Origin of the sequence: Polaromonas sp. JS666 (assembly GCF_900103405.1) — a bacterium.
Taxonomy (GTDB): Bacteria; Pseudomonadota; Gammaproteobacteria; order Burkholderiales; family Burkholderiaceae_C; genus Polaromonas.
Genome location: NZ_FNHX01000003.1, coordinates 282,241 through 396,084 on the forward strand (window position 1 = coordinate 282,241; position 113,844 = coordinate 396,084).

A 113,844-nucleotide genomic window follows, 5' to 3' on the forward strand; every position below is an offset into this window, starting at 1 on the left:
CCTCCAAGGACAGCTACCTCAATATGCCGGCCATCATCTCGGCGGCCGAGGTGACGGATGCCGAAGCCATACACCCCGGCTACGGCTTCCTGAGCGAAAACGCCGATTTTGCCGAGCGGGTCGAGAAAAGCGGCTTCAAGTTCATAGGTCCCTCGCCCGAATCCATCCGCATCATGGGCGACAAGGTTTCGGCCAAGCAGACCATGATCAAGGCCGGCGTGCCCTGCGTGCCCGGCTCGGAAGGCGCCTTGCCTGACGACCCGGTCCTGATCAAGCGCACCGCCAAGCAGATCGGCTACCCCGTCATCATCAAAGCGGCCGGCGGCGGCGGCGGGCGCGGCATGCGCGTGGTGCACACCGAGGCGGCCCTGCTGCACGCGGTGCAGACTACCAAGGCCGAGGCCGGCGCGGCTTTCGGCAATCCCGAGGTCTACATGGAGAAATTCCTGCAGAACCCGCGGCATATCGAAATCCAGATTCTGGCCGACCAGCACAAGAACGCGGTCTGGCTGGGCGAGCGCGATTGCTCCATGCAGCGGCGCCACCAGAAAGTCATGGAAGAGGCGCCGGCGCCCGGCATTCCACGCAAGCTGATCGAACGCATCGGCGAGCGCTGCGTCGCGGCCGTCAAGAAGATAGGCTACCGCGGGGCGGGCACCTTCGAATTCCTCTACGAAAACGGCGAGTTCTACTTCATCGAGATGAACACCCGCGTGCAGGTGGAGCATCCGGTCACCGAGTGGATCACCGGCGTGGATATCGTACGCACCCAGATCATGGTGGCGGCCGGCGAAAAACTGCCTTTCGCCCAGCGCGACATCGAACTCAAGGGCCATTCCATCGAATGCCGCATCAACGCGGAAGACCCCTACAAGTTCATTCCCTCGCCGGGCCGTATCACGACCTGGCACACGCCAGGCGGGCCGGGCGTGCGGGTGGACTCCCACATTTACGCCAACTACTTCGTGCCGCCCAACTACGACTCCATGATCGGCAAGATCATCGTCCACGGCGACACGCGCGAGCAGGCCCTGGCCCGCATGAGCACGGCGCTGGCCGAGACCGTGGTCGAAGGCATCAACACCAACATCCCGCTGCACCGCGAACTGATGGTGGACGCCAAGTTCATGGACGGCGGCACCAACATCCACTACCTGGAAGAGTGGTTGTCTAAACGTGAGAGGTGAGCCCCCACGCTTTTCACTTCGTGTAATGCGCTGCCCCCCGAGGGGGCCGCTGCGCCTGCGGCCCGGCAAAGCCGGTTCCGCGGCCCCTGCTTGATTAAATACCTGTGCGCCTCGGCGTACAGCTTGCGCGAGGCGATAGCCAATGTTTGAACTGATCCTGCTGGCCCCTGTTGACGAGGTGGAAACGCTCAGCGAAGCGCTGGACGCGCTCGACGCGCTCAGCGTGTCGGTGGAAGACGCCGACGCCCAGACGCCGGCGGAGCAGGCCTTGTTCGGCGAGCCCGACATGCCGCCGCCCAAGGCGGGCTGGGAACGCTCCCGCATTGTTTCGCTGTTTGCCACCGAGGCCCTGGCGCGGGACGCGGCCCATGTGCTGGCGGCGCAGGACTTCTTCGCGGGCTGCCGCGTCGTCGCCGTCCAGCCCGTGCCTGAGCAGGACTGGGTGCGCCTGACCCAGTCGCAGTTCTCGCCCGTGGACATCACGCCCGAATTCTGGATCGTGCCGACCTGGCACGAGCCGCCGGCCGAGGCCAGACAGGTGATTCGCCTGGACCCGGGCCTGGCTTTCGGCACGGGTACGCACCCGACCACACGCATGTGCCTGCGCTGGATCGCAGGCCGCACCGGGCAAGACCTGGGCCGTGTGCTCGACTACGGTTGCGGATCCGGCATCCTGGCCATAGGCGCGGCCAAGTTCGGGGCGGCCGACATCGACGCCGTGGACATCGACCCGGCCGCCGTCGAATCGACGCTGGCCAATGCCGAGGCCAACCATGTGGCGCTCAAGGCCGGCCTGCCCGAGACCGCGTCCGGCCAGTACCGCACCGTGCTGGCCAACATCCTGGCCACGCCGCTCAAGGTGCTGGCGCCCCTGCTGTGTTCCCATGTCGAGAAAGGCGGGCACCTGGTGCTCGCCGGCATCCTGGAGCGCCAGGCCGACGAGCTCAAGCAGGCCTACGCCCCCTATTGCCAGCTCAAGGTGCATGATGCGCAAGAAGGCTGGATCCTGATGACCGCCGGTTTCTAGGCCGTCCCGCAGGGGGTCAACACGGGTCGCGGCCCCTACAATACAGCGCTAAATGAGCCTGATTACGCGCTGTCCCGCATGCGGCACGATGTTCAAAGTCGTGACCGACCAACTCAAAGTCTCACAAGGCTGGGTGCGATGCGGCCATTGCGCTGAAGTGTTCGATGCGTCGGCCCATCTGCTGCCGCGCGATATGTCCGCGCTGACCGCCCCCGCACCCCTGGCAACGGCCACGCTGGCCGCCGCCCCCGAGCCCCCGCCGGAATTCGACCGCCCCACCGAACCCCAAAGCCTGCCCGCGGCGGACCCGCCGGCGGAGCCGCCCCGGCAGGAATGGGCGCCAGCCCGCTCGTTTGCCGACAGGGTGCCGCTGCGGCCTTCCAGCCCCGGCTGGGACGACGCCCAGGACAGCGCCGCCGACTTCGACCCCGTGCGCTGGAAGCAGGCGCAGCAGGAACGCCAGCTCGATCCGCTGGAGCTGCCCGCCGAATCGCTGCCTGCCGAGGCACCCTTGCCGCGCCAGCCGGCCATGGTTCGCCAGGCGATTGACGACGATTCCAGCTTCGCCTATTCGGACGTGGATTCCGGCATGCCGGGGCGGCCGATGGAGCACGACGTGTCCTTTGTGCGGGATGCCCGGCGCAAGGCCTTCTGGCGAAAACCGCTGACGCGCCTGTCGCTGTCCCTGCTGTCCCTGCTGCTGTTGGCCACGCTGGTGGCCCAGTGGGCCGTCCAGCAGAGGGACATGCTGGCCGCGCTGGAGCCGCGGCTGGTTCCGGCGCTGCAGGCCTTGTGCGGTCCGCTGCATTGTGACATCCGCCCGCCTCGCCATATCGAGGCGCTGGTGATCGACAGCTCCACCTTTAACCGCATCGCCCCCGACGCTTACCGCCTGAGCTTTACCCTCAAGAACACCGGCGTGGCAGCCCTGGAAATGCCCTCTCTGGAGGTGACCCTGACCGACACCCAGGACCAGGCCGTGGTGCGCCGCGTCCTGGCGCCCGCCCAATTCGGCGCCAAGGCGGCGACGCTGGCGGCCCAGTCCGAGCTGGCGGGGCTGGTCATCATGAAAGTCTCGGGGGATGCGGCTGCCGCGTCGGCCCCTTCTTCCTCTTCTTCCTCTTCTTCCTCTTCGGCGGCCGCACCCCTGCGGGTGGCGGGCTACCGTGTCCTGGCTTTTTATCCCTGATTGAAACGAGAAAAATCAATGTCCGCTGTTATCTGTGGCTCCCTGGCGTTTGACACCATCATGACTTTCGAGGGGCGCTTTTCCGAGCAGATCCTGCCCGACCAGTTGCACATCCTCAATGTGTCTTTCCTGGTGCCGGCGCTGCGCCGTGAATTCGGCGGCTGCGCCGGCAATATCGCCTACAGCCTGCGGCAGCTGGGCGGCACGGCCTTGCCCATGGCGACGGTCGGCAGCGATGGTGCCGAGTATGTGGAGCGCATGAAGACGCTGGGTATCAGCACCGAGTTCGTGCGCCAGGTCGGCGATACCTACACCGCGCAGGCCATGATCATGACCGACCGTGACAACAACCAGATCACGGCTTTCCATCCCGGCGCGATGATGCAGGCCCATGTGACCCGCATCACGGCGCGCGGCGACATCAAGCTGGGCATCATTTCGCCCGACGGCCGCGATGCCATGCTGCAGCATGCCGAGCAGTTCAAGGCCGCCGGCATTCCCTTTGTGTTCGACCCGGGCCAGGGCCTGCCCATGTTCGACGGCAAGGAACTCGCGCATTTCGTCGAACTGGCGACCTGGGTGACGGTGAACGACTACGAGGCCAAGATGCTCTGCGACCGCACCGGCATGTCCTGCGCCGAATTGTCGCGGCGCGTGCAGGGCCTGGTGGTGACCTTGGGCGCCGAAGGCTGCGAAGTCTGGATAGACGGCGAAAAAACCCTTGTACCGCCCGTGAAGGCCGAGGCCGTGGTGGACCCGACCGGCTGCGGCGACGCCTTTCGCGGGGCGCTGCTGTTCGGCCTGGAGCAAGGCTGGCCGCTGGCGCGCTGCGCCGCGCTGGGCAACCGGGTCGGCGCGCTCAAGATCGCGACGCGCGGCGGCCAGAACTACACGCTGTCGGCCGAACAAATCGCGGCTTAAGGGCCCGTTGCTCAGGCGGGTGGGCGGCCCTCGCCCAATGCTTTCACCAGTTCATCCCAGGCGGCCCGGCCGGCCGCCGCGGCATTCACGCGCAGCTGCTTGCGCCTGGAGGTCTCCCCGCGCGCCAGCGTGACCGCCTGCTGCGGCACACCGAGGCAGCCGGCCAGCCATTTCACGAGTGCCTGGTTGGCCTTGCCGTCCACCGGCGGCGCCTGCAGCCGCAGGCGCAGCGCTTGCTGGCCGGTTTCGCCGTGCAGGCCCACGATCTGGGTTTTGGCGGCATTCGGCACCACGTGCACGTCGAGCAGCACGTCACCGTTCTTTTCGATTCGCAGAAAGGCAAGCTCAGGCAGCGGCATGGGCAGGGTCGTGGTGGGGAGTGGGCCGGGCATGAAAAAAGCCCGACATCTTTCGATATCGGGCTCTAAGCAGAATTACCTTACTGCTTACGGCTTGCTGGCTGTCGGAAACGGCCAGGCAGCTTGCGGGTTCAGAGTAGTCTGAGCCGCAGGGGCAGCCGCTGCAGCGGGTGCTTTCGCAGCTTTGGCAGCAGGTTTTTTCGCGGCTTTCTTCGCAGCGGGCTTTTTCGCTGCTTTCTTGGCGGCAGGCTTCTTCGCAGCGGCTTTCTTGGCCGCTGGTTTCTTCGCTACCTTTTTCGCGGCCTTCTTGGCTGCTGGCTTTTTCGCTGCGGCTTTCTTCGCCGCTGGCTTCTTGGCCGCTACCTTCTTGGCTGCTGGCTTTTTCGCTGGCGATTTTTTCGCAGCTGGCTTCTTGGCCGCTACTTTTTTCGCTGGAGCTTTTTTAGCCGGAGCTTTTTTCGCTGCTACTTTTTTAGCAGGAGCCTTCTTAGCTGCTGCCTTTTTAGCAGGAGCCTTCTTCGGAGCAGCTTTTTTAGCCGCAGTTTTTTTCGCAGTTGCCATAGTTTTCTCCTTGATCACGTTGCAAAGAGCACTTCACGGTTGGAGTACGTAAAGCGATTCACGGCGTTGGGCCCCGGATAAACCGGTCCCAGCGCCGCGAACACAGGAGCAAAGCCCAGCGCGCACTCTGCGGTGTCGTCGTTGGTCGTTGCAATTCTAGAAATCATTGTCGGCTTGTGTTGCGCGTCTTGTTCAATCAATCCCAGGAAAGGGCACCACCGGACTGGTACTCGATCACGCGGGTTTCAAAGAAGTTGCGTTCTTTTTTCAGGTCGATCATTTCGCTCATCCACGGGAATGGATTCTCCTCGTTGGGGAAGAGAGTTTCAAGTCCGATCTGCGTGGCGCGGCGATTGGCGATGTAGCGCAGGTAACCCTTGAACATGGAAGCGTTCAGGCCGAGCACGCCGCGCGGCATGGTGTCCTCGGCGTAGCGGTATTCCAGTTCGACGGCCTTCATGAACAGGGCCTTGATCTCGGCCTTGAACTCCGTCGTCCAGAGGTGCGGGTTCTCCAGCTTGAGCTGGTTGATCAGGTCGATGCCGAAATTGCAGTGCATGGACTCGTCGCGCAGGATGTACTGGTACTGCTCGGCGGCGCCGGTCATCTTGTTCTGGCGGCCCAGGGCGAGGATCTGCGTGAAGCCGACGTAGAAGAACAGGCCCTCCATCAGGCAGGCGAAGACGATCAGCGACTTGAGCAGGGTCTGGTCGGCTTCGGGCGTGCCGGTCTTGAAGTGCGGGTTGGAGATGACTTCAATGAATGGGATCAGGAACTGGTCCTTGTCCTTGATGGACTGGACTTCGTTGTAGGCGTTGAAGATCTCGCTTTCGTCCAGGCCCAGCGACTCGGTGATGTACTGATAGGCATGGGTGTGGATGGCTTCCTCGAAAGCCTGGCGCAGCAGGAACTGGCGGCACTCGGGCGCCGTGATGTGGCGGTAGGTGCCCAGCACGATGTTGTTGGCGGCCAGCGAGTCGGCGGTCACGAAGAAGCCCAGGTTGCGCTTGACCAGGCGGCGTTCGTCCTCGGTCAGGCCGTTGGGGTCTTTCCAGAGCGCGATGTCGCGCGTCATGTTCACTTCCTGCGGCATCCAGTGGTTGGCGCAGGTGGCGAGGTATTTTTCCCAGGCCCATTTGTATTTGAAGGGCACCAGCTGGTTGACGTCGGTCTGGCCGTTGATGATGCGCTTGTCGGAAGCTTTGACGCGCTGCGCCTTGGCGGGTTCGGCGGAGACAGGAGCCGAAGGGGCTGCGGCTTGCGCAGGTGTGAAGGCACCGTCGTTGAGCATGCGCACCTGCGCCTGGGGTTGCTCAGCGGCGTTAAAAGAAAGAGGCGGAAGTTCCATCGAGCGGCCTTCGGGCGAGCCGCTGTTCTGAGGTGTTTGCAACGATGGTTTGACTTCTTCGTCCCAGGTCAACATAGAGGTTTCCAATACTGTGGGATTATGAAAGCAGCGATACAAAATGAAAAGTGTTCATTCACATCGCTACAAAATTGTGTTGCTCATATACATCGAATCGAGCGGCCGGGTGGCCGCGCGATCCGGTGTTTTTTATTGGCAGGCCTCGCATCCCGGGTCATCGATCGCGCAGAACTTGATGTCGGTGGCGGGCGTTGCATTCATCTGCGCTTGCGCCGCGGCGGCCGCCGCTTCGAGCGCACTCATGCCGCTGCTGGCGGGCGCGGAGCCGGATGACACCGAGTTCATCTTGCCCGCGGTCACGGTTGATTTCTCGGCGTGCGTCGCGCTTTGCGTGCGCAGGTAGTAAGTGGTCTTGAGGCCGCGCAACCAGGCCAGCTTGTAGGTGTCGTCCAGCTTTTTGCCCGAGGCGCCCGCCATATAGATATTGAGCGACTGCGCCTGGTCTATCCATTTCTGGCGGCGTGCCGCGGCCTCGACGATCCAGGAGGTCTCGATTTCAAACGCCGTGGCGTACAGCGCCTTGACGTCCTGGGGCACGCGGTCGATGGGGCGCAGGGAGCCGTCAAAGTGCTTGAGGTCCACCACCATCACGTCGTCCCACAGGTTCAGGCGCTTGAGGTCACGCACCAGGTAGTGGTTGATGACCGTGAATTCACCGGACAGGTTGGACTTGACCGAGAGGTTGCCGAAGCAGGGCTCGATGCAGGCATCCACGCCGATGATGTTGGAGATGGTGGCGGTCGGGGCGATGGCGACGCAGTTGGAGTTGCGCATGCCGTCCTTGGCGATCTTCTTGCGCAGGGCTTCCCAGTCCAGGGTGGCGGAGCGGTCGATTTCGACATAGCCGCCGCGCTGCTCGGCCAGCATGTCCAGCGTGTCCAGCGGCAGCACGCCCTTGTCCCAGAGCGAGCCCTTGTAGCTGGCGTACTTGCCGCGCTCTTTGGCCAGTTCGGTGGAGGCCCAGTAGGCGTGGTAGCAGACGGCTTCCATGGACTTGTCGGCGAACTCGACGGCTTCCTGGGAGGCGTAAGGCACGCGCAGCTCATACAGGCAATCCTGGAAACCCATGATGCCCAGGCCCACGGGGCGGTGGCGCATGTTGGAGTCGCGGGCCTTCTTGACGGCGTAGTAATTGATGTCGATCACGTTGTCCAGCATGCGCATGGCCGTGGTGATGGTCTTCTTGAGCTTCTCGTGGTCGACCGCGCCGTCCTTCAGGTGCTGGACCAGGTTGACGGAGCCGAGGTTGCAGACGGCGGTTTCGGTGTCGCTGGTGTTGAGCGTGATCTCGGTGCACAGGTTGGAGGAGTGCACGACGCCGGCGTGCTGCTGCGGCGAGCGCACGTTGCAGGCGTCCTTGAAAGTGATCCAGGGATGGCCGGTTTCAAACAGCATGGACAGCATCTTGCGCCACATGTCGGTGGCCTGCACCTTGCGGGACGGCTTGATTTCGCCGCGCTCGGCCTTGGCTTCGTAGGCGGTGTAGATTTTCTCGAAATCCTTGCCGAACTTGTCGTGCAAGTCGGGCGTGTCGGACGGCGAGAACAGGGTCCAGCTGCCTTTTTCCATCACGCGGCGCATGAACAGGTCGGGAATCCAGTTGGCGGTGTTCATGTCGTGCGTGCGGCGGCGGTCGTCACCGGTGTTCTTGCGCAGCTCCAGGAACTCTTCGATGTCCAGGTGCCAGGTTTCCAGGTAGGCGCAGACGGCGCCCTTGCGCTTGCCGCCCTGGTTGACGGCGACCGCCGTGTCGTTGACGACTTTCAGGAAAGGCACGACGCCTTGCGATTCGCCGTTGGTGCCCTTGATGTGGGCGCCCAGGGCGCGCACGGGCGTCCAGTCGTTGCCCAGGCCGCCGGCGAATTTGGACAGCAGGGCGTTTTCCTTGATGGCGTCGTAGATGCCGCCCAGGTCGTCGGCGACCGTGGTCAGGTAGCAGGACGACAGCTGCGAGCGCAGGGTGCCGGCGTTGAACAGGGTGGGCGTGCTCGACATGAAATCGAAGGACGACAGGATTTCGTAGAACTCGATGGCGCGCGCTTCGCGGTCGATCTCGTTGAGCGACAGGCCCATGGCCACGCGCATGAAGAAAGCCTGGGGCAGCTCGATGCGCTGCTTGCGCACGTGCAGGAAGTAGCGGTCAAACAGGGTCTGCAGGCCGAGGTAGTCGAACTTCAGGTCGCGCTCGGGCTTGAGCGCGGCGCCCAGGCGGGCCAGGTCGAACTGCTGCAGCTTTTCGTCGAGCAGCTCGTTCTGCACGCCCTTGGCGATGAACTGCGGGAAGTATTCGGCATAGCGGATCGCCATGTCGGCCTGGGTGACTTCCTCGCCCAGCACTTCGCGGCGGATGGTGTGCATCAGCAGGCGCGCGGTGGCGTAGGTGTAGTCGGGGTCTTTTTCAATCAGGGTGCGCGCCGCCAGGATGGAAGCCTTGTAGACCTCGTCGATGGGAACGCCGTCGTAGAGGTTGCGCATGGTTTCCGCGACGATGGGGTCCGGCTTGACGTCGGCGCCCAGGTTGGCGCAGGACGCTTCAATCAGGGCCTGCAGCTTGCCGATGTCGAGCGCGACGCGGTTGCCGCGGTCGGTCACGTGGATCAGGGGGGCCGCGGGCGTCTGGACTTGCGGCTGGCGTGCGCGCTCCTGCGTGCGCTTTTCGCGGTACAGCACGTAGGCGCGGGCGATCTCGTGGTGGCCGCCGCGCATCAGGCCGAGCTCGACCTGGTCCTGCACGTCTTCTATATGAAAGGTGCCGCCGCCTGGGCGCGAGCGCATCAGGGCGCGGATCACCGCCTGGGTCAGGCCGTCGACCGTTTCGCGCACGCTGGCCGAGGCCGCGCCCTGTGTTCCATGAACGGCCAGGAAGGCCTTCATCATGGCCACGGCGATCTTGTTGGGCTCAAACGGCACCACGCCGCCGTTGCGGCGGATGATCTGGTAATGAGCAAGCGGATTGGGCTGGGTGTTGGATTCGCTGGCTGCCGGGTTGCCGGCGGCTGGGCCGGGTGTTGCGGGCACTGCGTGTTGCACTGTTTGCATGACTTCCTCTTTGCTTTGTTTTATGACTGGCTGATGTGCTGTTGCGGGCGATCCGTTTGGCGGGAGCGGTTCAAAAACATGAACCAATTTCTCACCGCCGGGGCCCGAATTACATCAATCTTGAATTAGGGCTTAGGCACTATACCTAGGGTATTGGGGGAATACAAGCCACTACAGGTAGTGTACCGCCGAGTTTATGGACCGTTACGTTTTGTGGCTTTTTCATTCCACTTCGGACCGCTCGCCTAAGGCCTTTGTATTCGTGCCGCTCATCTCGCGCAAAGCCTGATTTCATCGGGCCTGCGAGCGCTCCGCATCGCTGCGGCGCGCCTTGTCGCGGGCTTTGGTCCGCCAACACAAGCCCATGTTAGCGCGGTAAAAATACCGGGAAATTTTCGGCGGCAAAGCGCACCACACTGGTGTGGTCTTACGCCGAGCGCTGCTCAAACAGTTTCGGGAAAATACCTAGCCGGCAAGGCCAGCGAGTCTTGCAGCAAGGGCCAGTCGAAACCCGGGCCGGGGTCCTGCTTGCGGCCCGGCGCGATGTGTTCGTGCCCCGCGATGTGGGCGATGGGATAGGCCTCGAGCAGCGCGGCGCACAGACCGGTCAGGGTCTCATACTGCGGCGCTTCGAAAACGCCGCCTTCCAGGCCTTCGAGTTCAATGCCGATGGAGTCGTCGTTGCAGTTGCCGCGTCCGCGATACTTCGATTCCCCGGCATGCCAGGCGCGGTCGCCGCAGCCGACGAACTGCCACAGGGCGCCGGAGCGGGCAATGAAGAAATGCGATGACACCTGCAGGCCGCGTATGCCCTGGAAGTAAGCGTGGGCTTCCCAATCGAGCTGATTGGTGAAGAGCCGCTGCACATTGCCGTTGCCGAATTCACCGGGCGGCAGGCTGATGGAGTGAATCACCACGAGGTCGATCTGCGCGCCCTCGGGCCGCGGGCCGAAATTGGGCGATGCCAGCGCGCGCGCATAGCGGTACCAGCCGTCCCGCCACAAGGGTTGCGGAGCGTCGGTGCCCCGGCTTTCAGGCGGGGTCATCGGCGGCGTCGAGTCCATCGGCAGGGTCTTCGCTGCCTGGCGTCACGATGTTCAGGCGGGCGATGCGGTAGCGGATCTGGCGCAGGCTCAGGCCCAGCCTGGCGGCTGCCGCGGTGCGATTGAAACCGTTTTCCAGCAGTACCTTGGTGAGGATGCTGCGCTCCTGCCTGTCCAGGTAATCCTGCAGGTTTTCCGGAATGGCGACCTGCTCTTCGGCCGGCGCGTCGAAATGCAGCTCGCTGCCGTCGCCGAGGGCCACCGCTCGGTGCAGGGTGTTTTCAAGTTCGCGGACATTGCCGTTGAAGGGCAGGGCGCGCAGCTGGCCCAGCACGGCTTCGGTCAGTTCGGGCACGGGGAAGCCCGATTCCTGGCAAATCCTGGCGAGCAGGGCCTTGCACAGGTCCGGCAGGTCTTCGCGGCGCTCGCGCAGGGCCGGCACGTGAATCTCGATCACATTGAGCCGGTAATACAGATCCTGGCGGAAAGTCCCCGCCTGGACTTCGGCCACCAGGTCCTTGTGGGTGGCGCTGACGATGCGCACGTCCACCGGGTCCTCCTGCGCGGAACCCAGCGGGCGCACGGTGCGCTCCTGGATGGCCCGCAAGAGCTTGGACTGCATGGCCAGCGGCAGGTCGCCGATTTCGTCGAGGAACAGAGTCCCGCCTTTGGCCGCCTGGAAGTAGCCCTGGCGGTCCTGCGCCGAGCCGGTGTAAGCGCCCTTGCGCGCGCCGAAGAACTCCGCTTCCAGGAGGTTTTCCGGGATGGCGCTGCAGTTGACGGCCACGAATGGGCCTGCCGCGCGGTGGCTGCAGCCGTGCACGGCGCGCGCGACCAGTTCCTTGCCGGTGCCCGACTCGCCCTGGATCAGCACAGGCGCCATGCTGCCGGCGACCTTGACGATGCGCGACTTGACGGCGCGCATGACGGCCGACTCACCGACCAGCTTTTGCAGTATCAGCGGGGTCTCGGCGGCTATCGGCAGGGGCAGCGACAAAGGCGCGATGCCGGAATCGGTCGTGCCGCGCTGGGTTTTTTCGATGGCCGGCGCCGGATGTTTGGCGCCCTGTACGGCCGACGCCACCACGCTGCGGAACTGTTTGAGGTCGACCGGCTTGGTGAGGTAGTCAAAGGCGCCGGCCTTCAGGGCTTCGACCGCGTTTTCGGCGGAGCCGTGCGCGGTGATGACCACGCAGCGCTCGCTGCGCTGCTGGCTCACCATGTCGCGCAGCAGCTCCAGGCCCAGGCCGTCCGGCAGCCGCATGTCGGTGATGACCGCGTCAAAGCGGTTTTCGCTGAGCTGCTGGCGGGCCTGCAGCAGATCGCCGGCGGCTTCCACCCGGTAACCCTCCCTGAGCAGGGTCAGCTCATAGAGGGTGCGCAGGTCCGGCTCGTCGTCGATGACGAGGATGCGGGCTTGCTGGGGAACGGGGGTTTGCATGCTCATGGTGTCAGCTGGGCATTGTGGCAAAAGAAGGCGAGGACGTGTTCGGGGATTGCGTGGAGGGCCTGAACATGACGAAAAATTCGTTGCCCTCGGTGCCTTCGCGCAACACGCGCTGGTAGCCGATCATGGCGCCGTAGCGTTCGCACAGCTCGCGGCAGATATACAGGCCCAGCCCGCTGGAGCGGCTTTCCGATGAGAAAAAGGGCTCGAACAGGTGGGTCTGCACGGTCTGTTCCAGCGGCTGGCCGTCGCTCCAGACGGACAGGCGCGCCTGCCCCGGCGCCACGTTCTGGGTCGCGACTTCGATCGCCCCGGCGCAATCGCTGGCGTAGCGCAAGGCGTTGTCCAGCAGGTTGATCATCAAGCGCCGCAAATGCTCGGGCTCAAAAACCACGACGGCGTTGTCAGAAGCCGCCGTGATGCGCGTGCGCGCGGCGGCCGCGGTCTGCCCCGCCCAGTCGGAGGTGATCTTCTGAACGGTGTCGTCGAGCAGCAGGGTAGTGGTTTGCGGTGAAGGCAGCTGGGCCTGGGCCCGCGAAATATTCAGCACCTCATCGACAATCCGGGCCAGGCGCTGCGCGTTTTGCCTGACCATGGCGGTGAGCTGGCGCTGCCCCGCGTCCTGCAGGTCCTCTTCGAGCAGTGCGTTGGCTTGCGAAATGGCGGCCAGCGGGTTGCGGATTTCATGGGCCACCGCGGCCGACATGCGGCCCATGGCCGCCATTTTTTCGGTTCGTACCCGTGCCTCCATTTCGCGCAGGTCTTCCAGGAACATCACGCACAGGCTCTCATGCGAGCCGTTCGGCGACGCGGCCAGCCGCGTGCGCACATGCAGCCGCCGGGTGTTGCCGCCCGCATTACCCAGGCTGACGTCCGCTTCCTGCGGCGATTGCGTCGCGAAGGTGCGGTGCGTCAGTTCGGCAAGAGGTTGCCAGGCGGCTTCCGTGGCCAGGATGAAGGGGGCGCTGCGCACCGCGTCGCCGGCCGCCAGCAGGCGGCGCGAAGCCGGGTTGGCCGAGCGCACGATGCCGTTGACGTCGACCACCAGCACACCGTCGGCCAGGGCCTCAATGACCAGTTCATTCACCTGGGTTTGCATGCGCGCGGCCGACTGGCTGCGTTTGGCCAGTTGCTCTTCCCTGGCCAGGCGCAGTGCCAGGTGGTTGGCGAGCAGCGCGACGAGGAAGAAGCCGGAGCTGCTCAAGCCCGCTTGCAGGAAACGCGCGTTGGAGTCGCCCAGTCCTTGTAATGAGTTCCACCAGGCGTCGGCCAGCAGCAGCAGCGTCACGCTGGCGGCGGTCCCGAAGGCCAGCAGGATGGGGCCGAGGATGGAGGACAGCAGCACCGGCAGCGCGAACAGCGGGGTGTAATTGATGCCGCCGGACTGCAGGAAGTTCAGCGCCGAGAAGGCAACGACGTCCACGCCTATGGTCAGCACCCATTGCGCGTCGAAGGTGCTGCCGGGCGGCCGCGGCCGCGACCAGACCCGCACGGCCAGGGTGGCGCACAGGTAGGCGATACAGGTCGCGATGGACCAGTGGTTGGTGATGTTGCCCAGTACGTAGATGAATGCCTGCAGCACGACCAGCACGGCGGCGATGGCGACGCGCGCTGTCATGAAAACATGCCACAGGCGGCCGAAAGAGCCGGGCCCGGACGTGATTTCCCAGCTGCCTGAGCCCTTGTCGCCGCCGGTTTCAAACCAATGGGACGGCGTGCTCATCTAGCCTCCGGCCTGGCGCCGGTGCGCGTCGCTGCAGTAAACGCCTTTGTTGCCGATCAGCGCTTCAGTTTTTGGCAAATGCACGCCGCAAACCTCGCAGGCGACGATTTCGGTGACGGCGGTTCCCGGCTTTTGCGGGGCTGGCTGGCGGGCGGGCGCGGCCTCACCTCGTTCCGTTTCACGGTTGTGCCGCCAGATCCAGAACACCACGAGCACCAGACCCATGACCAGCAGGTACTTCATGCCCGCCTCAGGATGACTTCAAGCACAAAGCGTGAACCGGCATAGCCCAGCAGCAGCAGGCCGGAGCCCAGGTACAGCACATGCACCGCCTTGCGCCCGCGCCAGCCGAGACGCGCGCGGCCGATCAGCAGGCCGGCAAAGGTCAGCCAGGCCAGCACCGAGAACACGGTTTTGTGGTTCCACTTCCAGGCCAGTCCCGGCCCGTAAAGCGTTTCGGCAAACAGCCAGCCCACGAACAGCGTGGCTGACAGCAGCACAAAGCCGGCTTCCACGAAGCGAAAGGTCAGGCGCTCCAGCGTCATCAGCGGCACGCCGGCGTCGGTTTGCGCGGCCAGCCGGATTGAGCGCTCGGAGCGCGTCATGAGCCAGCCGTGCACGACCGCCGCGGCAAACAGCCCGTAGGACGCGATGCCCAGGGCCCAGTGCAGCGGCAGCCAGGGCGATGCGATGGCGTGGTAGGTGGTGCCGGGGAAAATGGCCGTCAGGATGACCGCCACGCTGCCCAGGCCCGCCAGCGCCCAGTGGGCCTGAAGCTGCGGAAACAGGCGGCTTTCGATCGCATACACGGTCAGCACCAGCCAGACGGTCATGGACAGCGCGGGCGCAAAACCGAAGCGCGGCGGCTCGCCGAGCAGGCCGTCGGCCAGTGCCAGCGCGTGCAGCAGCCAGGCCGCCAGCAGCAGGCCGCGTACGGCGGCGGCACCCAGGCGCGGCGCGGCCAGCGCCAGGACGGCATAGGCAACAGCGGCGCCTGCCGCCGCCGCAAGACCCCACCAGTCGCTCAAAGCTAAAATCATGGCTAGAGTTTAGCCTTTACTGCTTTCCCGGCGGCTTTCCCCGCCGGCCTCTTGGCAGCCTTTCCTTTCCCACCTAACCGCCCCACGCCCGTGGTGCCTTCCCATGGCCTCAGCCCTTACCGACAAGTTATCCCGCCTCGTCAAGGAAATGCGAGGCCAGGCCCGCATCACCGAATCCAATGTGCAGGACATGCTGCGCGAAGTTCGCATGGCCCTGCTGGAGGCCGACGTGGCCCTGCCGGTGGTGCGCGACTTCATCGCCCGGGTCAAGGAAAAGGCGCTGGGCCAGGAGGTGATGGGTTCGCTCTCGCCGGGCCAGGCGCTGGTCGGTATCGTCAACAAGGAACTCGCCGCCACCATGGGCGAGGGCGTGAGCGACATCAACCTGGCGGCGCAGCCGCCGGCGGTCATCCTGATGGCCGGCCTGCAGGGCGCGGGTAAAACGACCACGACGGCCAAGCTGGCCAAGCACCTGATTGAAAAGCGCAGGAAAAAAGTCCTGACGGTCTCGGGCGACGTCTACCGCCCTGCCGCCATCGAGCAGCTCAAGACGGTTACCAAACAGGCCGGCGCCGAATGGTTTCCCAGCACACCCGAGCAAAAACCGGCCGACATCGCCCGCGCGGCCATTGACTACGCCCGCAAGCACTTCTTTGACGTGCTGCTGGTCGATACGGCCGGCCGGCTGGCCATTGACGAAGCCCTGATGGCCGAGATCAAGGAACTGCACGCCATCCTGAACCCGGTCGAGACCCTGTTCGTCGTCGATGCCATGCAGGGCCAGGACGCGGTCAACACCGCCAAGGCCTTCAAGGAGGCGCTGCCGCTGACCGGCATCATCCTGACCAAGACCGACGGCGATTCGCGCGGTGGCGCGGCGCTCAGCGTGCGGCAGATCACCGGCGCGCCCATCAAGTTTTCCGGCACCAGCGAGAAAATCGACGGCCTGGAGGTGTTCGACGCCGAACGCCATGCGGGACGTATCCTGGGCATGGGCGACATCGTGGCGCTGGTCGAACAGGTCGCCGCCGGCGTGGACGTGGCTGCGGCGCAAAAGCTGGCCGCCAAAATCAAGTCGGGCGACGGCTTTGACCTCAACGACTTCCTGGGCCAGCTGCAGCAGATGAAGAACATGGGCGGCCTGTCCAGCCTGCTGGACAAGCTGCCGGCGCAAATGACCGCCAAGGCCGGCCAGGTCGACATGGACAAGGCCGAGAGGGACATCAAGCGCAAGGAAGGCATCATCCAGAGCATGACGCCGCTGGAGCGCCGCAAGCCCGAGCTCATCAAGGCCACGCGCAAGCGCCGTATCGCTGCCGGCTCCGGCGTGCACGTTCAGGAAGTCAACCGGCTGCTCAACGAATTCGAGCAGATGCAGGGCATGATGAAGAAGATGAAGGGCAGCGGCATGATGAAGAAGATGAAGGGCAGCGGCATGATGAAGATGATGAAGCGCATGGGCGGCATGAAAGGCATGCCGAAATTCTGAAAAACCAAGCCCATGAAAAAAAGCCGCTTCAAGCGGCTTTTTTTCATGGGCTGTTCAGGGCCTCAGGCCGCCTTCAGCCGCGGCTGGGCCAGCCGGCTGGCATGCAGCCAGGCGCGGCGCAGCACCGCAGGGGAGCGGGTCTCTTCCGGAATCAGCAGGTAGTTTTGCGCGCGCAGGGCCGTGCCCACGCCGACCTTGCTGGTGAGCACCGTCATCGGGATGGACAGCAGCAGCGGCAGGCCCACCGGGATCAGCCAGACCAGCGCACGCGCGTCGATCACGGCAATGCCGACGGCCAGCAGCGCGATCACGCCCGACATGGGTGCCAGCTGCGCCAGCGCGTGGCGCCAGGGCACGGCCGCCGCTTCGCGCGGGGGCGACTTCCATTCGAGCTTGAGGCCTGTCAGCGCCACCACCACGAACAGCGAGTGCGCCAGCATGCGGATGGGGGCCTGCAGCAGGGCGATCAGGGTTTCCAGCAGCGCGCTGCGCAGCAGGCTGGCGGTGCCGCCGTAGGACTGTTGCTGGCGGTTGATCAGCACGGCGGCGATGCCCAGGATGCGCGGCAGGAACAGCATGCACAGCGTCCAGGCCCACAGCGACATCAGCTCGCCCGGCAGCAGCGTCCAGTCGGCGATCATGGGTGAGCCCGACAGCCACAGCGCGGTGCCCAGGGTCAGGAAGCACAGCCACAGTGGCGCCGACAGGTAGGCCATGGCGCCGGTGCCGAACATGGAGCGGTGCACCGGGTGTATGCCGGGCTCGGCGATCAGGCGCGAGTTCTGCAGGTTGCCCTGGCACCAGCGGCGGTCGCGCTGCAGCTCGGCCAGCAGGTCCGGCGGCTGCTGCTCGTAGCTGCCGACCAGGTCGCCCACCAGCCAGACGTGGTAGCCGGCGCGGCGCATCAGCGCGGCTTCGACAAAATCGTGCGACATGATGCTGCCGGCCATGCCGCCCTTGCCCGGGATGTGGGCCAGCGCGCAATGTTTCATGAAGGGTTCTATGCGGATGATGGCGTTGTGGCCCCAGTAGTGCGACTCGCCCATCTGCCAGAACTGCATGCCCAGGGTGAACAGGCGCCCCGTCACGCGCGAGGCGAACTGCTGCGCGCGCGCATGCAGGGTCACATGGCCTATGGCCTGGGTGGCGGTCTGGATGATGCCGGCCTTGGGGTTGGCTTCCATCAGCTTGACCATGGAGACCAGGCAGTCGCCGCTCATCACGCTGTCGGCATCCAGCACCACCATGTAGCGGTAATCCTTGCCCCAGCGGCGGCAGAAGTCGGCCACGTTGCCGGCCTTGCGGTCGGTGCGGCGTTTGCGCAGGCGGTAGTAGACCTCTATCTGCGGCTGGTCGGGGTGGCCGGCCAGCTGGGCGCGCAGGTCTTCCCAGGCGGCGCGCTCGGCCTGGATGATGTCCGGGTTGTTGCTGTCGGACAGCACGAACACGTCGAAGCTCTGCACATGGCCTGTCATGGCCACCGACTCGCAGGTGGCGCGCAGGCCGGCGAACACGGTGCGCACGTCCTCGTTGCAGATGGGCATGATGATGGCGGTGCGCGTGGACGCATCCAGCGGGTAGTGCTGGACTTTTTTCGCCGACAGTGCGTGCCTGTCGCCGAAGAGGGTGACGTAAAAACCCATCATGGCGGTCATGAAGCCGGTCACCACCCAGGCCGAGAGCAGCGCGAACAGGCTGATCTGGCCGTATTGCAGCCAGGCGTTGTCGTAGTCGGGCTGCATGTCGGCAAAGATGCTGGTCGCCAGCACCGTGCTGACCAGTGTCAGCAGCAGGAACACCGCGCGGCGGCGCCTGGCCGCGCGCTGCCAGGGCTCGGGCCGGGCGGCGGCGGGCAGCGGGCGCAAAGCCGCCGGGTTGCCGGCCTTGAACATGGCCACCAGGGGCAGCAACAGCGCGGTCGCCATGCTGTTCCAGAAGCCGCGCCAAGGCCTAGGCACCATGGAGCCGCGGTTCAGCGGCGGCGCCGTGACCGAATTCGGATGACGTTCCTCGCGCAGCAGGCTGCGCGCGCCGGACGGTATCAGGGTGTGATCAGGTTGGTCCATGTTTCGCTTACGGTGTGGTTGTCGTGTTTGAGGAAGGCGCGCAGCTCAACAGGCTGGGCCGGGTTGAGCCGCTGCACGCGCAGCGCCATGCGCCAGGCGCCGGTGGCGGGGTTTTTGTAGGCCAGGCTTTCGAGCACGCGGCCGTTGGCATTGGCGCTGGAAATCGCTTCGACCTTGGCGTCCTCGGGCAGGGCCTCCAGCGCCGGGCCGGCAAAGTCGATGAGGTACTGGACCTGGCCTGTGAGGTCGGTGCCCGGTTTTGAAAAGCCGAAGCCGCGGCGCGATTGCGTGACCCAGCCGTTGGGCGGCAGTTGCTGGGTTTTGCCTTGCCAGCTGATCTGCCAGGCGATGTCCAGCGACTGGCCGGGGGCCGGCATTTTTTCGGGCACCCAATAGGCCGCCACGTTGTCGTGCGTCTCATCGGGCGTGTTGAATTGCAGCAGCTCGACGCGGCCGGCGCCCCAGTCGCCGACGGGCGTGACCCAGGCGCTGGGCCGCAGTTCATAACGCGCTTCGGTGTCCTCATAGCTGGCAAAGGCGCGGTCGCGCTGCATCAGGCCGAAGCCCTTGAGCGACTTCATGCTGAAGGAGGTCGTCACCGTGGCCGAGGGGTTTTGCAGCGGCCGCCACAGCCATTCACCATCGCCGGTGGCCATCATCAGGCCGTCGGAGTCGTGCACCTCCGGGCGGAAGTCGCCGGGCCGGGGCTGGTTTTCACCGGAGAAAAACATGCTGGTCAGCGGCGCGATGCCCAGGGTGGCGACGGTCGCGCTATTGCCGCTGGTGGCGGCCGGGCGCATGAAAATGCGTGCCTGCACCTGGGTGGTGGTTTGCTCGCCCGGCGTGATGTCGAAGCGGTAGGCGCCCGTCACGCGCTCCGAATCCATCAGCGCGTAGACCGTCAGCTGTTTTGCATCGCCGGCGGGTTTTTCGAGCCAGAAATCGGTGAAGCGCGGAAACTCTTCCTTGCCGCCGCCCGCCGTGTCCACGGCCAGGCCGCGTGCCGAAAGCCCATAGCGCTGGCCCGTGCCCAGGGCGCGGAAATACGTGGCGCCGGTGAAAACCACCAGCTCGTCCTTGTAGGTGGGCGAATTGAGGTTGCTGAAAAAACGCACGCCGCCGTGGCCCAGGTCGCCCCAGGTCTCGGGTGACAATTTGTTTTTTCCGAAGTTGAAGCTTGCCGGGTCGTAGGGCAGGGGCTTTACGCCCGCTGTCGTGATTTCGTGAATGCGCACTGAATCGCCGTGCCGGCCGACGTGGAAAAAGTTCGCCTCATAAGGCAGCTTGTCGGCGCGCCAGAGTGTGCTGGCGGCGTTGAAGCGGATGTCCCGGTAGTTGTCATACGCCATCTTGGCGAGCTCGACGGGCACGGCGTGGGAGGCCTCGCGCCAGGGCGTTTGCGAGCGCTGGCGCGCCAGGGCGGCCACATCGTCCAGGCCAAAAGCCTGCGCTTGCGCCGCCGTCAGCAGCAGCGCGGCGAGGCCGGCGCTGGCCGCAAAGCGGGCCGGACGCAGGGCCGGGAAACCGCTTTGGAGAGACTGAAAAATGGCTGGCATGCCATGACTAGGGCAAACCCTGTGCCAACTTGGAAAAACTGTTTTAAATCAACAGCTTGAATGTGATACCTCACTTAACAAGATGTAATCCGATTCAAAAGCGCCCGGAATCGCTGTTTTTGTCGCCAGTGAGCGACAACTTCTGGGGGTGGTTGGCTTAACTTGTTTTAAATCAATGGCTTACGGGTGTCGCTGGTCAGCGACGGGGTGCGACGCACGGCGACAAGCTCAGCTTGCCGGGCCGGAATTTTCGGCCTTGAAGTGGCCCGGCGTGAGGCCGTGTTTTTGCATCAGCCGGTAAAACTCGGTGCGGTTGCGGTCGGCCAGCCGGGCCGCGTCCGCCACGTTGCCGTCCGTGAGCTTGAGCAGGCCCACCAGGTAGTCACGCTCGAAACGCTGCCTCGCCTCGGCAAACGTGAGCACCTGCACGCTCGGTGAGCGCAGGGCCCGCTGCACCAGCGCCAGCGGCACCAGCGGCGTGGTCGACAGCGCGCAGACCTGCTCCACGACGTTGTAGAGCTGCCGCACATTGCCCGGCCAGGCGGCCGTGGTCAGCGCCTTGAGGGCCTCGGGCGCAAAGCCGCTCAGGCGTTTGTCGTACTTGGCGGCCAGCTTCAGCAGGAAGTGGTTGGCCAGCAGGGGGATGTCCTCGCGGCGCTCCGACAGCGGCGGCAAGGTCAACGTGACGACGTTGAGCCGGTAATAGAGGTCGGCGCGGAACTGGCCCTCGGCCATAGCGGCGTCCAGGTCGCGGTGGGTGGCCGAGATGATGCGCACGTCCACCGGAATCGACTGGCTGGAGCCGAGCGGCCGCACCACGCGCTCCTGCAGCACGCGCAGCAGCTTGATCTGCAGGGCGGGCGGCATGTCACCGATTTCGTCGAGCAGCAGCGTGCCGCCGTCCGCCGCCTGGAACAGGCCCTTGTGGTTGGCCACCGCGTCGGTGAAGGCGCCCTTGACGTGGCCAAAGAGCTCGGACTCGAGCAGGGCCTCGGGGATGGCGCCGCAATTCACCGCGACAAAGGGCTTGCTGGCGCGCGGGCCGGCCTGGTGGATGGCCTGGGCCAGCAGTTCCTTGCCGGTGCCGCTCTCGCCGCGCAGCAGCACGCTGGCATCGGACTGCGCCACCATGCGCGCCTCGGCCAGGGCTTCGGCCATGCGGCTGGAGCGGCTGATGATCTGGCTTTGCCAGGCTTCGGGGCTGCCGCGTTTGGCCGGGCTGGCGGGCGCGCTCAAGGCCAGCGCCTGGCCGATCTTGTCGAGCAGGCCCTTGCCGTCAAAGGGCTTGGTGAGGTAGGTGAACACGCCGCGTTCGGTGGCCTCCACCGCATCGGGAATGGTGCCGTGCGCGGTCAGCAGGATCACCGGCAGCGAAGGGTGCTGCCGGCGGATTTCGTCGAACAAGGCCAGGCCGTCCTTGCCGGGCAGGCGCACGTCGCTGAGCACCAGCTGCGGCCGCTCGATGTGAAGCTGGGTCAGTGCCGCTTCGGCCGAGGTGGCGGTTGTGACGCGGTAGCCCGCAGCGGTGAGCCGCATGGTGAGCAGGCGCAGCATGTCCGCATCGTCGTCCACGACGAGCAGGTGGGGTGAAATGGCGCTGCCGATGTCGTTCATGGCGCGGCGGGGCGAGGCCTGCTGGCGGAGGGCGCCGAGGCCGGCGCCGCGGGTGGGCGGCTGGTGAGGCTGCGTTCAATCGCCTTGAGCGCTTCCAGCCGTTCGTTGGTCTGGTCCAGCCGGCGCTGCACGTCGCGCAGCTGCTGGTTCTGCTTTTCCAGCTGTTCCTCCAGCCGGCGCTGCTCGCTGTAGCGCGACGCCAGCAGGCGGGCCAGCGGGTGCAGGGCCTGGGCGTCGGCATTGCCGAGCACGCGCGCGAGCAGTTCCTGGGCGCGTATCAGCTCGGGCAGCTGGCGCAGCTGGCTTAGCACCAGTGAGAGCTGCAACTGGGCCTCGGGGCTGGCGGCGTCGCCGAGCCGGCCGGCTTCCTGGCTGAGTTCAGCCGGCGGCATGACGCGCACGCGTTCGGCGTAGGCCAGCATGCGCAGCGTCATGCCGCTGGCAAACACCACCGCTTCGGGAAGCGGCGTGGGTTGGCCGGCGCTGGCGCGCGCGGTCTCGGCGGCAGAGGCCGCGGCCCGGGTGGCCTGGACGGCCGCGGTGTCGGCGCCGCGCTCAGGGGCGCGGCCGCCGCTGCCGCACGCGCTGAGCAAGGCCGATGCCACCAGGGCCGGCAGCCAGCCGGGGAGGCGGGCGGCCAGCACGGAGGAGGAAAAATTACTGCTTGGAAACATGGGGAAGCTCTATTCTGAAGTGTGCACCAGGCTGGTCGGGCATCAGGGTGATGCTTCCGCCGTGTGCGGCAATGTATTCATGCACGATGGACAGGCCGATACCGCTGCCGCGGACCACGTCGGCGGGCTGGCGTTCACCGCGGTAAAAGGGCTCGAAAATCCGTTCCCGGTCGGCCATCGCCACGCCCACGCCCTGGTCGTGGACGTCGATGCGCACAAAGCCCCGCATGGCGCTCAGCTCCAGCCGGATCATGCCTTTGGCCGGGGAGTAGCGGATGGCGTTGGACAGCAGGTTGGCCAGCGCGGTGCCGATTTTCTCGGCGTCTATTTCCATCACCAGCGGCTCGCCCACGACGGTGACCGTCAGTTCGCGCGCGCGCCACTGCAGGCGCTGCGCGTAGACCTGCTCTTCCATGAGCTGCAGCAGGTCCACGCTTTGCCGGTGCAACTGGCGTGCCTCGAAGGCCGCGGTGTTAAAGCGCAGCAGGTCCTCGATCTGGCTTTGCAGGACGCCGGTGTTGTGCTTCAGGATCTGCGCGATCTCGCGCTGGTCGTTGCTCAGCGCGCCGGCCACGCCGTCTTCCAGCAGCGACACGCCTTCGCGCAGCGAGGCCAGCGGCGTCTTGAGTTCGTGCGAGATATGGCGCAGAAAGCGCGACTTGTCGGCATCCAGCTCAACCAGCCGCAGGCGCAGCCAGTTCAGCCGCTGCCCGACCAGCGCCAGGTCGGCCGGCCCCTGGATGGCGATCACCTGGCCGAGCCGGTTTTCGCCCAGACCCACGATGGCGTTTTCCAGGCGGCGCAGCGGCAGCGTGAACCACACACCGAAGGCCAGGGCCATGACGACCGCCAGCACAATGGCCCAGGTCACCTGCTGCGTCAGGCGCTGTCGGCTGGCCTCCAGCTTGCCTTCCAGCGATTTGTTGCGCTGCTGGATGGCTTGCTGCACTTGCACCGCGATGGCGGCGTTGATGCCTTCCAGTTCGCGGAACTCCTGCGCCAGCTGGCGCTCGCGGTCCAGCGCGGTGTCGGACGGGCCGGTCAGCAGGCCGGCAATCGTCTGCAGGTGGGCGCGCCATTGCCGGGCCCTGACGGCGGGAATGTCCTCGCGCGCCAGCGTCGCCAGAATGTCGCCGGCTTCCTTCAGTTCTTCGGCAAAACGCTCCCTGAGTACCCGGTCGTCGAGCACCACCGACTGCCGCGAGGTGCGCTCCATGGAGACGCTGCGTTCGCTGAGTGACTGCGCCGCGCGGCTGAGGTCCAGCGCCCGGGCGGCATTGTCACGGCTTTGCAGCGAGAGCTCTTCCAGGGTGAACAGCGCGCGCAGCGAGGCGGCGCCCAGCAGCGCGGCAATCAGCAGGAAAGCGATTACCAGCAGTTGCCGGAACGAAAATCGCTGCAGCATGCGCGTCGGGTGTTGGAGCAAGGCGGCTTCAGGCCGCGACGGGGACGTCCCGCGTCAGCACTTCACCGCGCAGCGAACGTTGCGTGGCCTGGGTGATGGTGATATCGACCATCTGGCCGATCAGCCGCTGCTGGCCCTTGAAGTTGACCACGCGGTTGCATTCCGTGCGGCCCATCAGCTCGGTCGGGTCCTTGCGTGAGGCGCCTTCGACCAGGATGCGCTGCACCGTGCCCTGGCGGCTGGCGCTGATGGCGCGTACGCTGTCGTCGAGGGTGGCCTGCAGGTGCTGCAGCCGCCGCAACTTGACCTCGTGCGGCGTGTCGTCGTGCAGCGCGGCGGCGGGCGTGCCGGGGCGCGGGCTGTAGATGAAGCTGAACGAGGTGTCGTAGCCGATCTCGTCGATCAGCTTCATGAGCTTGTTGAAGTCGTCCTCGGTCTCGCCGGGAAAGCCGACGATGAAGTCGCTGCTCATGACCAGGTCGGGGCGGATGGCGCGCAGCTTGCGCACCGTGCTCTTGTATTCCATGGCGGTATAGCCGCGCTTCATCGCCATCAGGATGCGGTCGGAGCCGTGCTGCACCGGCAGGTGCAGGTGGTTCACCAGCTTGGGCAGCCTGGCATAGGCGTCGATCAGGCTTTGCGTGAACTCGTTGGGATGGCTGGTCACGTAGCGGATGCGCTCGATCCCCGGGATGTCGGACACGTATTCAAGCAGCGTCGCGAAATCGGCGATCTCGGCGGTCCCGCCCATGGGACCTCGGTAGGCGTTGACGTTCTGCCCGAGCAGGGTGACTTCCTTGACGCCCTGGTCGGCCAGGCCGGCGACCTCGACCAGCACGTCCTCAAAAGGCCGCGAAACCTCTTCGCCGCGGGTATAGGGCACGACGCAGTAGCTGCAGTATTTGGAACAGCCTTCCATGATGCTCACGAAGGCGCTGGCGCCCTCGACACGCGCCGGCGGCAGGTGGTCGAATTTTTCGATCTCGGGGAAGCTGATGTCGACCTGAGGCTTGCCCAGGCGGGCCCGGCTGGCCAGCATCTGCGGCAGGCGGTGCAGGGTTTGCGGGCCGAAGACCACGTCGACGTAGGGCGCGCGCTGGATGATGGCCGCGCCTTCCTGGCTGGCCACGCAGCCGCCCACGCCGATCAGCACGCCTTTTTCCTTCAGGTGCTTGACGCGGCCCAGGTCGCTGAAGACTTTTTCCTGTGCCTTTTCGCGCACCGAACAGGTGTTGAACAAAATCAGGTCGGCCTGCTCCATGTCCTGCGTGGGCTCGTAGCCCTCGGCCGCGTGCAGCACGTCGGACATCTTGTCCGAGTCGTACTCGTTCATCTGGCAACCGAAGGTTTTGATAAAGACTTTTTTACTCATGATCTGCTGGCGCTGGGCCTTGGGATTTGCCGTTAAATGGGGAGGGTGCCCGGGCCCCGTGAAGAAGGGGGAAATGCCGTGAAAACGGCGAATGCCCGGGCGGGGACTCAGCGCTTGTAGGCGGGCAGCTGGTCGTACGGCGTCTTGCCGTTGTCCGCCGGCGCCTTGCTGGCGCTGTCGGTCGTGAAGTTGAACAGCGTGGCGGTGCCGCCCGGCCGCTTTTCCTTGGCCTCTTCCGGGTTGAGGATCCAGACTTCATGCACCAGGCCGGTGTTGTCGCGCACGTAATTCACCAGCACGGGCTTGTTCAGCAGGGGCGTGGACAGCGTGAAATGGTTGTTGGCGTCGCGTATGCGCGCGCCCACGGAGAGCCGTTCCCGCTTGCCGTCGATGGAAATCACCGGCGGCGCCAGCACCACCATTTCGCCGCGCACGGCTTTGGCGGGGAACTGCCTGACGCTGGGCTTGACCGCTTCCGTGGACGAAGTGGCCTGGACGGCCTGGCTGCCCTGGTCGGTCTGGGCCAGGGCGGCAGAGGCGGCCAGCGTCAGGAGGAAGGGAGTCAGACGGAGGTTGCAGCGGTTCATGGTATGTGTCCAGAGGCTGTTGAATATCAAAAGGATAGCAAAGAATGGCCGAAACGCGCCATCAAAGACCCGCAAAGGCCAAGAACACAAAGAACAAAGCCCCAGGGGAGGGGACCCTCTGGGGCTTTGAAAGTATTCTTGGTGGTCGTAGGTGGACTTGAACCACCGACATCAGCATTATGAATGCTGCGCTCTAACCAACTGAGCTATACGACCGACAGCCTCATATTATAGCCAAAACTGAAGGCATAAAACCACCCCCGCCCAGGCTCACTGCGTATAGCCTGTTCCCCCTCAAGGGGCGGCGCCTGCTGTCTGGCAAAGCCAGTCCCGCGGCCCCTGCTGGTTGTGGCTCACCTATGTTTAAAAACGGGTTTGCGCTTGTTCACGAAGGCGTCCATGCCTTCTTTCTGGTCTTCAGTCGAAAACAACGCGTGGAACAGGCGACGCTCGAACATCACGCCATCGCTCAGGCCGCTTTCAAAGGCGCGGTTGACGGCCTCCTTGGCGGCCATGAGGCTGGTCTGGCCGAAGCCGCAGATGATGAGGGCGGCGCCCAGGGCCTCGTCCATCAGCTTGTCCAGCGGCACCACGCGGCTTACCAGGCCCGAACGCTCGGCCTCCTGGGCGTCCATCATGCGGCCGGTCAGGGCCAGGTCCATGGCCTTGGATTTGCCCACCGCGCGCGGCAGGCGCTGCGTGCCCCCGGCGCCCGGGATGATGCCCAGCTTGATCTCGGGCTGGCCGAAGCGCGCGTTGTCGGCGGCGATGATGAAGTCGCACATCATGGCCAGCTCGCAGCCGCCGCCCAGGGCGAAGCCGCTGACGGCGGCGATCACCGGCTTGCGCACGCTGCGGATCTGCTCCCAGTTGCGGCTGATGTAGTCCTTGTTGTAGACGTCGGCAAAGGTGTAAGTGGCCATGGCGCCTATGTCGGCGCCGGCCGCAAAGGCCTTTTCACTGCCGGTCAGGATGATGCAGCCTATGCCCTCGTCGGCGTCAAAGCCCTTGAGCGCCTGGCCCAGCTCGTCCATCAGCTGGTCGTTCAGGGCGTTGAGCTGTTTGGGCCGGTTCAGCGTGACGATGGCCACCTTGCGGCCGTCCGGGCCTTCGGTGCGGGTTTCAATGGTTTCGTAGGTCATGAAAGAGGTCCTTTGCCGGGAATACGGGGAAATGCTGGGGCAATGATGCCATGAGCCGGGACCCTGCCCCACCTTGCCGCGGGTGCTAGATTCGAGGCAGGAGACTCTCACCATGGCCGATTCCCCCGCTAGCGCCGACCCCGTTGTTTTGTATGCCACCCAAGGCGCAGTGGCCGTCGTCACGCTGAACCGCCCGCAGGCGCTCAACAGTTTTACGCGGCAAATGCACCGCGAGCTCTGGGCCGCGCTGGACCGGGCCGAGGCCGACACACAGCTGCGCGCCCTGGTGGTCACCGGTGCCGGCCGCGGCTTTTGTGCCGGCGCCGATCTCGCGGAGTTTGATTTCGCGCCCGGCCCCGGCCTGGTCGAACGCGCCGACCCGGGCCCGCTGATCGACCAGGCCTTCAACCCCACGGCGCGCCGGCTGCTGGGGCTGCGCATGCCCACGGTGGCTGCCGTGAACGGCGTGGCCGCGGGGGCGGGCGCCTCGCTGGCCATGACTTGCGACATGGCGGTGGCCGCGCCCGGCGCCAGCTTTATCCAGGCTTTCAGCAAGATAGGCTTGGTGCCCGATGCGGGCAGCAGCTGGCTGCTGGTGCAAAAGCTTGGGCTGGCCCGCGCCATGGGCCTGGCGCTCACGGGCGACAAGCTGCCGGCGGCGCAGGCCAAAGAGTGGGGGCTGGTCTGGGACGTGGCGGAGGACCCGCTGGCCGCCGCCGTGGCGCTGGCGCAGCGGCTTGCCGCACTGCCCACGCGGGCCCTGGTGGCGACCCGGCAGCTGATGCGCGAGGGTCTCACGCGCACCTTGCACCAGCAGCTGGATGCGGAACGCGACACGCAGTCGGCCCTGGGCCGCACGCATGATTATTTTGAAGGGGTGGCCGCGTTCCTGGAAAAACGGCCCGCGGTTTTCAAGGGCGAATAGGTCTCAGGCCTTGGGCCCCAGCCACTGGTCCATCAGCGCCGCGTCCTGCACCGCCAGGCGCCAGGTGGTCAGCGCCGGCGGCATGGCCAGCTCCAGCCGCATCAGGCGCTTGTCGCGCGAGACCAGGGCGATGACTTTTTTGGCGTCGCCGGCGTAGTGCATGAGGTCGTCGAGCCGGCTCATGCGCCAGCCGCCGTCCATGCCCCGCGCCGCGGCTTTGGTGGCGGGCTCCAGCCCCAGCCATTCATCGCCGGCCGCAAAGCCGGCCCGCTCGGCGGCACCGCCGCGCAGCACCGTCTTGACCTGCACCACACCCTGGCTTTCGCCCACGCGCAGGCCCAGCCGGTGGGCCAACTGCGCGGGCTCTTCGAGCACCGCCACGCCGTGCTGCTGCAACAGCGCCTTGAGCGGCAGTTCGTCCCGTCCGTGGACCCAGCGGGCAAGTTCCGCCGCGTACGGCCTGTGCCCGGCGGCCGCGAGTTCTTCCGCGAAGTCGGCTTCGCGCATGGCGCCGGCCTTGCAGCGCAGCCAGAGGGCGCGCATCACGTCGTCCAGCGTGCCGGCCTTGGCGCGCCGGTGTTCCCTGGCCTCGCCGCGCAGCGTGAGGTCAAAGCACAGCGCCACCAGTGAACCCTTGGTGTAGTAGCTCACCGTGGCGTTGGGTGTGTTTTCATCCTGCCGGTAGTACTTGACCCAGGCGTCGAAGCTGGCCTCGGCCACCGACTGGACCAGTCGCCCCGGGGTCTGCATGACCTGGTTGATGGTCTTGTTGAGCAGCTTGAGGTAGCCGGCGTTGTCCAGCAGGCCGGCGCGGCGCAGGAAGAGGTCGTCGTAGTAGCTGGTGAAGCCCTCGAAAAACCACAGCATGCGGGTGTAGTTTTCCCCGCTGTAGTCGTAACTTTCAAATTCCGCGGGACGCAGGCGCTTGACGTTCCAGGTGTGGAAATACTCGTGGCTGATCAGGCCGCGCAGCGTGGTGTAGCCCTCGGTGCTGCGCGCCTCGCCCACACGCGGCAGGTCCTGGCGCTTGCAGATCAGCGCGGTGGAGTTGCGATGTTCCAGCCCGCCGTAGCCGTCGTCGACGGCGTTGAGCATGAACAGGTAATGGCGAAAGGGCGCCTTTTTGGCGCCATGCCAAAAACGGATTTCGGTTTCACAGATTTTCTGCGTGTCGGCCAGCAGCCTGGCGCCGTCGAAACTGGCCGTGGCGCCCGCCACCACCACGCGGTGCGGCACGCCGCGCGCCGTGAAGCTGCCGCTCCAGAAGGCACCCATTTCCACCGGGCAATCGACCAGTTCGTCGTAGTCGGCTGCCGCATAGCTGCCAAAGCCCTGTTTGTTGGTGTCGCGCGGCGCCAGGCCGGTGGCCAGCGACCAGCCTTTGAGCGACTTGGGCGCCGGGACCTCCAGCAGGTGTTCGGCCTTTTCCCGGCCCTGCACCCTCAGGCACAGGCTGGTGCCGTTGAAAAAACCGCGGTGCGCATCCAGCCAGGCGGTGCGCACCGAGTTGTCGTTGGCATACACCTCGTAGCGCAGCACCAGCGGCCGGGCTGGCGAGCATTGAACCTGCCAGCTGCATTTGTCGAGCTGCTCCACGCGCAGGGGCGTGTTGCCGGCCTGCCGGGCCTCGAGTTTTTGCAGGTTTTTGGAGAATTCCCGCACCAGGTAGCTGCCGGGAATCCAGACGGGCAGGGAAACCCGCTGCAGCGCGTCAGGCTGGGCGATCGTGAGGGTGACGCGAAAGAGATGGGCGTGAAGGTCGCCGATTTCGACGCGGTAGTGAACGGGGGGGCGGGTATTTCGTGTGGGGCCTGGCATCTTGCGCACAGAATACCCCAGGTTCCGCCCCGGCGGTCTTAGCGCGGTTTTGCCGCGGCCAGTTGCTGCTCGACCTGTTGCGCGTTGATCGCGCCGGGGACGCGCGAGCCGTCTTCAAAAAACAGCGTGGGCGTGCCGGTGATCTTGTGTTTCCTGCCCAGGGCCAGGTTGCGCTCCAGTACGGAGGTGTCGCAGCTGCCCTTGGCGACCGGTTGGTCGCGCACCATCAGGTCCACCCAGGCCTTGCCCTGGTCCTTGGCGCACCAGATGTTTTTGGCCTTCTCGGTGGAGTCCGGGCTCAGGATGGGGAACAGAAACATGTAAACGGTGACGTCGTTGACCTTTTGCAGGTCGCGCTCGAAGCGTTTGCAATAACCGCAGTTGGGGTCTTCAAACACCGCCAGCTTGCGCTTGCCGTTGCCGCGCACGATGGTGAAGGCATCCTTGACGGGCAGGGCGGCAAAGTCGATGGCGCTGAGTTTCTCCACGCGCTCTTCGGTCAGGTTGCGTTTGGCCCGCACGTCGATGAGGTTGCCCTGGATCAGGAAGTTGCCTTCGGCATCGGTGTAAAAAATATCGCTTTCGTTGATCCGGACTTCGTAGAGGCCGTTAATGGGCGTCTTGCTGACTTCGTCGATCTTGGCGAAAGCGGGCATTCTTTCAGCCAGGTTTTTGCGGATCGCGGCTTCCTGCGCGAAGGCGGAGCCCAGGCTGCAGGCCAGTAGGCCGAGCACGGTGATGGTTTTCATAATTCTCATGGTCATTCCCGGTGTTTCGGCATTTTTCGGCCGGCCCATTTCACAAAATTCGACAACTCACAAACCCGCGGCCTGCCGCGTCAGCCAGTTTTTCAGGAAACCGCTGCGCTCAAAGCCCTTCATACCCCAATTGCGCAAAGCCTGCCAGCGCCCGTCGGTCTGCGCGAACAGCCCGTGCAAACCATCGGTCACCGCACCCATGGCCGCGACGTCGGCCTTGCGGGCCCTTTCGTAGCGGCGCAGCAATTTTTCGTCACCCAGCCCGCGCCAGTATTCGCGCTGCGCCAGCACGCCGGCCAGGCAGGCCGCGTCGGCCAGGCCCAGGTTCAGGCCCTGGCCCGCCAGCGGGTGCACCGTGTGCGCCGCGTCGCCCGCCAATGCCCAGCCCGGACCGACCCAATGCCCAGCACTTGACAGCGAGAGCGGCCAACTGGCCCGCTCGCTGGTCAGCCGCAACTTGCCGGCTTGCGCGCCGCACACGGCCTCCAGGGCCTTGCAGAATTCTTCAGGCGACAGATTTTCCAGCGCACCGGCGCGTTCCACAGAGACTGACCATACCAGCGCCGCCAAGTTCCCCTGGCCGCCGGATAAAGGCAGCAAAGCCAGGATATCGCCGCCGGTGAACCACTGGCGTGCCACGCCGCCGTGGGGGATGCCCAGCTCCAGCCGGGCGGCAACGGCTTTTTGCGGATAGGGCTTGACTGTCCAGTCGACCGGGCGCAGCTGGCCGAATTCGTCGCGACTGGCGCTTTTTTGGCCTTCGCAGATCACTTGCAGCGCGGCTTTGGCCGGTTCGGCCACGGTTTCAATCTGCGCCTGGTAGCGCACCGCCTGGACCAGTTGTTGCTCCAGTGCCGGGACATCCACAATCCAGGCCAGCGCGTCCTGGCCCACGCTGCGCGCGGTGAAATCGAGCTTGCCGCCGTTGTCGCCCCAGACCTGCATTTCCAGCACCGGCGTGGCAAAAGCCGCTTCGGGCCAGGCGCGCAAGGCTTGCAGCACGCCGCGCGAGGCGCTGTTCAGGGCGTAGGCACGCACATCGGCGGGCTGCGTGCCCGCGGCTTTTTCAGGACGGGCGACCAGCGCCACGCGCAAACGCTCGCGCGCCAGCAGCAGGGCCAGCGTGCGGCCCACTATGCCGTCGCCGCGGATACAGACATCAAAAGTCTTGGACATGCCCCATTTTAGAAGGCAGGGCAAAATCGGCGTTCCGGGCCAGCCCTTTTCCCTCCTTTCCCGTATTCACAAGGATTTGACGACGTGAGCCACGCATTGAACGACACACCGGCCAGCCCCGCCATGGCCGATGCCGCTTTTGACCTGAACGCGGTGATTTCGCGCCTCTATGTGTACCCGGTCAAATCCTGCGCCGGTGTGCAGGTGCAGGAGGCCTTGCTCACCGAGACCGGGCTGGAATTCGACCGCGCCTGGATGGTGGTGGACGACAAGGGGCATTTCCTCACGCAGCGCGAATTGCCGCGCATGGCGCTGATCAAGCCGCAATTGAGGTACCACGACATGGTGCTGCGTGCGCCCGGCATGCTGGCCCTGCACATCGCCCTGGACCAGGTTGAGGAGCCGGTGCGCGTGAAGGTCTGGAAGGACGAGGTCCAGGCCTACGACATGGGCCCCATCGCCGCCCAGTGGTTCAGCGACTTCCTGGGCCGCACGGCGCGCCTGGTGCGCTTCGACCCCGAGCACAAGCGGGTTTGCAACACCGAATGGACCGGCGGCCTGGAGGCGCTCAACCAGTTCAGCGACGGTTATTCGCTGCTGGTGCTCAGCGAAGCCTCGCTGGCGCAATTCAATGAAAAACTCACGGCCGCGGGCGCGGCCGCCGTGGGCATGGAGCGCTTTCGCCCCAACATCGTGCTGGGCGACGCGGCCGGCGACCAGGGTCTGGCGCCGCATGACGAGGACCGCGTCGACCTGCTGCAGATCGCGACGCAGCAGGGCTCGGCGCAGCTCAAGCCGGTCAAGCCCTGCCCGCGCTGCCCGATTCCCAACATCGACCCGGCCACGGCGACCAGCAGCCCCGAGGTGGGCGACATGCTGCAGACCTACCGGCAGGACCCGCGCGTCAACGGCGCGCTGACGTTCGGCATGAACGCCATCGTGCTGGCCGGCATCGACCACCAGCTCAAGGTGGGTCAGGCCGTGGGCGCGAGCTACCGGTTTGAATGACTTTTGACAGCCCGCAGCGGCGCATGGGCTGCGTGGGGCGTGTCGGCGGCCGCCGCGGGCGCTTGCGGCCCGGAATCAGCGCCGTCAAAACCTGAGTCGGTTGACAGCGGCATGGGATGTGTCGATTCCGGCTCCAGAAACCGGATGGGCCGGCGGGTACGCGCGGCCATGCTGTGCAGCAGGTCGGCCAGCGCGGCCGAGATTTCTTCATGGCTGCCCAGGCGCTCGCTAAAGAGCACACCCGCGACATGGAACTGCAGCACCACCTCCGGTTTCAGGCCCTTGAGCGGCATGAGGCCGGCCGCGATCAGGCGTGCCGCCAGGTCGGTGACGGGCGCGCGTGAGGAAACGCCCTCGAGGATCAGGCCGAAGCGGGCTTCGTCGATGCGCCCCACCGTGTTGACGTCGCGCAGGATTCGGCGCAGCTTGATGACGCTGCGCAGCAGGCTCTGCTCAGCCACGGCCGTGCCCCAGGTCTTCTTGATGTAGCGGTAGTTGACCAGCTCGATGTAGACCACCGCGGCCGGTTCCTTGTGGCGCTGTGCCCGGCCCACCACCTGTTTGAAGCGGTCGTGGAAAAGGTGGGCGGCCAGCAGGCCGGTGAGCGCGTCCTGGCTGGACATGGCCTGCTCCCGCGCTTCCACCGCGTGGCGTTCGCGCGAGCGCATGTTCAGCGCCACCAGCAGCAGGGGCACTTCAATCGCCAGTGCCGCCATCAAGCCGTATTGGGACAGCCACGACACCGAAAACAGCCCGAGGATGCTGGTGACGGTCATAAGCGTCACCAGCCCCAGCGGGACAAAGGCCGCCAGCACCCAGAAGCCGACGACATCCTGGCGCCGCCATGTCATGTAGGCCCGGCTGATCCCCATGACCACTACCGCGACCAGGTAGGCGCTGATGAGGCGCACGCCCAGGCCGCGCTCCAGAATGAGGTAGAGCAAGGCCAGCGGCACGCCGGCAGCGCCGGTCCAGTAGGCAAGGCGCTCAAACCACCTGTGGCGCGAACCTGCACCGCACAGGTGGTGCACGACCAGCAGCGCCGAGCCGCCGCCCAGGATGGCCAGGCAGCCCTGCGCCATGTTGTTCCAGGCGCTGAAGTTGCTCCACAGCAGGTGGCCGGCCACACCGGTCCAGGCCGCCACCACCAGCGCCATGATGGACGCGTAAACGGCATACCAGCCATAGGCCTTGTCGCGGTAGACCCAGCTTTGGACCGCGCAGGCGACGATCAGCAGTACCAGCGCGCCGAACACCACGCCGATGGCCAGGTATTCCAGCTGAAGCCGCTGCGCCAGGCTGCTGCGCGTGCTGACCTGGACCGGGATGCTGACCTCTGTCTGGTGCTGTATGCGCACATAGACGTCATACACGCCGTCGTTCGGCAGCTTGAGCTCGAACTGCCCGTAGCGGCCGGGCTCGGGCCAGCTGGAGACCGCCAGGGTGTCCCCGGCGGTCTGGGAGGTCCATGTGCCCGTTGCGCTGGTGCGCTGGTACACGGTCGCCAGGTCCAGCAAGGGCAGGGGAAAGGCCAGCAGCCAGTCCTGGTGCGAGCCGGAAGACCTGGCAAAGCGGTAATGCAGCCACAGCGCCGCCTGGGGCCCCAGCGAATGAATGGTGTCCACGGCCGGCGTTACGAAGGCCGCGCCCGCCTTGCCCCCGCCGGCGACTTGCTCAATGCTGGCCTGGCCGCTGGCGTCTATCCACATGAGGCCGCTGGTGCGCGCGTCCATGACCGGGGTCGCGTCGTTCAGGGCCATGACCGGCTGGGCCTGCGCCGGCCCGGCCTGCAGCAGCAAAGACCCGCCCAGCAAAAGGGTGGCGAAGGCCTGCCGCAAAACACCCCAACCCCGGCCGAGCGCGCATCGAATACACTTCTCAGCCTGTTTTTGAAGGTTTCTCATGAGTTTGAAGTGCGGCATTGTAGGCTTGCCTAACGTCGGAAAATCCACCCTTTTTAATGCGTTGACCAAAGCGGGGATCGCGGCCGAGAACTACCCTTTTTGCACCATAGAGCCGAATGTCGGCATTGTGGAAGTGCCCGATCCGAGGTTGGCCCAATTGGCGGAAATCGTCAAGCCCGAACGCATTGTTCCGGCCATCGTCGAGTTTGTGGACATCGCCGGCCTGGTGGCGGGCGCCAGCACGGGCGAAGGCCTGGGCAACAAATTCCTGGCCCACATTCGGGAAACCGATGCCACCATCAATGTGGTGCGCTGCTTTGAGGACGACAACGTCATCCATGTGGCGGGCAAGGTGGACCCGATCTCCGACATCGAGGTGATCCAGACGGAACTCTGCCTGGCCGACCTGGCCGCCGTCGAAAAAGCCCTGCAGCGTGTGACCAAGGTCGCGCGCTCGGGCGACAAGGAGTCCGCCAAGCTGGTTGTCATCCTCGAAAAATGCCAGGCCGCGCTCAATGAGGGCAAGCCGGTGCGTACCCTTGACTTCAGCAAGGAAGAGCTACCGCTGCTCAAGCAGTTCTTCCTGATCACCGCCAAGCCCGCCATGTTCGTGGCCAACGTGGCCGAGGACGGCTTTGACAACAACCCGCTGCTGGACCGCCTGAAGGCCTACGCCGAAGCCCAGAAGGCGCCTGTGGTGGCGATCTGCGCCAAGATGGAGGCCGAAATGGCCGACATGGAAGAGGAAGACAAAAAAATGTTCCTCGCCGAGATCGGACAGGACGAGCCGGGCCTGAACCGCCTGATCCTGGCCGCCTACAAGCTGCTGGGCCTGCAGACCTACTTCACCGCGGGCGTCAAGGAAGTGCGCGCCTGGACCATCCATGTCGGCGACACCGGCCCGCAGGCGGCCGGCGTGATCCACACCGACTTCGAAAAAGGCTATATCCGCGCCCAGACTATCGCGTTTGCCGACTACATCGCCTACAAGGGCGAGCAGGGCGCCAAGGATGCCGGCAAGATGCGCAGCGAAGGCAAGGAATACGTCGTCAAGGATGGCGACGTGATGAACTTCCTGTTCAGCAGCTGAGCGGCGCAGTTGCCGGCGTGCACCGGCAGCGCACAGCTTGATAAAGCCCCACGGCCGGCCGCGTGGTGCAAGTCGCGCCACAATGCACAAGACGGCCCGCGCCAGGGCTGTTTGAAATCGGGCGCCCGGCGGCGCCGTCACCGGCTTGCTGAACAAGCCGTTCCCGTTAAACACTCGCTTTGAAAGAGAACACCATGTCCATCCAGCGCATCGAAACCGGCCCCCGCATGTCCCAGGCCGTCATCCACAACAAAACCGTTTATCTCGCGGGCCAGGTGGCCGGCGACGACGCCGGCCCCGGCGTCTATGAACAGACCCGCAGCATCCTGGCCAATATCGACCGCCTGCTGGCGGCCGCCGGCAGCGACAAGTCGCGCCTGCTGAGCGCCACCATCTGGCTGACCGACATGGATAGTTTCGGTGACATGAACCGCGCCTGGGAAGCCTGGGTGGTGCCGGGCGCCACGCCGGCGCGCGCCACGGTCATGAGCCCGCGCCTGGCGGCGGCCAAGTACCACGTTGAAATCGGCGTGGTGGCGGCGCAAGGCTGATTTCCGATTCACGCCATGACGGCACCGCCGCAATGACAGAACCCGTTCGCCTCGCCAAGCGCCTGGCCGAAATGCTGTCCTGCTCGCGCCGCGAGGCCGAGCAGTACATCGAGGGCGGCTGGGTCAGCGTCGATGGCGTCATCGTTGAAGAGCCGCAGTTCCGCGTGCTCGACCAGCAGATTGTGCTGGCCAAGGATGCCAGCCTGCTGGCACTGGCACCCGTGACCTTGCTGCTGCACAAACCCGCGGGCCATGAGGCCAGCCAGGACGGCGGCGCGGCTTCCCTGGCTGCGTTGCTGTCGCCTGCCACGCAGTCACCCGGCGACAGCTCCGGCATTCGCCCACTCAAAAAACATTTCTCGTCGGTGGAGCTGGTGACGCCTCTGGCCACGCCGGCCAGCGGGCTGGTGGTGCTGACGCAGGACTGGCGCGTGGCGCGCAAGCTGCGCGAAGATGCCCGAGTGATGGAGCATGAAGTCGTCGTCGATGTGGCCGGCGACATCAAAGCCGGCGGGCTGGAGCGGCTCAACCGTGTGGACCACGGTTTCACCTACAACGGCGCGCTGCTGCCGCCGGCCAAGGTCAGCTGGCAAAGCGAAACCCGCTTGCGTTTTGCCCTCAAGGGCGAAGTGCCGGGGCAGATCGCTTATATGTGCGAGAGCGTAGGCCTCACGGTGCAAGGCATGAAGCGGCTGCGCATAGGCCGTGTGGCGATGAGCCAGCTGCAGCCCGGCCAGTGGCGCTATCTGCTGCCGCACGAGCGCTTCTGAGCCTTCTGCTGTCTAACCGGTCACCACGCCCGGAAATGCCCAGATCAGGCTGCCTGTCATCAGGAAGTAGCGCGCGAATTTTCCAACCGCCATATAGGCCAGGCAAGGCCAGAACGGAAACTTGAGCCAGCCCGCGACCGCGCACAGCGGATCGCCCACCACCGGCAACCAGGCCAGCAGGCAGGCCTTGGGCCCCAGCTTTTCCAGCCAGCGTATCGCGCGGCCGTGGTGCGAGGAGTGTTTGTACTTGTCCACCACCTTGTGGGCGCCGTAGCCCATCCACCAGTCGAGCGCGCCGCCCAGCGTGTTGCCCGCGGTGGCGATCAGCACCGCCGGCCAGAACATGGCGGGATTGAGTTTGACGAGCCCGAAGACCACGGGCTCCGAACCCAGCGGCAGCAAGGTGGCCGAAATGAAAGACACCACGAAGACCGTGCTCAGTCCGTACTCGGGCAAGGCCAAAATTTCTATCAGGCGGTGAATCCAGGCTTCCATATATGCATTCGAGTATAGGCAGGGTGGGGCGCCCCGGTTTGTCGGGAAGACACTTACAAGTCAGTGTGCAAATTTCAATTGCTGAAATTTTGGGCAGGTACAATCGTGCCTCCTTTTTCAGCAAGCCCCCGTCCTCCATCCCATGAACATCGGCCCTTACGCTTTGGCAAACAACCTGTTTGTCGCGCCCATGGCCGGCGTGACGGACCGGCCGTTCCGCCAGCTCAGCAAGAAGCTGGGCGCGGGCTACGCCGTCAGCGAGATGGTGACCTCGCGCAAGGACTTGTGGGACAGCCTGAAGACCTCGCGCCGCGCCAACCATGAAGGCGAGGCCGCTCCCATCGCCGTGCAGATCGCCGGCACCGACGCGCAGATGATGGCCGAAGCCGCCGCCTACAACATAGACCGCGGCGCGCAGATCATCGACATCAACATGGGTTGCCCGGCCAAAAAAGTCTGCAACAAGTGGGCCGGCTCGGCCCTGATGCAGGACGAAACCCTGGCGCTGCAGATCGTGGAGGCCGTGGTCGCCGCATGCGCGCCGCAAGGGGTCCCGGTCACGCTCAAGATGCGCACCGGTTGGTGCCAGGCCGAAAAAAACGCGCTGGCGATTGCCCGCGCCGCCGAGAACGCCGGTGTGCAAATGGTCACCGTGCACGGCCGCACGCGCGAGCAGGGCTACAAGGGCGCGGCCGAATACGACACCATTGCCGCCGTGAAGGCCGCCCTGCGCATTCCAGTGGTGGCCAACGGCGACATCAACAGCCCCGAGAAAGCCCGCGACGTGCTGGCCCGCACCGGCGCCGATGCCGTGATGATTGGCCGCGCGGCCCAGGGCCGGCCCTGGATTTTCCGCGAGGTAGCGCATTTCCTGGCTACAGGCACGCATCTTGCGCCGCCTTTGGTGGCTGAGGTGGAGCGCCTGCTGGTCGACCATTTGCGCGACCACTACGATTTGTATGGTGAATTCACCGGCGTGCGCACCGCGCGCAAGCACATCGGCTGGTACGTGAAGTCCTTGCCCGGCGGCGAGGCCTTTCGCGCGCGCATGAATTTGCTGGAGGACTGCGAGGCCCAGCTGCGCGCGGTCAGCGGTTTTTTTGAGGGGCTGGGCACGCAGATGGACCGGATTCCGGCCGCTGCTGCCGCAGCCGAGGAAGATGTCGAAGAGGGCGTGCCAGGGCAGGCACGGGCGAACAAAGATAAAAATCAGGAAGAAGCTGCTGCATGAGCAAGAAACACATCGAAGAGTGCGTACGCACCAGTCTGGAAGGCTATTTCAAGGACCTGCGCGGCACTGAGCCCGACGGCATGTACGACATGATGGTCAAGGTGGTGGAAAAGCCCCTCCTGGAGGTCGTCATGCAGCATGCAGAGCAAAACCAGTCGCGCGCCGCCGAATGGTTGGGCCTGAACCGCAACACCCTGCGCAAAAAGCTGGTCGAGCACAAGCTCATCAAATAACAATCCCCGCCGCCCGGACCTTTCCGGGCTTTCGAACCGGCTTCCTTTTGAGAACACCACCATGAACGCACTGATTTCCGTTTCCGACAAAACCGGCATCCTCGAATTCGCGCAGGCGCTGCACGCCCTGGGCATCAAGCTGCTGTCCACCGGCGGCACGGCCAAGCTGCTGGCCGACGCCGGCCTGCCGGTGACCGAGGTGGCCGACCACACCGGTTTTCCGGAAATGCTGGACGGCCGCGTCAAGACCCTGCACCCCAAGATCCACGGCGGGCTGCTGGCCCGGCGCGACGTGCCCGAGCACATGGCGGCGCTGGCCACCCACGGCATAGACACCATAGACCTGCTGGTGGTCAACCTCTACCCCTTTGAGTCCACCGTGGCCAAACCCGGCTGCACGCTGGAAGACGCGATCGAGAACATCGACATCGGCGGCCCGGCCATGGTGCGTTCCGCCGCCAAGAACTGGAAGGACGTCGGCGTGCTGACCGACGCTTCGCAGTACGCGGGTGTGCTCGCCGAACTGAAAGCCGGCGGCAAGCTCAGCGACAAGACCAAGTTCGCCCTGTCGGTGGCCGCCTTCAACCGCATCAGCCAGTACGACGGCGCCATCAGCGACTACCTCTCCGGCATCCAGGCCGACGGCAGCCACGGCATGTTCCCCGGCCAGGCCAACGGCCGCTTCATCAAGGTGCAGGACCTGCGCTACGGTGAAAACTCGCACCAGCAGGCGGCGCTGTACCGCGACCTGTATCCCGCGCCCGGCTCGCTGGTCACGGCCAAACAGCTGCAGGGCAAGGAACTTTCGTACAACAACATTGCCGACGCCGACGCCGCCTGGGAATGCGTCAAGAGCTTCGACCTCATCAAGGACGGCGCTGCCTGCGTGATCGTCAAGCACGCCAACCCCTGCGGCGTGGCCGTGGGCAAGGACGGCCTGGAGGCCTACAGCAAGGCCTTCAAGACCGACCCGACCTCGGCCTTCGGCGGCATCATCGCCCTCAATTGCCCGCTTGACGAGCGCGCCGCTCAGCAGATTTCAAAGCAGTTCGTCGAAGTGCTGATGGCGCCCGCCTTCACGCCCGAGGCGCTGGAAGTCTTCAAGAGCAAGGTCAATGTGCGCATCCTGCAGATAGACCTGCCGCCCGGCGGCGATACCGCCTGGAAACAGGGCCGCAACCTGATGGACGTCAAGCGCGTGGGTTCGGGCCTCTTGATGCAGACCGCCGACAACCACGAGCTGGCCATAGGCGACCTCAAGGTCGTCAGCAAGCTGCAGCCCACACAGGAACAGCTGCACGACATGCTGTTTGCCTGGAAGGTCGCGAAATACGTCAAGTCCAACGCCATCGTGTTCTGCGCCGACGGCATGACCCTGGGCGTGGGCGCCGGCCAGATGAGCCGCATCGACTCGGCCCGCATCGCCTCCATCAAAGCCGCCAACGGCGGCCTGACCCTGCAGGGCTCGGCAGTCGCGAGCGACGCCTTTTTCCCCTTCCGCGACGGCCTGGACGTGGTGGTGGACGCCGGCGCAACCTGCGTGATCCAGCCCGGCGGCAGCATGCGGGATGATGAAGTCATTGCCGCCGCGAATGAGCGCGAGGTGGTGATGGTGTTGACGGGCGTCAGGCACTTCCGTCACTGAGTTTGAGGAGACCCGGCTTTCAATCCGGGTCTCGGCTTCGCCGCCAGGAGCGGCGCAGCCGGCTCAGCCCGCGGCGAAAAACTTCGCCGCCGCATCCACCGTCGCGTCGATATCCGCCGCCGTGTGTGCTGAGCTGACGAAGCCCGCTTCATACAGCGCAGGCGCGTAATAAACCCCACTCTCCAGCATCGCGTGGAAGAAGCGGTTGAACGACGGCCCGTCGGTGGTCATCACCGTGGCGTAGTTCTGCGGCAATTGCCCCAGCAGGAAAAAGCCGAACATGCCGCCTTCGCTGTCGCCGCAAAACGGCACGCCGGCCTTGGCGGCCGCCCGGGTGAGGCCTGCAACCAGGCTGCGGGTGCGTTCGCCCAAGGCTTCGTAAAAACCGGGTTTGGCGATTTCGCGCAGCGTCGCCAGGCCGCAGGCGGTGGCGACGGGGTTGCCTGAGAGCGTGCCGGCCTGGTAGACCGGGCCCAGGGGGGCAAGCTGCTCCATCACGGCGCGGGTGCCGCCAAAGGCCGCCAGCGGCATGCCGCCGCCTATGACCTTGCCCATGACCGTCATGTCGGGCTTGAAGCCGGGAATGCCGCGGGCGTAGACGCTTTGCGCGCCGCCCAGGGCCACGCGAAAACCGGTCATGACTTCGTCGAACACCAGCAGCGCGCCATGCTGTGTGCACAGTTCGCGGCAGCGCTTCATGAAAGGCAGGCTGGCGCGCACGAAGTTCATGTTGCCGGCGATGGGTTCAATCATCAGGCAGGCGATGTCCTTGCCGTGCAAGGCAAAGGCCTCTTCGAGCTGCGCCAGGTGGTTGTATTCGAGCACCAGGGTGTGCTGTACCACCTCGGGTGGAACGCCGGCGCTGGTCGGGTTGCCGAAGGTGGCCAGGCCAGAGCCAGCCTTGACCAGCAGGGCGTCGGCATGGCCGTGGTAACAGCCCTCGAACTTGATGATCTTGCTGCGGCCGGTGGCGCCGCGCGCCAGACGGATGGCGCTCATGGCTGCTTCCGTGCCCGAGCTGACCAGCCGCACCATTTCGAGCGAAGGCACGAGCCGCACGATTTCTTCGGCCAGTTCGACCTCGCGCTCGGTGGGCGCGCCGTAGGAAAAGCCCTCCAGCGCGGCATTTTGCACGGCCTCAAGCACCGCCGGGTGGCCGTGGCCCAGGATCATGGGGCCCCAGGAACCGATGTAGTCGATGTAGCGTTTGCCGTCGGCATCCCAGAAGTAGGCGCCCTGCGCGCGCTGCACGAAGCGCGGCGTGCCGCCCACGGCCTTGAAGGCCCGGACCGGGGAATTGACCCCGCCGGGGATCAGCTTTTTGGCGCGTTCAAAGAGGGCATCGTTGCGGGAGGCGGCCTGGGGCGTTGCGGGCTTAGTGTTTTGTGGTTCCATTGGGGGGCAGGTCAAGAGAGGGTTTGGACGTCAGCTCGACGTCGTCGTTGGCATCGCCCGCTTCTTCCCCGGATTCGTCGTCTTCGGGGTCAACGTCGGCCTGCGCCCAGAACAGGCGGTCCGGCACGATATTGCCCATGCCGGGGTGAAAACCGGCGTCCAGGCTGTGGTCCAGGAAGGTCAGGGCTTCGGCGGTGGCCGCCTGCAGGTCGTGGCCGTTGGCCAGCAGGGCCGAGAGCGCGGCGGACAGGGTGTCGCCGGCGCCGGCGAACACGGCCTCGAAGCGCTCGAATTTTTCGCTGTAAAGCACTGCCTGCGGCGTGGCCAGCACGTTGTCGATGAACTGGTCGGGCATGGGAACGCCGGTGACCAGGGTGTAGGGCACGCCGAGGTCGGCGGCGGCTTTGGCGATGTCGCGGGCCGTGGGATTGCGCTCGCCGGGCCAGTCGGGCAGCAGCCAGCGCCACAGGCTGCTGTGGTTGCCGACCAACACCGTGGTTTGCGGCAGCATCAGCTCGCGAAAGGCGTCCAGATAGCTGTCGATCTCGCTTTCTTCCCACCAGGAGAGGTTGGGCATGTAGGCGATCAGCGGCACATCGGCATAATCCGAGGCGATTTCGGCGATGGTGGAGATGTTTTCGGGGCTGCCGACAAAGCCGACCTTGATGGCCGACACCGGCATGTCTTCCAGCGCCGAGCGGGCCTGGTCTGTTACAGCTTCTTCATCGAAGGCGAAGTGGTCGAAGATTTCGGCCGTATCGCGCACATAGGCGCCTGTTACAACCGCCAGCGCATGCGCGCCGGCCGAGGTGATGGAAGCGATATCCGCCGTCAGCCCGCCGGCTCCGCTGGGGTCGTTGGCATTGAATGTCATGACGCAGGCCGGAGATGCGTCGGTGTCCTCGATTTGGAGCTGTCGGCTGTCCAGTTGAGGTGTTTTGGGGTTTGCCATAGGCTGCGATTTTGCCTTGTACGCGAATAAGCAACGCCGCCTCGATACAATTGTTGCATTCTATTCGAAGGCAACTTAAGCTGTGACTCAATCAACGACGTGGATGTGTTTAATTTGTGGCTGGATTTACGACGAAGCTGCCGGCGCGCCCGAACATGGCATTGCTCCCGGGACGCCATGGGCCCAAGTGCCCATGAACTGGACCTGCCCCGAATGCGGCGCGCGCAAGGAAGACTTTGAAATGGTTCAGATCTAAAAATGTCCGGATACCAGCCTGGACAATCGCAGACCGGCGCCGGCCGCCGGTGTCTGCAACATGAGGAGCATAGGCAGTGAGCATTCCCAGTTCCGGACTGAAGGTTTTGGTCATCGATGACAGCAACACCATCCGGCGTAGCGCCGAGATATTCCTGAAGCAGGGCGGGCATGAAGTGCTGTTGGCCGAAGATGGGTTTGATGCCCTTTCCAAGGTCAACGACTACGAGCCCCACCTGATCTTCTGCGACATCTTGATGCCCCGCCTCGACGGCTATCAAACCTGTGCGATTATCAAGCGCAATGTGAAGTTTTCCAACGTTCCCATTGTGATGCTGTCCTCCAAGGACGGCGTTTTCGACAAGGCACGCGGTCGCATGGTGGGCTCTCAAGACTACCTGACCAAGCCTTTTACCAAAGATCAGCTGCTGCAGACCGTTCAGGAACTCGGCAGCGCCAAACAAGGAGTAGTGTGATGGCAATCAAGAAAATACTGGTAGTTGACGACTCCAAAACCGAATTGATGTTTCTGACCGATCTGCTGGTCAAGAACGGTTTCACGGTCAAAACTGCTGAAAATGCGGAAGATGCGTTCAGGCGCCTCGCAGAAGACAAACCCGAGCTGATCCTCATGGATGTGGTGATGCCGGGCCAGAACGGCTTCCAGCTCACGCGCGCCATCACGCGCGACCCGCTGTACTCCGACATCCCCATCATGATGTGCACCAGCAAGAACCAGGAAACCGACCGGGTCTGGGGCATGCGCCAGGGCGCCCGCGACTACATCACCAAACCGGTGGATGCGGATGAGTTGATGGCCAAGATCAAGGCCCTCGGCTGATTTACGGCGTAAAACCAAAGCATGGCGAACAGACAAGCCCTTAGAGAACTACAAACCCGGCTGGCCGACAGGTTGCAGATTGCGCGTACGCAAGGCGTTGCCGCGTCCTGGCTGGCCGTGGAAGCGGGCGGGAAAAAGTACCTGTTTCCCCTGAGCCAGTCCGGTGAAATTTTCCCCTGGGTCAACACGCAGCCTGTTCCGTACACGCAAAACTGGTTCGCCGGTGTTGCCAACCTGCGGGGGGGCCTGTTCGGCGTGGTGGACCTCGCCAGCTACGTGAGCGGCCAGGCACCTCCCCCCAAAAATGAACTCGCGCGCACCGACTCCCGCCTTGTGGCGCTCAACAGCGCGCTGGAAGTCAACTGCGCGCTGCTGATCGACAAGCTCTCCGGGCTGCGCAACCAGGACGCGTTCAGCGATTTCTCCGAAAAAGCGCCCGACGCGCCCGATTTCTTTGGCAACCAGTATGTCGACCTTAACGGCGCGACCTGGCAGGAAATCAACCTTCAGTTGCTTGCACAGCAAGCGCATTTTTTGACGATAGGCGCATAGCGCACACTGTTTCTCCCCGGAAGGCTCACCATGTCTGTTATTGAAAATATCCAGAAGCTGTTTAAAACAAAGTCCGTCCAGCCCGAGGACAGCATGGACATGGCTTCCGTCGGCACGCCGGACCCCCTGGCGACCGGCGCCATGGATGAAGCCTCCCTGCAGACCGCCGCGGTGCGGCAGGCGGACGGCAATGATGATGCGTTTGGCTCCAGCCGCATCGCGAGCGCCGAGGAATCGGCATCCGTCGCCAATCCCGAGCTCCTGAGCCTGCCCCTGCTGGGTCGCAAGACCATGGGCCAGCACCAGCGGATTCTGGTGTTTTTCCTGGCGGTGTCGGTGGCGGTGCTGGGTACGGTGACCTTCCTGGCGCTGAACCAGGCGGACAAAGTGGCTCAGCAGGTGGCGGCAACCGGCCAGTCCCTGATGCAGTCGCAGCGTCTGGCGAAATCGGTGTCACAGGCGCTGGTGGGTAGCGCCCAGGCCTTCCCCGACGTGCGCGAAAGCTCCGACGTGCTGGCTAAAACCGTGCGCGGCCTGAAGGCCGGTGAAGACAGCCTGCGCCTGGCGCCGGTGAGCGAAGACCTGCAGCCCGACGTGGAAAAGGTCACCCCTTTCATGGAACGCGCCGAAAAGAACGCCAAGACCGTGATGGGACAGCAAAACATTCTGACGCAGGTGGGTAACGCTCTGCGTACCATCAACCGCCAGTCTTCGGACCTGCTGGAAATCGCCGAAACCGTGTCCTCGCTCAAGCTCCAGCAGAATGCGGCGCCTGCCGAAATTTCCGCCTCCGGCCAGCTGGTGATGTTGACCCAGCGTATCGGTAAGTCCGCCAACGAATTCCTGACCATGGAGGGTGTGAGCCCCGAAGCCGTGTTCCTGCTGGGTAAGGACTTGAACTCCTTCAAGGAAATCGCCCAGGGCCTGCAGGAAGGCAGCCCCGAACTGCGCCTGGCCGGCTCCAAGGACCCGCAAACCCGCGAACGCCTCGAGGCCCTGATGGCGCTCTACGAGCAAACGCGTGTGCAGGCCGGCGCCATTCTGGGTAACTTGCAGGGCCTGGTGTCCGCCCGTGAAGCACAGTCCTCCATCATTGCCGACAGCGAGCCGCTGCGCCGGGGCCTGGAAGACCTGCAGAGCAAGCTGTCCTCGCAGACCGGCCTGGGCGCCACCGCCCTGACGACCCTGGTGGTCGCCGCCGTCTTCGCACTGCTGTGCGCTGCGGGGCTGGCCAAACTGCAGGTGGAGGACAGCAAGCAGCGCCAGGCCGTTGCTGAAACCCAGCGGCAGGAAGCAAAAGGGCAGGAACAGGATGCCAAGCGCGTCAACGACGCCAACCAGGCCGCCATTTTGCGTTTGATGAATGAGTTGCAGACAGTGGCTGAAGGCGATTTGACGCAGGAAGCCACCGTGACCGAGGACATCACCGGCGCTATCGCCGACTCGGTGAACTACACGGTGGAAGAGTTGCGGCAGCTGGTGGGTAACGTGCAGAACACGGCAACACGCGTGGCGCAAACGACGGCCCAGGTGGAAAGTACTTCCACCGAACTGCTGGCGGCCTCCACCGAACAGCTGCGCGAGATTCGCGAAACCGGCCAGTCGGTGCTCGACATGGCATCCCGAATCAATGAAGTGTCCACGCAGGCGCAGGAATCTTCCCAGGTGGCGCGCCAATCGCTGACCGCTGCAGAATCCGGCCTGCAGGCCGTGCAGAACGCCATCGGCGGTATGAACTCCATCCGCGACCAGATCCAGGAAACCTCCAAGCGGATCAAACGACTGGGTGAATCGTCCCAGGAGATTGGTGAAATTACCGAGCTGATCTCGGACATTACCGAACAGACCAACGTGCTGGCGCTGAACGCGGCCATCCAGGCGGCGTCAGCCGGTGAAGCCGGACGAGGCTTCTCGGTGGTTGCGGAAGAAGTGCAGCGACTGGCTGAACGCTCCGCGGACGCCACGCGCCAGATTTCGGCCCTGGTGAAAGCCATTCAGACCGACACCCAGGATGCCGTGGCCGCTATGGAACGCTCCACGCAGGGTGTGGTGGAAGGGGCCAAACTGTCCGATAACGCGGGTACCGCGCTGACCGAGATTGACCAGGTGTCACGCCGCCTCGCTGACCTGATTGAGCAGATTTCCAACTCCGCCTCCCGCGAAGCCGCTTCGGCCAACGTGGTGGCCGGCAATATCCAGCACATTTTCGCGGTGACGGAGCAAACCGGAGAAGGTACCCGTTCCACGGCGCAGCAGGTGCGCGATCTTTCCCGCATGGCTGAAGAGCTGCGCCAATCGGTGTCCCGATTCAAGATCGCCTGATGCTGATGCCTGTTTGCCCGTCGTGCGCTGACCGCCGCCTTAGCCTCTGACACCGATTCCAGAACCGGCCCGCTATTTATGCAATCCAACGTCCCGAACTCAACCGCTACCGAGCTCGATCTTGCCGTCAACGATCTAGGCCCTCTCGCATGGGTGCTTGACGAGCTTCGCAAGTCGCTCGATGGCGCTGCCAAGGCGCTCAAGCGTTTCGTGCGGGATGCCGAAGCTGCTCGCGGCTCCGACCTCGCGGCGGTGGATGCCAGCCAGCTGCGGATTGCCCGCCAGCAACTGCACCAGGCGGTGGGCGCGCTCGAGATGGTGGGCCTGGCCGGCCCCGCGCTGGTGCTGCGCGCGATGGAAGCGGCGGTGCAGAAGTTCGTGCAACAGCCCGAGCAATGCAACCAGGAAGCCGCCGGCAAGATCGAACGGGCCAGCTTTGCCCTGACCGAATACCTCGAAGGTGTGCTGGCCGACAAGCCGATCTCGGCCGTGTCCCTGTTCCCCCAATACCGCGACGTGCAGGAATTGCTGCGCGCCGACCGCATCCATCCCGCGGACCTCTGGCCTTTCGAGTGGCGCTGGCTGGAGCCCGAACTGGCGGCCGCCAGCGAGCCGCGCAACTACGACGACAGCGCGCGCGCCGTGCTGGACCAGTCGGTGCTGCAGATCATGAAGGGCAAGGCGCCGCAAGCCGCCAAAAGCCTCAGAGAACTCAGCCTCGGATTCGCCGCTCGGCAGGCCGACCGCCAGCCCCGCATCTTCTGGAAGATTGCCGCGGCTTACTTTGAAGCGGTCGCCAACGACTTGCTCGGCTCGGACCTGTACGTCAAACGCGCAGCTTCCCGCGTCCTGATGCAGTACGCCTCGCTGGCCAAAGGCGACAGCTCCGTTTCCGATCGCCTGGCGCAAGACCTGCTGTTTTTCTGCTCTCAGGCGGTCTCCGCGCGCGCCAGCGACACACCGGTGCTGTCGGCCGTGCGCTCCGCCTACGGCCTGAACCGCTTCAAGCCTGTCGACTACGAACTCGTCCAGTTCGGGCGGTTCGATCCGGCCCTGCTGGCCCAGGCGCGCAAGCGCATCACCTCGGCCAAAGAAACCTGGTCGGCGCTGTCCGCCGGCGACGCCAACAAATTCAAGTCGGTCAGCGACCAGTTCAGCCTGGTGACCGATTCCCTGCTCAAGCTCCATCCGCCCAGCGAGCCGCTGGCGCAGGCCCTGAGCAAGGCAGTCGAGACAGTGGTGCGCTCGGGCCAGGCCCCCGGCATCGAACTGGCCATGGAAGTGGCCACCTCGGTGCTATACCTGGAAGCCGCGTTCGACGACCTGGATCCCAACGACCCGCAACTGGCGGTGCGCACGGCCAACCTCGCGGAGCGCCTGGAAGGCGTGCGGGCCGGCGGGCAACCCCAGCCGCTGGAAGGCTGGATGGAAGAGCTATACCGCCGTGTCAGCGACAAGCAGACCATGGGCAGCGTGGTCGGCGAATTGCGTGTCTCCCTGGGCGAGCTCGAAAAATCGCTGGACGTGTTCTTCCGCAATCCGCAGGACAAGGTGACGCTTCAGGCGGTTCCCGGGCAGCTGTCGCAGATGCGCGGCGTGTTGTCCGTGCTGGGCCTGGACCAGGCCTCGCACGCGGTGCTGCGCATGCGCGACAGCGTCGAGCAGATGTTGGTCACCGAAATCGACGAGCAGCAGGCGCGTGCCGCTGGCACGTTTGAGCACCTGGGCAACAACCTGGGCGCCCTGAGCTTTCTGATCGACATGCTGAACTACCAGCCCGCGCTGGCGAAGAAGCTGTTTGTCTATGACGACCAGAAGGGCGAGCTCAGGCCGCTCATGGGACGTGTGCAGAATGCGGCGAGCGCCGCTTCGGCCGTCAGCGTCAGCAGCGACATGCTGTCCCAGGAAGTCATCGCCGTGGTGCAGGATGCCGGCCAGGGCGAAGCCGAGGCCAGCCTCACCATCAAGCTCGACACGCTGGCGACCCACGCGGCGCTGGCCGAACAGCCCGCCCTGGCGCAAACCGCCCGCGAGGCTGCTGTGGCCGTATCGGCCAGCGATGCCGACGCCGCCGCCACCGCGCTCACGACGCTGGCGTTCACCGTGACGCCGGCACCGGCCGCGCCTGAACCGGCGGCCGAATCCGACGACTTTGAAGAAGACGACCTGCGCGACATCTTCCTGGAGGAAGCGCGCGAAGTGATAGGCAATGGCCGAGAAGCCCTGGCCGCGCTGGCCACCGATCCGGCCGACGTTTCGCAGCTCACCGTGCTGCGGCGCGCTTTCCACACCCTCAAGGGCAGCTCGCGCATGGTGGGGCTCAACGAGTTCGGTGAAGCCGCCTGGTCGCTGGAGCAGATGCTCAATACCTGGCTGGCTGACCAGAAGGCCACCACCGACGAGTTCAGGGCCCTGTCCAGCGAGGCCATGAGCGGCTTCGCCGACTGGATCGCCGACATCGCCGCCAACAAGGACGGCGCCTGGTCCGCATCGGTCTTCCGCGCCAGCGCCGATGCCATGCGCACCGAAGGCCGCTACGTGCCGCTGGTGCTGGGCGCCAAGGCGGCTGCGGCCGTTCCCGACGCCGCCCCACCGGCCGCCGTCGCCGAGCCAGCAGCGCCCGCCGCCGAGGCCTTCTCCCTGCCTGATTTGGAACTGGACGCCGGTGCGCCCGAAGCCGCAAGCGTGGCACCCGCCGAGGCGCCGGCAGCCCTCAACGACCTGGACTTTGACCTGGTATTTGGCGACGCTGCCGCGCCGGCCAAGCCCGCCGAGCCGGTGAGCGAACCCGCGGCCGAGATTGCGGGCATCGATTTTGACAGCCTGTCGGCGATTTCCGGCGATGCCGCTGTTCCGGCGGCCGAGACTGCACCGGTGGTCGAGCTGGACAGTGCGGAAGCCATAGAGCTGTCCGACGCCGACTTCGACAAGCATTTCCATGCCGAAGCGGCCGAGCCCGCCAAAGCCGACTTGGCCGACGATCTGAATTTCGACTTCTCGGCCACGCCGCCGCAAGCCGCCGTGAGCGAACCTGCTCCCAGCCTGCCGCAGGTCGAGGCGCTTGATGCCCTGGACCGCGTCGAGGCCACCGACAGCGCGATGTCGGCCGAGGGCGGCGATGAACAGGTCAAGGTCATAGGCGCTTTGCGCATCAGCATCCCGCTCTACAACGTTTACCTCAACGAGGCCGACGAATGGTCGCGCCGGTTGGTCACGGAAGTGGCCGAATGGTCGCTGGAGCGTAACCAGCCGGTCAGCGATTCCACCGTGGCCCTGGCGCACTCCCTGGCCGGCAGTTCCGCCACGGTCGGGTTCGACGCCCTTTCCGAGATGGCCCGCGCGCTGGAACAGGCCTTGCAGCAATCCCGCGCGCATCACCGCAATGGCGCCGCCAAGTACGGCCAGGTGTTTGTGGATGCGGCGGAAGATATTCGCCGGCTGTTGCACCAGTTTGCCGCCGGCTTCCTCAAGGAGCCGGATGCCGGCGTTCTTGATCGCCTCAAGCAGCTTGATTTCTCCGACTCGGTCCTGCCGCCAGGCACCGATTTTTCTGAGTACGATTTTGAGTCCGAGTCCGTCCTGCCCCAGGAGCTGGCCGTGGAGCCCGAGCCCATGCCGGAACCCGAGCCCGAACCGGTGGTGATGCAGGCCGTCGAAGAAGCTCCGCTTATCGAGGTGCCGGCGCCTGCGCCCGCACCGGCGCCAGCGCCCGTGCAGGCCGCACCCGTGCCGCCGCCCCTCGCGTTTGCCGCTCCCCCTGTGGCCGTTGCGCCGCCGGTGCGCTTGGTCACGCCGGCGCCCGCGGCCCAGAACTTCGAGGACGAAGAGGACGAGGAAATCGACGCCGTCGATGCCATCGACCCCGACCTGTTCCCGATTTTTGAGGAAGAAGGCGCCGAACTCATGCCCCAGCTGGGCGGCGCCCTGCGGCAGTGGTCCGCCCGGCCCGATAACCAGGGTGCGCGCATGGAAGTGCTGCGCGCGCTCCACACGCTCAAGGGCAGCGCCCGGCTCGCCGGCGCCCTGCGCCTTGGTGAAATGGCGCACCGGATTGAATCCGAAATCGAGTTCCTCGGCTCCGACGCCGCGGCCTCGGCGGAGTTCGACGCTCTGATCAACCGTTTTGACGCGATGGAAGCCGCGTTCGAAGCGCTGCGCAACGCCGATGCGGCGGCGGCCGCCGCGCCTGTGCAGTTGGCTCCCCTTGTCGCTGCGCAGCCTGAGCCCGTTTCCGCGCCGGTGCAAGCCGCCGCAAAGCCCGACGCTCCCGAGGCCGCCGCGGAAAGCCCCGCTCCTGCCGCGGGCGGTTCCCGCAAGCTCTCCGTGCCGGCGCCGCAGGCCATGGCCATGCAGCCCTTGCGGCAAGCGGCCAACGCCTCGATACGCGTGCGTTCCCAGCTGCTGGACCGCATGGTCAACCAGGCTGGTGAGGTCATGATCACGCGCTCGCGCCTGGAGGCCGAGCTCAGCCAGCTGCGCGGTTCGCTTAACGACATGAGCGGTAACTTGAACCGCTTGCGCCAGCAGCTGCGCGACATCGAACTGCAAGCCGAAACCCAGATGCAGTCGCGCCTGGCGCAGGCCAAAGAGGCTCAGGCCGGGTTCGACCCGCTCGAGTTCGACCGTTTCACGCGCGTGCAGGAATTGACCCGCATGATGGCCGAATCCGTGAACGACGTGGCGACCGTGCAGCGCACCTTGCAGCGCACGGTGGAAGCCACCGAGGACGACTTGATCGCCCAGGCCCGCCAGACCCGCGAACTGCAGCGCGACCTGCTGCGCACGCGCATGGTGGAGTTTGAAGGCATCTCCGAGCGCCTGTACCGCGTGGTGCGCCAGGCCTCCAAGGAAACCGGCAAGCAGGTGAAGCTGGACCTGCTGGGCGGCACCATCGAGATGGACCGCGGCATGCTGGACCGCATGACCCCCGCCTTCGAACACCTGCTGCGCAACTGCGTGGCCCACGGCATTGAAAGCACCGAGGTTCGCACCAACGCAGGCAAGGACCCGGTCGGCGTGATCACCGTCCACCTGCGCCAGGAAGGCAATGACGTGTCGGTCGATTTCAGCGATGATGGCGCCGGCCTGAACCTGCACCGCATCCGCGAAAAAGCCGTCAGCCTCGGCATGATCGCGCCGGACCAGGCCATTGAAGACAGCGACGCCGCCAACCTGATTTTTATGCCCGGTTTCTCCACCGCGGCGCAGGTGACCGAACTGGCCGGCCGAGGCATCGGCATGGACGTGGTCCGCTCCGAGGTCAACTCGCTGGGCGGCCGGATTGAAACCTCCACGGTGGCCGGTAAAGGCACCCACTTCAAGCTGGTGTTGCCGCTGACCACGGCCGTGACGCAGGTGGTGATGATTCGCGCCGGCAACCTCTCGGTGGGCGTGCCCGCCAACGTGGTGGAAACCGTGCGCCGCGCCTCCGCCAAGGAGCTGCAGCAGGCCTACAACACCGGTACGTTGGAGATCGCCGGCGAAACCATGCCTTTCTTCTGGTCGGGCGCCCTGCTGCAGGCTTCGCAGCACAGCGGTGAAGTCCAGGGCAAGACCACGCCTGTCGTGGTGTTCCGAAGCGCCGCGCAGCGCATTGCGCTGCACGTCGATGAAGTTCTGGGCAACCAGGAAGTTGTGGTGAAGAACCTCGGGCCGCAGCTGTCGCGCCTGCCCGGCCTGGCCGGCATGTCCGTGCTGGCTTCCGGCGCGGTGGTGCTGATCTACAACCCGGTGGCGCTGGCCTCGGTGTATGGCCAGCAGGCCCGCGCCTGGAGCACCGACCGCGCCGAGCCGCACATGCTCGAAGGATCGGGCGCCATGGCGGCAAGCGCCGCCACGGGCACAGCTACCGGCAGCGTCGTGAAAGCGCCGGCCCTCCCTGCCGCGCCTCAGATCCCGCTGATCCTGGTGGTCGACGACTCCATCACGGTTCGCCGCGTCACGCAGCGCCTGCTGCAGCGTGAAGGTTACCGCGTCACCCTGGCGGCCGACGGCCTGCAAGCGCTTGAACGCCTGCAGGAAGAGCGGCCGGCGGTGGTGCTGTCGGACATCGAAATGCCGCGCATGGACGGCTTCGACCTGGCGCGCAACATCCGCGGCGATGTGCGCCTGAACAACCTGCCCATCATCATGATCACGTCGCGCATCGCTGAAAAGCATCGCGAACACGCCAAGGAACTCGGCGTCGACCACTACCTGGGCAAGCCGTTCTCGGAAGAAGAGCTGATGAGCCTGGTGCGGCACTACTGCGCCGCCGAGACGGCAATCTCCGCCTGACCTTGCAGCCGCTCTCCGCGCGGGAGCGGCCGCTTCAGGCTTTTTTCACCACCGCATAGCGCTGCAGCGTCAGCGCCCGGGCCTCGTCGTGCTGCACGATGGGCCGCGGATAGTCCTTGCCCATGACCACACCAGCGGCCGCCAGTTCCAGCGGCGTGGCCAGCCAGGGGCTGTGGATGGCCGCAGCGGGCAGCCTGGCCAGCGCCGGCACATAGCGGCGGATGAAGCTGCCGTCGGCATCGAATTTTTCGCTCTGGCTGACCGGGTTGAAGATACGGAAATAGGGCTGCGCGTCGCAGCCCGTGCTGGCCGCCCACTGCCAGCCGCCGTTGTTGGCCGAGAGGTCGAAATCATTGAGCTTCTCGGCGAAATAGCGCTCGCCCCGGCGCCAGTCGATGCCCAGGTCTTTCACCAGAAAACTCGCCGTCACCATGCGCAGGCGGTTGTGCATATAGCCGGTCTGGTTGAGTTGCGCCATCGCGGCGTCGACCAGCGGGTAGCCGGTACGGCCCTCGCACCAGGCCAGGAACAGCGCGTCGGCACCGGCACCGCTTTCCCAGGTGATCGCGTCGTATTCGGGCTTGAACGCGCCGTGCACCGCATGCGGGAAATTGCTGAGGATCTGCGCATAAAAATCCCGCCAGATCAATTCGCTGAGCCAGGTCGCGGCGCCTTCGCCGTCCCTGTGTTCGGGGCTCAGGGCCGCTGCGGCCATCTGCCGAATGGACAGCGTGCCGAAGCGCAGGTGCACGCCCAGGTAGCTCGGCCCCTTGACGGCCGGGAAGTCGCGCGCCGTTTTGTACTGGTCCATGCGAGGCAGGAAATCCTCAAACAGCCTGTCTGCGCCCTCGCTGCCGGTCGGTATCCTGAGCGCCGCCAAGTTGGTCTTCTCAAATCCAAGTTCGGCCAGGGAAGGGACGGCGCGCCCTTCGCCAGGCATGGCGGCCAGTGCCGCTGCGTAAGGATCTATGGGATAGGCCTTGAGGTAAAAATCGTCCACCTTCTTGAGCCAGGCATTTTTGTAGGGCGTGAACACGGTGTAGGGCTTGCCCGCCAGCGTCAACACTTCTTGGCGCTCAAAGATGACATGGTCCTTGAAGCTGTGAAAGGACACGCCCCGGCTTTCCAGCGCAGCCTGCACCGCGGTATCGCGCGCCAGGGCCTGAGGTTCGTCATCATGGTTGGCAAAAACTGCATCGACCGCCCATTCGGCGGCCAGCCGCGGCACGGCCTCGCCAGCATGCCCATGCACCACGATGAGGCCCGCTTGCGCGGTGCCGTGTGCCGTACCCAGCCGCCGCAGCTGGCCGTCCAGGCTCAGCACGGAGCCGTGTATGAACTCCACGCGGCGGTCGGCGCGGGGCAGGGCGTCCAGGATGTCCCGGTCAAATACGAAGACGCAAAACACCTGCTTACAAGCTTTCAGCGCGTGGTGCAGCGCGGCGTTGTCCTGGACCCGCAGGTCGCGCCTGAACCACATCAGGCCGGCGCGGTATTTCTTTTGCATCCCGGGATGGTAGCGAAAGCGCCCCCAGGCTGCCGCCGCGGCCTTCCATGCGCGTAAAATCCGTGAATGGCCACGGATTCCGCATCGATCAACCTCACGCACCACTTCCTCATCGCCATGCCGGGGATGGACGACGAAGCGTTTGCCAAGAGCGTGGTTTACATGTGCGAACACAGCGACCGCGGCGCGCTGGGGCTGGTCATCAACAAGCCCAGCGACATCAACCTCAAAAATCTGTTCGACAAGGTCGAGTTGCCGCTGCGTCGCGACGACCTCACGCAGGCCCCGGTATTCCAGGGCGGCCCGGTCCAGACCGAGCGCGGTTTTGTGCTCCACGAATCCATGATGCCCGGCAATGAATCGGTCTATGCCTCGACCATGACGATTCCCGGCGGCCTTGAAATGACCACTTCCAAGGACGTGCTGGAAGCACTGTCCACGGGTGCCGGCCCGCGCCGGGTGTTTGTCTCGCTCGGTTATTCGGCCTGGGGCGAAGGCCAGCTCGAATCCGAGATTTCTGACAACAGCTGGCTCACCGTCGCCGCCGACGTCGGCGTGATCTTCGACACGCCGGTTGAGCAGCGCTACGACAAGGCGCTGATGCTGCTGGGCCTGCAGAGCTGGATGCTCTCTCCCGAGGCCGGCCACGCATGAGCCTGGCGGCCATGCCTTCCCTTCCGGCCACTGGCCTTCACACCTTTCTGGCTTTCGACTTCGGTCTCAAGCGCACCGGCGTGGCGACCGGCAATGTGCTCACGCGCACCGCATCGCCGCAGGCCACCATCGCGGCCGAGGGCGGCGATGCCCGCCTCAAGGCCGTCGAGGCGCGCATCAAGGAATGGCAGCCCGACGCACTGGTGGTCGGCATTCCCTTTCATCCCGATGGTGCCAGCCATGAAAATACCGTGCGGGCGCAGAAATTCGCCCGCCAGCTTCGCGGCCGCTTCGGCCTGCAGGTCTTCGAGGTCGATGAACGTTACAGCACCACCGAGGCCCTGGCCGGCGGCGCGCTTGACGCCGACGCGGCCTCGGCCTGCATCATCCTCGAGCAATTTTTAAGGAGTCTTCCATGAGCAGCCTGACATTGGACGCCGAGGCGCTGTACAGCGACCTGCTGCGCGGCATGCGCCAGCAGCTGGCATCCTATCCCCAGCCGCCCATGCTGGTCGGCGTGGCCTCGGGCGGCGCCTGGCTGGCGCAGCGCCTGCAAAAAGACCTGGGCCTGGCCGGCGAGGCCGGCATCCTGTCGTCCTCCATGCACCGCGACGATTTTTCGCAGCGCGGCCTGGCCTCCAGCGGGCAGACCTTGTTGCCCTTCGACGTCAACGGCGCCCACCTGATCGTGGTCGACGACGTGCTCTACACGGGCCGAACCATCAGGGCGGTGCTCAACGAACTGTTCGACTACGGCCGCCCCGCCAGCGTCAAGCTGGTGGTGCTGGTGGACCGCGGCGGGCGCGAGCTGCCGGTGCAGCCCGACCTCGCGGTGGCGCGGGTGGCACTGCCGGCCTCGCAGTCGCTGGAACTGGCGCGCGCCGAGGACGGCAAGTTCAGCTTCCAGGTGCAGGACCACCAGGCCTAGTCCCATTAAAAAGCCATCCAAAAATACGAGACCCATAAGAGAACAAGAGGAGTCCACACCGTGCTGTACCGACGAAACCCGCAACTCAATAAAAACGGCGAGCTGATACACCTGCTGTCCATCGAAGGCCTGCCCAAGGCCACGCTGACGCAAATCCTCGACACCGCCGCCAACTTCGTCAGCGTCAACAACCGCGAGGTCAAAAAGGTTCCGCTGCTGCGCGGCAAGAGCGTCTTCAACCTGTTCTTTGAAAACTCCACGCGTACCCGCACCACCTTCGAAATCGCTGCCACGCGGCTGTCGGCCGACGTCATCAACCTGGACATCGCGCGCTCCTCGGCCTCCAAGGGCGAGTCGCTGCTGGACACCATCGCCAACCTGAGCGCCATGGCGGCCGACCTCTTCGTGGTGCGCCACAGCGAATCGGGCGCGCCTTACCTGATCGCCCAGCACGTGGCCCCGCATGTGCACGTGATCAATGCCGGCGACGGCCGCCACGCGCATCCCACGCAGGGCCTGCTGGACATGTACACCATTCGTCATTACAAAAAAGACTTCAGCAAGCTCACGGTCGCCATCGTCGGCGACGTGCTGCACTCGCGCGTGGCGCGCTCCGACATCCACGCGTTGACCACGCTGGGCTGCCCCGAGGTGCGCGTGGTCGGCCCCAAGACCCTGGTGCCGGCCGACATGGCGCAAATGGGTGTGCGCGTCTGCAACACGCTTGAAGAAGGCATCAAGGGCGCTGACGTGATCATCATGCTGCGCCTGCAGAACGAACGCATGTCGGGCGCGCTGCTGCCCAGCAGCCAGGAGTTTTTCAAGAGCTTCGGCCTGACCCCCGAGAAGCTGCAACTGGCCAAGCCCGATGCCATCGTGATGCACCCCGGGCCCATCAACCGCGGCGTGGAGATCGACTCGGCGGTGGTCGACGGCACGCAGAGCGTGATCCTGCCGCAAGTGACTTTCGGCATCGCGGTCCGCATGGCGGTCATGGGCATAGTCGCCGGAAACGAAGCCTGAGCGGAGAAAAAAAGAATGAAGATACTCATCAAGAACGGCCGCGTCATCGACCCCGGCTCGAATTTCGACGAAACCTGCGACGTGGCGATTGCCGCGGGCCGCATCGTCTCGCTCAAAAGCACGCCCGCCGATTTCGCGCCCAACAAGACCATAGACGCCACCGGTTGCATCGTGGCGCCCGGCTTGGTTGATCTTTCGGCCCGGCTGCGCGAGCCCGGCCATGAGCATGAAGGCATGCTTGAAAGCGAACTGGCCGCGGCCGTGGCCGGCGGCGTGACCAGCCTGGTCTGCCCGCCCGACACCGACCCGGTGCTCGACGAGCCCGGCCTGGTGGAGATGCTCAAGTTCCGCGCCGAAAAGCTGCACCAGTCGCGCGTGTTTCCGCTGGGTGCGCTGACCCGCGCGCTCAAGGGCGAAACGCTGACCGAGATGGTCGAGCTGACCGAGGCCGGCTGCGTGGGCTTCAGCCAGGCCGAGGTGCCGCTGGCCAACACCCAGGTCATGATGCGCGCGCTGCAGTACGCCGCCACCTTCGGCTACACCGTGTGGCTGCGGCCGCAGGAACTCTACCTGGGGCAGGGCGTGGCCGCCAGCGGCGCGCTGGCCACGCGCCTGGGCCTGAGCGGCGTGTCCGTCGCCGCCGAGACGATCGCGCTGCACACGATTTTTGAGCTGATGCGTGCCACCGGCGCGCGCGTGCACCTGTGCCGCATCAGCAGCGCCGCGGGCGTGGCGCTGGTCGCCAAGGCCAAGGCCGAAGGCCTGGCCGTGAGCTGCGACGTCAGCATCAACAGCTTGCACCTGACCGACGTGGACATCGGCTACTTCGACAGCCGCATGCGGCTGGACCCGCCGCTGCGCCAGCAGCGCGACCGCGATGCGATACGCCAGGGCCTGGCCGACGGCACCATAGACGCACTGGTGTCCGACCACACGCCGGTCGACGAAGACGCCAAGACCCTGCCTTTTGCCGAGGCCGAGCCCGGTGCCACCGGGCTGGAGCTGTTGCTGGGCCTGGCCTGCAAATGGGGCGCCGATAGCCAGGCCGGCCTGGTCCGCGCGCTGGCGGTGCTGACCAGCGAGCCCGCGCGCGTGCTTGGCGACGCGTTGGGCACGCTGCAGGGCAGCTCGGGCCGTCTCGTCAAGGGCGGCGTGGCCGACATCTGCGTGTTCGACCCGAAGGGCGAATGGACCGTCGAGCCGGCCGCGCTGCGCAGCCAGGGCAAGCACACGCCCTTCAGTGGCCACAAGATGCCGGTGCGCGTGCGCTGGACGGTGGTGGGCGGGCAGCTCGCCTATGAAGCCGCGCACTGAAGCACGCGCAAGCCCATGAGATGGCTTCGTTTCTGCTGGACGCTGCTGCGCGCCACTGTGCACGCGGTGCAAGGCTTCTGGACGATCAAGACCGTGTTCCCCAAGCTGGAGCAGGCCGACCGCGAAGCGCGTGTGCAGGTTTGGGCCGGGGCCATGCTGCGCATCGTCGGCATCGAACTGGTGGTCAAGGGCAAGCCGCCCGCCGGCGGCCCGGTGCTGCTGGTGGCCAACCATATTTCATGGCTGGACATCCTGGTGATGCATGCCTCGCGCCACTGCCGGTTTGTCTCCAAGGCGGACGTGCGCGGCTGGCCCTTTGTGCGCACCCTGTCCGACGGCGCCGGTTCCCTGTACATCGAGCGTGAGTCGCGCCGGGACGCGCACCGGGTGGTCACGCAGATGGCCGAGCGCCTGCAGGCGGGTGACATCCTGGCGGTGTTTCCCGAAGGCACGACGGGTGACGGCATCACGCTCAAGCACTTTCATGCCAACCTGATCCAGGCTGCCATTGAAGCCTCGGTGCCGGTGCAGCCGCTCGCGCTGAAATTCATCGACGCGGCCAGTGGCGCCGTGAGTTTTGCGCCCAGCTATGTGGACGACGAAACCCTGGCCGGCTCGATCTGGCGCACGCTCACGGCGCCGCCGATCAAGGCGGTGGTGGTGTTCGGTGAACCGCAGCCTCCGCAAGGGCAGACCCGGCGCGCCTGGGCGCAGAGCCTGCGCGAAGATATCGAAAGCCTGCGCCAGCAGGCTTGAGGCACAGGTGTGGCCTAGGAGCCGTTTTCGCGCGGGAAAGTCACCACGTGGTCGACCTCGGCGCGTATGCCTATCCATTCACCGATCGCGTGGTTGTGGTGCGACGGCACGTGCGCCATCACCGTCTCGCCCGTCTGCAGCTGGAGGGTGTACAAAAACTCCGAGCCGCGAAAGGCCTTGCGCAGGATCTGCGCTTTGACCGGCGCATTGTCGTCATGCACGATGTCGTCGGCCCGTAGCAGCACGTCGCACAGGCCGTCGGCATAGGCGCCCGGCAAGGGACATTCCAGCATGTCGGTCAGGTCACCGAGCGCGGTATGCACCACCACGTCCTCGCCGCGCTGCTCGATATGGGCTTGCGCGAACACCCCGTGGCCTATGAAATCGGCCACAAAGCGGGTGGCGGGGCGATGGTACAGCGCATAAGCGTCATCCCACTGGTGCAGGCTGCCCTGGTGCATCACGCCGATGCGGTCGCCGATGGCGAAGGCCTCCAGCTGGTCGTGCGTGACAAACAGCGCCGTCGCCCCGGCGGCCTTGAGGATGCCGCGCACCTCGTGCGCCAGGCGCTCGCGCAGGTCCACGTCCAGGTTGGAAAAAGGTTCGTCCAGCAGCAGCAAACGCGGCTGCGGCGCCAGGGCCCGCGCCAGCGCCACACGCTGCTGCTGGCCGCCCGAGAGTTCATGCGGGTATCGCTTGTGCACATTACCCAGGCCCACAAGCTCCAGCACCTCACCGGCGCGCTGCTGCCGTTGGGTGGCGGGCAGGTGGGTGAGGCCGAAAGCCACGTTGTGGGCCGCGTCGAGGTGCGGAAACAGGGCGTAATCCTGGAACACCATGCCGATGCGGCGCGATTCGGCCGGCACATGGACGCCGGCGCTGCTGACGAGCTGCCGGGCCAGCGTGATGCTGCCGGCATTGGCGCGCTCCAGGCCCGCGACGGCGCGCAGCAGGGTGGTTTTGCCGCAGCCCGAGGGGCCGATCAGCACGCCGATCTCCCCCGCCTGGAGGCTGAAGGACACGCCGTCGACCGCGGGTTTTGAACGGCCGGCATAGTGCACGCCCAGCTGGGAGATATCCAGAAACATGCTGGCAATTGTAGATGCTTACAATTCTCATTTGCAGTGACCGCTGCAACACCATGGCGCGCGCAGCGAGGGGGAGGGCCTCTTGCTGCAGAGGCCTTTTTCCGGGTCCCCATGCTGCGCCGCTTTTTTTCCGCCATTCCTTCCGTCGTGCCTTCCGCCGTGCTTTTCCTGCTGGTGGCCCTGCTCACGCTGCCGGTCGTGGCCGTGGGGCTGTCCTGGCTGCAGTTCGATGCCCAGGCGCAATCCATCCTGGTCCAGATGCTGCAGACGGTGCTGCCCGACTACACCGCCACCTCCCTGCTGCTGTGCCTCAGCGTGGCTTTCGGCGTGGCACTGGTGGGCATGGCGACGGCCAGCGCTGTGACGCTGTTCGAGTTTCCGGGGCGCCGGGTGTTTGAATGGGCGCTGCTGCTGCCGCTGGCCATGCCGGCCTATGTGCTGGCCTATGCGTACACCGACTTCCTGCAGTACGCCGGCCCGCTGCAATCCTGGCTGCGCGCGTCCTTCGGCCTGCAGGGCCGGCTGCTGCCCGAAGTCCGCAGCCTGGGCGGCGCGGTGCTGGTGTTCACCGTGGCGCTTTACCCCTACGTTTATTTGCTGGCGCGCACCGCCTTGTCGGAGCGCGCCGTGCACCTGATGGAAGCGGCCCGGCTGCTGGGCGCGCCGCTCTCGCGCCGTATTCGTGGTGTGGCCTTGCCGCTGGCACGCCCGGCCGTGGCCGCCGGCGTGGCACTGGCGCTGATGGAAACCCTGGCCGACTTCGGTGTCTCCAGCTATTTCGGCATCCAGACCTTTACCGCCGGCATCTACAAAGCCTGGCTGTCCATGGACAACCGCATTGCCGCCGCCCAGCTGGCCACGGTGCTGCTGTTTTTTGTCGCGCTGCTGCTGTGGGTGGAGCACGGCGCGCAAAAACGCATGCGCTTTGCCACCGGCCGCGGCGCGCGTGCCGGCGCGCAGGACGCGGCGCCGGTACAGCTGCAGGGGGCTCGCGCCTTGTCGGCCTGGCTGGTGTGCGCCGTGCCCATCGCGCTGGGTTTTGTGCTGCCCGTGCTCTTCATGCTGCGCCCGCTCATCCTGGGTTGGGACAATCTCCTGTGGGACAAATTCTTCGGCTGGGCCTTGAACAGCGTCTGGCTCGCGGGCCTGAGCGCGCTGCTGGCCACGGGCCTGGCCTTCGGCCTGGCCTTTGCGGTGCGCCGCAAGCCGCACGCGCTGGCGCGCGCGGCGCTGCAGCTGGCTAGCCTCGGTTATGCGGTGCCCGGCGCGGTCATCGTGGTCGGCCTGCTGCTGCCCGTGGGCTGGCTGCAGGCGGCCGCGCCGCAAACCGGCGTAGGCTACTGGGTCACGGCCACCGTGCTGGGCATTGTCTGGGCCTACCTGGTGCGCTTTAGCGCCGTGGCCCTGCAAAGCCTGCAAAGCGGCTATTCGCGCATTCCCGTGAGCTTTGACGACAGCGCGCGCATGCTGGGCACGCCCGGTCTGGGCATACTCGCGCGCGTGCACTGGCCGCTGCTCAAGCGCTCGGTCGCCGCGGCCGGCCTGCTGGTGTTTGTCGATGTCATGAAGGAGCTGCCCGCCACGCTGGTGCTGCGGCCCTTCAACAGCGATACCTTGGCGGTGGTCACCTACCAGCTCGCGCGCGACGAGCGCCTGGGCGAGGCCGCCTTGCCCGCGCTGGCCCTGGTGCTGGTGGGCCTGCTGCCCGTCGCGCTGCTGAGCCGCACCTTGCGCTCCAAACAGTGAGCAGATTCAGGCCTTGGCCTTGATGTAGCGGTATTCCTGCGTGAGGCCGCCAAAGCCGTAGGCCTCCGCGCGCACGTCGTGCACATAGATGTAGCTTTCCTCGTGCACATTGCCCAGCAGCTTGCTGAAGGCGGCAAAGGCCTCGGCCACGTACTGCGCCTTCTCGTCCTTGGTGTTGGTGCCGTCCACCACCTTGATGTCGAAATAAAAGCTGTTCTTGCCCTGGCTGGCCAGCGTGCTGCCGCCCACGATCCAGTGCTCGGGCGGCACGAAGTCGATCGCGATGGCGGTGAGTTCGCGTTTCTTGCGCAGGATGCGCGTGGTCAGCTCCAGCAGGGTTTCGGCGATGGCGTTCGTCAGTTGGGGGCTGGCGGACTGGCTGACTTTGACGTTGAGGATGGGCATGTGATTTCTCCGGTGGGTTAAAAATAATTAGTTAGCTATGCAACTATTAGGGCAAAAAAAAGGAAACAGGAGGGGACGGTTTATTTGAGCGCGGAAGACACGCTCCTCACGCGGGCTACGGTTTCATCGAAGTTCTCCTTTCCGATCTGTTGCTGGATGCGGCGTGTCACCTCGCCGCTGGCCTTGTTGATGCCGGCATGCATGGCCTCGGCCTGCGCCGTGGGAAACACCGCCCAGTGCCGGCCGTCGGACTCCAGGCTCCTGCGCTCTACCAACCCCAGCGCCTGCAGGCCGTCGAGCAGGCGCGTGGCCGTGGGGCGCGAGATCGTCAGCTCGTCGGCGATCTCGTGCTGCGGCATGCCCGGTTGCTTGAGCACCAGGCGCAGCATGAAGCCCTGCGAGGGCGTGACGCCGAAAGGCTTGAAGGCCAGCGTCCACTCCTTGTCGACCAGGCGGGCCAGCGCGGTGGTATTGAAATAAAGGCAGTGGTCAAACATGGAAGGCATCGTAGCAGAAATTAATTAGCTATGCAACTACATGCGAAACTCATGGTCGCAAAGAATGCGCAAAGCCTTCATGCGGGTGCCGCAGCAGGGCTGTAAGCATGAACCTACGCCCATCGAATACGCGGGCCTACGGCGGCCGCAAGGGATAGCTCCTAAGGTGAATCCATGCCGCCCGTTGCCTGCAAGCGTGCTTGCGGTCTACGGGCGAATTCGTCAACCCTTTCGAGGAGAAAGCCATGAACCAGGAACGCATGCAAGGCAATTGGCGCCAGTTCAAGGGCAAGGTCAAGGAACAGTGGGGCAAGCTCACCGATGACGACCTTGAGGTGATCGCCGGGAAGCGCGAACAGCTGCTCGGCAAGATCCAGGAGCGCCACGGCATCAGCAAGGAAGAGGCCGAAAAACAGGTTGCCGTCTGGAAAGACCGCAACCCGACGGACTTCTTCGAGCGCTACTGAGCCGCCTCCCTTCATCCATAACGATCCACACCATCCCAAGGAGCTACCCATGAAGACCAGACTGTTGATGCTGACTGCCGTGATGTCCTGTGCTTTCGCCGGCAACGCCATGGCGTTGACCAAGGAAGAGTACAAGGCCCAGGAAGACCGTATCTCGGCCGACTACAAGGCCAGCCGCGACAAATGCGGAACGCTGAAGGACAACGCCAAGGACATCTGTATTTCTGAAGCCAAGGGCGTTGAGAAGGTCGCCAAGGCTGAACTTGAAGCGCAGTACAAGCCCAGCCCGCGCAACACCGAAAAAGTCGCCTTCGCCAAGGCAGATGCCGCTTACGACACGGCCAAGGAAAAGTGCGACGACCAGAAGGGCAACGCCAAGGACGTCTGCATCAAGGACGCCAAGGCCGCCCATGTGAAAGCCAAGGAAGACGCCAAGGTGGTGAAGACCTCGGCCGACACCAGCAAGGACAAGAGTGAAAAAATGGCCGACACCCGCAAGGAGGCCAACTCCGAAAAACGCGATGCCGAGTACAAGGCCGCCAAGGAGCGTTGCGATGCTCTGACCGGCGCGGCCAAGGACGGCTGCCAGAATGACGCCAAGACCAAGTACGGCATGAAGTAATCGGGGGCCGCGCCAGCGGCACCCGCGGGCGCACTCGCTCACAGGCAAATCCCGGCCCTGCCCCGCAGGCCGGGATTTGTCACATCTGGCGCGCCTTGCTACCCGGGCCCGCGGCTTTCCCAAGCAAGGCGCTGGGACAAGGGCGCTGTCCCGGGCCCGCTTTGGGCCGCGCTCCTAGAATGGGCACTTCGCGGCCGCCGGGATTCCCTTGCCGCCCGCCCCCTACCAAAGGCCTTAATGCTTGTTCAGGATGGTTTGCCCGCGGGCCAGCGACTGCCTGCGCTGCTGGTCATCATTCTCGGCATCGTCATGGCGGTGCTCGACGGCACCATCGTCAACCTGGCGCTGCCCGACATCACGCGCGAGCTCAATGCCACGCCCGCGCAGTCCATCTGGGTCATCAACGCCTACCAGGTCGCCACGCTGGCATTGCTGCTGCCCCTGGCCACGCTGGGCGACATCGTCGGCTACCGCCGCGTCTACCTGGTGGGCCTCGCGGTGTTCACGCTGGCCTCGGCCGCCTGCGCGATGGCCGACTCGCTGACCACGCTGGCGCTGGCCCGCGTGCTGCAGGGCCTGGGCGCGGCCGGCCTCATGAGTGTGAACACGGCGCTGGTGCGCCTCATCTATCCCAGGCACCTGTTGGGCCGCGGCATCGCGATCAATTCGCTGGTGGTGGCCACGGCCTCGGTGGCGGGGCCTTCGGTTGCGGCGGGCATTCTTTCGGTGGCTTCCTGGCCCTGGCTGTTCGCGCTCAACGTGCCTTTCGGCCTGTTGTCGGTGTGGCTGGGCCGCAAAGCCCTGCCCGACAACCCGTCCAGGGCTGAGGGCCTGCGCCTGGCCCCGCTCGATGTGTTGCTCAATGCGCTGATGTTCGGCCTGGTGTTCCTCGGCGTCGACGGCCTGGGCGTGCGCGCCGAGGCCGTGCCGGGCGGCGCGCCCGCCGCTTCGCTGTGGCTGCCGCTGGCCGAACTGGCCGCCGGCATTGTCGTCGGCGTGATCTATGTGCGGCGCCAGCTGGCTCAACCCCTGCCGCTGTTCCCGCTGGATTTGCTGCGCATTCCCGTCTTCGCGCTGTCCATGGGCACCTCGATCGGTGCTTTCTGCGCGCAGACCCTGGCTTATGTGAGCCTGCCTTTCCTGCTGCTGGGCCACTACGGCTTCAGCCACCTGCAGGCCGGCCTGCTGCTGACGGCCTGGCCGCTGGCCATTGTGGTGGCGTCGCCGGTGGTAGGGCGGCTGATAGGGCGCTACTCGGGCGGCCTGCTGGGCAGCCTGGGCATGGCCTTGCTGGCGCTGGGCCTTGCCCTGCTGGCGGTGCTGCCGACGCATCCGTCGCAGCTCGACATCGTCTGGCGCATGGCGCTGTGCGGCGTGGGCTACGCCCTGTTCCAGTCACCCAACAACCACACCATCATCACCTCGGCGCCGCCGCATCGCAGCGGCGGCGCCAGCGGCATGCTGGGCACGGCGCGCCTGACCGGCCAGACGCTGGGCGCGGTCCTGCTGGCGATGATTTTTGCGATGTTCGACCCGCAGGGCGGCCATGGCTCCTTTGTGGCGCTGTGGCTGGCGGCCGGCTTCGCGGCGCTGGCCGGCGTCTGCAGCGGCCTCAGGATGCGGCAGGTTTAAGTACGCGCGACCGCGGCAGCCTGCTGGATGGTTTGCAGCGTGACGCGCCCCAGGGGCTGGCCCTGCTCGCCCACAATCGCGGCCTCATTGGCACCCGCATCCAGCATGGCCGACAAGGCATCGCGCAGCGGCGTTGCGGCCGGCAGGCGCGGTGCGCCAGCGGCGGGCGTGCCGCTTTCCACATAAGGGCCGGCCGTCAGCAGGGCCAGCCGCTTGAGCGAGCGGTCGCCGCCCACAAAGGCTTCGACAAAGGCGTCGGCCGGGTGCGAGAGGATGCGCTCCGGCGTGTCGTACTGCACCACCTTGCCGCTGCGCAGGATGGCGATGCGCGAGCCCATGCGTATGGCCTCGTCGATGTCATGCGTGACAAACACAATGGTCTTGCCAAGCTCGCGCAGTATGCGCAAAAACTCGTCCTGCAGGCGCGCGCGCGTGATCGGGTCTATGGCGCCGAAGGGCTCATCCATCAGCATCACCGGCGGGTCCGCCGCCAGCGCCCGCGCCACGCCCACACGCTGCTTCTGCCCACCCGAGAGCTCGCGCGGAAAACGGTTGCGGTAGATGGCCGGATCCATATGGACCAGCGCCAGCAGCTCGTCCACACGCTTGGCGATGCGGGCCGAATCCCAGCCCAGCATCCTGGGCACGGTGGCCACGTTCTCGGCCAGGGTCATGTGCGGGAACAGGCCCACCTGCTGGATCACATAGCCGATGGAGCGGCGCAGCTCCACCGCATCGATTTTGGTGACGTCGCGACCGCCGACTTCGATGCGGCCCGAGTCGGGCTCGACCATGCGGTTGATCATGCGCATGGTCGTGGTCTTGCCGCAACCGGAGGGGCCTATCAGCACGCAGATTTCGCCGGTGTTGACGGTCAGCGAAAGCCCGTCGACGGCCGACTGGGCGCTGCCGCCGAAGGACTTGGTGAGGCGGTCCAGTGTGATCATGCGCGAAGCCCTTGCGGAGTCATGCGGCGCTGCAGCGCGCCAAAAAGAAAATCGGTGCCCAGGGCCAGCAGCGCCACCGGGATGGCGCCCACCAGCAGCTGGGGAACAGCCATCATGGCGATGCCGGCGGTGATGAAGTCGCCCAGCCCGCCGCCGCCAATAAAGGCCGCCAGCACGGCGCCGGAAATGATTTGCACCGCCGCCGTGCGCAGGCCGGCAAAGATCACCGGCATGGCCATGGGTAACTCGACGCGCCATAGCAGGGCGGCGCGTGTCATCCCCATGCCGATGGCGGCATCCACCGCATCCGCGTCCACGCCGCGCATGCCGACGATGGTGTGCGTCACGATGGGCGGCAAGGCGATCAGCGTGAGGGCGAACAGCGCCGGCGCGAAACCGGTGCCCAGTATCGGCATCACCAGCGCCAGCACGGCCAGCGAGGGCAGGGTGCGCCCCACATTCGCGGCATTCACCACGGCCAGCGACAGGCCGTTCTTGCGCGCGACGGCAATACCGGCCGGAATGCAGACCAGCGCGGCGATCAGCAGCGCCGAGGCCGACAGCGCGACATGCACCCCCAGCGCGCGGTAAAACTGCGCGGGGTGCGACAGGACATAGTTCCAGGCGTCGGCAAGCATCAAGGCCTCTCGGTGTTCAGGCTGCGCGCCGGTTTTTCAGCCGACGCTCGAGCAGGGCCAGGCCCAGGTCGACGACGACGGAAAGCAGGCAGACCGTCAGCGCGCCGGTCCAGATCTTGGCCGGGTGGTCGCTCGCGATGCCGTTGAAGATCAGCGTGCCCAGCCCGCCCGCATTCACGTAGGCGGCCACCACCGTCACGCTGATCACGGTCACGGCCGAAACGCGCAGGCCGGCCACAATCAACGGCAAGGCCAGCGGCAGCTCTATGCGCCGCATGATCTGCGCCTTGTTCATGCCCATGCCGCGCGCCGCGTCGATGATGTCGGCCGGCACCTCGCGTATGCCGGTGGCCACGCTGCGGATGAGGATCATCAGCGAGAAGGCCACCATGGTGATGATGGCGTTTGCGCGGCCCAGGCCCACCACGGGAATCAGGAAGGCCAGGAAAGCCAGCGTCGGAATCGTGTACAGAAAGCCCGAGACCGTCATCACCGTGCCATAGAGCTTTTCACGCCGCGCGGCGACGATGCCGATCACCAGCGAGATGGCGAAAGCGATGGCCAGGGCCGTCAGCGAGATCGCGACGTGCTCCCACAGCGAGTGCAGCACGTCGGGCCAGTTGCGCAAAAACCAGTTCATGCGCCCGCCGCCTTGGCGCTTTCAGGGCCGAACACGCCCGCGGCGACGGCGCTCTGGATGCGGTCTATGTCCGGACCCAGCGGACGGTCCTGGTCCAGCATGGGAACCAGCTTGCGCACCTGCTCAAAGGTGCGCCGCGTGCCTTCGCCCATCTGGGCGGGTTTGAGTTCGCGCAGGTCCACCGCCTGGGCCGCGACCAGCAGCTCGATGGCGATCAGGTAGCGCAGGCGCTCCACCAGTTCACCGAGTTTTTCCGCCACGCCCAGCGCCATGCATGCATGGTCTTCGAGTGCTTCGGACACCGGCAGGTAATCAAGCGAGCCGGGATTGGCGCGCAGCCGCACCTCGGCCCAGAGCGCGGTCAGGGTTTTTTGCACCGTCGCAAAACCCGAATGGGCCGGGCCGTGGCGCGTGAGCTGCAAGGGCAGGCCGGTCAGCGCCGGCGACATGAAACGCTGGCTGCGCGAGACCGACATGCTGGCCGCCTGTGCCAGCGCGATCGCTGAGGCGTCCAGCGCCAAAGCCAGGGCTGGCACGTGGAAGTTGCCGTTGGAAAGCATCACGCCTTGCTCGGTGAGCACCAGCGGGCTGTCGGCCGCGCTGTTGAGTTCGATCTCGACCTGCGCGCAGGCCGCATCCACCATGTCGCGCGCGGCGCCATGCACCTGCGGCACCACACGCATGGACACCGGGTCCTGCACACGGCGCGCGGCATCCGGCTCCAGCAGCGCGCTGCCCTTGAGCAGCTCGCGCAGCCGGCGCGCCACTTCCACCTGGCCGGCGGCGGGGCGGGCTGCCACCGCCGCGGGGTGCAGCGGCGACAGGTTGGCCCGGAAACCTTCATAACCGAGCGCTACGGCGGCCAGCCAGGCGTCCAGCGCCACCTGGGTGTCGTGCAGCACCAGCGCGGCGCGCGCCGTGGTGGCCGCGTTGGCGCTGATCAGCGCCAGGCCGTCCTTGGCGCCCAGGCTCACGGGCTGCAGGCCCGCGCGTTCCAGCGCGGCGGCGCCGTCCAATACTTCACCGCGCACCTCGGCCTGGCCCTCACCGAACAGCGGCAAGGCCAGGTGAGAAAGCTGGGGCAGGTCGGCCACGCCTATGGAGCCGAAGCGCGGCACCACCGGATGCACCTGGAAATTCAGCAAGTTGATGCAGGCGTCCAGCACCGCCGGGGAGACACCCGAGCCGCCGCGCGACAGGCCCGCGATGCGCGCAAACTGCATGGCGCGCACGGACGTTTTGTCATAAGCCGGGCCCACGGCCACGGCCCGGGCGCGCACGGCGCGGCGCTGGTAGTCCTCAAGGTCGCCTTCGGCCAGCACCGCACCGGTATTGGCGCCCAGTGCGGAATTGAGGCCGTAAATCGCCTGGCCCGAGGTGGCCAGGCGCATCACCAGTTCGCGCGCCGCGACGACACGCTCGCGCGCCTGGGGCGCCAGCGAAACGGGCTCGCCGCTGCGCGCCACGCGCACCAGGTCGTTGATGCCCAGCCATTGTTCCCCGACCGCGACTGTCATGGCGTACGAACTTTCACGGTGATGGTGCGGGGAGCGTCAAAGAAAGAAGGCTTACTTGACCAGTCCCTTGGACTTCAGGAAGTCGCGGGCCACGTCCTTGGGTTCGAGCTTGTCGCCGTCAACCTGGTAGTTCATCTGGGCCATGGAGGACTCGTCGAGCAGGGCGCTCACGCGGTTCAGCACGTCACCGATCTTGGGGTTGGCGTCCAGCACTTCCTTGCGGATCACCGGAACCACAAAATACGGTGGCCACAGGCTCTTGTCGTCGCGCAGGCGCTTGAGCTTCATGGCGCTGATCATGCCGTCGGTGGAGTAACCGTTGACGACCTGGATCTGGTCGTTCTTGAGCGCCTGGTAGCGCAGGCCTATGGCCATCTGCAGGTCTTCGCCGAAGACCATGTCGTACTTGGCCTTCAGGCCCGGCAGGCCGTCCTTGCGGTCGCGGAACTCGGGGCCGGCGCCGACCTTCAGGTCCTTGGCGGCCTTGGCCAGGTCGGACAGGGTTTCAAGCTTGAGCTTCTGCGCGGTGTCGGGGCGCACCACCATCACATAGCCGTTGTTCAGGTTGGACTGGTTGAGCAGCACAAAACCCATCTTCGCGTAGCCTTCCTTGACCTTGTCGTACACCGCCTTGGCGTCGGTCATGGGCTCCTGCTTGAGCACGGCCAGCAGCATGGTGCCGGTGTATTCAGGGTAGAAGTCGATCTGCTTTTCTTCCATCGCCTTCTGGGCGATCAGCGTGCCGCCCAGGTTGAGCTTTTTCTCGGTCTTGATGCCCGCGGCGTCCAGCGCCTGCGCGTAGATTTCGGCCAGCACGAACTGCTCGGTGAAGTTTTTGGAGCCGACGCGCACGGCTTGCTGGGCGTGGGAGGCGAGCGGCGCGAAAGCGGCCATCGCGAACGCGGACAAGGCCAAAAGTTTGCTGATCTTCATGGGGGTCTCCGAAAGAAGTTGAAACGAGGAATCTTCTGGCCCGTTGCATGCACATCCCGTGCCCGAAAAGCACGCCATCCTGGTGCCATTAGCACCCCAACTTGTATATACAACCTAATAATAGTAGCATATGGTAATAGTGCGTGCAAGACGGAAAATCACCCGGTGATAGCCGATTCCCGCATAAGCCAGACAACAGCCGGAAGCCCTGCCGCCGGCATTTTTTTGCCCCATTCCCGGTCTAGGCCCCGGCCCTACCTCCAGTGTCTTTTCTTCCTTCCGTTTCCCTCCTGAAAGCCAGCGTGCCTGGCGCCATGGTGTGTGTGGTCATCGCGCTGGCGGCGACCTTTCTGTCCGAACATTACGGCGGACCCCAGCTGCTGTATGCGCTGCTGATAGGCCTGGCCTTCCATTTCCTCAACAGCAACCCCAAGGTCAAGACCGGCGTGGACTTTTGCGGCCGTACGCTGCTGCGCGTCGGCGTGGCCCTGCTGGGCGCGCGCATCACGCTGACGCAGGTGGCCAAGCTGGGCGTGGGGACGGCGCTGGTCATCGTGGCGGCGGTGGCGCTGACCATCGCCTTCGGCCTGCTGCTGGCGAAATGGCTGAAGCGCCCGCGCGAGCAGGGCGTGCTCTCGGGCGGCGCCGTCGCCATCTGCGGCGCGTCCGCCGCGCTGGCGATTTCCTCGGTGCTGCCGCAGACCAAGGAGAACGAGCGTTTTACGCTGCTGACCGTGGTCGGTGTCACGGTGCTCTCCACCCTGAGCATGATTCTGTACCCCTTTGCCTTGAAGCTCATAGGCCTGGCGCCCGCGCAGGGCGGCATCTTCCTGGGCGGCACCATCCACGACGTGGCGCAGGTGGTGGCGGCCGGCATGATGCTGGGCCCCGAGGTCGGCGACACGGCCACCGTGGTCAAGCTGTTCCGCGTGATGCTGCTGATGCCCATCGTGCTGCTGATCGCCATCAGCTACCGCAAGCACCCCGATGCCAAGGCGGTGGACGAGGAAGTGCCGCTGGTCCCCGGTTTCCTGCTGGCCTTCATCGTGCTGGTGTTGCTGGCCACCATAGGCGCTTTTACGCCGGCCATGACCCAGGCCGCCAGCGACACCTCGCGCTGGCTGCTGGTCACCGCCATCGCGGCGGCGGGCATCAAGACCAGTTTTGAAGACCTCATGAAGCTGGGCTGGCAGCCCGTGGCCATGCTGGTGGGTGAAACGATTTTTATCGCCGCGCTGGTGCTGGGCGCGGTGATGGCGCTGCGGCTCGGCTTGTAAGCCTGCGCCTCAGGCGGCCGGCGCCTGCAAGCCCGCCGCGCGGTGCACTTCCACGCGTATCTCTTCGGTCAGCCGTGCCTTGAGTTCGGTGAACACCGGCGTGGTCTTGACCGAGTAGTGGCGTGGGTGTGCCAGCGGCACGGCGACGTCGCACTTGATGCGGCCGGGCCGCGCGCTCATCACCACCACACGGCTGCCCATGAAGATGGCTTCGTCGATGTCGTGCGTCACAAACAGCACGGTTTTCTGCTCGGCCTCCCAGATGCCCTGCAGCAGCTCCTGCATCAGCTCGCGCGTCTGGTGGTCCAGCGCGCCAAAGGGCTCGTCCATCAGCAGGATGCGCGGGTTGTTGGCCAGGGCCCGCGCCAGCGCGGTGCGCTGCTGCATGCCGCCTGAGAGCTGCTTGGGGAAGTGGTTTTCAAAACCCTGGAGCCCCACCTTTTTGATGAACTGGTGGGCGATGTCCAGCTGCGCGTCCAGCGCCAGGCCTTTTTCGCGCAGGCCGAAGCAGACGTTTTGCAAAATGCTGAGCCAGGGAAACAGGGTATAGCTCTGGAACACCATGCCGCGGTCGGCGCCCGGGCCGGTGATGGGTTTGCCGTCCAGCACAATGCTGCCGCTGCTGGGCGTGTCCAGCCCGGCCACCATGCGCAGCAGGGTGGACTTGCCGCAGCCCGAGGGGCCCAGGATGGTGATGAAGTCGTTCTCGGCGACGCTCAGGTCCGTTGCTTGCAACGCCACGGTACCCGGGCCCTTGCTGGCCGCGAAGGTTTTCGACAGCTGGGTGACGGTCAGTATCGGTGTGGAAGAAGTCATCGGCCTAGCTGTGCCCACGGAAAGAGTTTGCGATTGAGCGCTTTAAATGCCAGGTCGGTCACCAGGCCGAAGACACCGATCACGATGATGCCGAAGATGATCTGGTCGGTCGCCAGCAGTGCCTGGCTGTCGGTGATCATGTGGCCTATGCCGCTGGACGCGCCAATCAGCTCCGCGACGATCACATAGGTCCAGGCCCAGCCCAGCACCATGCGCAGGGTCTCGGCGATCTCGGGTGCGGCGCTGGGCAGCAGCACGCGCACCACGATGCCGCGGTCGGCGGCGCCCAGCGTATAGGCCGCCTCCACCAGGTCGCGCCGCGTGTTGCCCACGCTCACGGCAATCATCAGCACCAGCTGGAAGAAGGAGCCGATAAAAATCACCGACAGCTTTTGCGCCTCGCCAATGCCGGCCCAGAGGATGAGCAGCGGAATGAAGGCCGATGCCGGCAGGTAGCGCGCAAAGCTCACAAAGGGCTCAAAAAAAGCCTCAACAGGCTTGTAGGCGCCCATCATCACGCCCAGGGGCACGGCCAGCAAGGCGGCAATCGCAAAACCGCCCAGCACGCGCCAGACCGTCATGCCGATGTCCTTGATGAAACCCTGGTTCACCAATAGCTCGTAGCCCGACCTCACCATGGTGATGGGGTCGGCCAGGAAGGTCTTGGAGACATAGCCGCCCAGCGTGAAGACGGCCCACACGGTAAAAAACAGAACGAAGAAGCTCATACCCAGCGCGATGCGCGCGCCGGGGGAGACGGGTTGCAGGGGCCGCATGCGTTCGCGCTTACTTCAAGAAGCGTGTATCAGCCAGCTTGCCCATATCGGGCAGCGACTTGATGATGCCCGCTTCCATCAGCAGCTCGGCGGCTTCCTTGCTGAAGGCGGCATGCTCGCCGGCAAAGAACTTCTGGTTGGCGGCGCGGTCCTGCCAGCGCAGGTACTTGGACGAGGCCTCAAAGGCTTCGCCGCTTTGCTTCACGTCAGCGCCCATGATCTCAAAGCTTTTCTTGGGCTCTTTCTGGATCATCTCGACGGCGTCGAAGTAGCTGTCGGCCAGGGCCTTGGCGGCCTTGGGGTTTTCCGCCAGGAACTTGGGCGTGCAGCCGAAGGTGTCCATCACCATGGGGTAGTCCAGCGTGGTGGCGAGTATCTTGCCGGCCTCGGGTTTGGCACGCACCGCGCCAAGGTACGGTTCGTACGTCATCGCGGCATCAATGCCGTCGGTGCCCGCGATCATGGCGTTGGCCGCGGCCTGCGGTTCGAGGTTGACGACCTTCACGTCCTTGGTGCTCATGCCGTTTTTCTTGAGCATCCAGGCCAGGGCGAAGTAGGGCGAGGTACCGGGCGCGCTCGCGGCCACGGTCTTGCCCTTGAGGTCGCTGATCTTGGCAATGGCGGGTTTCACCACCATGCCGTCGGCGCCGTAACTTTTGTCGAGTTGGAAGATCTGCGTGGTGGCCACGCCGTTGGCATTCCACACCACCCAGGTCTCCACCGTGGTCGCGGCGCACTGCACGTCACCCGAGGCAATCGCGAGGTGCCGGTCTTTTTGCGGGATCTTCTTGATGGAAACGTCCAGCCCGTTTTTCTTGAAGATGCCGGCTTCCTTGGCCAGGGTCAGCGGGGCAAAACCCGTCCAGCCCGAAATGCCGACGGCGACCTTGGTCTCCTGCGCGTGGGCGGCGCCCATGGCAAGGGCGGCAGCGGCGGCCAGCAGGGAGAGGGCGAGTTGTTGTTTCATGAAGAGGCTCCTGTGTAGATAGCGGTTGGAATACGGCTAATGTATGCAGGCTTCATGCCAGCCGCAAGGCGGTTAACTCGGTGATTTGCGCCTCTCCGGCCAGGCCTATGCGCCCGCCCGCCACCAATTGGTGCACGCTTTCAATGTCGGGCGCCAGGCTGCGGTCATGCATCATGGCCGGCGAGACCTGGCGCACCAGTTGCAGCACGCCTTCAAGCACCGCCGAGCTTTTGAGCGGGCGCAAAAACTCAATGCCCTGCGCCGCGGCCAGCAGCTCGATGGCCACGATGTATTCGGTATTGCGCAGCATGGGCTGCAGCCGGCGCGCCGCGAAGGTGGCCATGCTCACATGGTCTTCCTGGTTGGCCGAGGTGGGCAGGCTGTCCACGCTGGCCGGATGCGCCAGCGACTTGTTTTCCGAGGCCAGTGCGGCAGCGGTGACATGCACGATCATGAAGCCGGAGTTCAGGCCGGGCTCGGGCGTCAGGAAAGCCGGCAAGCGCGAAGCCACGGTGTCCACCAGCATGGCGATGCGGCGCTCGGTGATGGCGCCGATTTCGGCAATCGCCACGGCCAGCGCATCGCAGGCCAAGGCAACCGGCTCCGCATGGAAGTTGCCGCCCGAGAGCAGTGTCTCGTCCTCGGCAAACACCAGCGGGTTGTCGGTCACCGCATTGGCTTCGCGCATCAGCACCTCGGTGGCATAGCGCATCTGGTCCAGGCAGGCGCCCATGACTTGCGGCTGGCAGCGCAGGCAATAGGGGTCCTGCACGCGGTCGTCGCCTTCGAGGTGCGAGCGGCGTATCTCGCTGCCCACCATGATGGCGCGGTAAGCGGCGGCGCAGGCGATCTGCCCCGGCTGGCCGCGCACCGCGTGGATGCGCGGGTCAAAGGGGCCGTCGCTGCCGCGCGCGGCATCCAGCGTGACGGCGCCTGAGATCACGGCCGCTTCAAACAACCGGTCGGTGGCCAGCAGCGCGTCCAGCGCGAGCGCGGTCGACACCTGCGTGCCGTTGATCAGCGCCAGGCCCTCTTTGGCCGAGAGCTTGACCGGCGTGATGGCGGCTTGCTTGAGCGCATCGGCGGCGGCCATGCGTTTGCCTTGGTAGAAGACCTCGCCTTCGCCAATCAGCGGCAGGCACAAATGGGCCAGCGGCGCGAGGTCGCCGGATGCGCCCACCGAGCCCTGGCAGGGAATCACCGGTGTCAGCCCCTTGTTGTACAGCGCCATCAGCGTGTCTATGACGGTTTCGCGCACGCCCGAGTAACCGCGCGCCAGGCTCGCGGCCTTGAGCAGCAGCACCAGGCGCACCACGCGCTCGGGCATGGGCTCGCCCACACCCACGGCATGCGAGCGCAGCAGGTTGAGCTGCAGGGTCTCCAGGTCGGCCTGCGCAATGCGCTGGTTGGCCAGCTTGCCGAAGCCGGTGTTCACGCCGTAGACGGCATCACCACCGTGGGCGGCTTTTTGCACCAGGGCCGCGCTGGCACGTATGCCGGCCGTGGCGGAAGGGTCGATTGCGAGCGTCTGTGGCTGGGTGTGGATGTCGCGCAGCTGGGCCAGGGTCAGCCGGCCGGGTTGGATGGTAAGGGTCATGGTGTTGCCAGGATGAAAAAAGTGAGGGGAGGCGCGCTTACTCGGGCTTGATGTTTTTTTGCCGTATCACCTCGGTCCAGCGTTGGGTGTCGGCCTGGATCGCGGCGGCCAGCTCGGCGGGCTTGCCGGGTGCGGCATCCATGCCCAGTGCGGCCAGTTTTTCCTTGAGCGCGGGCGTTGCGAAGAGCTTGCCGGTTTCGCCGTTGAGTTTGTCGATGACGGCGCGCGGCGTGCCGGCGGGCACCATCAGCGCATACCAGGACACGGCCTCAAAACGCTGCAGGCCCTGCTCGGCAATCGTCGGTGTCTCGGGCATCACGGGCGAGCGCTTGAGGCTGGCCACACCCAGCGCGCGCAGCTTGCCGCTCTTGATGTGGGGCAGCACCGAGGACATCTGCGCGAACATCATGGTGACCTGGCCGCCCAGCAAATCATTGAGCGCCGGGCCTATGCCTTTATAAGGCACATGCAGCAGCTGCACGCCGCCGTTCAATGCCAGCAACTCCCCGGCCAGGTGCGCCTGGCTGCCGGCGCCCGGCGAGGCAAAACTGATGCCGCCGGGTTTTTGCGCGGCCATCGCGAGCAGCTCCTTGAGCGAGCGGGCCGGTACGGCGCTGTTGACCACCAGCACGTTCTCCACCGTGGCCAGCATGGTGACGGGCGCGAGGTCGGCGGCCTTGTAGGGCAGGTTGGGATACAGCGCCGGGTTGACCGCGATATTGCCCAAGGGGACGATGGCCAGGGTGTAGCCGTCGGGCGCCGCCTTGGCGGCCTGCTCAATACCGATGTTGCCGGCCGCGCCCACCTTGTTCTCGACCACGGCCGGCTGGCCCATGGCTTCTGACAGGCCTTGGGCCAGCACGCGGCCCAGCGCGTCGACCGGGCCACCGGGCGGAAACGGTGCGATGACGTGCAGCGGCTTGGACGGGTAGGTCTGTGCCGCGGCGCCCAAGGAGACGGCGGCCATCAGCAAGGCCAGAAATGCGGATCGTGTGAACAGCTGCATCAGATCTCATCCAGTGTGGGCGCGGGCCCGCCGTCCATGGCCGCCAGCGGCGTGTAGTCGTTAGGGTCGGGAAAGGCAAAACCCGCAAGCAGCAGGCGCTGCATCAGCGGCGCGAGTTCGGCTGCCGTGGCGCTGGCCAGCAAGGCGGCGCGCAAGGCTTGCAGCGTTTCAGCCGGCAAGGCAGCGGTGGCCACCAGCGGCGGAATCGGCAGCGGCGCTGTACTGGCCAGTGTGCGTACCTGCGCCGCAAAACCCGGGTCGTGCGCCTTGAGCAGGTCGTGGTAATAGCTGTCCAGCGGGCCGGCGTCTATGCGGCCTTCGGCCAGCGCCGCGATCACGCCGCGCGCGTTGATCAGTTCGCCCACGGCCTGGCGGTACAGGCGCGAACCTTTGGCCTGGCGGTAGGGCGCGAGGTGGTGGCGCAGCGCCACGCCGCCCGACATGGAATCGGCCAGGGTGTAGCCGATCACACCGCCGAAAGTGTCTTCGAGTGTGCGGTAGGGTGCATCGGCGCGCACCACGATGTCCGTGAAGTAGACCGGTTTGCCGCCATAGCGGGCCGGCGAAGGAATTGGCGCGGCGACCAATGTGGGCCGCTCGCCGCGCTGTGCGAAGGGCAGGCCGCACATCATGGCCAGGCCCAGGTCGTTGCGCGCCCACAGCACGGACAGTGGCGCGGGCGCGTCGTAGTCGATCAGGTCCCAGGGCAGGCCCGCGCGCGCCATCACCCAGGCCAGCAAGGCCTTCCAGTCGGCCTTGACCGCCGGCGTGGCCGAATACATGCGGGCATTGGCGACCAGCGCCTGCGTGGATTTCACGGCGTGCACCATGCCGGCCCCTTCAGCGAAAGCGCAGCTTTTGCCCCAGGCCCATGCGTTTGGCTTTTTCCAGCATGAAGGCGCCGAGCGCGATGTCCGACAGCGAGAGGCCGCGGTGCCAGAACAGATTGGTCTCGTCATCGCTTTCGCGGCCGGGCTTGAGGCCCGCGACGATCTGGCCCAGCTCGGCATGCAGCGTGGCCTCCGACAGCTTGCCGGCGTCCACATGGGCGCGAAGCGCGCCCAGCGGGCCGGCCTTGGCCTGGCCCCAGTCGTCCATCACCATCTTGTCCATGATGTCGGTCAGCGAAAGCTCGACCGCGCTCATGGTGCCGTAGGGAATCACACAAGCGCCTTTTTTGATCCACTCGGTCTTGAGCATGGGCGTGGGTTTTTCCAGGCGCGAGGCCTCGACCACGATGTCGGCGCCGCGCACGCAGGACTCCCAGTCCTCGGTCACGGTGATTTTTTTGCCCAGGTCTTTTTCGAGTTTGGCGGCAAAGGCCTTGCGGCTTTCGGGCCGGCGCGAATGCACGCGGATCTCGTCGAAGTTATAGATGGAATCGAGCAGGCGCACGTTCCAGTAAGAGGTGCCGCGCGCGCCTATGTGGCCCAGGATTTTCGAGTTCTTGCGCGCCAGGTGCTTGGCGCCCAGCGCGGTGATGGCGCCGGTGCGCATGTCGGTGATGTCCGAGGCGTCGATGATGGCGATCGGCGAGCCGTTCTTGGGATCGAACAGGTTGAGCACGGCCAGCTCGGACGGCAGGCCCTGTTCGTAGTTCTTGTAGAAGTCGCCCACCACCTTCACGCCGGCCAGGCCCAGCGGGCGTATATAGCCACGCAGCACATTGAAGTGGCCGGGGTAGTCTTTCTCCGGCACCAGGTGCATGCGCGGCTCGATCGTCGTCTGCTTGTTGCCCTGCGCGTGCAGCGCCTGCTCGACGGCGGCGATGATCTCGGCATCGGTCAGGGCCAGGGCCTGGACGTCGGGGTGGTTCAGATAGGTGAGATGGATCTCGGCGGTGCTGTCGGACATATCGGTTCAGCTTCCCATCATGGGCAGGTTCAGCCCGTTGTCTTTGGCGCTTTGTTTGGCGATGTCGTAACCCGCATCGGCATGGCGCATCACGCCGGTCGCCGGGTCGTTGAACAGCACGCGGCTTAATTTTTCAGAGGCCTCGGCCGTGCCGTCGCAGACGATGACCACGCCCGAATGCTGCGAGTAGCCCATGCCCACGCCGCCGCCATGGTGCAGGCTGACCCAGGTCGCGCCGCTGGCGGTGTTGAGCAGGGCATTGAGCAGCGGCCAGTCGCTCACCGCATCGCTGCCGTCCTTCATGGCTTCGGTCTCGCGGTTCGGCGAGGCGACGGAGCCGCTGTCCAGGTGGTCGCGGCCGATGACGATGGGGCCCTTGAGCTCGCCGTTTTTGACCATCTCGTTAAAAGCCAGGCCCGCGAGGTGGCGCTCGCCCAGGCCTATCCAGCAGATGCGTGCCGGCAGGCCCTGGAAGGCGATGCGCTCCTCGGCCATGTCCAGCCAGCGGTGCAGGTGTTTGTTGGCCGGGAAGAGCTCTTTCATCTTCGCGTCGGTCTTCTTGATGTCTTCCGGGTCGCCCGAAAGCGCCACCCAGCGGAAGGGGCCCACGCCGCGGCAGAACAGCGGGCGGATGTAGGCCGGCACAAAACCGGGGTAGTCAAAAGCCTGGGCCACGCCGAAGTCCTTGGCGACCTGGCGCAGGTTGTTGCCGTAGTCCACCGTGGGAATGCCCATCTCATGGAAGGCCAGCATGGCCTTGACGTGCACCGCGCAGGATTCGCCGGCCGCCTGCGTCAGCGCCGCATGCTGGGCCGGGTCTTTTTGCGCGGCCTTCCATTGCGCGACCGTCCAGCCGGCCGGCAGGTAGCCGTTGATGATGTCGTGGGCCGAGGTCTGGTCGGTCACGATGTCCGGGCGCATGCCGCCGGCCTTGGCGCGTTTGGCCAGTTCGGGAACGATCTCGGCCGCATTGCCGCACAGCGCGATGGAGACGGCCTCCTTGCGCGAGGTGTGGTGCTTGATCATCTCCAGCGCTTCGTCAAGGTCCTTGGCCTGCTTGTCGACGTAGCGCGTGCGCAGCCGGAAGTCGATGCTTGACTGCTGGCACTCGATGTTGAGCGAGCAGGCGCCGGCAAAGGTGGCGGCCAGCGGCTGCGCGCCGCCCATGCCGCCCAGGCCGGCGGTCAGCACCCAGCGGCCCGCGAGATCGCCGTGGTAATGCTGGCGGCCCGCCTCCACAAAGGTTTCATAGGTGCCCTGCACGATGCCCTGGGTGCCTATGTAGATCCAGCTGCCGGCCGTCATCTGGCCGTACATCATGAGGCCGGCGCGGTCCAGCTCGTTGAAGTGTTCCCAGGTTGCCCACTTGGGCACCAGGTTGGAGTTGGCGATCAGCACGCGCGGCGCGCCCGGGTGGGTGCGGAACACGCCCACCGGCTTGCCCGACTGCACCAGCAGGGTTTCGTCGGCCTTGAGCTTGCGCAGGGAATCGAGGATGGCGTCAAAGGCCGGCCAGCTGCGCGCGGCCTTGCCGATGCCGCCGTAGACCACCAGCTCGTCGGGGTTTTCGGCGACTTCCGGGTCCAGGTTGTTCTGGATCATGCGGTAGGCCGCCTCGATCTGCCAGTTGGCGCAGCTCAGCGTGCTGCCGCGGGGCGCGCGCACGGGGCGGGCCTTGCTGTCGAGAAACGGGGTTTGGGAAAGGTCGGACATGGGGCTGCTCCGGAAATAAAAAAACAAAACACTCGGAAGTGTTCAAAAAAATAGCGGAATGGGCGATTGGCATAAATCGTAGTTGTCTATACAACTTGTGTCAACTGGGGTAAGCTACGGTTTGTGCGCGCAAGGCTTGCCCGGCGGCTTTTTGCGTGACAATGTTTTTTTCTTACATCCGCGAACATTGCGCTGAACCATGGCCACCACACCCCTGCCCGCCTACGGCCAAGTCAAGGCATTCATCAAAAAACGCATCAGCGCCGGCACCTGGAAGCCCGGCGACCCGGTGCCCAGCGAAGCCGTGCTGATGGAGCAGTTCGGCGTGAGCCGCATGACGGTGAACCGCGCATTGCGCGAGCTCATGGGCGAGGGCCTGGTCACGCGCGTGCAGGGCTCCGGCACCTTTGTCGCCGAGCTGCACCGTATTTCTTCCACGCTTACCATTCGTGACATTCACGAGGAAGTGGCGGAGCGCGGCCATGTGCACACCTCGCGCGTGCTGCTGGCCGAATCCGAAAAAGCCAGCGCCGACCTGGCGCGCACCCTGGGCCTCAGGCCGGGCGGGCGGGTGTTCCACACCATCCTGATCCACCTTGAAAACGGTGTACCCATCCAGTACGAAGACCGCTACGTCAACCCCGCCGCGGCGCCGCACTACCTGGAAACCGATTTCAGCGAGACCACACCCACACACCACCTGCTGGCCGAGGCGCCCCTGACCGAGGCCAGCTATTCGATAGAAGCCTGCCTGCCCTCCGCGCTGGAGGCCAAACACCTGGAGATCAAACCCGGTGAGGCCTGCCTGGCCATGATGCGCCGCACCGTGAGCGGCGCCAACATCGCCAGTGTGGCGCGCCTGGTCTACCCGGGCTCGCGCTACAGCTTTGCCGGGAAGTTTCAGGCATGAGACCGCCGGGCCGCCCCAAGGACTCGTACCGTAGCGCAGCAGCGCGGAGGTTTCGTTCGTGACCTGGAATATCGTTCGCTTGGAAGACATTTCTGCCACACCCTGGCGCAATGGCGGCGGCGTCACGCGCGAGCTGGCCATGGGGCCCGACGCCGGCGACTGGGCCTGGCGCATGTCGGTGGCCGACGTGGACGCAAGCGGCCCTTTCTCGAAATTCGAGGGCATAGAGCGCTGGTTCGCGGTGCTTGAAGGCGCGGGTGTGCAACTCGATGTGGCGGGTGTGCCGCACCGTGTGACCACTGCCGATGCGCCGCTTTTTTTTGACGGTGGGGCGGCGACAGGCTGCGAATTGGTAGATGGCAAGACGCGCGACTTCAACCTCATGGTGCGCAGGGGCCCAAAGCCCTCGCGCATGCTGCGTGTGGACGGGCGCTTTGCCGAAACCCTGCATGCCGGCATCACCATTGCGGTCTATGCCCATAGCTCGGCCGCAACCGTGCTGTTCGATGAAGAAACACTGCAGCTGGCCCCCGCCAGCCTGGCCTGGCGCACGGTGGCGGCCAGCGCTGCCGTGCGTGTTGCAGGGCAAGCCCTCTGGATGGAGATTCCCGCATGAGCTTGCAACTATGGACACATTGCAATGCCGCCACGCTGCAGGCCGGTGCCGACCAGCCCTATGGCTTGATCGAAGACGCCGCGCTGGTGGTGGAGGGCGAGTCCATCGCCTGGATAGGCCCGCGCGCGGATGTGCCGGCCGATTTGCTGGCGCGCTGCACGGCACGGCATGATGCGGGCGGCGCGCTGATCACGCCCGGCCTGATCGATTGCCACACCCACCTGGTCTATGGCGGGGACCGCGCCTATGAATTTGAATTGCGCCTGAACGGGGTCAGTTACGAAGAAATCGCTCGTGCCGGCGGCGGCATCGCCTCCACCGTCAAGGCAACGCGCGCCGCCAGCGCGCAGCAACTGCAGGCGCAAAGTGAAACCCGACTCAAACAACTTATCGCCGAAGGTGTGACCACGCTGGAGATCAAGTCCGGCTATGGCCTGGCGCTCGAGCATGAGCGCAAGACGCTGTCGGTCGCGCGCGCGCTGGGGCAAAGCCACGCGGTGGACGTCCGCACCACCTTCCTGGGCGCGCACGCCGTGCCCACCGAATTCGCCGGCCGTAGCGACGCCTATGTTGATGCCGTGCTTGAAATGCTGCCGCTGCTGCATGCTGAAGGCCTGGTCGATGCGGTCGATGCCTTTTGCGAACGCATCGCCTTCAGCACTGCACAGACCGAACGTGTCTTCGCCGCGGCGAAAGCGCTGGGCATCCCGGTCAAGCTGCATGCCGAGCAGCTCAGCGACAGCGGCGGCGCGCAACTGGCGGCGCGTTATGGCGCGCTCAGCTGCGACCACCTTGAATGGCTGTCGCCCGAAGGCGCGCAGGCCATGGCGGCGGCCGGCACGGTGGCGGTGCTGCTGCCCGGCGCGTTCTACTTTTTGCGCGAAACCAAATTGCCGCCCGTGGCCCTGCTGCGCGAGCAACGCGTGGCCATGGCGATTTCCACCGACTGCAACCCGGGCAGCTCGCCCTGCACCTCCTTGCTGCTGATGCTCAACATGGCTTGCACGCTGTTTCGCCTCACGCCCGAAGAGGCGCTGGCCGGCGTCACACGCCATGCGGCAGCGGCCCTGGGCCTGCACGACCGAGGCCAGCTGGCGGCCGGCAAACGGGCCGACTTTGTGTTGTGGGGTGTCCAGCGGCCGGCCGAACTCAGTTACGCCCTGGGCGCCAACCCGCGCCTGCAAACTGTCTTCAAAGGCCGGTTGCTATGAATGTTGCCGTACGCCGGTGCACCGCGCCGGCGCGTGGACCGTCACGCGTCGGCGCCTGAGCTGTCTCGCCTGGGCGGGCGGCCATGGCGCGGAGTTCGCCTGCCGGACTCCAAAAAAGAAACAAGCATTCCCAGCCAATGAGAAATAGTGCTTTGCGCGTACAGGCAAGAACCGGATACTGACGCGATGTTGCCCGATGCCCCCGCCGTTTCCGCCGTCGACCGCGCGCTGGTGGTGCTGGCTACCCTGGCGCAGCAGGGCCGCCCCATGACGGCGGTGGAGCTGCTGGGCAGGACGGGCCTGAGCCAAAGCACGTTGTACCGCCAGCTCAATTCGCTCAAGCGCTGGGGCTTTGTGCTTGAAACCGACGGCCGTTATGCGCCCGGCCCCCTGAGCCTGCAACTGGCCCTGGGTTATGACATGGCTTCCCATCTGGTGCAGCAGGCGCGCGAGGAAATGCTGGCGCTGGCGCAGCAGTCACAGGAAAGCGTCGGCCTGGTTGTCGCGGTCAACGGCCAGGCCGTTTGCATCGACATGGTCGAGAGCCGGCAGGCCTTGCGCTGCTCTTTTGAAAAAGGCCGCAGTGTGCCCCTGGAAAAAGGCGCTTCGGCGAAATGCCTGATGGCTCACATGCCGGCCGCGGCACTGAGCGCCGTGCTCGGCCCCGACCGCCAAAGCCCTGAATTGCTGGCTGAACTTGCCGGGATCCGCAAGGCCGGTTTCGCCGTCAGCGACAGCGAGGTGGATGCCGGTGTCTGGGGCGTGAGCGTGCCGCTGTTCGCCATGGGGCAGCAAGCCGTCGGCGCACTGACCCTGATGGCGCCCAGCGTGCGCATTGAGGGCAAACACCCGCCCCTGATCCAGATGGCGGTGGTGGCCGCCGCCCGCATTTCCCGAAGCTTGAGCAGCTGACAGCCCGGCCGCCGAGTCCTTGAACCGTCGAATTGATTTAACCCCCTGGAGAAAACCCCATGAACTTTCGCCGCCAATTCCTTGCTTCCTGCTTTGCCGTCCTCGGACTGGCTACCCTGAGCGCGCACGCGCAGGACGTGCTTCGCGTCGGGACCGACGCCACCTTCCCGCCCATGGAGTTCGTTGAAGGCGGCAAGCGCACCGGCTTTGACATCGAGCTGGTGGAAGCCGTCGCCAAGACCTTGAACAAACGCGTCGAATGGGTGGACATCGACTTCAAGGGCCTGATTCCCGGGCTGGTCTCCAAGCGCTTCGACATGGCGGTGTCGGCCATTTACATCACCGACGAGCGCAAGAAGGTCGTGGACTTCACCGACTCCTACTATGCGGGCGGCCTGGTGGCCATGGTGAAAGAGGGCAATACCGCCATCAAGACGCTGGCCGACCTGAACGGCAAGAAGGTGACCGTGCAGGTCGGGACCAAGTCCGTGAGCTACCTGGCCTCCAACTACCCGCAGGTGCAACTGGTGGAAGTCGAGAAAAACCAGGAGATGTTCAACCTGGTCGACATAGGCCGCGCCGACGCGGCCGTGACCGGCAAGCCGGCGGCCTTCCAGTATGTGCGCACCCGCGGCGGCCAGCGCGTGCTGGAGCAGCAACTCACCACCGAAGAGTACGGCATGGCGCTGCGCAAGGACACGCCCGAGCTGACCAAGGCCGTCAACGGCGCCCTGGCCAAGCTCAAGGCCGACGGCACCTATGCCCAGATCGTGAAGAAGTGGTTCAGCAACACCACCGCCGCTAAATAAGACCGGGAGCGCATCGGATGGAACTCGATTTCTCCCCGGCTTTCGCGGGTTGGCGCAGCCTTCTTTCGGGCGCGCTGGTGACCGTGGAAATCACCGCGGTGGCCCTGGTGCTCGGCTGCATCATGGGTTTGCTGGTGGGGATAGGGCGCCTCAATCCGGCCCGGCGCGTGGTCTACGCGCTGTGCACCGGCTATGTGGCGGCCATACGCGGCACACCGCTGCTGGTGCAGCTCTTCATCCTGTTTTTCGGCCTGCCGCAGTTCGGCATCATGCTGCCGGCCTTTGTCTGCGGCGTGATCGGCCTGGGCATTTATTCCGGTGCCTATGTGTCGGAGATCGTGCGCGGTGCCATCCAGTCCATCGACAAGGGCCAGATGGAGGCCGCGCGGTCCATCGGCATGTCTTACGGCACGGCCATGCGCAACATCATCCTGCCGCAGGCCCTGGTGCGCATGATCCCGCCGCTGGGCAACGAGTTCATCGCGCTGATCAAGAACTCCGCGCTGGTGTCGCTGCTGACCATCCATGAGCTGATGCATGAGGGGCAGAAAATCATCAGCGTTTCCTACCGTTCACTGGAGGTCTATCTCGTGATAGCCGTCATGTATTTTGTATTGACCGGCTTGACGACGCTCGCGCTGCGCCGCATCGAGCAACGGCTGCGCGCCGGAGGCATGGTGCAATGAATACGCCGCAATCCGTCATCGGCACACCCGCCGCCGGCAAACCCATCGTCAATATCCGGGGATTGCGCAAGTCCTTCGGCGAGCACGTCGTGCTGCAGGGCATTGATTTTGACGTCCAGCCTTCGCAGGTGGTGGTGGTCATAGGCCCCAGCGGCTCCGGAAAAAGCACGTTTCTGCGCTGCTGCAACGGGCTGGAGAAACCCGACAGCGGCCGGGTTGAAATCTGCGGCCGCGTGCTGGCCGACGCCGGCCGCATGCTGGACGACCAGGCGCTGAACCATTTGCGCGAAGACGTCGGCATGGTGTTCCAGTCCTTCAACCTGTTTCCGCACCTGTCGGTCATCGACAACATCACCGTCGGCCCGCGCAAGGTGCGCGGCCTGTCCAGGCAGCAAACCGAAGCCGAGGCCCTGGCGCTGCTCGACAAGGTGGGCCTGCGGCAAAAAGCCCATGCCATGCCGGCCAGCCTCTCGGGCGGCCAGAAGCAGCGGGTGGCCATTGCCCGCGCGCTGGCCATGCAGCCCCAGTTGATGCTGTTTGACGAACCCACTTCCGCGCTGGACCCCGAACTGGTCGGCGAGGTGCTGCAGGTCATGAAGCTGTTGGCCGGCGAGGGCATGACCATGATGGTCGTGACCCATGAAATGGATTTCGCGCGCGAGGTCGCCGACGTCGTGGTGGTGATGGACGGCGGCGCCTTGATTGAAGCCGGGCCGCCCGATATCATTTTTACCAGGCCCACACAGGCCCGCACGCGTGACTTCCTCCAGGCCGTGTTGTCCCGCAACTGATCGCGCCGCCATCTTCCGGGCTTTCGTGCCCCACTTTTTTCAGGAAATCCCATGAGCGACTTCAGCGACGACAGCGAAGTTTTCAGCCTCCAGAGCGGTACCGTGCCGCTGCTGGTCAGCATGCCGCACATAGGCACGGAGATCCCGGCCGAATTGCACAGCGGCTACGCCGCCGAAGCGCTGCAGGTCGAGGACACGGACTGGCATTTGCACCGGCTCTACAACTTCTTGCCCTTGCTGGGCGCCAGTGTCTTGCGGCCGCGCTACTCGCGCTACGTGATAGACCTGAACCGCCCGCCCGACGATGCGCCCATGTACCCGGGTGCGTCAAACACCGAGCTGTGCCCCACGCGCTTTTTCAGCGGCGCGCCGCTTTACCGGGCCGGCCATGAGCCCGGTCCCGACGAGCGCGCGCGGCGGCGCGAGGTTTACTGGCAGCCCTACCATTCGGCGCTGGCCGCCGAACTCGCGCGCCTGAAGGCCAGGCACGGCTTTGCCCTGCTGTGGGACGCGCACAGCATACGGTCGCAAATTCCCTGGCTGTTTGAAGGCAAGCTGCCCGACCTCAATATCGGCACGGCCGGCGGCGCGAGCGCGCATGAGGCCATCACCAACGCGGTGGTGGAGGTTTGCGATGCCTCGCCCCACATCAGCACCGCCGTCAACGGCCGCTTCAAGGGCGGCTACATCACGCGCCACTACGGCCGACCCGCCGAGGACGTGCACGCCGTGCAGCTGGAGATGTGCCAAAGCCTTTACATGCAGGAAGTGCCGCCCTATGCCTATGACGAGGCCCTGGCCTGGCATGTGCAGCCCCTGCTGAAGAACATGGTGCTTGGCGCGCTTCAGGCCGCCAACCATCTTTACGCCTGAGGGACCATGAACAGCGGCATCAAGACTTTTTTCACGCCCCAGGCCTGGGTGCAGGGTGCGTGGGCCAAAGACGTGCTGCTCACGGTGGCCGCCAATGGCAGCTGGCACAGCGTGCAGCCCGGCGCCACCGCCCAGCAACAAGCAGGCGCTGTGCAATTGCCCGGCCCGGTGCTGCCCGGCCTGGTCAATGCGCACAGCCATGCTTTCCAGCGGGCCATGGCGGGCTTGACCGAGCGCCGCAGCGCGGGCGCCCATGCGTCCGACGATTTCTGGAGCTGGCGCGACCGCATGTACAGCGCGGCCAACCGCATCACGCCCGAGCAGCTGGAGGCGATTGCCGGCCAGCTCTATGCCGAGCTGCTGGCCGGCGGCTACACCGAGGTTTGCGACTTTCACTACCTGCATAACGATGTGAGCGGCGCGGCCTATGCCGACCCGGCCGAGATGTCGCTGGCCCTGGTGCGCGCGGCGCAGCGCACTGGCATAGGCCTGACCCTGCTGCCCACGCTGTACATGCGCTCCGGCTTCAAGGCCGCGGGCCTGCGCGAAGACCAGCGCCGGTTTTCGTCAACGCCCGGGAGCGTGATGCGCGTGGTCGAGCAGGTGCGGCGGCAAACACAAGGCGATGCGCGCATCCATGTCGGCGTGGCCGTGCACTCGCTGCGCGCCGCCGAGCCGGCCGCCTTGAAGGAACTCACGGCCGCGGCCAAGCAAGCCGGCCTGCCGGTGCACATCCACATTGCCGAGCAGACCCAGGAGGTCGAGGACTGCATCGCCCACACCGGCCAGCGCCCGATTGAATGGCTGCTGAACAACGCCGAGGTCGACGCCCGCTGGAACCTGGTGCACGCCACCCATGCCACAGCGGCCGAACTGCAAGGCGTGCAGGGCAAGGGTGCGGCCATCGTGATCTGCCCCGCGACCGAGGCCAACCTGGGCGACGGCGTGTTCGACCTGCCGGCCTATGCGGCAGCGGGCGGCAAGTGGTCCATAGGTTCGGACAGCCACGTCACGCGCAGCTGGCCCGAGGAGCTGCGCCTGCTCGAATATTCCCAGCGCCTCACGCTGCGCCAGCGCAATATCGCCGCGCGCGTGCTGGGCCACGAAAGCAGTGCCGCCGGCCTGTTTGAAGCCGCGCTTGCGGGGGGCCTTCCGGCCACAGGCCAGATGCAAGCCGGCCTGGCGCCCGGCCAGCGCGCCGACTTCGTCACCCTGGACCTCGAATTCCCCGCGCTGCTGGGTGTGCCGGCCGGCCACCTGCTGGACGCGCTGGTGTTTTCCAGTCCGGGCGCGGCGTTTGGCGAGGTGTTTGTGGCCGGCCAGCGCATCGCCGCGCCTTCGCCCGAGGGCGCGCAGGCCTTTGCCCGCGCCATGCGGGAGTTGTGGGCGGGTTGAGCCGGCCCGTCTGGCCGTATCAATTGGCCGTATAAAACGCGAATTCGATCAGGCTACGGCCAATCTACCGCAGGGGTGTCCCGGCAGGCGATACCATCGCCTGATCTCCCCAACAAGGTGCTGCCATGGACCACAAATGGCTGGAAGACTTCATTGCCCTGGCACGCGAGCGCAGCTTTTCGCGCGCGGCAGAGCTGCGCCATGTGACCCAGCCGCAGTTCTCGCGCCGCGTGCGCGCGCTGGAGCTTTGGGCCGGCGCCGATCTGGTCAACCGCGCCGTTGTGCCGCTGGCGCTCACGGCCGCCGGGGAAGAGCTGCTGCCCGTGGCGCGCCGCGCCGTGATGGGCCTGAGCGATGTGCGCGCCCGCATCCAGCACGCGCAAGGCGGCCTGGACTGGGTCACGCTGGCCACCGGCCGCACCTTGTCGCGCACCGCTGTGCCCGCATGGCTGGCGCGCGTCAAGCGCGGCGCTGGCGAGTTCCGCCTGCGCATACTCACGGGCTCCATCCATGAAGGCGCCACCGCGCTGGAGCAGGGCGCGGCCGACTTTCTGCTGTCCTTCACGCACCCGCGCCTGCCCATGCTGCTGGACGGTCAGGCCTTCGAGGGGCAGACCCTGGGCACTGACGAACTCGTGGCCGTGAGCGCGCCGCGCCCCGACGGCCGGGCGTTGCATGCCCTGCCCGGCAGCGCGCGCGAGCCGGCGCGCGTGCTGGGCTACGCGCCCACGCTGGCGCTGAGCCAGATCCTGCAGGACGGGCTGGGCCGCGATGCGCGCGAGCTTTTCCTGCACACGGTGACCGAGTCCGACTTCGCCGAATCCCTGCATGAGCAGGCCCTGCAGGGCGTGGGCCTGGCCTGGCTGCCGCGCGGCCTGGTGAGCGATGATTTGCGCAGCGGCCGGCTGGTGGCCGCCGACCCGCAGGGCGTTGCCGTGCGCTTCGAGATACGGCTTTACCGCAACCGCAGCCCGCGCAATGAATTGGTGCAAAAAATCTGGACGGCCTCCAGCGCCTGAAGACACATACGCATGCGCCCATGCGTGATGCGCATGTGATTGCCGGGCGCCGGTTCCTAGACTGCCTCCACCACAAGGAGACAGCCATGCCCACACAATCCCCCGTCCTTCCGTTTCCCCTGGCCCGCGCTTTGCGCGGGGCCGCGTCGGCTTTGCTGGCGCTGCTCGCCTTTTCGGCGCTTTCCACCGCGCAGGCCCAGGCCTGGCCCTCGGCCAGGCCGATCTCGCTGGTGGTGGGCTACCCCGCCGGCGGCAGCGTGGACCTGGTCGCGCGCATCATCGCCGAGCCGCTGTCCAAGCGCCTGGGCACGCCCGTCGTCATCGAGAACGTGGGCGGTGCCGGCGGCACCATAGGCGCGCAGAAAGTCGTGAGCGCCAATGCCGACGGCTACACGCTGCTGCTGGGCTCGGGCAGCGAGGTGTCCATCGCCAGGCTTTACAACGCCGCCATCAAGTACAACGGCGAAACCGACCTGGCGCCGGTGGGGCTGATAGGCGTCACGCCCATGGTGTTTGTGACCAACACCCAGACCGGCGTCAAGACCATGGAGGAAGCCATCGCCAAGTCCAAACGCGAACGCAACCAGCTGAGTTTTGCGTCCTCGGGCATAGGCACGCCGCTGCATGTCTCGGGCGAACTTATCAACCTGCTGGCCGGCACCAGCTTTCGCCACGTGCCCTACCGCGGCGCGGGCCAGCAGCTGCAGGACCTGCTGGGCGGCAACATCGAGTTCAGCGTCTCGGTGCTGTCTTCCGCGCTGCCGCACATCGAGTCCGGCAAGATGATTCCGCTGGGCGTCACCACGCCCACACGCTCGCGCGCCGCGCCGCAAATCCCCGCGCTGGCAGAGAACCCCAAGCTCAAGGGCTACGACATGAACGTCTGGTTCGGCCTCTTCGGCCCCGCCAAGTTGCCCGCGCCCATGGTCGCGCGGCTGAACCGCGAGCTCAACGACATCCTGCGCGAGGAGGCCGTCTGGCAAAAACTGCAGAAGGCCGGCATCTCCAACGAAGGCGGCACGCCGCAGGCGCTCACGGCCTTTGTGCGCGCCGAAACCCAGCGCGTGCGCGCGGTGGTCAACAAGGCCGTCAGCAGCGGAGCGGCGAGCTGATGTCCGGTCACCATCCAGTCCATACCCTGGCGCCGAACCTGGCGCGCTGGTCGACTTCCAACACCGGCGTCGATCATGTGCATGAGCGAAGCGGCGCGGCGCCCGGCCCCGAGATCCTGGTGACGGCCCTGGTGCACGGCAATGAATTTTCGGGCGCCATCGCGCTGGCCGAGCTGCTGGCCGCCGGCTGGCGGCCGGCGCGCGGGCGGGTCACGCTGGCGTTTTGCAATGTCGCCGCGTTTGAACGTTTTGATGCCGCGCGCCCCGATGATTCGCGTTTTGTCGATGAAGATTTCAACCGCGTCTGGGCGAGCGAAGCGCTGGACGGCCCGCGCCGCAGCGCCGAGCTGGACCGCGCGCGCCAGCTGCGGCCTTTTGTGGACCGCGCCACGCATTTGCTGGACCTGCATTCCATGCACGAGCCCTGCGCGCCCTTGCTGGTGACCGGCACGCTGGCGCGCAACATCGCCTTTGCCCAGGCCTTGCGCACCGCATCGCAGGTGGTGGTCGACAGCGGCCATGCCGACGGCGTGCGCATGCGCGACTACGGTGAGTTTTCGGACGCGCAAGGCGGGCGCATCGCGCTGCTGCTCGAAGCCGGCCAGCACTGGGACCCGCGCGCGGTCAGCGCCGCGCGCGACACCTTGATGCGTTTCCTGGTGCAAGCCGGTGCGCTGGCGCGCAGCGAGGCGCCCATGGGCTGGTTGCTGCCCGACCGGGAGCCGCCCGCGCCCGTGGTGGTGACAGACCGCGTGGTCGCCGCGTCCATGGATTTCCGTTTCAGTGGCAGCTATGCCGGCGGCGAAGTCATCGCCAGGGCCGGCACGGTGATCGCCACCGATGCGGGCCGCACGGTGACGACGCCTTATGACGATTGTGTGCTGGTCATGCCCTCGCTGCGGCAATTGCGCCCAGGTGTCACCACGGTGCGGCTGGGGCGGCGGGCCTGAGCCGACAGCGCGCGGCTAGAGCAGCGGAAGGCGAACCCACAAGCGCGCGCCCGTGGGCACCAGCGCTTCATAACCCGCCTGGCCGCCGTGGCGCTCCGCCACGTTGTGCACAAAGTACAGGCCCAGGCCGGTGCCGTGGGCGGGCCGCTGCGTGGCCTTTTGCGTGCTGAAGCGTTCAAACAGGTGGGGCAGCATTTCCGCGCTGACGCCTGGCCCCTGGTCGGCCACCGAGAGCTCGGCTTTGCCGCCATTGAGGGTCAACGTCAAGGTAACGGTGCCGCCCGCCGGCGAGAAGCGCAGTGCGTTGTGCAGCAGGTTGTCGAGTGCGCGCTCCAGCAGGTGGAAGTCGCCGCGCATCCACACCGGCTCGTCGGGGATGTGGCGCAGCAGGCGTACCGACCGGGCCTGGGCCGATTCATAGACCGCGTCGGCCGCCTGGTGCGCGACGCTGCCGAGGTCGATTTCGCGCAGGTCTTTCTGTTCCAGGCTTTGCACGCGGGCCAGCGATAAAAACGATTGCGCGAGCTTGTGCGCGCGGCGCAGCTGCTGGAACAGCCGGTGCTGGTGGGTCTCGTCCAGCGTTCCGCCGCCCAGCTGCTGCACGGCCGCGGCCAGGGGCACGCGGATGTCGTGCGACAGAAAGGCCAAAGTCTCCTCGCGTTCCTTGTGCAGGTCGTGAAAGCGCTGCTGCGCCTGTTTCACGTAGTCGATGCGCTGCTCGAACCTGAGCCGGTAAAACGGGCTGTCCGCGGGCGCGCCCGTCAGCTGCTGGAGCTGCCAGTCCAGGTAGCGCCTGGCAACTTCAAGGCGGCGCCAGCTCCACAAGGGGTAGGCCGCGATCGCGGCGACCAGGGCGCCCGAGGGCGCGAACCAGATGCCGGACACCAGGGGCAGGGCCAGGGCCAGCCCGGCCAGCACGGCCAGCCAGGCCGCGCTGGCCAGCAGGCCCGGCAGCGGCATGAAGCGCGTCCCCCACAGCAGCGGCACCAGCGCCAGCAAGGCGCTCAGTGCCAGCGTCCAGGCCCTTTCCAGCGGCACGATAAAACGATCGTCACGCAGGTTCAGCAGCACATTGGCCAGCACCTCCACACCGGGCATGGCGGCGCCATGCGTGGTGACCGGCGTGGACAGGATGTCGCCCATGCCGGCCGCCGTGGCGCCCACAAACACAATCTTGCCGCGCAGCGCCTGGGCGGGTGCGCCGGTACGCATGAGCTCGGCCGCCGAGACGCTGGGGATGGTGCCGGGCGGCCCGGCAAAACGCAGCAGCCGGGGTTCGCGCCGCACCATCGTAGGCGCCTCGTCGGTGACAAGCCGCGCCGTAGCGCCGGGCTGCGGCGGGGCCGTGCCGTCCGGCGGCTGCCAGCCGCTGATCTGCAGCGCGGTCTGCGCCAGCAAGGGCCAGTCGGCGCTGCCCACGCCTTCCCAGAGGTCGACGCCGCGCGCCACGCCGTCCTCGTCCAGGCGCACACTCACGCGCCCCAGGCCGGCCGCCGAGCGCGCCAGCAGCGGGATGGGCGGCGACTCCAGCAACTGGCCGCCCTGGCGGGCGCTTTCCATCACCACGGGCAGCGACACATTGCCGCAGGCGCGCAAGGCCTTGGCCAGGGCCTGGTTGCCGGCCGGGTCGTCGCCGATTTCGTTGAAGGCGATGTCCACCGCCACGGCTTTGGGCGAGGCCCGGCAGATCTGCTGCAGCAAATCGGCGTGGACGCGGCGCGGCCAGGGCCAGCGGCCCAGCTCCTGCAGGCTGGCCTGGTCGATGGCCGCGATCACCACGCCGGTGGGCGCGGGCTGCGTGCCCAGGCGCTGCGACAGGTCGAACAGAAAATAGTCCAGGCGCGCGAGCCAGCCGCTGGCGCTCACGCCCACGGCCAGCGCGGCCAGCAGCAGGCCCATGCCCAGGAATTCACGCAGGCTGTGCGCGCTGCGGGGCGGGCGCTGGTCTTGCATGGCGGCCTAGAGCAGCAGCAGGGGCAGGCCCAGCATCCACATATAAGGATGGCGCGAGGGCACGTCTATCTTCTGCAGCATGGGCGGGCCCGCGGTGCCGTCCTGGTTGTCGACCAGGCGCACACCGAGGTAATGCGCGCCGCCCGAGGGACGGGGCAGGCGGACCTTGCCGTCGGAGGAGTCTTGCTGCTGGTCTTCGGGCGCCATGCCGGCCGTGGCCGACACCGAGACGCGGTAGTGATGGTCTTGCGGCGGCGCGGGCAGCTCCAGCAGCAGCGCGTCGGCTTCGTAGCGCAGCGCGGCCTGGCCCAGGTCGGGCTGGCCAGGCGCTGGCTTGTAGCTAAAGGGCGCCGCGGCAGACCACGGCCCCTGCTCACCCTGAGCCGTGATGCTGGCCACGCGCCAGTGCAGCTTGCCCTCGGGCAGGTCGTCCGTGGGCAGCCACTCGGTCTGCGCCACCGGCTGGTCCAGCAGCAGTTGCGCGAAGTTCTCCGACGTGGAGGCCTGCACGCGGTAGCGCGCGGCATCGACGGCGCTGGTCCAGCGCAGGGCAGGGCGCGGCGAGCGCACCGTGGCCGATCGGCCCGGCGCCTGCAGCGCAGGCGCGAAGGGGCGTGCCGCCACGGTAAAGGTGTGGCGTGCTTCCAGGCCCTGCAGCCCCAGCGCGTCCAGGGAGCGCACGCGCAGGATGTAGCGGCCGTTGGGCAGGTCGGCAAAACTCAGCACGCCGGCGCCGGAGGTCCTCTCGGCCAGGATGGCGTCAAAGCTGCTGTCCTGCGACACCTGGCCCCACAGCACGCCGCCTTGTTCACCGCGCGCGGACGGCAGTGAAAAGCGCAGCGGCAATTGTTCGAGGCGCGCCGGCAGGGCAGATACATTGGGCGCGGCGGGCAGGGCGCGCGGCGGCATGGGCGCTTCGCCGGCGCGCGCCAAGGTGCCGAAGCCCGGCCCCACGACCACGGTTTTGCCGGTGGCGTCCACGCCGACCGAGCCTTCCAGGGTTTCCTCGCGCGTCTGGCCGTCTTCCACCCCGACGCGGAAGATCGTGCCGCGCACCACCGCCTGGGCGCTGGGCGTCAGAACGCGCAGGTTTTGCTGCGCGCGCCGTCCCGGGTTGTCGGTGATTTCGGTCTGGCCCTGCAGCAGGCGCACCCGCGTGTCGGCCATCAGGCCGTTGGCATACAGGCTCAGGGTGTCCAGCACCAGCGTCGAGCCCGGGTGCACGCGCAGCTGCGTGCCGTTGGCCAGCTCCAGCGTGGCGCTGGCCAGGGCCTCGGTCCTGAGTTCGGCGCCCACGGGCAGGGTCTGGCCTGTGGCGGCGGTTTTCCAGCTTCCTTCGGCTTCGCGCCAGCGCACGCTGCCGTGCACGGTTTTCAGCAGGGCCTGGCCGGGGCTGCTGCGCAGCATGGAGGCCGGAATGCGCAGCACCGTGCCGGGCGGGATGCGGTGCGGGTCGGCAATCCGGTTGAGCTTTTGCACCACGTCCCAGCGCTGCGGGTCTATGAGGTGGCGCTGGCCCAGGCTGATCAGCGTGTCCCCGGGGCGCACGCTGTAAAGCCAGGCCGGCACGGCGGAGGCCTTGTCGGGCAGGCCGGCCGCGGGCGGGGTCTGGGCCGGCGCGGCGATGGCCAGCGACAGGAGGCCGGCGGCGGCTATGCGTTTGTACATGGGGGATTTTCCAGAACGTGCAGGCCTGGCGGCTTGCCACTCCAGCCCGGGTGAACAAGAAAACGGTGAGTGATCACTCATGCAGCCACTCAAGCCGGTAGCCCTGGCCGTAGACCGAGACCAGGCGCCAGCCCGATTCGGGAGACAGCTTGAGTTTTCTGCGCAGCGCGCTGGCCTGCACGTCCACCTTGCGCGACTCCACATCGGTGTTGTGTCCCCAGACCGTCGACAGCAGGTGGGCGCGCGTCAGCAGCCGTCCCACGTTTTGCAGCAGGTAGAGCGCGAAATCGGTTTCCAGCTCGGTCAGTTCCACGCGCCGGCCTTCCACAAAGAACTGCCGGTTGGCGAAATCCACTTCCAGCCCTCCCCAGGCGTTGCGCCGGGTTTCCTGTTTCAGGCCTGAGCGGTGCAGCACCACATTGAGCCGCGCCAGAAGAATGGGCCGGGACACCGGCTTGACCAGGTAGTCGACCGCGCCGGCCGACAGCATCTGCACCACGTCGTCCTCGCTGTCGCGCGCCGTCAGAAAAATCACCGGCGGGCAGGCCTCCTTGAGCTGCAGCCGCAGCCGCGCCAGCACCTCGGGGCCCGACATGTCCGGCACCAGCCAGTCCAGCAGGCAGGCCGCGTACTGCCCCCTCTCCACGGCCCGCGCGCAGTCGGCGCCGCGGTTGAACAGCTCCACCTCCAGGCCGGCTTCCTTGATCCATGCACACACGGCTTCAGCGGTTTCGGGCTCGTCCTCCAGGTAGGCAATTCGGGGGGCGGAAGTGTGGGGCATACGGGTTCAGGGGACCGGGTCGAACAGGTTTGTTACCTGTAGTTACAGATTATGCCGTCTTCGGCGAACCGAGTTTAGTGGTCTGACAACTGCCTGACCACCCCCTGCACCCCTCGACTGTTGGTAATTAGTAAGTGTAAACAAGGATTTACCCTTTGTTTCCGGGAGGGCCCATATGATCCGCCGCGCTAGTACCTTTTACTTCCTGTCACAACTATGCTCGAACATTTCCGACGCTGCGCGAAACTTGTATGCAAGCTGCCGAACCCGGTTTCCCTGGTCCGCCCGGCGTCCGTTCTGCTCGGTCTGGGGCTGCTGCCGGCGGCCGCTTTTGCGCTGACCGCCTCGGTCACCGCCATCATCCCGGCCCAGGGTATTTACCCGGGTGAAATAGCGACTTTGCGCATCGCGCTGTCCAACAGCGACCCGGTTCCCGCCACCAACGTGGCTTTCAGCAACAGCCTGCCGGGCCTCCTGCCCAACGGCCTCAAGGTGGCCGGCGCGGCCACCAATGGTTGCGGCGGTGCGTTCACCGCGGCGCTCGGAGCGCAGACGCTGGACCTGACAGGCGGCAGCATTGCGGCCGCCGCCGGCGGCATCGACGGCCAGTGCGTGATCGACATCCCGGTCACCGCCGGCAGCTCGACCGGCAATGCGACCTCCTACGCCTACCAGATCCTCAACGGCGCGGTGACCAGCAGCGCCGGCAGCAACAGCGGCGACGTCTCGCAGACCTTCAACATCCGCGCGCTGCAGCAGCCGCAAATCTCCAAGGCTTTCGGCAGTTCCACGCTGGTGCTGGGCGGCGCGACCACCTCGCTGACCATCACGCTGACCAACCCGAACCCGGTGCCCATCGAAGGCTTCAGCATCACCGACAACTTTCCGCAGCTGGGCGGCAGCGCCATCATCAGCGTCGCGGCCGTGCCCGGCGCCAGCGCCAGCTGCACCAGCGGGCCCGCGCCCGCCTTCAACCCGGCCCCGGTGGCCGGCGCCACCAGCGTGACCGGCACCGGCGACATTCCCGCCAACGGCAGCTGCAGCTTCGTGGTCGCGGTGGAAGCGTCGCAGACCAACGGCCAGTACACCACCAACGCCCAGAGCAACCTGATCAATCGCAGCAGCGACTTCAGCAACTCGCTGGGCATTCCCGCGCAGGCCAATGCGCAGGCCAACATCACCGTCAGGTCGCCGCTCAGCGTGGCCAAGGCCTTTTCCGGCAGCTCGCTGTCCAGCGGCTCCGCCGGCAGCCTGACCATCACGCTGACCAACAGCGGCAATACGCCGCTTACCGTCACAACCTTTGACGACAGCCCCATCGACGGCCTGGGCGGCGTCAACCCGACGACCGGCCTGAATGTGACTTCCGCCTCCACCAGCTGCGCCGGCGGCGCGGCCGCCGCCATCAACAGCAACAAGGGCGTGCAACTGACCGGCGGCACCATTCCCGCCAACGGCAGCTGCACGGTCACCGTCAACTACACCGGCTTTGTGCAGGCTTCCGGCGTTCCGGTGACCTACACCAACAACATCCCGCAAGGCGCGGTCGACGTCGGCAACGCGGCCATCAAAAGCCAGAGCGCCTCGGCCACCATCCTGGTGGCCGACGACCTGCGCGTGCTCAAGTCGGCGCTGCCGGCCAGCCCGGTCGCGCCCGGCAACCCCATCCAGTACCAGGTCACGGTTCAGAACTACGGCGCGGCCGCGATCAACAACGTCACGGTGACCGACAACTTCACCAACGGCCAGACCTTTCTGACCGGCACGATTGGCGGCATCAACTACACGCCGACCGTCACCGCGGCCTGCGGCAACGTCAATTCCGCGAGCGCCGTCGGCAGCAGCACGGCGGTGCTCACGGTGGACACCCTGCCGGCCCGCGCCAGCCCCAGCGTGCCCGGCGCCTGCGTGATCACGATGTGGGCCATGGCCTCCAGCACGGCGGTCGCTTCCTCGGCCAACACCATCGCGGCCGGCGGCGTCTGCTACAACGCCGGCGCGACCTGCAACGGCGGCGCTTCCAACGCCACCAGCGTGACGACCAACGCCGCCGTGATGGCGGCCACCAAGGCCTTCGCGCAATCGTCCCCCGGCGTCAGCACCTTTGCCGAAGGCACCATCGTCCGCATGACCATCACGCTGACGAACAAGTCGGCGAACCCGCTGACCAACGTGTCGATCTCCGACACGCTGCAGCTGGCCAACAGCGGCGGCGGGCAGCTGCGCATCGCCAACCCGGCCAACGCGGCCAGCACCTGCGGCAGCCCGGTCATCACCGCGGTCGCCGGCGCCACCTCGGTGGGCCTGAACGGCGGCACCGTGCCCGCGCGCGCCGGCAACGGCCTGGGCGCCGACGGCAGCTGCGTGCTGCAGGTCGACGTGGTCGGCCCGGCCGGCGTCTACCCCAACACCGCCACCGTGGGCGGCACGCAGACCTTCGGCAACGGCACGACCCAAACGCTCACCCCCGTGACCACCAACACGGCGACGCTGACCTACACCTCGGCGCTCAGTGCCAGCAAGAGCTTCAACCCGGCCAGCGTGTCTTCGGGCGGCAAGTCCACCGTTACGGTGCAGCTGCTCAACACCAGCGCGCTGGCCCTGACCAACGTCAGCGTGACCGACCCGCTGCCCGCGGGCATGGTGCTGGCCAACCCGACCAATGCGCATACCACCTGCGCCGGCGCCACGGCCATCACCGGCGCCGCCGGCGCCAGCAGCATTTCCATGACGGGCGCCAGCGTTGCGGGCAGCGGCAACTGCGCCTTGCTGTTCGACGTGGTCGCCACCGGCGCGGCCAACTGGGTCAACACCATTCCGCCCGACTCCATCCTGGCCGATGGCGGTGTGCGCAACGTCGCCCCGGTCAGCGCCACCTTGCTGTTCACGCCGCCCACCGGCATCGCCATCAGCAAGGCCACCTCCATCAGCTCGCTGACCTTTCCGGGTGAAGTCAGCCGCCTGACCATCAATATCGCCAACGGCACGCAGGCTGTCAGCAACCTGAGCTTTACCGACTACTTCACCGTGGGCGGCACGGCGGGCGGCACCAACAACGGCTGGGTGCTCACGCCCAACCCCGCGCCCAGCACCACCTGCCCCGGCGGCGTGGTGACCGCGGTGGCGAACACGCGCCAGGTCAGCCTGGCCGGCGCCGCGCTCGCGGCCAACGCCAGCTGCCAGCTCAGCGTCAACGTGACCTCCACCGTGACCGGCGGCAACACCAACACCATTCCGGCCGGCGCCATCACGACCGACCAGAACCTCAGCAACAACAACCCGGCAACCACCAGCCTGGCCATCAGCACCAACATCGGCCTGGTCAAGCAGTTCACGCCGAACGTGGTCAAGCCCGGCGATCGTTCGCGCCTGCGCATCACCTTCTACAACCCGCTGTCGCAGCCCGTCAGCGCGCTGGCGGTGACTGACAATCTGCCGGCCGGCGTGACCGTGCCCAGCGGCGCCAACCCGACGACCACCTGCCAGGGCGCGACCGTGTCCTCGACCGCCAACAGCGTGCAGGTATCCGGCGGCACCATCCCCGCCGCATCCGGCAACGTGCCGGCGAGCTGCCAGGCCGAGATCGACGTGCTGGTTGCGGCCCAGGGCGACTACGTCAACACCATTCCCACCAACGCGCTGACCGCCAGCGCCGGTGGCAACCCGCTGTCCAACACCCAGCCCACCAGCGACACGCTGCGCGCCAAATCGCCAGTCGTGGTGCACAAGGCTTTCAGTGCCCGCACGCTGGACGCGGGCAACCCGGTCGGCTTCACCACCGGCTCCGACAGCAAGGCGCCCGGCGCGCCGGCCGTGCTGACCCTGCGTTTTGACAATCCGAACAACACGCCGCTCACGGGCCTGACCCTGACCGACGCCTTGCCCTCGGGGCTGGTGGTCGCGCCCACACCGGCCGCAGCCACCACCTGCACCAGCGGCACCGTCGTCGCGGCCGCCTCGGCGACCAGCGTGCGCCTGACCGGTGCCACGCTCGCGGCCGCCGGTTCCTGCACCGTCACGGTGAACGTGCTCAGCAATATCTCGGGCGTCTACACCAACACGGTGCCCACCGCCAGCATCACCACCAATGAAGGCGTGAGCAACGAGGAGCCCACCAGCGCGCAGCTGATCGTCTCCACCCCGCCCACCGTCGGCAAGCAGTTCACGCCGGCCGTGATCCCGCCGGGCGGCGTCTCGCGCCTGAGCATCGTGCTGGGCAACAGCAACAGCAGCGCGATGACGCTGAGCGCGAACTTTGACGACGTGCTGCCCACCGCGCCCGGCCAGATCCAGCTGACCGCCACACCCGCCATGGCGACCACCTGCGGCGGCACCGTGGTGGCCGCGGCCAATGCCACCAGCGTACGCCTGAACAGCGGCGGCACCATTCCGGCCGGCGGCTGCACGATTGACGTCAATGTGACCGGCCTGACCGCCGGCGTGCACACCAACAACATCCCGGCCGGCGCGTTGCAGACCAACCTGGGCAACAACCAGGCACCCGCCAACGCACCGCTGACCATCAGCACCCTGGGCTATATCTCGGGCAAGGTCTTCAAGGACAACAACCCGACGCCCAACGGCACTTTCCAGAACGGCACCGACACGCCGATTTCCGGCGTGAACATTGAACTGCGCAGCGGCGCGAACTGCAGCGGCGCCTTTGTGGCCAACAGCACCACCGACGCGCTCGGCAACTACCTGTTCACCGGCCTGGCGGCCGGCAGCTATTCGGTGTGCCAGACCACCCAGCCCTCGGGCACCATCAACGGCATCACCACGGCCGGCACCATCAGCGGCATCAACGGCAGCACCGGCACGGCCGGCACCGCGTCCAACCCGACCATCAGCAGCAGCCAGGTCACCAACATCACGCTCAACGGTAACGGCGCGGGCGGCGAGATCTCGGGCTCAGCCAGCAACAACTTCGCGGAAGTCGTGCTGTCGTCCATCAGCGGCAAGGTCTTCAAGGACGTCAACAACAACGGCGTGCAGGACGGCGCGGACGACCCGCTGGCCGGCGTGACCGTCGAACTGCGCGATGCCGGCACCAACGCGCTGATGGGGACCACGGTGACCGACGCCGCGGGCGGCTACAGCTTCGCCGCTCTGGTGCCCGGCACCTACACCGTGGTCGAGCCCACGCAGCCCGCCGGCACCTCCAACGGCATCACGACGGCCGGCGCAGTGCCCAACGGCGGCACGCCGGGCACGGCCACCACGCCGGCCGTCACGCCCAGCCGCATCAGCAGCATCGTGCTGCCGCCGAACACCGTGTCGTCGGGCAACAACTTCGCTGAAGTGCCCAACGGCGGCACGATTTCCGGCCGGGTCTTCCTGGACTACGACAACAACGGCGCGGTCAACGGCAGCGACCACGGCATAGGCGGGCAGACCATCAACCTGACCGGCACCGACATCAACGGCCTGGCCGTCTCCAGGACCACCACCACAACGGCCGACGGGCGCTACAGCTTCACCGGCCTGGCCCAGGGCAACTACACCGTCACGCAGCCGCTGCCGCAGGCAACGGGCACGACCAACGGCCAGACCATCGCTGGCAGCACCGGCGGCGTCGCGACGCTGCCGGCCAACCCGGTCTCGTCCATCTCGGCGATTCCGCTGGCCACGGCGAACGCCGTGTCGGCCGACAACAATTTCGCCGAGATCCCCGGCGCCGCGCCCGACCTGGCCATCGCCAAGAGCCACTCACCGGTCAGCTTCGCGCAGGGCTCGAGCACCGGCTTCTACACCATCACCGTCTCCAACGTCGGCACGGTCGCGACCTCCGGCACCATCACGGTGGTCGACACCCTGCCCGCGGGCATGACGGTGGCCGCCGTCGCCGGCGGCGCCACCTGGTCCTGCAGCAGCGCCGTCACCACGGTTACCTGCACCACCAACAGCGTGATCGCCGCGGGCGGCACGGCGCCTGTCTTCACGGTGCGCGTGGCGGTGGCCGCGGGCCTGGCCGGCCAGGTGCTGGTGAACACGGCCGTGGTCTCCGGCGGCAATGAACCCGCCGGCTTCAACGGCAACAACACCGCCACCGACCCCACGGTGATCTCCGACGTGGCCGCGGTGCGCGGCACGGTGTGGCGCGACCTCAACCACGACCGCATCAAGGACCCCGGCGAGCCGCTGGTGCCCGGCTGGATCGTCGAGCTCACGCTGGGCGGCGTGGTCGTGGGTACCACCACCTCCGACGCGAGCGGCGCCTATGCCTTCAACAGCGTGGCGCCCGGCTCGGGCTACCAGATCCGTTTCCGCGAACCGACCAGCGGGCGTATCTACGGCCGCCCGGTCCCCAATGAAACCGGCATGCCCTATACCAATGGCACGGTCAACGCGGCCAACCCCGCCGGCGCCAACAACACCGACGGCACGCTGCAGGGCCTGACCCTCGTCGCCGGCACCACCACGCTGGCGCAAAGCCTGCCGCTGGATCCCAGCGGTGTGGTCTACGACGCCGTGACACGGCAACCCGTGCCGGGCGCCGTGGTGACGCTCTCCGCACCCGGCCTCACGGCGGCCGACGTGATTGGCGGCAGCCTCACGCAGACCACCGGCGCGGACGGCGCCTACCAGTTCCTGCTGCTGGGCGGCGCACCCGTGGGCGGCACGCTGTACACGCTGACCGTGACCTCGCCGGCCGGCTACCTGCCGGGCCCCTCGGCCATGATCCCGGCCTGCACGGCCACCCTGGGTGTGGGCCTGGCCCCGCCCAGCCCGGACCCGGCGCTGGTGCAGAACAGCAACTTCGCGCCCGGCACCGGCGTGCCGCTGCACAACCCCGCGGCCTGCCCCAACAACACGCTGACCCTGGCGGGCGGCGCGGCCACCACGCAGTACTTCTTCACGTTCACCTTTGCAGCGATTCCCGGCTCGGCCAACGTGCTGAACAACCACATCCCGCTGGACCCGATTCTGGGCGGCGCCATCGTGATGACCAAAAGCACGCCGCTGGTCAACGTGGTGCGCGGCGATCTGGTGCCCTACACCATCACGGCCACCAACACGCTGAACGCCGTGCTCGGCAACATCAGCGTGGTGGACCTGATCCCCGCGGGCTTCCGTTACCGCACCGGCTCGGCCTCGCTCAACGGCGTGGCGCTGGAGCCCACCGTGAGCGGCCGCAACCTGACCTGGGCCAACCAGGTGTTCGCCGCCGGTGAGCGCAAGACCTGGCGCATGCTGCTGGTGGTCGGCACCGGTGTGTCCGAAGGCACTTACATCAACCAGGTCGCGGCCCGCAACGCCCTGGTCAATGCGCAAATCTCCAACACCGCCACGGCCGCCGTGCGTGTGGTGCCGGACCCGACCTTTGACTGCTCCGACATCATCGGCAAGGTTTTTGACGACAAGAACGCCAACGGCTACCAGGACCAGGACGAGCCCGGCATCGCCAACGTGCGCATCGCCACGGCGCGCGGCCTGCTGGTCACCAGCGACCACGACGGGCGCTTCCACGTGGCCTGTGCGGCCATCCCGAACGCGGACCGCGGCTCCAACTTCGTGATGAAGGTGGACGAGCGCACCCTGCCTTCCGGCTACCGCCTGACCACCGAGAACCCGCGCGACGTGCGCGTCACGCGCGGCAAGATGGTCAAGCTCAACTTCGGCGCCACCGTGCACCGCGTGGTCCGGCTTGAGCTCTCGGGCGATGCCTTCACCGGCAAGGGCGACGGCACTGAACTGCAGCCTGCCTACCTCGCCACCCTGGAAAAACTTCCCGAGCAGCTCGCCGCGCGGCCTTCCGTGCTGCGCATCGCCTACCGCCGCGGCGCTGAGGCGGCCGGCCTTGCCGAAAAACGCGTGGCCGCGATCAGCGAGCGAATACAGGCCTTGTGGAAGGCAAGGCGCAAGAAGAGCGACGGGAATGAAGCCGGCGACAGCGAACCCCTGCACCCCTTGATGATTGAAACCGAGCTGGAGACGGCGAAATGAATTTCCGTACACATGCGATAGCCGTCGCCGCCGGCCTGCTTTGCGCCGGCTCCGCGGCCTGGACCGCGACCGAAGTCAGCGGCAAACGAATCGACAACGGCCGTATCGACCTGTTCAGCGTGCCGCCGCCCGCGGAAGTGCAGCCCGCCATCGCCTACCCCATGCCTTCGGGCGTGACACGCGAGGAAGCGGCCGGCATGAAGGCCCGCGCGGCCCAGACGCCCAAGGCGCTGGCCTCGGTCGACAAGGCGCTGCAGGAAGCCGGAGGCCTGAGCCTGTTTGTCTCGGGCAAGGCCGAACTCACACCTTCGGCCAAAGCCGCGATTGAATCGCTGGCCGCCGAAATCCGCAGCAAGGGAGCGGCCTCCGCCGGCATGCGCATTGCCGTGGTCGGCCATACCGACAACCAGCGCCTGGCGCCGGACACCAAACGCCTCTTCAAGGACAACCAGGGCCTGTCCGAAGCGCGCGCGCTGGCCGTGGCCGCCTACTTGAAGCAGTTGCTGAACAACCCCGCCATCAGCTATTCGATACAGGGCGAGGGCGAGAGCAAACCGCTGGCCTCGAACGCGACCTCCGAAGGCATGAGCCGCAACCGCCGCGTGGAACTGCGTGTGTGGTTCCAGCCCGCGGCGGCGGCAGCGGCGCCTGTGGCCGCGCCCGCCCCGCTGGCACCCTGCACGCCGCAATCGGTTGGCCAGTCGACCGTGCCTTTCCGCATCACCATAGACGGCGAGCCCATCAACACGGCCGAGATCCCCAACGAAGCCGACGGCCAGCGCTGCGCCGACGTCGCGCTCGAGCGGGCCGACATCCAGGTGCGCTACGACAGCCTGGCCGCGGTGCCGCTGATGAATGCCTGGGCCACACCGGGCACGGCCGTCAAGGGTGAAGCCGTGGAATTCCGCGCCTGGTCCAACTACATCCCCTGGATCAAAAAGGCCGAGCTGCGCCTGTTCCGCCCCGGCCAGAAGACCCAGGAACAACCGTTCGAAATCCTGCCGATAGCCTGGTCGGGCGCCAGCCGCTGGACCATGCCGGCCAACACCGCGGGCGACCAGGTGTTCTACCTGCTGCGTGTGTATGACGCGCAAGGCCGCTTTGACGAAACCAGCCTCAAGCAACTGAACTTGTTGGCACGCGCCATGCCGGCCAATGAAGACCAGGACAAACTGGAGCGCGAACGCCTCACGGGCTATGGCGAGAACAGCCTGGCCTTGCGCAACATCCCGGTGACCGGCGGCACGGTCACGGTCAACGGCAGCAACCTCAAGCCCGGCCAGCGCATAGAAGCCCTGGGCCTGGAGCTGCCCATAGACGCGCAGGGCAAGTTCGCGATGAAGCAGATCATGCCGGCCGGCCCGCAGTCGGTGGAGGTCACGCTCAAGGAGGCCGATGGCCGCGCCAGCACCTTCCGCCGCAACCTCAATATCGCGTCCGATGACTGGTTTTACCTGGCGCTCGGCGACCTGACGGTCGGCAAGAACAATGTCTCCGGCCCCGCCAAGCTCGTGACCGGCGACCTGAGCCACTACGAAGACAAGGTCTACGTCGACGGCCGCGCCGCGTTTTACCTCAAGGGCAAGATCAAGGGCGAGTGGCTGCTCACGGCCTCGGCCGATACGCGCGAGGGCCCCATCGAGGACTTGTTCTCCAACTTCTCGAGCAAGGACCCCAAGTACCTGCTGCGCAGCATAGACCCCAACCTGTACTACCCGGTCTACGGCGACGACAGCACCACGGTGGACGACGCGCCCACGCAGGGCAAGTTTTTTGTCAAGCTGCAAAAAGGCGACTCGCACATCATGTGGGGCAACTTCCAGACCTCCTGGAGCGGCACCGAACTCATGCAGTATTCGCGCGGCCTGTACGGCGCGCAGCTGCGCTACCGCTCCGAAGAGGCCACGGCCTACGGCGAGAAACAGACCCAGATCGACGCCTTCGCGGCCGACCCGGGCACCCTGGCTTCGCGCGAGGAATTCCGCGGCACCGGCGGCTCGATTTATTACCTGCGCCACCTGGACATCACCCAGGGCTCGGAACGCGTCTGGATAGAAGTGCGCGACAAGGACTCCGGCATGGTGATAGAGCGCCGCGAGCTCGCGCCCACGCAGGACTACGAGATCAACTACCTGCAGGGCCGCATCCTGCTGCAGTCGCCGCTGTCCGCCACCGGCAGCGGCGCGGGCCTGATCATGACCTCGGCGGTCGGCGGCCAGCCGGTCTACCTGGTCACGACCTATGAGTTCGCGCCCGGCGTCACCGCCATTAACAACCTGTCGACCGGCCTGCGCGCCAGCCAGTGGCTCAACGACCACTTCCAGTTGGGCGCCAGCACCTACCACCAGGGCGAAACCGGCTCCAGCCAGACGCTCAAGGGTGTGGATGGCACGCTGCGCTACAAGCCCGGCACCTGGCTCAAGTTCGAGGCGGCCCGCTCCAAGGGCCCGGGCAACGGCGCGCAGACCTCGATTGACGGCGGCTTCGGCTTCAACACCCTGAACAACGGCGGCATCCAGTCGGCCGGCGCCGAACGCCTGGAAGCTTCGGTGGACCTGGCCGAGGTGACCGACAGCATGAAGGGCAAGGTCACGGCCTACGCGCAGAACCGCGACCGCGGCTATTCCGCCCCCGGGCAGATCGGCATCAGCGGCGAGGCCGTCAAACAGGCCGGCATGTCGGCCGACGTGGAAGTCGCCGCCGGCACGCGCGTGCTGCTCAAGGCCGACAGGCGCGAGGGCGACCTGCAGGACAGCCAGAACGTAGAGCTCGCCGTGCGCCAGACCCTGAACAGCGAATGGGAAGTCGCGACCGGCGTGCGCGCCGACGACCGCTCCAAGGTCACACCTAACGCGAGTGCCTTGCTCTCGCAAACCGGCTCGCGCACCGATGCGCAGCTGCGCGCCGACTACCGGCCCGACCGCGAAGGCGGCAAGCCCGGCGAAAAAGAAAACTGGGAAGCCTATGGTTATGTGCAGGGCACGCTGGAGCGCGACGACACGCGCGACCCCAACAACCGTGTCGGCCTGGGCGGCGCGCTGCAAGTCAGCGAGCGCGTCAAGCTCAGCGGCGAAGCCTCCAATGGCAGCATGGGCGTGGGCGGCAAGCTGGGCGCCGACTACCGCATCTCAGACCGCAGCAATGCCTACCTGGCCTACACCGTGGAAACCGAAAGCCCCGACGTCGCCTGGCGCGGCCGCCAGGGCACGCTGGTCTCGGGCGCGAGCACACGCGTTTCTGATCAACTGCGCGTCTTCGGCGAAGGCCGCTCCGTCAATGGCGCGGGCCCGCAAAGCCTGACCCAGGCCTTTGGCGCCGACTGGTCGCCCAACGACCGCTGGAACTTCGGCGCCAAGGTCGAGTTCGGCACCGTCTCCGACCCGCTGGCCGGCGACCTCAAGCGCCGCGCACTCGGCGGCTCGGTCGGCTACAAGAAGGACGGCCTCAAATACGGCGGCAACATCGAATGGCGCCACGACAAGGGCAATATCTCGGGCGAACGCACGACCTGGCTGATGCGCAACACCGTGGGCCTGCAGGTGGACCCGGCGTGGCGCCTGCTCGGCAAGCTCAATGTCTCGCGCTCCAGCAACAGCCAGGGCGCCTTTGTTGACGGCAACTACCACGAGTTTGTGCTCGGCAGCGCCTACCGCCCCGTCGACAACGACCGCTGGAACACCTTGTTCAAGTACACCAATTTGAACAATGTGCCCACCGCCGGCCAGCTCACGCCTTCGGGCCAGGCGGCCGACTACGCGCAGCGCAGCCAGGTGTTCTCGGTCGACACGATTTACGACGTCAAGCCCTGGCTGTCGGTAGGCGCCAAATACGCCTTCCGCATCGGCGAACTCAAAGCACCGGTGGCCGGCGGCGAATGGTTCTCCAGCCGCGCCGACCTGTTGATCCTGCGCGCCGACCTGCACCTGGTCAAGGAATGGGACGCACTGGTAGAGCTGCGCAACCTGCGCGCCACCGAAGCGCAAGACGCCAAAGCCGGCGCGCTGCTGGCTGTGTACCGCCATCTCGGCAAGGGCGTCAAAGTGGGCGTGGGCTACAACTTCACCAAGTACTCCGACGACCTGACCGATTTGTCTTACCGCAGCCGGGGCTGGTTTTTGAACGTGCTGGCGGCGTATTGAGGGTGGGGCGGCGCGTCAAGGCAATAGCTTGCGTGTGTCCGCTGTGCTGATATCGTCCAGGTGCCTGAAGGCGGGTGCGATCCTGGCAATGTCGTCTCCCGGGACGCCTGAGCGCTCGAACGACACCTTCCATTCCCGCACGACGCGCCAGACCTCGTCGATCAATTCGCAAGCGCGGGCCTGGCTCAAGGAGAACGCCGGGTGCCCGCCCAGCGCGTTGTCGAGTGTCGCGAGGCGACCCTGGGGCCCGACTCCCAGGTGAAGAAGGCGCTCGGTCGCATGGCTCGGCCGGGGCAGCACGTCATACAGGGGACTGAGCCGCCAGCCGGGCAGGCGGGGATCCCACAGGAAGCCATGGTTGCGCAGGTGGTCGTCGTCGTTGCTGGCGAGGATGTTGAACACCATGCGCTTGAAGAGTTCTTCGTTGTCCGCGCGGATCACGTCCGGATGGCAATACCGGCGCACGGCGGCGGCCAGGTCGGCATAGGATTTTGTTCGCGACTCGGTCTCGTCACATCCGACCAGGGTCAGGCCGCTCACAAAACCCATGCGGCGCTCGGTCAGGCCGTCGGCGGGTGCCAGCAGCAAGTCGGTTGCGGCGGTGGGCAGCGTTCCGTGTGCCAGCCAGTAGCGGTCGAAACGCCGGATCATCATGATGCGGCGGCCGCCCAGAAGGCGCGTGGCCACGGGGGGCACGTTCAATCCGGCCTCCCGCGCGAGCTCCAGCGAAGCACATTCGACCGCGGGGATGTCAAAGGTGTCACTCCTGCTTTGGAACTTCGCGAGCCAAAGGGCGCCGTCCTCATCACGCACGGACGCTTTGGGCCGGGCGCCGCCGAGTGCCGTCCCAACTTCGAAAATGTGTTCAAGCCTGGCGGGAACGTCTTCTCCCGCCTCGATGCGCTCCGCGGCCTCCATCAAGTAGCTGAGCGCGTGAACGCCACCGGCGGCACCGGTGGGGCCGTCAGCAATACCCGAGCGGATGTCCAGCGCGCCTACCCGCTCGCTGCCCGCATGCAGCAGGTACTGCGACTCGGCCAGGCTGTTTGCGGGCACCTTGAGCTTGGCCTCGATCACCCGGCGCCCCCAGGAATCCGGCGCAGCGTCGCGTATGCCGCCGAAGCTCGCCAGGGTGTTGACCGGCAGCAGCAGCTTGCCCTTGACGGGCTCCGGCCCGCGAGTGGCCAGGCTGACCGGGTCCACCTCCAGGGCATCTCTGCGGGCCAGATACTTCAGGCCGTAGGCAAAGCGCGATGCCAGGAGATCGGAACCCTGCTCGGTCATCGTGAGCTGCCCGCAAGGCGCCCAGGCTTCGCCCAGGTAGGCGAAGGTCATCAGCTTCAGGTCTTTGGCCGCCATAAAAATTCCGCTCTAGATAAAGGAGATGAAAGGCACTGCCGGTGCGGGCCTGGGTTCAGAAATCCAGGTCCTTGAGCTCGGCCGCGCTCAGGTCGCGAACACGTTTTGTTGATTCGCGCGCCTGCAGGGCCGCCAGCGCGGGGTCGGCCTGCGTCAACAAAGCTGCCAGCGTGGTGCCGGGCGCGATGGCATCGAGGTAGCGAAGCACCTGCCCAATTGCCAGTCCGGGGTCACCCTTCTCCAGGCGGTAGGCGGTATTGCGCGAGAAGCCCGCGCGCAGTGCCGCATCGGCCTGTTTGACCTTGCGCGCCTGGCGCAGGCGCGCAAGAAGATGTCCGAGATGGACCGTCTCTTGCGCGAGCTGTGGGCTGAGGACTGCGGATTGTTGTACTTTCATGTTCGTGAAATCATTCAATATGTCGATAACGATTGATTTAACGAACATTTTACACTGATTGGATTTTTCATCAATTCGTGCTCGATAAATCAAGCCTTATGGAATTAATGATTGATTTAACGATCATTGATGCCGGACGTGGAATGTATGGCTTGACCGGCATGGCATGGACAAAAAGCGAGCCGCCGCTTCCATGATTGGAGCATCGCTCCTAGGTGTAAACGCCAATATATTGCGAAAAATTTACTCATAAAGTAATTAATAAGTTATTTATTTTTCTTTTAGAAAAAATAAACCAAATTAATTTTCAAAGTAAATTTTTGTCATGCGTGAATTTCTCGACGCCACCGACCGCCGTTTGACCCGGCTGCTTTCCGACGACGCGCAGGACGGCGTGAACCAGCTGGCGGAAAAAATGCAGCTGAGCCCTCCCACGGTCCGCACGCGCCTGAAGGCCTTGATCGAAAAAAACGCCTTGAAGATCGTCGGGCTGCTGAACCTGTCGGAACGGCCGGAACTCATTGGGGCCATCGTGGGCATCAGCGCCAATGCGCAGGGGCATCTTGACGAACTCACGCAAAAGCTCGCGGAGCTGCCCTTCGTGACGTCCGTGAGTGTGGTGACCGGCCGCTTCGACCTCATCGTCGAAGTGCTGGTGGCCGGAGACGTCCAGGACCTTTACCGTTTTACCAGCGAGCTGCTTCCCAGGGTTGCCGGGCCCGGGATCATCAGCCGCAGCGAGACCTTTGTGGTCATGAAGTCGCGCAACAAATGGGTCAACCTGCCGCGCGGCTGCTGGGAGCAGGGCGCCGATGGCGGCACCGGCCCTTCAACCCCTTAGCCTTTTTGGCCCCTTCGACCCCTTTGGCCTCGGCCCCCTGGCCCGCGAATGTTTGAGAAATGCGCCTGTCCCCGGAGGATGTTCCCCCGGGGAGACCATTAAAGGAGAAAGCAATGAAGATCCCGAATTCCCTGGCCACCGTGCTGCTGGCCTGCGCGGGCTTTGCGGGCCTGTGCGGCACCGCCCATGCCTCCACCCTGGAGGACATCCTCAAACGCGGCGAGCTGCGCATTGCCGTGCAGACACAAGGCCCTCCGTTCTCGATGATCGACAAAAACGGCGTGCGCACCGGCAGTTCGGTGGAGCTTGCCAAACTGATGGCCCAGGAAATGGGCGTCAAGGTGGTGTTCCTCGACCTCGACTGGGACGGGCTGTTGCCGGCCCTGATTTCCGGCAAGGCCGACCTGCTCGCGGCCGACATGACGCCCACCCTGGCCCGCGCGACAAAAGTCGCGTTCACCAAGCCCTTTATCTACATCGGGCCCGTGGTGGCGGCGAAGGAGGGGAGCAAGTTCACTTCCACGAATGCCTGCAAGGCGCCCGGCGCAAAAATCGCGGTGCTGTTCGGCAGCACCGGCGAGAAGCTCGCCAAAACCGTCTTCCCCAAAGGTGAGATCAAGAGCTACAAGGGCGGCGGAACCCTGCTGCTGGACGCGGTGAAAAACGGCCAGGCGGACTGCCTGCTCAATGACAGTTCCGCGGTGGCGGGCCAGGCGGCCGGCTATCCCAAGGGAACGTTCAAGGTCATGCCGGAGCTGCTGGCCAAGGAGCCCCTGGCCTACGCGACCCGCTACGACTCCCTGGACCTTCTGAGCTGGATCAACCTGTTCATCGACCAGACCACATTGGACGGGCGCCTTCAACAAAATCTCGACTACTGGGTCAACACGCCCAAGTGGAAAGAAGAGCACTGATCCCGGGATGTGAGCGCGGGTACGGCCTTCTTTTGACCTTCGCGCCTGTCCCCATGCCGCAAGCCTTTCACCCACCGGCCTGCGCATGCTGTCAAACCTGAACTTCAGGGTGATTGCCGAAACCCTTCCCGATTTTTGGGGAGGCCTGGTTTCCACCCTGTCGATTTCGCTGGCCGCGTTCGCGGGAGCCCTTGCCATCGGTGTTGTCGCCTGTGCGATGAGCCTTCAGTCCTCCCGGGTTGTCCGGGCGCCGGCTGTCGCCTATGTGGACGTGGTCCGGGCGACGCCCTTGCTGGCCCAGCTTTATTTCTTGTATTTCGGGCTGCCGAATTTCGGCGTGCTCATGCCGGAAATCATGATCGGCATCGTCGCCCTTTCCATCAACAGCGGCGCCTACGTCAGCGAAATCATCCGCTCCGGCATCCATTCGATTCCGCGGGGGCAGATGGAGGCGAGCGCCAGTTCGGGAATGAGCTATTGGCAGCAGATGCGCCTCATCATTCTTCCGCAGGCGCTGCGGCCCATGGTGTCGCCGCTGATCGGGCAGGCCATCGTGCTGGTCAAGGACTCGTCCCTGCTGTCGCTGATCTCCGTGCTGGAGCTCACGCGTGTGGGGCAAACCCTGGCCAATGACCGCTTCATGCCGGTCGAAGGCCTGGCAAGCACCGCCGCCTGCTACCTGCTCATCTATTACGGGCTGAAGCTGGCGGCCGCGGCATGGGTCCGCCTTGCGCAGCGGCCCGGGCGCTGCTGAAAGCCATGGCCATGGATATGTTCCTCGACCAGTTGCACGGCATGGCCCAGTACTACCCGGTCGTCCTGAAGGGCGTCGGCGTGACGCTGGCGCTGTCCTTCATCGGCATTGCCGCGGGAACGGTTGCGGGCTTTGTGCTGGGCATAGGCCGCGCCAGCGCCAGCAGGGCCCTGTCCTTCCTGGTCGGGGCCTACACCGACATCTTTCGCGGCACGCCGGTGCTGGTCCAGGTGTTCGTCGTCTTTTTTGTGCTCCCTGAAGCAGGCATAGAGCTCGACTCCTTCACCGCGGGCGCCATTGCCCTGTCCAACCTCGCGGCCTGCTTCATCTCTGAAATCGTGGCCGCTGGCATCAGGGCCGTGCCCGCGGGGCAGCTCGAGGCGGCCGCGTCCTCGGGGCTCAGCCGCTTCCAGCAACTGAGGCTGGTGGTGCTGCCGCAAGCCACCCGAATGATCGTCCCTTCCCTGGTCGGGCAGTACGTGCTGCTGGTCAAGGATTCGTCGGTTGTCTCCGCGATCGGGCTGCTCGACCTGACGCGTTCCGGCTGGGTGATCGTGCAATCCGTCCCCAATGGGCTTTTGGTTTTTAGCGCGGTGGGCCTGGGCTACTTCCTGATCTGCTACCCGCTGCTTTATTGGTCCCGGCGACTGGAAAAAACCTGATGAAGCAGCACCATTCAACAGCCCGCCGCCTCCCGGCACGGGCAGCGAGGAATAGCCGGAATGATTAAATTCAGCGACGTCAACAAGTGGTACGGCACGCACCACGTGCTGCAAAACATCAACCTTGAGGTGGCAAAAGGCGAGGTGGTGGTGGTCTGCGGGCCCAGCGGCTCCGGAAAAAGCACGCTGATCCGCTGCGTCAACGGCCTGGAAAAATTCCAGGCCGGCATGCTGACGGTTGAAGGCATGCCGGTCGCCAGCGAGGCCAATCTGCGCAAGCTCCGCATGGAGCTGGGCTTTGTCTTCCAGCAGTTCAATCTTTATCCCCACAAGACGGCGCTCGAAAACGTCACGCTGGCGCCCATCCACGTGCGCAAGCTCTCCGCCAAGGAAGCCGCCAGCCGGGGCCGGGAAATCCTGGCCAAAGTGGGCCTGGCGGACAAATGTGATGCCTACCCGCAGCAGCTGTCGGGCGGGCAGCAGCAACGCGTCGCCATCGCCCGCAGCCTGTGCATGCAGCCCAAGGTCATGCTGTTCGACGAACCGACCTCCGCGCTCGATCCCGAAATGATCAATGAGGTGCTGGACGTGATGGTTGCTTTGGCGAAAGACGGGATGACCATGATTGTGGTCACGCACGAGATGGGTTTTGCCCGCAAGGTGGCGGACCGCGTGGCCTTCATCGACAAGGGTGTCATGGTGGAAGTGGCCAAACCCGAGGCCTTTTTTACCGCGCCCGCGAACGAGCGCACGCGCGAATT

The 113,844-nt window shown here is 65.8% G+C and carries 95 protein-coding genes and 1 tRNA gene (2 of these 96 cut by a window edge); 49 read left to right on the forward strand and 47 right to left on the reverse strand.

Features of this window, described 5'->3' with window-relative positions; translation table 11 throughout:
* The 4 genes from accC to BLQ85_RS09575 all read left to right on the forward strand — a co-directional run.
* Nucleotides 1-1,187 carry the 3' portion of an acetyl-CoA carboxylase biotin carboxylase subunit gene (gene accC / locus BLQ85_RS09560; protein ID WP_074576243.1) on the forward strand. The gene continues 163 nt to the left of window position 1, outside the view, so the window shows 1,187 of its 1,350 coding nt (coding positions 164-1,350); its start codon lies beyond the left edge, outside the window; its stop codon occupies nt 1,185-1,187.
* Nucleotides 1,188-1,329: 142 nt separating this feature from the next.
* Nucleotides 1,330-2,214 carry a 50S ribosomal protein L11 methyltransferase gene (gene prmA, locus BLQ85_RS09565; protein ID WP_074576247.1) on the forward strand — a complete coding sequence of 295 codons (885 nt, stop codon included), beginning with the start codon at nt 1,330-1,332 and terminating at the stop codon, nt 2,212-2,214.
* 52 nt (nt 2,215-2,266) lie between these two features.
* Nucleotides 2,267-3,403 carry a DUF3426 domain-containing protein gene (locus tag BLQ85_RS09570; RefSeq protein ID WP_074576249.1) on the forward strand — a complete coding sequence of 379 codons (1,137 nt, stop codon included), beginning with the start codon at nt 2,267-2,269 and terminating at the stop codon, nt 3,401-3,403.
* An 18-nt stretch (nt 3,404-3,421) separates the two neighbouring features.
* A complete protein-coding gene (locus BLQ85_RS09575) occupies nt 3,422-4,324 on the forward strand; it encodes a carbohydrate kinase family protein (protein WP_074576251.1) in 903 nt (300 codons plus the stop codon).
* Nucleotides 4,325-4,335: 11 nt separating this feature from the next.
* Here the strand turns inward: BLQ85_RS09575 and BLQ85_RS09580 are convergent, their stop codons facing one another.
* From BLQ85_RS09580 to BLQ85_RS09620, 9 genes are all read right to left on the reverse strand, one after another.
* Nucleotides 4,336-4,716, reverse strand: coding sequence for a DUF167 domain-containing protein (locus BLQ85_RS09580; protein ID WP_083336803.1), 381 nt, complete (start codon nt 4,714-4,716; stop codon nt 4,336-4,338).
* Nucleotides 4,717-4,770: 54 nt separating this feature from the next.
* Entirely contained in the window at nt 4,771-5,244 is a 474-nt protein-coding gene (locus tag BLQ85_RS09585) for a histone H1-like DNA-binding protein (protein WP_036837576.1), read from the reverse strand.
* 196 nt (nt 5,245-5,440) lie between these two features.
* The gene (locus BLQ85_RS09590; RefSeq protein WP_074576254.1) at nt 5,441-6,667 is read right to left on the reverse strand and encodes a ribonucleotide-diphosphate reductase subunit beta; all 1,227 of its coding nucleotides are present in this window, start codon (nt 6,665-6,667) and stop codon (nt 5,441-5,443) included.
* 132 nt (nt 6,668-6,799) lie between these two features.
* On the reverse strand, nt 6,800-9,709 hold the full coding sequence (locus tag BLQ85_RS09595; RefSeq protein ID WP_074576256.1) for a ribonucleoside-diphosphate reductase subunit alpha: 2,910 nt from the start codon (nt 9,707-9,709) through the stop codon (nt 6,800-6,802).
* Nucleotides 9,710-10,152: 443 nt separating this feature from the next.
* Nucleotides 10,153-10,755 (reverse strand): 1,6-anhydro-N-acetylmuramyl-L-alanine amidase AmpD, encoded by a 603-nt coding sequence (gene ampD / locus BLQ85_RS09600; RefSeq protein ID WP_254806393.1) that lies wholly within the window; start codon nt 10,753-10,755, stop codon nt 10,153-10,155.
* Nucleotides 10,742-12,199 carry a sigma-54-dependent transcriptional regulator gene (locus BLQ85_RS09605; RefSeq protein WP_371327276.1) on the reverse strand — a complete coding sequence of 486 codons (1,458 nt, stop codon included), beginning with the start codon at nt 12,197-12,199 and terminating at the stop codon, nt 10,742-10,744. The genes ampD and BLQ85_RS09605 overlap by 14 nt, the downstream gene beginning before the upstream one ends.
* A 4-nt stretch (nt 12,200-12,203) precedes the next feature.
* Nucleotides 12,204-13,922: a two-component system sensor histidine kinase NtrB gene (locus BLQ85_RS09610; RefSeq protein ID WP_074576261.1), complete on the reverse strand. Its 1,719-nt coding sequence runs from the start codon at nt 13,920-13,922 to the stop codon at nt 12,204-12,206.
* A complete protein-coding gene (locus tag BLQ85_RS09615) occupies nt 13,923-14,165 on the reverse strand; it encodes a PP0621 family protein (RefSeq protein ID WP_074576263.1) in 243 nt (80 codons plus the stop codon). It lies immediately after the preceding gene.
* Nucleotides 14,162-14,962: a cytochrome C assembly family protein gene (locus BLQ85_RS09620; protein WP_074576265.1), complete on the reverse strand. Its 801-nt coding sequence runs from the start codon at nt 14,960-14,962 to the stop codon at nt 14,162-14,164. The genes BLQ85_RS09615 and BLQ85_RS09620 overlap by 4 nt, the downstream gene beginning before the upstream one ends.
* Nucleotides 14,963-15,065: 103 nt before the next feature.
* Between BLQ85_RS09620 and ffh the strand changes: the two genes are divergently transcribed.
* Nucleotides 15,066-16,451 (forward strand): signal recognition particle protein, encoded by a 1,386-nt coding sequence (gene ffh / locus BLQ85_RS09625; RefSeq protein WP_074576267.1) that lies wholly within the window; start codon nt 15,066-15,068, stop codon nt 16,449-16,451.
* 62 nt (nt 16,452-16,513) lie between these two features.
* Here ffh and mdoH read toward each other — a convergent pair whose 3' ends face one another.
* The 9 genes from mdoH to BLQ85_RS09670 form a co-directional block, all read right to left on the reverse strand.
* Complete coding sequence (mdoH, locus tag BLQ85_RS09630) at nt 16,514-18,517, reverse strand: glucans biosynthesis glucosyltransferase MdoH (protein ID WP_074576270.1); 2,004 nt, start codon at nt 18,515-18,517, stop codon at nt 16,514-16,516.
* Nucleotides 18,493-20,073 (reverse strand): glucan biosynthesis protein G, encoded by a 1,581-nt coding sequence (locus BLQ85_RS09635; protein ID WP_175456079.1) that lies wholly within the window; start codon nt 20,071-20,073, stop codon nt 18,493-18,495. Before BLQ85_RS09635 ends, mdoH begins: the two co-directional genes overlap by 25 nt.
* 228 nt (nt 20,074-20,301) lie before the next feature.
* Complete coding sequence (locus tag BLQ85_RS09640) at nt 20,302-21,687, reverse strand: sigma 54-interacting transcriptional regulator (protein WP_074576272.1); 1,386 nt, start codon at nt 21,685-21,687, stop codon at nt 20,302-20,304.
* Nucleotides 21,684-22,361 carry a hypothetical protein gene (locus BLQ85_RS09645; protein WP_074576274.1) on the reverse strand — a complete coding sequence of 226 codons (678 nt, stop codon included), beginning with the start codon at nt 22,359-22,361 and terminating at the stop codon, nt 21,684-21,686. Before BLQ85_RS09645 ends, BLQ85_RS09640 begins: the two co-directional genes overlap by 4 nt.
* Complete coding sequence (locus BLQ85_RS09650; protein ID WP_175456080.1) at nt 22,345-23,766, reverse strand: sensor histidine kinase; 1,422 nt, start codon at nt 23,764-23,766, stop codon at nt 22,345-22,347. Before BLQ85_RS09650 ends, BLQ85_RS09645 begins: the two co-directional genes overlap by 17 nt.
* A gap of 28 nt (nt 23,767-23,794) precedes the next feature.
* Complete coding sequence (miaB, locus tag BLQ85_RS09655; RefSeq protein WP_074576278.1) at nt 23,795-25,138, reverse strand: tRNA (N6-isopentenyl adenosine(37)-C2)-methylthiotransferase MiaB; 1,344 nt, start codon at nt 25,136-25,138, stop codon at nt 23,795-23,797.
* Between the two features lie 107 nt (nt 25,139-25,245).
* The gene (locus BLQ85_RS09660; RefSeq protein ID WP_074576280.1) at nt 25,246-25,725 is read right to left on the reverse strand and encodes a hypothetical protein; all 480 of its coding nucleotides are present in this window, start codon (nt 25,723-25,725) and stop codon (nt 25,246-25,248) included.
* Between the two features lie 139 nt (nt 25,726-25,864).
* Nucleotides 25,865-25,941, reverse strand: a tRNA-Met gene (locus tag BLQ85_RS09665).
* A gap of 137 nt (nt 25,942-26,078) precedes the next feature.
* Complete coding sequence (locus BLQ85_RS09670) at nt 26,079-26,867, reverse strand: enoyl-CoA hydratase (protein WP_074576282.1); 789 nt, start codon at nt 26,865-26,867, stop codon at nt 26,079-26,081.
* Between the two features lie 112 nt (nt 26,868-26,979).
* On the opposite strand from BLQ85_RS09670, the gene BLQ85_RS09675 reads away from it, so the two are divergent.
* Nucleotides 26,980-27,792, forward strand: coding sequence for an enoyl-CoA hydratase-related protein (locus BLQ85_RS09675; protein ID WP_074576285.1), 813 nt, complete (start codon nt 26,980-26,982; stop codon nt 27,790-27,792).
* Nucleotides 27,793-27,795: 3 nt separating this feature from the next.
* On the opposite strand, the gene BLQ85_RS09680 is transcribed toward BLQ85_RS09675, so the two are convergent.
* Genes BLQ85_RS09680 through BLQ85_RS09690 form a run of 3 tightly spaced genes read right to left on the reverse strand, consistent with a single transcriptional unit; the run spans nt 27,796 to nt 31,544 of the window.
* Nucleotides 27,796-29,610, reverse strand: a complete 1,815-nt coding sequence (locus BLQ85_RS09680; protein ID WP_074576812.1) for a M61 family metallopeptidase — start codon at nt 29,608-29,610, stop codon at nt 27,796-27,798.
* Nucleotides 29,611-29,648: 38 nt separating this feature from the next.
* The gene (locus BLQ85_RS09685; protein WP_175456081.1) at nt 29,649-30,368 is read right to left on the reverse strand and encodes a DsbC family protein; all 720 of its coding nucleotides are present in this window, start codon (nt 30,366-30,368) and stop codon (nt 29,649-29,651) included.
* A gap of 57 nt (nt 30,369-30,425) precedes the next feature.
* Nucleotides 30,426-31,544, reverse strand: a complete 1,119-nt coding sequence (locus BLQ85_RS09690; RefSeq protein ID WP_074576289.1) for an FAD-dependent monooxygenase — start codon at nt 31,542-31,544, stop codon at nt 30,426-30,428.
* Between the two features lie 123 nt (nt 31,545-31,667).
* Between BLQ85_RS09690 and BLQ85_RS09695 the strand changes: the two genes are divergently transcribed.
* Nucleotides 31,668-32,552, forward strand: a complete 885-nt coding sequence (locus BLQ85_RS09695; protein WP_074576815.1) for an MOSC domain-containing protein — start codon at nt 31,668-31,670, stop codon at nt 32,550-32,552.
* Here the strand turns inward: BLQ85_RS09695 and BLQ85_RS09700 are convergent.
* The gene (locus BLQ85_RS09700) at nt 32,537-34,456 is read right to left on the reverse strand and encodes a sensor domain-containing diguanylate cyclase (RefSeq protein ID WP_175456082.1); all 1,920 of its coding nucleotides are present in this window, start codon (nt 34,454-34,456) and stop codon (nt 32,537-32,539) included. The two genes, BLQ85_RS09695 and BLQ85_RS09700, sit on opposite strands and share 16 nt — an antisense overlap.
* Between BLQ85_RS09700 and ychF the strand changes: the two genes are divergently transcribed.
* The 3 genes from ychF to BLQ85_RS09715 all read left to right on the forward strand — a co-directional run bounded on the left by ychF (nt 34,455) and on the right by BLQ85_RS09715 (nt 36,867).
* Entirely contained in the window at nt 34,455-35,546 is a 1,092-nt protein-coding gene (ychF, locus tag BLQ85_RS09705) for a redox-regulated ATPase YchF (protein WP_074576293.1), read from the forward strand. The two genes, BLQ85_RS09700 and ychF, sit on opposite strands and share 2 nt — an antisense overlap.
* 194 nt (nt 35,547-35,740) lie before the next feature.
* The gene (locus BLQ85_RS09710) at nt 35,741-36,097 is read left to right on the forward strand and encodes a RidA family protein (protein ID WP_074576817.1); all 357 of its coding nucleotides are present in this window, start codon (nt 35,741-35,743) and stop codon (nt 36,095-36,097) included.
* Nucleotides 36,098-36,129: 32 nt separating this feature from the next.
* Nucleotides 36,130-36,867: an rRNA pseudouridine synthase gene (locus BLQ85_RS09715; protein WP_074576295.1), complete on the forward strand. Its 738-nt coding sequence runs from the start codon at nt 36,130-36,132 to the stop codon at nt 36,865-36,867.
* A 12-nt stretch (nt 36,868-36,879) separates the two neighbouring features.
* Here the strand turns inward: BLQ85_RS09715 and BLQ85_RS09720 are convergent, their stop codons facing one another.
* The gene (locus tag BLQ85_RS09720; RefSeq protein WP_074576297.1) at nt 36,880-37,362 is read right to left on the reverse strand and encodes a YqaA family protein; all 483 of its coding nucleotides are present in this window, start codon (nt 37,360-37,362) and stop codon (nt 36,880-36,882) included.
* A gap of 142 nt (nt 37,363-37,504) precedes the next feature.
* On the opposite strand from BLQ85_RS09720, the gene dusB reads away from it, so the two are divergent.
* The 3 genes from dusB to purH all read left to right on the forward strand — a co-directional run bounded on the left by dusB (nt 37,505) and on the right by purH (nt 40,471).
* A complete protein-coding gene (dusB, locus tag BLQ85_RS09725) occupies nt 37,505-38,593 on the forward strand; it encodes a tRNA dihydrouridine synthase DusB (RefSeq protein WP_074576299.1) in 1,089 nt (362 codons plus the stop codon).
* The gene (locus BLQ85_RS09730) at nt 38,590-38,826 is read left to right on the forward strand and encodes a Fis family transcriptional regulator (RefSeq protein ID WP_007864972.1); all 237 of its coding nucleotides are present in this window, start codon (nt 38,590-38,592) and stop codon (nt 38,824-38,826) included. Before dusB ends, BLQ85_RS09730 begins: the two co-directional genes overlap by 4 nt.
* A 61-nt stretch (nt 38,827-38,887) precedes the next feature.
* Nucleotides 38,888-40,471: a bifunctional phosphoribosylaminoimidazolecarboxamide formyltransferase/IMP cyclohydrolase gene (gene purH, locus BLQ85_RS09735; protein WP_074576301.1), complete on the forward strand. Its 1,584-nt coding sequence runs from the start codon at nt 38,888-38,890 to the stop codon at nt 40,469-40,471.
* Between the two features lie 63 nt (nt 40,472-40,534).
* Here purH and hemL read toward each other — a convergent pair whose 3' ends face one another.
* Complete coding sequence (gene hemL, locus BLQ85_RS09740) at nt 40,535-41,866, reverse strand: glutamate-1-semialdehyde 2,1-aminomutase (protein WP_074576303.1); 1,332 nt, start codon at nt 41,864-41,866, stop codon at nt 40,535-40,537.
* On the reverse strand, nt 41,847-42,818 hold the full coding sequence (locus BLQ85_RS09745; protein ID WP_074576306.1) for a bifunctional hydroxymethylpyrimidine kinase/phosphomethylpyrimidine kinase: 972 nt from the start codon (nt 42,816-42,818) through the stop codon (nt 41,847-41,849). Before BLQ85_RS09745 ends, hemL begins: the two co-directional genes overlap by 20 nt.
* Nucleotides 42,819-42,900: 82 nt before the next feature.
* Between BLQ85_RS09745 and BLQ85_RS09750 the strand changes: the two genes are divergently transcribed.
* The 6 genes from BLQ85_RS09750 to BLQ85_RS09775 all read left to right on the forward strand — a co-directional run bounded on the left by BLQ85_RS09750 (nt 42,901) and on the right by BLQ85_RS09775 (nt 53,064).
* On the forward strand, nt 42,901-43,074 hold the full coding sequence (locus BLQ85_RS09750; protein WP_074576308.1) for a rubredoxin: 174 nt from the start codon (nt 42,901-42,903) through the stop codon (nt 43,072-43,074).
* A gap of 76 nt (nt 43,075-43,150) precedes the next feature.
* Nucleotides 43,151-43,549, forward strand: coding sequence for a response regulator (locus BLQ85_RS09755; RefSeq protein ID WP_007864980.1), 399 nt, complete (start codon nt 43,151-43,153; stop codon nt 43,547-43,549).
* Nucleotides 43,549-43,914 (forward strand): response regulator transcription factor, encoded by a 366-nt coding sequence (locus tag BLQ85_RS09760; RefSeq protein ID WP_007864987.1) that lies wholly within the window; start codon nt 43,549-43,551, stop codon nt 43,912-43,914. The genes BLQ85_RS09755 and BLQ85_RS09760 overlap by 1 nt, the downstream gene beginning before the upstream one ends.
* Before the next feature lie 21 nt (nt 43,915-43,935).
* Nucleotides 43,936-44,466: a chemotaxis protein CheW gene (locus BLQ85_RS09765; RefSeq protein WP_007864988.1), complete on the forward strand. Its 531-nt coding sequence runs from the start codon at nt 43,936-43,938 to the stop codon at nt 44,464-44,466.
* 30 nt (nt 44,467-44,496) lie between these two features.
* Entirely contained in the window at nt 44,497-46,788 is a 2,292-nt protein-coding gene (locus BLQ85_RS09770) for a methyl-accepting chemotaxis protein (protein WP_074576310.1), read from the forward strand.
* Nucleotides 46,789-46,866: 78 nt separating this feature from the next.
* Nucleotides 46,867-53,064, forward strand: coding sequence for a hybrid sensor histidine kinase/response regulator (locus BLQ85_RS09775; protein ID WP_074576312.1), 6,198 nt, complete (start codon nt 46,867-46,869; stop codon nt 53,062-53,064).
* A gap of 34 nt (nt 53,065-53,098) precedes the next feature.
* Here BLQ85_RS09775 and BLQ85_RS09780 read toward each other — a convergent pair whose 3' ends face one another.
* Nucleotides 53,099-54,571: a cryptochrome/photolyase family protein gene (locus tag BLQ85_RS09780; RefSeq protein WP_074576314.1), complete on the reverse strand. Its 1,473-nt coding sequence runs from the start codon at nt 54,569-54,571 to the stop codon at nt 53,099-53,101.
* 66 nt (nt 54,572-54,637) lie between these two features.
* Here BLQ85_RS09780 and BLQ85_RS09785 point away from each other — a divergent pair, with 66 nt between their 5' ends.
* Genes BLQ85_RS09785 through BLQ85_RS09810 form a run of 6 tightly spaced genes read left to right on the forward strand, consistent with a single transcriptional unit; the run spans nt 54,638 to nt 59,246 of the window.
* Nucleotides 54,638-55,225 carry a YqgE/AlgH family protein gene (locus tag BLQ85_RS09785; protein WP_007864998.1) on the forward strand — a complete coding sequence of 196 codons (588 nt, stop codon included), beginning with the start codon at nt 54,638-54,640 and terminating at the stop codon, nt 55,223-55,225.
* Nucleotides 55,222-55,644, forward strand: a complete 423-nt coding sequence (gene ruvX / locus BLQ85_RS09790; protein ID WP_074576316.1) for a Holliday junction resolvase RuvX — start codon at nt 55,222-55,224, stop codon at nt 55,642-55,644. Before BLQ85_RS09785 ends, ruvX begins: the two co-directional genes overlap by 4 nt.
* Nucleotides 55,641-56,153, forward strand: coding sequence for a bifunctional pyr operon transcriptional regulator/uracil phosphoribosyltransferase PyrR (pyrR, locus tag BLQ85_RS09795; protein WP_007865001.1), 513 nt, complete (start codon nt 55,641-55,643; stop codon nt 56,151-56,153). The genes ruvX and pyrR overlap by 4 nt, the downstream gene beginning before the upstream one ends.
* Before the next feature lie 60 nt (nt 56,154-56,213).
* On the forward strand, nt 56,214-57,176 hold the full coding sequence (locus BLQ85_RS09800; RefSeq protein WP_007865003.1) for an aspartate carbamoyltransferase catalytic subunit: 963 nt from the start codon (nt 56,214-56,216) through the stop codon (nt 57,174-57,176).
* Nucleotides 57,177-57,191: 15 nt separating this feature from the next.
* Nucleotides 57,192-58,490 carry a dihydroorotase gene (locus BLQ85_RS09805; protein ID WP_074576318.1) on the forward strand — a complete coding sequence of 433 codons (1,299 nt, stop codon included), beginning with the start codon at nt 57,192-57,194 and terminating at the stop codon, nt 58,488-58,490.
* A 15-nt stretch (nt 58,491-58,505) separates the two neighbouring features.
* Nucleotides 58,506-59,246, forward strand: coding sequence for a lysophospholipid acyltransferase family protein (locus BLQ85_RS09810; protein WP_074576320.1), 741 nt, complete (start codon nt 58,506-58,508; stop codon nt 59,244-59,246).
* A 14-nt stretch (nt 59,247-59,260) separates the two neighbouring features.
* On the opposite strand, the gene BLQ85_RS09815 is transcribed toward BLQ85_RS09810, so the two are convergent.
* Nucleotides 59,261-60,334, reverse strand: coding sequence for an ABC transporter ATP-binding protein (locus BLQ85_RS09815; protein ID WP_074576322.1), 1,074 nt, complete (start codon nt 60,332-60,334; stop codon nt 59,261-59,263).
* 111 nt (nt 60,335-60,445) lie between these two features.
* On the opposite strand from BLQ85_RS09815, the gene BLQ85_RS09820 reads away from it, so the two are divergent.
* Nucleotides 60,446-62,080: an ABC transporter permease gene (locus BLQ85_RS09820; protein WP_074576324.1), complete on the forward strand. Its 1,635-nt coding sequence runs from the start codon at nt 60,446-60,448 to the stop codon at nt 62,078-62,080.
* Between the two features lie 6 nt (nt 62,081-62,086).
* Here BLQ85_RS09820 and BLQ85_RS09825 read toward each other — a convergent pair whose 3' ends face one another.
* Together BLQ85_RS09825 and BLQ85_RS09830 are read right to left on the reverse strand one after the other, a co-directional pair.
* Nucleotides 62,087-62,485 (reverse strand): tautomerase family protein, encoded by a 399-nt coding sequence (locus tag BLQ85_RS09825; protein WP_074576326.1) that lies wholly within the window; start codon nt 62,483-62,485, stop codon nt 62,087-62,089.
* Nucleotides 62,486-62,565: 80 nt separating this feature from the next.
* Nucleotides 62,566-62,982, reverse strand: a complete 417-nt coding sequence (locus BLQ85_RS09830) for a MarR family winged helix-turn-helix transcriptional regulator (RefSeq protein WP_074576328.1) — start codon at nt 62,980-62,982, stop codon at nt 62,566-62,568.
* A 245-nt stretch (nt 62,983-63,227) separates the two neighbouring features.
* On the opposite strand from BLQ85_RS09830, the gene BLQ85_RS09835 reads away from it, so the two are divergent.
* The 3 genes from BLQ85_RS09835 (at nt 63,228) to BLQ85_RS09845 (ending at nt 65,703) form a co-directional block, all read left to right on the forward strand.
* A complete protein-coding gene (locus BLQ85_RS09835; RefSeq protein ID WP_074576330.1) occupies nt 63,228-63,449 on the forward strand; it encodes a CsbD family protein in 222 nt (73 codons plus the stop codon).
* 49 nt (nt 63,450-63,498) lie between these two features.
* Nucleotides 63,499-64,071, forward strand: a complete 573-nt coding sequence (locus BLQ85_RS09840) for a hypothetical protein (protein WP_074576333.1) — start codon at nt 63,499-63,501, stop codon at nt 64,069-64,071.
* A gap of 237 nt (nt 64,072-64,308) precedes the next feature.
* On the forward strand, nt 64,309-65,703 hold the full coding sequence (locus BLQ85_RS09845) for an MFS transporter (protein WP_074576336.1): 1,395 nt from the start codon (nt 64,309-64,311) through the stop codon (nt 65,701-65,703).
* On the opposite strand, the gene BLQ85_RS09850 is transcribed toward BLQ85_RS09845, so the two are convergent.
* Genes BLQ85_RS09850 through BLQ85_RS09870 form a run of 5 tightly spaced genes read right to left on the reverse strand, consistent with a single transcriptional unit; the run spans nt 65,700 to nt 70,378 of the window.
* Entirely contained in the window at nt 65,700-66,650 is a 951-nt protein-coding gene (locus tag BLQ85_RS09850; protein WP_074576338.1) for an ABC transporter ATP-binding protein, read from the reverse strand. The genes BLQ85_RS09845 and BLQ85_RS09850 overlap by 4 nt on opposite strands.
* Complete coding sequence (locus tag BLQ85_RS09855; RefSeq protein ID WP_074576340.1) at nt 66,647-67,288, reverse strand: ABC transporter permease; 642 nt, start codon at nt 67,286-67,288, stop codon at nt 66,647-66,649. Before BLQ85_RS09855 ends, BLQ85_RS09850 begins: the two co-directional genes overlap by 4 nt.
* Before the next feature lie 16 nt (nt 67,289-67,304).
* Entirely contained in the window at nt 67,305-67,928 is a 624-nt protein-coding gene (locus tag BLQ85_RS09860) for an ABC transporter permease (protein ID WP_074576342.1), read from the reverse strand.
* Entirely contained in the window at nt 67,925-69,445 is a 1,521-nt protein-coding gene (gene hutH, locus BLQ85_RS09865; protein ID WP_074576344.1) for an HAL/PAL/TAL family ammonia-lyase, read from the reverse strand. The genes BLQ85_RS09860 and hutH (BLQ85_RS09865) overlap by 4 nt, the downstream gene beginning before the upstream one ends.
* Nucleotides 69,446-69,496: 51 nt before the next feature.
* Nucleotides 69,497-70,378 (reverse strand): glycine betaine ABC transporter substrate-binding protein, encoded by an 882-nt coding sequence (locus BLQ85_RS09870; RefSeq protein ID WP_074576346.1) that lies wholly within the window; start codon nt 70,376-70,378, stop codon nt 69,497-69,499.
* Between the two features lie 314 nt (nt 70,379-70,692).
* Between BLQ85_RS09870 and BLQ85_RS09875 the strand changes: the two genes are divergently transcribed.
* The gene (locus BLQ85_RS09875; protein WP_074576348.1) at nt 70,693-71,655 is read left to right on the forward strand and encodes a YeiH family protein; all 963 of its coding nucleotides are present in this window, start codon (nt 70,693-70,695) and stop codon (nt 71,653-71,655) included.
* Nucleotides 71,656-71,664: 9 nt separating this feature from the next.
* Here BLQ85_RS09875 and BLQ85_RS09880 read toward each other — a convergent pair whose 3' ends face one another.
* From BLQ85_RS09880 to hutU, 8 genes are read right to left on the reverse strand one after another with little or no spacing between them, the layout of a single operon-like run.
* A complete protein-coding gene (locus BLQ85_RS09880) occupies nt 71,665-72,471 on the reverse strand; it encodes an ABC transporter ATP-binding protein (RefSeq protein WP_074576350.1) in 807 nt (268 codons plus the stop codon).
* Nucleotides 72,468-73,247 carry an ABC transporter permease gene (locus BLQ85_RS09885; protein ID WP_074576352.1) on the reverse strand — a complete coding sequence of 260 codons (780 nt, stop codon included), beginning with the start codon at nt 73,245-73,247 and terminating at the stop codon, nt 72,468-72,470. The genes BLQ85_RS09880 and BLQ85_RS09885 overlap by 4 nt, the downstream gene beginning before the upstream one ends.
* A 10-nt stretch (nt 73,248-73,257) precedes the next feature.
* On the reverse strand, nt 73,258-74,214 hold the full coding sequence (locus tag BLQ85_RS09890) for an ABC transporter substrate-binding protein (RefSeq protein ID WP_074576355.1): 957 nt from the start codon (nt 74,212-74,214) through the stop codon (nt 73,258-73,260).
* Nucleotides 74,215-74,266: 52 nt separating this feature from the next.
* Nucleotides 74,267-75,811, reverse strand: coding sequence for a histidine ammonia-lyase (hutH, locus tag BLQ85_RS09895; RefSeq protein ID WP_074576357.1), 1,545 nt, complete (start codon nt 75,809-75,811; stop codon nt 74,267-74,269).
* 37 nt (nt 75,812-75,848) lie between these two features.
* Nucleotides 75,849-76,817, reverse strand: a complete 969-nt coding sequence (locus BLQ85_RS09900; RefSeq protein ID WP_074576359.1) for a Bug family tripartite tricarboxylate transporter substrate binding protein — start codon at nt 76,815-76,817, stop codon at nt 75,849-75,851.
* On the reverse strand, nt 76,817-77,635 hold the full coding sequence (locus BLQ85_RS09905) for a phosphate/phosphite/phosphonate ABC transporter substrate-binding protein (RefSeq protein WP_254806394.1): 819 nt from the start codon (nt 77,633-77,635) through the stop codon (nt 76,817-76,819). The genes BLQ85_RS09900 and BLQ85_RS09905 overlap by 1 nt, the downstream gene beginning before the upstream one ends.
* Before the next feature lie 22 nt (nt 77,636-77,657).
* Complete coding sequence (locus BLQ85_RS09910) at nt 77,658-78,671, reverse strand: ornithine cyclodeaminase family protein (protein WP_074576364.1); 1,014 nt, start codon at nt 78,669-78,671, stop codon at nt 77,658-77,660.
* 6 nt (nt 78,672-78,677) lie between these two features.
* Nucleotides 78,678-80,384 carry a urocanate hydratase gene (gene hutU / locus BLQ85_RS09915; RefSeq protein WP_074576819.1) on the reverse strand — a complete coding sequence of 569 codons (1,707 nt, stop codon included), beginning with the start codon at nt 80,382-80,384 and terminating at the stop codon, nt 78,678-78,680.
* A gap of 199 nt (nt 80,385-80,583) precedes the next feature.
* Between hutU and hutC the strand changes: the two genes are divergently transcribed.
* The 12 genes from hutC to BLQ85_RS09975 all read left to right on the forward strand — a co-directional run bounded on the left by hutC (nt 80,584) and on the right by BLQ85_RS09975 (nt 91,668).
* Complete coding sequence (gene hutC, locus BLQ85_RS09920; protein WP_074576366.1) at nt 80,584-81,294, forward strand: histidine utilization repressor; 711 nt, start codon at nt 80,584-80,586, stop codon at nt 81,292-81,294.
* Between the two features lie 79 nt (nt 81,295-81,373).
* Nucleotides 81,374-81,910, forward strand: coding sequence for a HutD/Ves family protein (locus tag BLQ85_RS09925; protein WP_254806395.1), 537 nt, complete (start codon nt 81,374-81,376; stop codon nt 81,908-81,910).
* Nucleotides 81,907-83,121, forward strand: a complete 1,215-nt coding sequence (hutI, locus tag BLQ85_RS09930; RefSeq protein WP_074576370.1) for an imidazolonepropionase — start codon at nt 81,907-81,909, stop codon at nt 83,119-83,121. Before BLQ85_RS09925 ends, hutI begins: the two co-directional genes overlap by 4 nt.
* A gap of 186 nt (nt 83,122-83,307) precedes the next feature.
* Complete coding sequence (locus BLQ85_RS09935) at nt 83,308-84,033, forward strand: IclR family transcriptional regulator (RefSeq protein ID WP_074576373.1); 726 nt, start codon at nt 83,308-83,310, stop codon at nt 84,031-84,033.
* A gap of 59 nt (nt 84,034-84,092) precedes the next feature.
* Nucleotides 84,093-84,842 (forward strand): transporter substrate-binding domain-containing protein, encoded by a 750-nt coding sequence (locus BLQ85_RS09940; protein WP_074576375.1) that lies wholly within the window; start codon nt 84,093-84,095, stop codon nt 84,840-84,842.
* A gap of 17 nt (nt 84,843-84,859) precedes the next feature.
* Nucleotides 84,860-85,528 (forward strand): amino acid ABC transporter permease, encoded by a 669-nt coding sequence (locus BLQ85_RS09945; RefSeq protein ID WP_074576377.1) that lies wholly within the window; start codon nt 84,860-84,862, stop codon nt 85,526-85,528.
* The gene (locus BLQ85_RS09950) at nt 85,525-86,319 is read left to right on the forward strand and encodes an amino acid ABC transporter ATP-binding protein (RefSeq protein WP_074576380.1); all 795 of its coding nucleotides are present in this window, start codon (nt 85,525-85,527) and stop codon (nt 86,317-86,319) included. The genes BLQ85_RS09945 and BLQ85_RS09950 overlap by 4 nt, the downstream gene beginning before the upstream one ends.
* A 51-nt stretch (nt 86,320-86,370) precedes the next feature.
* A complete protein-coding gene (gene hutG / locus BLQ85_RS09955) occupies nt 86,371-87,192 on the forward strand; it encodes an N-formylglutamate deformylase (RefSeq protein WP_074576382.1) in 822 nt (273 codons plus the stop codon).
* A gap of 6 nt (nt 87,193-87,198) precedes the next feature.
* Nucleotides 87,199-88,587 carry a formimidoylglutamate deiminase gene (locus BLQ85_RS09960; protein WP_074576384.1) on the forward strand — a complete coding sequence of 463 codons (1,389 nt, stop codon included), beginning with the start codon at nt 87,199-87,201 and terminating at the stop codon, nt 88,585-88,587.
* Between the two features lie 125 nt (nt 88,588-88,712).
* Nucleotides 88,713-89,606: a LysR family transcriptional regulator gene (locus BLQ85_RS09965; protein WP_074576386.1), complete on the forward strand. Its 894-nt coding sequence runs from the start codon at nt 88,713-88,715 to the stop codon at nt 89,604-89,606.
* Nucleotides 89,607-89,692: 86 nt separating this feature from the next.
* Nucleotides 89,693-90,718, forward strand: coding sequence for a Bug family tripartite tricarboxylate transporter substrate binding protein (locus BLQ85_RS09970; RefSeq protein ID WP_074576821.1), 1,026 nt, complete (start codon nt 89,693-89,695; stop codon nt 90,716-90,718).
* On the forward strand, nt 90,718-91,668 hold the full coding sequence (locus tag BLQ85_RS09975) for a M14 family metallopeptidase (RefSeq protein ID WP_074576388.1): 951 nt from the start codon (nt 90,718-90,720) through the stop codon (nt 91,666-91,668). The genes BLQ85_RS09970 and BLQ85_RS09975 overlap by 1 nt, the downstream gene beginning before the upstream one ends.
* Nucleotides 91,669-91,683: 15 nt before the next feature.
* Here the strand turns inward: BLQ85_RS09975 and BLQ85_RS09980 are convergent, their stop codons facing one another.
* The 3 genes from BLQ85_RS09980 to BLQ85_RS09990 all read right to left on the reverse strand — a co-directional run bounded on the left by BLQ85_RS09980 (nt 91,684) and on the right by BLQ85_RS09990 (nt 96,070).
* Nucleotides 91,684-93,621 carry a CHASE2 domain-containing protein gene (locus BLQ85_RS09980; RefSeq protein ID WP_074576390.1) on the reverse strand — a complete coding sequence of 646 codons (1,938 nt, stop codon included), beginning with the start codon at nt 93,619-93,621 and terminating at the stop codon, nt 91,684-91,686.
* Between the two features lie 6 nt (nt 93,622-93,627).
* Nucleotides 93,628-95,289, reverse strand: coding sequence for a FecR domain-containing protein (locus BLQ85_RS09985; RefSeq protein ID WP_254806396.1), 1,662 nt, complete (start codon nt 95,287-95,289; stop codon nt 93,628-93,630).
* Between the two features lie 73 nt (nt 95,290-95,362).
* On the reverse strand, nt 95,363-96,070 hold the full coding sequence (locus BLQ85_RS09990; RefSeq protein WP_074576396.1) for a response regulator transcription factor: 708 nt from the start codon (nt 96,068-96,070) through the stop codon (nt 95,363-95,365).
* A gap of 216 nt (nt 96,071-96,286) precedes the next feature.
* Here BLQ85_RS09990 and BLQ85_RS09995 point away from each other — a divergent pair, with 216 nt between their 5' ends.
* Both BLQ85_RS09995 and BLQ85_RS10000 read left to right on the forward strand, forming a co-directional pair.
* On the forward strand, nt 96,287-104,017 hold the full coding sequence (locus BLQ85_RS09995) for a DUF7933 domain-containing protein (RefSeq protein ID WP_254806397.1): 7,731 nt from the start codon (nt 96,287-96,289) through the stop codon (nt 104,015-104,017).
* Entirely contained in the window at nt 104,014-108,156 is a 4,143-nt protein-coding gene (locus tag BLQ85_RS10000) for an OmpA family protein (RefSeq protein ID WP_074576398.1), read from the forward strand. The genes BLQ85_RS09995 and BLQ85_RS10000 overlap by 4 nt, the downstream gene beginning before the upstream one ends.
* A gap of 15 nt (nt 108,157-108,171) precedes the next feature.
* Here the strand turns inward: BLQ85_RS10000 and BLQ85_RS10005 are convergent, their stop codons facing one another.
* Both BLQ85_RS10005 and BLQ85_RS10010 read right to left on the reverse strand, forming a co-directional pair.
* Nucleotides 108,172-109,515, reverse strand: a complete 1,344-nt coding sequence (locus BLQ85_RS10005) for a type II toxin-antitoxin system HipA family toxin (protein ID WP_074576400.1) — start codon at nt 109,513-109,515, stop codon at nt 108,172-108,174.
* 55 nt (nt 109,516-109,570) lie between these two features.
* Complete coding sequence (locus BLQ85_RS10010) at nt 109,571-109,960, reverse strand: helix-turn-helix domain-containing protein (RefSeq protein ID WP_254806398.1); 390 nt, start codon at nt 109,958-109,960, stop codon at nt 109,571-109,573.
* 277 nt (nt 109,961-110,237) lie between these two features.
* Between BLQ85_RS10010 and BLQ85_RS10015 the strand changes: the two genes are divergently transcribed.
* From BLQ85_RS10015 to BLQ85_RS10035, 5 genes are all read left to right on the forward strand, one after another.
* Entirely contained in the window at nt 110,238-110,753 is a 516-nt protein-coding gene (locus BLQ85_RS10015; protein ID WP_074576402.1) for an Lrp/AsnC family transcriptional regulator, read from the forward strand.
* A 113-nt stretch (nt 110,754-110,866) separates the two neighbouring features.
* Complete coding sequence (locus BLQ85_RS10020) at nt 110,867-111,667, forward strand: ABC transporter substrate-binding protein (protein ID WP_074576404.1); 801 nt, start codon at nt 110,867-110,869, stop codon at nt 111,665-111,667.
* An 85-nt stretch (nt 111,668-111,752) separates the two neighbouring features.
* Nucleotides 111,753-112,421, forward strand: a complete 669-nt coding sequence (locus tag BLQ85_RS10025; protein WP_074576406.1) for an amino acid ABC transporter permease — start codon at nt 111,753-111,755, stop codon at nt 112,419-112,421.
* Nucleotides 112,422-112,432: 11 nt separating this feature from the next.
* Nucleotides 112,433-113,083: an amino acid ABC transporter permease gene (locus BLQ85_RS10030; protein WP_139200937.1), complete on the forward strand. Its 651-nt coding sequence runs from the start codon at nt 112,433-112,435 to the stop codon at nt 113,081-113,083.
* Between the two features lie 60 nt (nt 113,084-113,143).
* Nucleotides 113,144-113,844, forward strand: partial view of an amino acid ABC transporter ATP-binding protein gene (locus tag BLQ85_RS10035; protein WP_074576408.1) — the 5' portion only. 25 nt of this gene lie beyond the right edge of the window; the window shows 701 of its 726 coding nt (coding positions 1-701); it begins with the start codon at nt 113,144-113,146; its stop codon lies off the right edge, out of view.

Excerpts from the sequence above, each read along its gene's own strand:
- prmA (WP_074576247.1), top strand. The coding sequence starts at position 1,330 with ATGTTTGAACTGATCCTGCTGGCCCCTGTTGACGAGGTGGAAACGCTC.
- BLQ85_RS09570 (WP_074576249.1), top strand. The coding sequence starts at position 2,267 with ATGAGCCTGATTACGCGCTGTCCCGCATGCGGCACGATGTTCAAAGTC.
- BLQ85_RS09575 (WP_074576251.1), top strand. The coding sequence starts at position 3,422 with ATGTCCGCTGTTATCTGTGGCTCCCTGGCGTTTGACACCATCATGACT.
- BLQ85_RS09580 (WP_083336803.1), bottom strand. The coding sequence starts at position 4,716 with ATGCCCGGCCCACTCCCCACCACGACCCTGCCCATGCCGCTGCCTGAG.
- BLQ85_RS09585 (WP_036837576.1), bottom strand. The coding sequence starts at position 5,244 with ATGGCAACTGCGAAAAAAACTGCGGCTAAAAAAGCTGCTCCGAAGAAG.
- BLQ85_RS09590 (WP_074576254.1), bottom strand. The coding sequence starts at position 6,667 with ATGTTGACCTGGGACGAAGAAGTCAAACCATCGTTGCAAACACCTCAG.
- BLQ85_RS09595 (WP_074576256.1), bottom strand. The coding sequence starts at position 9,709 with ATGCAAACAGTGCAACACGCAGTGCCCGCAACACCCGGCCCAGCCGCC.
- ampD (WP_254806393.1), bottom strand. The coding sequence starts at position 10,755 with ATGACCCCGCCTGAAAGCCGGGGCACCGACGCTCCGCAACCCTTGTGG.
- BLQ85_RS09605 (WP_371327276.1), bottom strand. The coding sequence starts at position 12,199 with ATGAGCATGCAAACCCCCGTTCCCCAGCAAGCCCGCATCCTCGTCATC.
- BLQ85_RS09610 (WP_074576261.1), bottom strand. The coding sequence starts at position 13,922 with ATGAGCACGCCGTCCCATTGGTTTGAAACCGGCGGCGACAAGGGCTCA.
- BLQ85_RS09615 (WP_074576263.1), bottom strand. The coding sequence starts at position 14,165 with ATGAAGTACCTGCTGGTCATGGGTCTGGTGCTCGTGGTGTTCTGGATC.
- BLQ85_RS09620 (WP_074576265.1), bottom strand. The coding sequence starts at position 14,962 with ATGATTTTAGCTTTGAGCGACTGGTGGGGTCTTGCGGCGGCGGCAGGC.
- ffh (WP_074576267.1), top strand. The coding sequence starts at position 15,066 with ATGGCCTCAGCCCTTACCGACAAGTTATCCCGCCTCGTCAAGGAAATG.
- mdoH (WP_074576270.1), bottom strand. The coding sequence starts at position 18,517 with ATGGACCAACCTGATCACACCCTGATACCGTCCGGCGCGCGCAGCCTG.
- BLQ85_RS09635 (WP_175456079.1), bottom strand. The coding sequence starts at position 20,073 with ATGCCAGCCATTTTTCAGTCTCTCCAAAGCGGTTTCCCGGCCCTGCGT.
- BLQ85_RS09640 (WP_074576272.1), bottom strand. The coding sequence starts at position 21,687 with ATGAACGACATCGGCAGCGCCATTTCACCCCACCTGCTCGTCGTGGAC.
- BLQ85_RS09645 (WP_074576274.1), bottom strand. The coding sequence starts at position 22,361 with ATGTTTCCAAGCAGTAATTTTTCCTCCTCCGTGCTGGCCGCCCGCCTC.
- BLQ85_RS09650 (WP_175456080.1), bottom strand. The coding sequence starts at position 23,766 with ATGCTGCAGCGATTTTCGTTCCGGCAACTGCTGGTAATCGCTTTCCTG.
- miaB (WP_074576278.1), bottom strand. The coding sequence starts at position 25,138 with ATGAGTAAAAAAGTCTTTATCAAAACCTTCGGTTGCCAGATGAACGAG.
- BLQ85_RS09660 (WP_074576280.1), bottom strand. The coding sequence starts at position 25,725 with ATGAACCGCTGCAACCTCCGTCTGACTCCCTTCCTCCTGACGCTGGCC.
- BLQ85_RS09670 (WP_074576282.1), bottom strand. The coding sequence starts at position 26,867 with ATGACCTACGAAACCATTGAAACCCGCACCGAAGGCCCGGACGGCCGC.
- BLQ85_RS09675 (WP_074576285.1), top strand. The coding sequence starts at position 26,980 with ATGGCCGATTCCCCCGCTAGCGCCGACCCCGTTGTTTTGTATGCCACC.
- BLQ85_RS09680 (WP_074576812.1), bottom strand. The coding sequence starts at position 29,610 with ATGCCAGGCCCCACACGAAATACCCGCCCCCCCGTTCACTACCGCGTC.
- BLQ85_RS09685 (WP_175456081.1), bottom strand. The coding sequence starts at position 30,368 with ATGAGAATTATGAAAACCATCACCGTGCTCGGCCTACTGGCCTGCAGC.
- BLQ85_RS09690 (WP_074576289.1), bottom strand. The coding sequence starts at position 31,544 with ATGTCCAAGACTTTTGATGTCTGTATCCGCGGCGACGGCATAGTGGGC.
- BLQ85_RS09695 (WP_074576815.1), top strand. The coding sequence starts at position 31,668 with ATGGCCGATGCCGCTTTTGACCTGAACGCGGTGATTTCGCGCCTCTAT.
- ychF (WP_074576293.1), top strand. The coding sequence starts at position 34,455 with ATGAGTTTGAAGTGCGGCATTGTAGGCTTGCCTAACGTCGGAAAATCC.
- BLQ85_RS09700 (WP_175456082.1), bottom strand. The coding sequence starts at position 34,456 with ATGAGAAACCTTCAAAAACAGGCTGAGAAGTGTATTCGATGCGCGCTC.
- BLQ85_RS09710 (WP_074576817.1), top strand. The coding sequence starts at position 35,741 with ATGTCCATCCAGCGCATCGAAACCGGCCCCCGCATGTCCCAGGCCGTC.
- BLQ85_RS09715 (WP_074576295.1), top strand. The coding sequence starts at position 36,130 with ATGACAGAACCCGTTCGCCTCGCCAAGCGCCTGGCCGAAATGCTGTCC.
- BLQ85_RS09720 (WP_074576297.1), bottom strand. The coding sequence starts at position 37,362 with ATGGAAGCCTGGATTCACCGCCTGATAGAAATTTTGGCCTTGCCCGAG.
- dusB (WP_074576299.1), top strand. The coding sequence starts at position 37,505 with ATGAACATCGGCCCTTACGCTTTGGCAAACAACCTGTTTGTCGCGCCC.
- BLQ85_RS09730 (WP_007864972.1), top strand. The coding sequence starts at position 38,590 with ATGAGCAAGAAACACATCGAAGAGTGCGTACGCACCAGTCTGGAAGGC.
- purH (WP_074576301.1), top strand. The coding sequence starts at position 38,888 with ATGAACGCACTGATTTCCGTTTCCGACAAAACCGGCATCCTCGAATTC.
- hemL (WP_074576303.1), bottom strand. The coding sequence starts at position 41,866 with ATGGAACCACAAAACACTAAGCCCGCAACGCCCCAGGCCGCCTCCCGC.
- BLQ85_RS09745 (WP_074576306.1), bottom strand. The coding sequence starts at position 42,818 with ATGGCAAACCCCAAAACACCTCAACTGGACAGCCGACAGCTCCAAATC.
- BLQ85_RS09760 (WP_007864987.1), top strand. The coding sequence starts at position 43,549 with ATGGCAATCAAGAAAATACTGGTAGTTGACGACTCCAAAACCGAATTG.
- BLQ85_RS09765 (WP_007864988.1), top strand. The coding sequence starts at position 43,936 with ATGGCGAACAGACAAGCCCTTAGAGAACTACAAACCCGGCTGGCCGAC.
- BLQ85_RS09770 (WP_074576310.1), top strand. The coding sequence starts at position 44,497 with ATGTCTGTTATTGAAAATATCCAGAAGCTGTTTAAAACAAAGTCCGTC.
- BLQ85_RS09775 (WP_074576312.1), top strand. The coding sequence starts at position 46,867 with ATGCAATCCAACGTCCCGAACTCAACCGCTACCGAGCTCGATCTTGCC.
- BLQ85_RS09780 (WP_074576314.1), bottom strand. The coding sequence starts at position 54,571 with ATGCAAAAGAAATACCGCGCCGGCCTGATGTGGTTCAGGCGCGACCTG.
- BLQ85_RS09785 (WP_007864998.1), top strand. The coding sequence starts at position 54,638 with ATGGCCACGGATTCCGCATCGATCAACCTCACGCACCACTTCCTCATC.
- ruvX (WP_074576316.1), top strand. The coding sequence starts at position 55,222 with ATGAGCCTGGCGGCCATGCCTTCCCTTCCGGCCACTGGCCTTCACACC.
- pyrR (WP_007865001.1), top strand. The coding sequence starts at position 55,641 with ATGAGCAGCCTGACATTGGACGCCGAGGCGCTGTACAGCGACCTGCTG.
- BLQ85_RS09805 (WP_074576318.1), top strand. The coding sequence starts at position 57,192 with ATGAAGATACTCATCAAGAACGGCCGCGTCATCGACCCCGGCTCGAAT.
- BLQ85_RS09810 (WP_074576320.1), top strand. The coding sequence starts at position 58,506 with ATGAGATGGCTTCGTTTCTGCTGGACGCTGCTGCGCGCCACTGTGCAC.
- BLQ85_RS09815 (WP_074576322.1), bottom strand. The coding sequence starts at position 60,334 with ATGTTTCTGGATATCTCCCAGCTGGGCGTGCACTATGCCGGCCGTTCA.
- BLQ85_RS09820 (WP_074576324.1), top strand. The coding sequence starts at position 60,446 with ATGCTGCGCCGCTTTTTTTCCGCCATTCCTTCCGTCGTGCCTTCCGCC.
- BLQ85_RS09825 (WP_074576326.1), bottom strand. The coding sequence starts at position 62,485 with ATGCCCATCCTCAACGTCAAAGTCAGCCAGTCCGCCAGCCCCCAACTG.
- BLQ85_RS09830 (WP_074576328.1), bottom strand. The coding sequence starts at position 62,982 with ATGTTTGACCACTGCCTTTATTTCAATACCACCGCGCTGGCCCGCCTG.
- BLQ85_RS09835 (WP_074576330.1), top strand. The coding sequence starts at position 63,228 with ATGAACCAGGAACGCATGCAAGGCAATTGGCGCCAGTTCAAGGGCAAG.
- BLQ85_RS09840 (WP_074576333.1), top strand. The coding sequence starts at position 63,499 with ATGAAGACCAGACTGTTGATGCTGACTGCCGTGATGTCCTGTGCTTTC.
- BLQ85_RS09845 (WP_074576336.1), top strand. The coding sequence starts at position 64,309 with ATGCTTGTTCAGGATGGTTTGCCCGCGGGCCAGCGACTGCCTGCGCTG.
- BLQ85_RS09850 (WP_074576338.1), bottom strand. The coding sequence starts at position 66,650 with ATGATCACACTGGACCGCCTCACCAAGTCCTTCGGCGGCAGCGCCCAG.
- BLQ85_RS09855 (WP_074576340.1), bottom strand. The coding sequence starts at position 67,288 with ATGCTTGCCGACGCCTGGAACTATGTCCTGTCGCACCCCGCGCAGTTT.
- BLQ85_RS09860 (WP_074576342.1), bottom strand. The coding sequence starts at position 67,928 with ATGAACTGGTTTTTGCGCAACTGGCCCGACGTGCTGCACTCGCTGTGG.
- hutH (WP_074576344.1), bottom strand. The coding sequence starts at position 69,445 with ATGACAGTCGCGGTCGGGGAACAATGGCTGGGCATCAACGACCTGGTG.
- BLQ85_RS09870 (WP_074576346.1), bottom strand. The coding sequence starts at position 70,378 with ATGAAGATCAGCAAACTTTTGGCCTTGTCCGCGTTCGCGATGGCCGCT.
- BLQ85_RS09875 (WP_074576348.1), top strand. The coding sequence starts at position 70,693 with ATGGTGTGTGTGGTCATCGCGCTGGCGGCGACCTTTCTGTCCGAACAT.
- BLQ85_RS09880 (WP_074576350.1), bottom strand. The coding sequence starts at position 72,471 with ATGACTTCTTCCACACCGATACTGACCGTCACCCAGCTGTCGAAAACC.
- BLQ85_RS09885 (WP_074576352.1), bottom strand. The coding sequence starts at position 73,247 with ATGCGGCCCCTGCAACCCGTCTCCCCCGGCGCGCGCATCGCGCTGGGT.
- BLQ85_RS09890 (WP_074576355.1), bottom strand. The coding sequence starts at position 74,214 with ATGAAACAACAACTCGCCCTCTCCCTGCTGGCCGCCGCTGCCGCCCTT.
- hutH (WP_074576357.1), bottom strand. The coding sequence starts at position 75,811 with ATGACCCTTACCATCCAACCCGGCCGGCTGACCCTGGCCCAGCTGCGC.
- BLQ85_RS09900 (WP_074576359.1), bottom strand. The coding sequence starts at position 76,817 with ATGCAGCTGTTCACACGATCCGCATTTCTGGCCTTGCTGATGGCCGCC.
- BLQ85_RS09910 (WP_074576364.1), bottom strand. The coding sequence starts at position 78,671 with ATGTCCGACAGCACCGCCGAGATCCATCTCACCTATCTGAACCACCCC.
- hutU (WP_074576819.1), bottom strand. The coding sequence starts at position 80,384 with ATGTCCGACCTTTCCCAAACCCCGTTTCTCGACAGCAAGGCCCGCCCC.
- hutC (WP_074576366.1), top strand. The coding sequence starts at position 80,584 with ATGGCCACCACACCCCTGCCCGCCTACGGCCAAGTCAAGGCATTCATC.
- hutI (WP_074576370.1), top strand. The coding sequence starts at position 81,907 with ATGAGCTTGCAACTATGGACACATTGCAATGCCGCCACGCTGCAGGCC.
- BLQ85_RS09935 (WP_074576373.1), top strand. The coding sequence starts at position 83,308 with ATGTTGCCCGATGCCCCCGCCGTTTCCGCCGTCGACCGCGCGCTGGTG.
- BLQ85_RS09940 (WP_074576375.1), top strand. The coding sequence starts at position 84,093 with ATGAACTTTCGCCGCCAATTCCTTGCTTCCTGCTTTGCCGTCCTCGGA.
- BLQ85_RS09945 (WP_074576377.1), top strand. The coding sequence starts at position 84,860 with ATGGAACTCGATTTCTCCCCGGCTTTCGCGGGTTGGCGCAGCCTTCTT.
- BLQ85_RS09950 (WP_074576380.1), top strand. The coding sequence starts at position 85,525 with ATGAATACGCCGCAATCCGTCATCGGCACACCCGCCGCCGGCAAACCC.
- hutG (WP_074576382.1), top strand. The coding sequence starts at position 86,371 with ATGAGCGACTTCAGCGACGACAGCGAAGTTTTCAGCCTCCAGAGCGGT.
- BLQ85_RS09960 (WP_074576384.1), top strand. The coding sequence starts at position 87,199 with ATGAACAGCGGCATCAAGACTTTTTTCACGCCCCAGGCCTGGGTGCAG.
- BLQ85_RS09965 (WP_074576386.1), top strand. The coding sequence starts at position 88,713 with ATGGACCACAAATGGCTGGAAGACTTCATTGCCCTGGCACGCGAGCGC.
- BLQ85_RS09970 (WP_074576821.1), top strand. The coding sequence starts at position 89,693 with ATGCCCACACAATCCCCCGTCCTTCCGTTTCCCCTGGCCCGCGCTTTG.
- BLQ85_RS09975 (WP_074576388.1), top strand. The coding sequence starts at position 90,718 with ATGTCCGGTCACCATCCAGTCCATACCCTGGCGCCGAACCTGGCGCGC.
- BLQ85_RS09980 (WP_074576390.1), bottom strand. The coding sequence starts at position 93,621 with ATGCAAGACCAGCGCCCGCCCCGCAGCGCGCACAGCCTGCGTGAATTC.
- BLQ85_RS09985 (WP_254806396.1), bottom strand. The coding sequence starts at position 95,289 with ATGTACAAACGCATAGCCGCCGCCGGCCTCCTGTCGCTGGCCATCGCC.
- BLQ85_RS09990 (WP_074576396.1), bottom strand. The coding sequence starts at position 96,070 with ATGCCCCACACTTCCGCCCCCCGAATTGCCTACCTGGAGGACGAGCCC.
- BLQ85_RS09995 (WP_254806397.1), top strand. The coding sequence starts at position 96,287 with ATGCTCGAACATTTCCGACGCTGCGCGAAACTTGTATGCAAGCTGCCG.
- BLQ85_RS10000 (WP_074576398.1), top strand. The coding sequence starts at position 104,014 with ATGAATTTCCGTACACATGCGATAGCCGTCGCCGCCGGCCTGCTTTGC.
- BLQ85_RS10005 (WP_074576400.1), bottom strand. The coding sequence starts at position 109,515 with ATGGCGGCCAAAGACCTGAAGCTGATGACCTTCGCCTACCTGGGCGAA.
- BLQ85_RS10010 (WP_254806398.1), bottom strand. The coding sequence starts at position 109,960 with ATGTTCGTTAAATCAATCGTTATCGACATATTGAATGATTTCACGAAC.
- BLQ85_RS10015 (WP_074576402.1), top strand. The coding sequence starts at position 110,238 with ATGCGTGAATTTCTCGACGCCACCGACCGCCGTTTGACCCGGCTGCTT.
- BLQ85_RS10020 (WP_074576404.1), top strand. The coding sequence starts at position 110,867 with ATGAAGATCCCGAATTCCCTGGCCACCGTGCTGCTGGCCTGCGCGGGC.
- BLQ85_RS10025 (WP_074576406.1), top strand. The coding sequence starts at position 111,753 with ATGCTGTCAAACCTGAACTTCAGGGTGATTGCCGAAACCCTTCCCGAT.
- BLQ85_RS10030 (WP_139200937.1), top strand. The coding sequence starts at position 112,433 with ATGGATATGTTCCTCGACCAGTTGCACGGCATGGCCCAGTACTACCCG.